This is a genomic window from Streptomyces hebeiensis, assembly GCF_052983195.1.
Window position 1 is genome coordinate 7,287,499 of the sequence record NZ_CM129812.1, and the last position, 113,691, is coordinate 7,401,189.

The following is a 113,691-nucleotide window of genomic DNA, read 5'->3' on the forward strand; positions in this document are numbered from 1 at the left end:
GCCCGGTGACCGGCCCCGTGACCGGCACGGCGACCGGCCCGGACGGCCTCGGCGCCCGCGCTCCCGGGGGCGAAGGGAAGGAAACGCGATGACCGGACTCTGGCACCAGGTGCTGCGCACCATGTCCCGGCCCGGCGCGTCCCCCGACGACGATCTGCTCGCCCGAGCCGCCGCGGCCATCGCGCTGCGCGAGCACCCTCACCCGCCCGCCGATGTGGAGCGGGTCCTGGAGATCGCCCGCGCCGAATTCGCCGCCGTCCTGAGCCCCGGCCAGGCCCGTGCCGCCCTCGACGGCGCGCGCAGGCCGTGAGTGTCTTTCCGGGGTGTCACTGGCCGTCGCCGCGCCAGATGTTGTCGAAGGCGGCTCGCTCGATGGCGCGGCGTTGCCGTACGGCCTCCAGTTCCCGGACCGCGTTGTTGACGGCGGCGAGCACGGTCGCGACCGCGTCGTCGGCCACGTCCGGCGGGGTCGCGGCGTGCGGGTCGTCGATCCCGGCGGCCGCCGCGAGGGCGGTGAGCACCGGGTCGCGCGCGGCCCAGCGGTCCGCGGCCCGCCGGTGGGCGGCGGAGTCGGCCGGCACCGTTCGACCGGTCCGCAGGGGCAGCCGGCGGCGTCGCCGGGTGAGCTGTCCTTCGGCCTCCAGGGCGGTCGGATAAGCCGTCGCCAGCCCACGGCCCCTGCGCCACAGCCAGTCGTCGACCGACTCGTACGGTGTCTCTCGGACGAGCGACGACGCGGCCTCGTCCAGCAGGTGATCCGCGAGAGCCGGCCGCTGACCCGGCACGAGGCGGTCCTCGTCCAGCCGGACGGCTTCGACACCGAGGAGATCGATCAGTTCGGCTCCCGCGAGTGCGAGCGACACGTCGCCCCACTCGAGGGGACGGCTGGTCTCCATGCCGTCGGCGTTGCCCGTGGCGGCGTCCAGGGCCACGAACATCAGGTCCCGCGGTGTCGTCATGGCTGGTGCCACCTCGATGGGAAACGGTCGGGCCGTGGGCAGGGGCCCCGCCGGACACCGTTCGGAACGCGCTCACGCACACCGTCGGTGTCAGTGTCAGGCTACGACCGCCCCGTCCGGTCCGCAGGCCGGGCGGGAAGCCTGTCGCTCCGGTCCGGTCGGCGCCGGACCGGGACGGATGGCATCGCCGTCGTGCACGGGCGGCCTGCCACTGCGGTTAGCCTGAGATCACGATGAACCGTTTGACGACACCCTGGGGCGAGTTCGGTCTCACCCGCTTCCCCGAGCATCCCCGCGACCCCCTCCGCGCCTGGGACACCGCCGACGAGTATCTGCTCCGGCACCTCGGTGGAGCCGACGGTACGGACCCTGGGGCGGAGCCCGGAACGGAACACGAGGCCGGCCGCGGGACGCCCGAGGGCGCCGCCGAGGCCGTTGACCTCTCCGGCGCGGTGGTGGTCCTGGGGGACCGGTGGGGCGCCCTGACCACACCGGTCGCCGCCCACCGCCTCGAACAGCTGGTCACCGGACCGCTCGTCCAGCTCACCGACTCCTACCTGACCCAGCGTGCCACCCGCGCCAATCTGCGGCGCGCCGGAGTAGGCCAGGACGCGGTGCGACTGCTGTCCGTACGGGACACCCCGCCGGAACGGATGGACGTCCTGCTGGTCCGGGTCCCCAAGAGTCTGGCCCTGCTGGAGGACCAGCTGCACCGGCTCGCCCCGGCCGTGCACGCCGGGACCGTGGTCGTCGGCACAGGACGGGTCACCGAGATCCACACGTCCACACTGCGACTGTTCGAACGGATCCTCGGCCCGACCAGAACCTCGCTCGCGGTCAGGAAGTCGCGGCTGATCTTCTGCGCCCCCGAGGCCGGCCGGGAGGCCGCGCCCAGCCCCTGGCCGCACCGGTACCCGCTGCCCGCCGACGCCGGCCCCGTGTCCGGGCGTACGGTCGTCAACCACGCGGGCATCTTCTGCGCCGAGCGGCTCGACATCGGCACGCGCTTCTTCCTGCGTCACCTGCCCCGCCGCCGGGGCTCCGAGCACGTGGTCGACCTGGGCTGCGGCAACGGTGTGATCGGCACCGCCGCCGCGCTGGACAACCCGGCGGCCAGGGTGACGTTCATCGACGAGTCGTTCTCGGCGGTGGCCTCGGCCGAGGCCACCTTCCGGTCCAACGTAGACCCGGGCGCGCCGGCGGAATTCCTGCTCGGCGACGGCCTGGCGGACGTGCCGGCGGCGACGGTCGACCTGGTGCTGAACAACCCGCCGTTCCACGCGCACCAGGCCACGACCGACGCCACGGCCTGGCGGATGTTCACGGGCTCGCGCGCCGCGCTCCGTCCCGGGGGCGAGCTGTGGGTCGTCGGCAACCGCCACCTCGGCTACCACGCCAAGCTGCGACGGCTGTTCGGCAACTGCGAGACGGTGGCCGGCGACCCCAAGTTCGTCGTCCTGCGGGCCGTCAAACGCTGACCCGGCCGGTGTCGCCGGACGGACAGTGCGGGCGGGCGGTGGGGGAACGGGCCGCGACGGCCACACCGCGACCCTCGGCCCGGGAACCCTCCGCCGCGTCATCCGATGGCGGCGAGCGCGACCTCCGTGGCCTTGACCAGTACGGTGACCGCCGAACCGGTGGAGAGCCCGAGGTCGTCGACCGCCTCCTTGGTGACGGCGGCCGTCAGTTCCCCGCCCGGTACGGCGACCTTCACCGCCGCCATGGCGACGTCCGCGGCGATGTGCGCGACCGTGCCGGGAAGGTGGTTGCGGATGCTCAGCCCCGTGACCGGTCCGGCCGCCAGCGAGACGTCCGTCGCCTTGACCAGCGCCCGGACGGTCCGGCCCGGAATGAGGTCCAGCTCCTGTACGGCCTCCCGGGTGATGGCCGACGTGATCGCCTGACCGCCGTCCAGGCGCACGGTGACCACGGCGACGGCCGCCCCGAGGCTCACGGCCGTGACGGTGCCGGGCAGTTGGTTGCGGATGCTCAGACTCAGGCTCATGGGGTACCTCGCCTCGCGAGAGATCACAGGGGAGCGGGATGCCGGATTTATCATTATTTCGACTTTCGCACAGGAGTCGTGATCTGTCCGGCACGTGCGTGAGGCGGTGTCGGCGCGGACCTGCGTTTCCCGCAGGGTGCCGTCATCGTCGGATGTCCCGTATCTGCCAGGAGGAAAAGCAGCCAGGTTTGTAAATGCGAGGGATTCCGGCCTATGTTGTCGCACATGCAGTCCTATTCCATCGGCCGGGCGGCCCGGTTGCTCGGTGTCAGCCCGGACACCGTGCGCCGCTGGGCGGACGCGGGCCGGATCGCGACCCGTCGCGACGACGCGGACCGCCGCGTCATCGACGGCCCCGCGCTGGCGGCGTTCTCCGTGGAGGTCGCGCAGGCCGGCACGGACGAGGAGGGGGCGTCGTACACCTCGGCGCGCAACGCCTTCCCCGGCATCGTCACCGCCGTCACCCTCGGGGACGTGGCCGCGCAGGTGGAGATCCAGGCGGGGCCGCACCGGCTGGTCTCCCTGCTGACCCGGGAGGCCGTGGAGGAACTGGGTCTGGAGGTCGGCATGGCGGCCACCGCCCGGGTGAAGTCGACGAACGTGCACATCGACCGGCCCTGACGGACCCGTCGCCCCCGCTCACCGCCCCGTCCGCCCGTACCACCGTTCCGCCGGCCCCGGCCGGCCGCGGGTCCGGGCAGCAGCCCGGACCGGGTCCCACCCGTCCTGCGCCCCTGGTGCTCCCCCGGCACTTCCTCGGCGGAGCCGTCGGAGCCCCTACCGTCGAGGAGTCCCTGCCGTGCCTCATACCCTGACCCGCCGCCGCGCCGCCGCCGTGCTCACGGCCGCCGCCCTGGTGCTGCCCCTCGCCGCCTGCGGCGGCAAGGACGACAGCGGTACGGACGCGGGAGGCGGCAGCGGCGCCGCGAAGAGCGGCGCGCCCGCCGCGAAGCTGACGGTGCTGGCCGCCGCGTCGCTCACCGACGTCTTCACGACGGCGGGAGCCGCGTACGAGAAGGAGCACCCGGGCACGAAGCTGACCTTCTCCTTCGCCGGCTCGCAGGAACTGGCCGCACAGGTCGAGCAGGGCGCGCCGGCGGACGCGATCGTGACCGCCGACACCCGGACCATGGACGGACTGCGGGCGGACACCGGCACGCCGACGGTCATCGCCAAGAACCGGTTGGTGATCGCCACGGCGAAGGGCAACCCCGACCGGGTCGGCTCGCTGAAGGACCTTGCGGACCCCGGGCTGAAAGTGGTCCTGGCCGCGCCCGAGGTACCGGTCGGCCGTTACAGCCGACAGGTGCTGGACGCCCAGAAGGTCACCGTACGGCCGGTCTCGGAGGAGCCCAACGTCCGCGCCGTGCTCAGCAAGGTCGAACTGGGCGAGGCCGACGCGGGCATCGTCTACCGGACGGACGTGGCCACCGCGACGGGCAAGGTCGACTCCGTCGCGATCCCCGATACGCAAAACGCCATCGCCTCGTACCCCGCCGCGACCCTGAAGACGTCCGGGAACAGCGACGCCGCCAAGGCGTTCGTCACCTGGCTCAGCGGGCCCGAGGCGCAGAAGATCCTCCAGGGCGCGGGCTTCCAGAAGCCGTGACCCGTCGCGCCGGCCACCGACCACCTGGACCAAGGCGAGGCGGCGCCCCGATGAGACGCCCCCACCGCCGTTCCGTCGGCGCGCCCGTCGCACTCGCGGTGCCCGCCCTGATAGCGATCGCGTTCCTGCTGCTGCCGCTGGCGGGCGTCCTGGCCCGCACATCGTGGCGCGAACTCGGCACGCACCTCACCAGCCCCGGCGTGGTCGAGGCGCTGAAGCTCTCGCTGCTCGTCTCCTTCTGGGCACTCGGGCTGTCACTGCTGCTGGGCGTGCCGCTGGCCTGGCTGCTGGCCCGGGTGCGGTTCCCCGGCGCGGCGCTGGTGCGCTCACTGGTCCTGCTGCCGATGGTGCTGCCGCCGACCGTCGGCGGTGTCGCGCTGCTGCTCGGCTTCGGCCGCCGCGGGCTGCTCGGACCCTGGCTGGAGGACACCTTCGGCATCACCCTGCCCTTCCACACCTCGGGCGCCGTGGTCGCGGCCACCTTCGTCGCGATGCCGTTCCTGGTCATCAGCCTCGAAGGCACGCTCGCCGGTCTGCGGCCCGCGTACGAGGAGACCGCGGCCTCGCTGGGGGCCTCGCCGGTACGGGTGTTCCGCACCGTGACCCTGCCGATGGTCGCCCCCGGTCTCGCGGCGGGCGCCGCGCTGACCTGGGCCCGGGCACTCGGCGAGTTCGGTGCCACGATCACCTTCGCCGGCAATCTCCCCGGCACCACCCAGACCCTGCCGCTCCAGGTCTATCTGCTGCTCCAGGACTCGCCCGAGGCCGCGACCTCCGTCTCGCTGCTGCTGCTCGCCATCGCCATGGCCGTACTGGTCGCTCTGCGCGGCCGCTGGGCCGGCGGGCCCGCCGGCCGTGGCGGCCGGGTCGGACGAGCCGGCCGGTCCGGGGGAGCCGACCGGGCCGGAGGCCCCGGGCCGGGGGCCCTCGCGACCGACCCCGCCGACGCACCGACCGCTCCCGTCGCCACGACCGCTCCCGACGCGCTGACGCCTTCGGCCGACGGGCGCCGGACGGACACCACCGTCCCGGCGCCCGGCGTCGCCGCGCCCGTGACCCCCGTACCCCGCGAGGAGTGGCGGCTCAGCGCCGAGGTCACCGGCTTCACCACGCTCACCCTCGAAGCGGAGCCCGGCACCACCATCGCCGTCGTAGGACCCAACGGCGCCGGGAAGACCACGCTGCTGCGCGCCCTCCTCGGGCTGACCCCCCGCGCGCACGCCGGGCTCAGGCTCGGCGGCCTGGACGTCACCGCCCGGCCGCCGCACCGCCGCGGGGTGGCCTGGGTACCGCAGGACGGCGCGCTCTTCCCGCACTTGAGCGCTCTCGCCAACACGGCGTACGGGCTGCGGGCCCATGGCGTCTCCCGTGCCGAGGCGCGGCGCGGCGCCCGCGAATGGCTCGACCGCCTCGGCGTCGGCCATCTCGCGCACCGCAAGCCCCATCAGGTCTCCGGCGGGCAGGCGCAGCGCATCGCGCTGGCCCGCGCGCTCGCCGCCCGTCCCCGGCTGCTGCTCCTCGACGAGCCGCTGGCCGCCCTCGACCAGACCACCCGGGCCCAGGTACGGCACACCCTGCGCCGCCATCTCGACGGCTTCGGGGGCGTCTGCCTGATCGTCACCCATGACCCGGTGGAGGCGGTCTCCCTGGCCGACCGGGTCCTCGTGCTCGACGCCGGCCGGGCGCTCCAGGACGCCTCGCCGGCCGAGGTGGCCCGCAATCCCCGCTCGCCCTGGGTGGCCCGGATGCTGGGGCGCAACGCCTGGCCGGGAACGTTCGGGTCCGACGGGCTGAAGCCGGCCGACGGCGGCCGGCTGCTCGTAGCCGAGCCGCTGCCCGACGGCGCGGAGGCGCTGGCCGTCATCGCGCCGGAGGCCGTCTCCGTGCACCGCGAACGCCCCGGGGGCAGCCCTCGCAACGTATGGCGGGGCACGGTCGCCGAGATCACCTCCCTCGGCAGCAGACTGCGGGTGCTGATCACCTCCGACGAGGCCCCCGACCTCGTTGCCGAGATCACCCCCCAGGCCGCCGCCGAACTCGCCCTGGCGGACGGCGCGCCGGTCTGGACGAGTGTGAAGGCCACCGAGGTCACCATCGTCCCGCTCTGAGCGGACGGAAGCGGGCTGCAGCGGACGGAAGCGGGCGGCAGCGGGCTGCAGCGGGCGGAAGCGGGCGGCAAGCCCCGGGGACGCGGGGCCGCGTCGCACCGCCCGATCGCCCGGCGGCACAGGGCTCCGGAACATCGCCCGGCCGACCGTCGAACGGGCCTGCCGGGGAATCGTCCGGCGCACCGTGGCCCGGGCCGCCCCTTGCGCCGACCGGCCGTCAGTTCGCCCCGGGGGAAGGCGATGTCGACCGGGAACGGCCCGGTCAGGACCCCGCTTCCGGGGGTGGGTGTGTCATGTCCCCTTCGGTATTCGGCACACTGTGACCGTGTCCTCACTTCCTCCTCAGGTACAGCACGGCTTGCCGGCGGGTCACATGATCGTCTGCGGCGACGACACACTCGCGCACCGGTTGGCGGGCGAGTTGCGTGACGTCTACGGCGAGCAGGTCGTGCTCGTCGTCCCGCCCGCCCGCGCCTCCCGCCGTCCCGCCGACCCGGCCGCCGGGCTCGGCCGGGCCTCCTCCTTCTTCGGCCGGATGTCCGCGGCCGTGACCCGTACGGCCGCGCCCGGCCCCGGAGCCGGCAGCGGGATCGGCAGGGACCCGGCGGGCGCGGGGGAGCGCCGGGGCTTACTGGAGGCACCGGACCTGGACGAGGAGGCGCTGGTGGACGCCGGGGTGGCGGAAGCGGCGGCCCTCGCCCTCGTGCATGACGACGACGAGGTCAACATCCGGGCCGCGCTGGCCGCCCGGCGGCTCAACCCGCAACTGCGCCTCGTCATCCGGATGTACAACCGCAAGCTCGGCCAGCACCTGGAGGAACTGCTCGACCAGGCGGCGGCCGTCGCGGCTCCCGGACTGGACGCCGCCAGGCTGGACGCCTCCACCACCGTCCTGTCCGACGCCGACACGGCGGCGCCCGCTCTCGCCGCCACGGCCGTCGCCGGCACCAGCAAGGTGATCAGGGCCGACGGCCTGATGCTGCGCGCGGTCGAACGCAACCCTCCCGGCCCCGGCGAGGTGGCCGACCCGGGGCTGTGCACCCTCGCCCTGCTCTCCGCCACCAGCAGCGACCCCGCGGGCACGGAGGGCTCCGACAACAGCGGACAGGAGGGCCCGCGGCTGCTGCCCGACGACGCCAGTGCCGCCGCCGCGACCGGGCGCGGGACGGTCGTCCTGGAGGCCGTGTCCCACGCGGGGCCCGATCTGCCGCCCGGCCGGTTCTCGGGCCGGGGCGCGTCGCTGGCCTCGCTGTTCTCCCGCAGGCTGCGGTGGTCCTTCGCGGGGATCGTCGCCGCCGTCCTGGCCCTGGCCCTGACCTCGTGGCTGGTCACCGACGCCGGCCCGGTGCGCGCGATCTACCTGACGCTGCTGGATCTCTTCGCCATCAACGAACCGGCGGTCGGCGAGCCCGCCGACCGGCAGATCCTGCAACTGCTCGCCGGAACCGCGGGGCTGCTGCTGCTTCCCGTGGGGCTGGCCGCCGTCCTGGAGGCCCTGGGTACGTTCCGTACGGCGGCGTCCCTGCGCCGCCCGCCGCGCGGGCTGTCCGGCCATGTGGTGCTGCTCGGGCTCGGCAAGATCGGCAGCCGGGTGCTGGTGCGCCTGCGCGAACTGGGCATCCCGGTGGTCTGCGTGGAGGAGGACCCCGAGGCCCGGGGCATCCCGCTCGCGCGCAGCCTGCGGGTACCGACCGTCGTGGGCGATGTGACGCAGGAAGGCGTGCTGGAGGCGGCCAAGATCCAGCGGGCGCACGCGCTGCTCGCGCTGACCAGCGCGGACATCATCAACCTCGAGGCCGCGCTGTACGCACGCTCGCTCGCGCCCGGCCTGCGGGTCGCCCTGCGGGTCTACGACGACGACTTCGCCACCGCCGTCTACCGCACCATGCGCACCGTGCACCCCGGCGCGCTCACCCGCAGCCGCAGCGTCTCCACCCTCGCGGCCCCGGCCTTCGCCATCGCCATGATGGGGCGTCAGATCCTTGGTGCCATTCCGGTGGAGCGCAAGGTGCTGCTGGTCGCCGCGATCGACGTGGCGGGGCACCCGTGGCTGGAGGGGCGCACGATAGGCGAGGTGTTCCGCCCCGGCGCCTGGCGGATCATCGCGCTGGACACCGCGGGCCCGGGGGACCGGGTGCCCGATCTCGCGGACATCCGGCTGGACCACGAGGAACGCCGGCCGGCCGGGCTGGTGTGGGATCTGCATCCCGGCTACGTGCTGCACGCACGGGACCGCGTGGTGCTCGCCGCGACCCGCCGGGGTCTCGCGGAACTCCTGGGACGCCGGTCGGCGTCGCGCGCCCGCAGGCCGCCGGGCGGAATCTGAGCGGCCCGGGCCCGGGCCGGGCGGACGGTGTGCGACGGGGATGCGAGCCCGTCCGGCGGGCACGAGAATGGCGTGCACCGGACGAACGAGGAGGCGGCATGAACACGGAGTCCGCTGCGCGGCCGGAAGGCGAGGGCATCACCCCGGACCGGCTGCTGCACACCGGCGCCTGCGACGAGATCACGGCGGAGGACCTCGCGCTGGCCTCGGGGCGCGATCTCACCCCGGAGAACATCGAGTGGGCCGAGCGCCGGCTGGCCCAGAGGGGCCGTGCGGCGATCGAGGAGCAGCTGCCCTGAGCCCGCCGCCGTCGGCCCGGGGCGGTAAAGGGGTCCTCGCACCACGAGCGTCCGATCGGGCCGCGCGACCCGGACGGGCATGGTGCGAGGCCCCCTGATGAGGCGGTTCGGTTCATCCCGCGTCGCGGGCCAGGAGGGCGGGCACGCTCAGGAAGACCGTCGACCGTCAGCCCGACGTGCTGCCCGGCGGTCCTTGCCTCGTCGACGAGTTCCCGCGCGTCGCGTACGACGGGTGCGAGCGCGGACTCCGTCGGGGCGGAGTCCGGGGTCGCGCGGGGCACCGAGAACGTCCCGCGGGTCGGCCAGGGCCTCGGTGGACGCGGCCCGCAGCAGGCCGAGGCGTTCGACGACCGGCGCCGGCAGCGTGTCGCTCCTGGTGGCCAGGACACCGGTGTGCAGGGTGATCAGGCTCAGACTCCGCGTTTCGCCGCGCGACTGCGCGACCTCGTCGCCGCGCACCCCCACCTGGCGGGCGCGTCCCCGAAGGTGGCCGTGCACCGGACGTACGTCGAGCACCTCAGCACCGACCGGCGCTACGACGTGATCGTCTCCGGCCTCCCGCCGACCAACTTCACCCCGTGCAGGTCGACCGCATCATGGCCCGGTACATGGAGCTGCTGCACCCCGGCGGCGTCCTCACCCACTTCGCCTACCTCGGCTCCCGCACGGCCCGCGCCCTGACCGCGTCACGAGCCGAAGCACGCCGGCCGGTGCGGTGGTCGCGGGTGACTTCCTCGCCCACCGCACCGGCAGGCTCCTGGGCCGTCGACTGCGCACCGGACGGCCGGGGCGGCGTATCCCTGACACCGCGTGGCGGTACGCCGAGTCGCTGATGGCGCGTCATGGCGGCCGGGCCGTCGTCCTGGCCCGGTTCCTGCCGCCGATGAACCGACTCCCATGAACCGCGTCTCGTGAACCGCGTCTCGTGAAGCGCGTCTCGTGAAGCGGCCATGTGATCGATCGGTTCCGTAAGCTCGTATCCCCCGCGCGCGTCACCGAACTCCCGTACGCTCCTCTCGAATTGACATGACCTAGACATGTGTAGCGGGAGGAACAACGGACATGGTCCAGCTTCTTCGCACCACGGTGGCGGCCGGTGCCGCCGCGCTCCTGGCCCTCACCGCCACGCCGGCCGGCGCGGCGGACACCGACGGGCTGTCGTACCCGTCCGGCACCGGGGTGGGCGTCCACAACGCGTACGAGAAGGCCACCTTCCCCTACTTCGCGGACGCGTTGGACTCCGGTGCGGGGATGCTCGAACTCGACGTCTGGACCAATGCGTTCGGCCCCTCCTGGCGGGTGTCGCACAGCAATCCGCTCGGCAACGACAACAACTGCGAGAACGCCGCCGACGCGGCCGAACTGCGCACCAAGTCGCGCAACCGTGACCTCGGCGGCTGCCTCGCCGACATCAGAGCCTGGCACGACGCCAACCCCGGGCACCGGCCGATCGTCCTCAAGATGGAGATGAAAGACGGATTCCTGGGCCAGAACGGCCGGGGCCCCGCCGCCCTCGACGCGCTCCTGGGCGCGAAGCTCGGCGACGCGCTGTACCGCCCGGCGGACCTGGCGGGTGACCACGCCGATCTCGACAAGGCCGCGCAGGCCGGCGCGTGGGCCACGCGCGCCGAACTGGCGGGCAAGTTCGTGGTCGAACTCATCCCCGGCACGGTGGAGGAGCAGAACCCGCTCGACACCCTGTGGACCGATGTCGAGTACGCGACCCACCTGCGCGACCTCAAGGCGGCCGGGCGGCTGCCGGAGGCCGCGGCCTTCCCCGCCGTCCACCGCGCCGCTGCCGGGGACCCGCGCACGCGGTACAAGGACGCCTCGATCAGGCCCTGGTTCGTCTTCTTCGACGGGGACGCCTCCGCCTATGCCGCGGCCGGCTTCGACACCGCGTGGTACGCGCAGCGCAACTACTTCCTCCTGATGACCGACGCGCACAACGTGGCGCCGGCCATCGACGGCAAGAACCCGACCGAGCAGCAGGCGCGCGACCGGCTGGCCCTGCTCGCCCAGCGCCACGCCAGCCTGATCTCGGCGGACTGGCACACGCTGCCGACGGTGCTCTCGTCGGTGGTTCCGCGCGCCACGGCACAGCAGTAGGAGTCGGGCCGACCGGGGCCGGACATCGTATTCACATGCCCTGCCCACTTGACGCAGGGCGTACCAGCACCCGCTGGTCGGACTGCTGGAACTGCACCAGGAGAACTTCGCACTACCGGACGAATCGGGCATGGAGCTGCTGGTGCTGTCCGCGGCACCCGGCAGCCCCGCCGAGGACGGCCTGCGCCTGCTCGCGGGCCTGGGCGCGGACCGCGGTGACGCGCATCCCACAGCGAACGCTCAGGTCCGCGAGTAACTCAACAACGCCCACCCACCACCGCCGGGACCGCCTCAACACTGACGGCTTTGCGGTCCCAGGCCTGGTGGTCGTGACCGCGGCCTTCGAAACGTCCTCCTGGGCAGGACCACCGTCGTCAACGAGGGCACGGGCCCGGTCCGACGACGGGTCGCGGGTCGGCATCCGCACGACGGTGCCGGTCCGTGCGGCCAGGGCGCGGGCGGCCCGGCTGCCCATGGCCCCGGTGCCCCGACCACGAGTGCGGTCATCGGCGTCACCGCGCCACCTCCAGCACGAGCTTGCCGCGGGTGCGGTTGGTCTCCCCCAGCCGGTGCGCCTCGGCGGCCTGTTCCAGGGCGAAGCTGCGTTCGACCTCGACCCGGACCGTGCCGGAGTCGACCAGGCGGGCGATGGACGCCAGAGCGGCGGCGTCCGGCTCGACCAGCAGCGGGCTGGTGCGCACACCCGCCTGTCCGGCCGCGGCGGCCAGGCCGTCCGAGACACCTCCCGGGATGGAGACGATCAGGCCGCCGGGCCGGGTCACCGGCACCGACCGCACGTCGGTGTCATCGGCGGCGCCGATCAGGTCGATGACGACATCGACCTCGCCGGTGGCCTCCTCGAACCGCTGCAGGGTGTAGTCGATCGTTTCGTCCGCGCCCAGTTCCTTGAGCCAGGCGTGCCGGGGCTCGCGGGCGGTCGCGATCACTTCGGCGCCAAGGTGCTTGGCGAACTGCACCGCCAAGTGCCCGACACCACCGGCCGCGGCGTGCACCAGCACCCGCTGCCCGCGGGTGACGCGCGCTGTGTCGACCAGGGCCTGCCAGGCGGTGAGCGCCGCGAGCGGCAGCGCCGCGGCCTCGACGTGCGAGAGCGAGACCGGCTTGCGGGCGAACTGGCGGGACGGTGCCGTGACGAACTCGGCGTACCCGCCGGCCGGGCGCGGGAACCACGGCATGGCATAGACCTCGTCGCCGGGCGCGAGCGTGGTGACACCGAAGCCGACCTCCTCGACGACGCCGGAAACGTCCCAGCCGAGGATCAGAGGCAGCGTCTGCAGCCCGGCCATACCGTGGCCCGCACGGGTCTTCCAGTCCACCGGGTTGATTCCGGCGGCGTGCACGCGCACCAGCACCTCGGTCGGCAGCGGCTCGGGGCGCGCGACCCGGCCGGCGGTCAGCACTTCCGGTCCACCGAACCCCTCGACGGTGACGGCGCGCATCGTCTGCTCGCTCATGTCTTCCTCGCTCATATCCGCTTCGCATGTTCTTCGGCCCCGGGACAGAGGCCCGGGCACGTGCTTCAGCCTCGCCGACGCCGGGGGGACGCCGTGAGTGGCTGCGCGGCCACCTGTCGTACCATTCCGGCCATGCCGCATCGTGTCGCCGTTCTCGCCCTCGACGGGGTCGTGCCGATGGACCTGGGCATCGCGGCCCGGGTGCTCAACGAGGCCCTCGATCCGGCCGGGACACGGCTCTATTCCGTGACGACCTGCTCGCTCGGCGGCCGGCCCGTCCGTACGAACGAGGGCATGCGGATCATCGTCGACGACGACGAGTCACTCCTGGACAGTGCGGACACCGTAGTGATCGCCACCCAGGAGCCCGACGAACACCTGCTCGCCACCGGCGAGCTGCCCGCCCGGCTGGTCGCGGCCTTCGCCCGGATCGGACCCGAAACCCGCATCGTCAGCCTGTGCACATCGGCATTCCTGCTCGCGGCGGCCGGCCTGCTGGACGGACAGCGGGCCACCACCCATTGGGCGCTGTGCGACCGGTTCACCCGCCTGTTCCCTGATGTCGAGGTGGATCCGAACGTGCTGTTCGTCGACAACGGACGCGTCCTGACAGCTGCCGGCGGGGCCGCCGGCATCGACCTGTTCGTCCATCTGGTCCGCCGGGACCACGGCACGACCGTGGCCACCTCCGCGGCGCGACGGTGCGTGGTGGCTCCATGGCGTGAAGGCGGACAGGCACAGTTCATCGAGCACCCGGTGCCGAAGGATGCCGGCCGTTCCACCTCGGCCACCCGCCAGTGGGCACTGGACCGGCTGGCCGAGCCGCTCACGCTGCGGGACATGGCCCGCCACGCCCACATGAGTGAGCGCACGTTCACCCGGCGCTTCCGCGCCGAGGTGGGCACCAGCCCCCTCCAATGGCTGCTGCAGAGCCGGCTGACCCGGGCACGCGGCATGCTGGAATCCGGCGACCTGACCGTCGCGCGGATCGCCACGGCCTGCGGCTTCGGGAACCCCGTCGCGCTGCGCAAGCACTTCAACACCCACCTCGGCCTGTCCCCACTGGCCTACCGCCGCGCCCACCGCGCCCCAGGGCCGGCCAGGACAGAACCTCTCCGGATGACGTGAGCCCGTGCGTTTCGGACAGCCCACGGACGGGGCCCGGTGCGCGAGGCGTCAGGTGCGGCCGCCCGGCGGCCGGCCGTGCGCGGCGAGAACCGTGTCCACCGTGTCCGCGTCCTCCGCCCGTTTGTCCTCCCGGTAGCGGACCACTCGTGCGAAGCGCAGCGTCACGCCCGCCGGATAGCGGGAGGAGGTCTGCAGGCCGTCGTACGCGATCTCGACCACCAGCTCGGGCCGGACGGTCACGGTGAAACCGTCGTCCGCCACCGCCAGTTCGCGCAGCCGCTCCGTCTGCCACTGGAGCATCGCGTCCGTCAGCCCCTTGAACGTCTTGCCGAGCATCGCGAACGAACCGTCCGCCCGCCGCGCGCCCAGGTGCAGATTGGACAGCGTGCCGGTGCGCCTGCCGTGGCCCCGTTCGGCGGCGAGCACCACCAGGTCCAGTGTGTGCACCGGTTTCACCTTCAGCCAGCCGGCTCCCCGTCGGCCCGCGCTGTACGGGGCGTCAAGTGCCTTGACCACCACGCCCTCGTGCCCCCGCTCCAGTGTCCCGCGCAGGAACTCCGCGGCCTCGGCCCCGCCCGGGGAACCAGGTGGCCCACCCGGCCCACTCGGTCCTGCCGGGCCGCGGATCTCCACCCGCCGTACCCGCACCGGCTCCGGCACCAGCCGCGCCAGCGCCTCGTGCCGCCGAGCGAGGGGCAGATCGAGCAGGTCCCGGCCGTCCAGCGCGAGGACGTCGAAGAAGACCGGGGACACCGGCACCGCCGCCGCGGCGGACGCCACGTCGGTGCGGGACCCGACCCGCCCCGCGACCTCCTGGAACGGCCGTGGCCTGCCCTCCTCGTCCAGCGCGATGACCTCGCCGTCCAGCACGAACCCGTCACCGCCGAGCCGCCGGGCGAGCGCCGTCACCTCGGGCAGCCGGTCCGTGATGTCGTCCAGGGTGCGGGTGAAGACGCGTACCGTCGTACCGGAGCGGTGCACCTGCACCCGGATGCCGTCCAGCTTCTCCTCCACGGCACAGTCGCCGAGCCGCTCGACCGCCTCCTCCACGCTCCCCGCGCTCTGCGCGAGCATCGGCAGGACGGGGCTTCCCACCGTCAGCCGGAACTCCTCCAGCGCCTCCGGCCCGTCGGCCAGCAGCCGCCGCGCCACCCGCTGCAACGAGCCCGCCAGCATCACGGCCCGCCTCACCCGGGCCGCCCCGGCACCCGATGTCCGGGCGAGCGCCTCCACGGCGATCGCGTCCAGTGCCCCCTGGCGGACCTCTCCCGTCAGCAGTCCCACCAGGAACCGCTGTTCCTCCCCGGTCGCCGCCGCCAGCAACTCCCGCACCAGCCGCCGCCGCTCGGCCTGCGCCCCGGCGCCCGCGACGGCCGCGAGCGCGCTGAACGCGCGGTCCACCCCGCCCACGGTCAGGGTGGCGTTGTCCGCCGGCGCGGGCGGGTCCTTCAGCGAACTCCAGCCCACCCCGATCCGGCCCTGGGGAAGCCGGCCCGCCAGGTACGGGATGACGACGGGCACGTCCTCGGGGCCGGCCGTGCGGAACAACTCGGCCAGCAGCGAGATCTTCCGGGACCGTGCCGACGTCTCGGCGACCTCCCGGGAGACACGGGCGAGCGGGGCCAACAGCATGCAGCCATGGTGCACCGGACGACGCGGCCGTGCCCGTCCGGCCGCCGGGACCCGGGGCTCGGGAGCCGAGGACGCTGCGGTACGGCCGGACACGGGTGTCGCGGACGGGCATACGCTGGCGGCACGACCGTACGAGTCCGGCGGGCGCCGGAGCGGGAGGCACGGACGGTATGAGCACCGCGGGCATGGACGGCATGGGCACGGCGGAGACGGACGGTACGAGCGCGGCAGGCGTGGACGGCATGGGCACGGCAGCCGGGGACGCGGTGCGGCCCCGGCCCGATCCGGGGCTCTTCGGGCCGGACTCCGTCACCTGGCAGCTGCACAGCGATCCGATGATGTGGATCGCGGGGATCCGGGCCCTCTACCTCCAGGCGCTGCACCCCCGCGCCGTCCGGGGCGTCCTCCAGAACAGCGACGTCCGGCAGGACACCTGGGGCCGGCTGCGCCGGACCGCCGGATTCGTGGGCACCACCAGCTACGGCACCACGGAGGCCGCCGAGCGGGCCGGCGCGCGCGTGCGCCGCATCCACCGCAGTCTCACCGCGACCGACCCCGCCACCGGCGAGCACTACGGCGTCGACGAACCCGCGCTGCTGCTGTGGGTGCACTGCGCCGAGATCGACTCCTACCTGCACGTCGTACGCCGCTCCGGCGTACCCCTCACCGACGCGCAGGCCGACGCCTACGTCGCCGAACACCGCGAGTCCGCCCGCCTGGTCGGCCTCGACCCGGCGGCGGCCCCCGCCTCCACCGGCGAACTCGCCGCCTACTTCGATCGGGTCCGTCCCGAGCTCGCCTGCGGCCCGGAGGCACGCGACATCGACGCCTTCCTGAGCCGGCCGCCGGTCCATCGCGCGCTCGTCCCGGCGCGGGAGGCGCTCTGGCGGCGGGTGGCGTCGCTCGCGTACCAGGCGCTGCCGCCCTACGCCCACGAGCTGTACGGCAGGCCCGCGCCCGGCCCGGAGACCGTCACCCGACGGCTGCTGACCGCCGGGAACCTGCTGCGCTGCGTCCCGGACCAGGTGCGCTGGCAGCTGCCGCCCAAGCACATCCTGCGGGCGACGGCCAGACTCGGCCCCGGCACGCGGCCGGACCCGTACACACTCCACCGCACGGCGGCCATACTGGACGGTCCGGGGAGGGCGGCGAGATGACGGGGGCGACGGCGCGCGATGGCGGACACCAGGCTGATCCAGGGCCGCTACCAGCTGCTGGACCTGATCGGGCGTGGCGGCATGGGGGAGGTCTGGCGCGCGCGTGACGAGTCGCTCGGCCGGCAGGTCGCCGTCAAGTGCCTCAAGCCCCTGGGGCCCCGCCAGGACCATTCGTTCACCCGGATCATGCGCGAGCGCTTCCGGCGCGAGGGGCGGGTCGCGGCGGCCCTCCAGCACCGGGGCGTCACGGTCGTCCACGACTTCGGCGAGGACGACGGTGTCCTGTACCTCGTCATGGAGCTGCTCGAGGGCCGCAACCTCAGCCAGCTCCTGGAGGACAACGGGCGGCGGCCGCTCCCGGTGCGCGACGTGGTCGACATCGCGGAACAGATCACGGACGCCCTCGCGTACACGCACGAACAGGGCATCGTCCACCGGGACCTCAAGCCGGCCAACATCATGCGGCTCACCGACGGCACGGTGAAGATCTGCGATTTCGGGATCGCCCGCCTCGGCCATGACATCGGTTTCACCTCGCGGCTCACCGGTACGGGCGTCGCCATGGGGACCCCGCACTACATGTCGCCCGAACAGATCGGCGGCGGCCAGGTCGACCACCGCAGCGATCTGTACTCGCTGGGGTGCGTGCTCTACGAGATCGCCACCGGCGCCCCGCCGTTCGACCTGGAGGACGCCTGGTCCGTCCTCGTCGGCCACCGTGACACGATCCCCGAGCCGCCGAGCCGGCGCCGCCCCGAACTCCCCGGCTTCTTCGACCCGCTGATCCTCGGTCTGCTGGCCAAGACGCCCGACGAACGGCCCGTGGACGCGGGTGACCTCCGGCGCCGGATCGGCGCGGCGTGCGCGGGTACGGCGGCGCGCGGCCACTCCGCGGAGTCGCTGCCCCCGCCGGGCCCTCCCCACGCGGGGCCCGCCGCGTTCCCGCCGCCCGCGTCCTCGTCCTTGCCTCCGCCCTCGTCCCCGCCCGCGTCCTCGGGGGGTGCCGCCGAGGCGCCGCTGCCGGCCTGGACGCGCGGGATGACGACGGGGCACAAGGCGGTGGGCCCCCCGGGGCCGTGGCCCGCCCCGCCGGACGGCGGCGCCGGTCTGACGGGGGCGTGGACCCGTCCGTCCGGATCCGCGGCCTCGCACGCTCCGGTGTCCACCGCCGCCTTCCCGCCGGCACCGGCCGCGCCGTCGCCCGATCTGCTCGCCGTGCTCGCCGGCCGGCACAACGCCGGGCTGAGCCTGGGCCGGCTGGGCCGCTGGGAGGAGGCCGGCGAGGTGCACCGGGCGGTCGCCGCCGAACGCGCGCACGCCCTCGGGCCCGACCATCCCGACACGCTCGGCAGCCGGTACGAGGTCGGCATCAGCCTCGCGAGGACCGGCCGGACCGCGCGGGCACTGCGCGAGTTCACCCAGGTCGCCCAGGGCCGGGAACGCGTTCTCGGCCCCGATCACCCCGACACGCTCGCCGCCCGTCAGGAGCTGGGGTACGTCCTCGGGGAACTCGGCCGGCACTTCGAGGCCCACCAGATCTTCGCCGCGGTCCTGGCCGCGCGCGAGCGCACGACGGGCCCGGACCACCCCGACACCCTGCGCTGCCGCCACAACCTGGCCTACAACCTGGGCCTGCTGGGTCGCCCGGAGGAGGCGTACGCCACGGCGCGACAGGTCGCCGAAGGCCGCGCCCGGGTGCTCGGCGAAGCGCACCCGGACACGCTCGCCACCCGGTACGAGGTGGCGCACGCGCTGGGCCGGCTGGGCCGCTGGGCCGAGGCGCTCGGCGGCTACCGCGACGTCGCCGAGGCCCGTGCCCGGGTACTGGGCCCGCACCACCCGGACACCCTCGCCGCCCGCTACGAGGCCGGCATCTGCCTGGGCCGGCTGGGCCGGGGCGCGGAGGCGCTGGAGCTGTACCGCGTCCTCGTCGACGACCGCACCCGCGCGCAGGGAGCGCTGCACCCGGAGACCCTGCGGGCCCGCCACGGCCTCGGGGTCAACCTCGGCCGGCTGATGCGCTGGGAGGAGGCGGTGGCCGAGGCGCGCGAGGTGTGCGCGGCCCGGGAGGGCGTCCTCGGGCCCGACCATCCCGACACGATCGTCAGCCGCCGTGAGATCGCCGTCGGTCTCGGCTGGCTCGGGCGCTGGTCCGACTCCCTGCCGGTGTACCGGCGGGTCGCCGAGGACAGGGAGCGTGTCCTGGGCCCCGCCCACCCGGACACCCTGGCGGCCCGCAACGACGAGGCGCACTGCCTGGAACGGCTGGGCAGACGGGCGGAGGCGGCGGAGCTGTACCGCAGGGCGGCGGCCCTGAGCGGCCGGCCCGTGCCGCCGCCCGACTGACGCCCGCCCCCGATGCCGGCCTGCCGGGCACCGTCCGCTCCCGGCCCGCGCCCGGTGGCACGCGACGGGCGCGACGTTCTCCCGTCGCGCCCTGGCTCCGCGATCATCCGCGTGTTACCAAGAGCCATGCCCGCACATCTCTCGTACGACGTCGTCATCGTGGGCGGCGGCCACAACGGTCTGGTCGCCGCCGCCTATCTCGCCCGCGCCGGGCGCTCGGTACTCGTGCTGGAACGGCTCGGGAACACCGGTGGGGCGGCCGTCTCCGCCCGGCCGTTCGAAGGGGTCGACGCGCGGATCTCCCGCTACTCCTACCTCGTCTCCCTGCTGCCCCGGAAGATCGTGCGGGAGCTCGGGCTGCGCTTCGCCGTCCGCAAGCGGACCGTGTCCTCGTACACACCGCTGGGCGACGGCGGCCTGCTGGTGGGCGAGGGCCGTACGCGCGCGTCGCTCGCCGTGCTGACCGGCGGGGAGCGGGAGTACGCGGCCTGGCGGGACTTCTACGGGATGACGCGCCGGGTGGCCGAGCGGATCTTCCCCATCCTCACCGAGCCGCTGCTCACCCGGGACGAACTGCGCGCCCACCTGGACGACGCGACGGCCTGGCGGACGCTCTTCGAGGAGCCCATCGGCGTCGCGGTCGAGGAGCGCTTCCGCCATGACCTCGTGCGGGGCGTCGTGCTGACCGACGCGCTGATCGGCACCTTCGCCGACGCCCATGACCCCTCGCTCGTACAGAACCGGTGCTTCCTCTACCACGTCATCGGCGGCGGCACCGGGGACTGGGACGTACCTGTCGGCGGGATGGGCGCGCTCACCGACGCCCTGGCGGACACCGCGCGTTCGGCCGGCGCGGAGATCGTCACCGGTCACGAGGCGACCCGTGTCGACACGGACGGGGCCACCGCCGAGGTCGCCTTCCGTACCCCCGGCGGACCCGCGGCCGACCCGACGAACGGCACGGTCACGGCACGTCATGTCCTGGTGAACGCTTCACCCCAGGCGCTCGCCGACCTCCTCGGCGAGGAACGGCCCCCCGCCGCCGAGGGGGCCCAGCTCAAGGTCAACATGTTGCTCCGCAGGCTGCCCCGGCTGCGCGACGCCTCCGTGGACCCGCGGGAGGCCTTCGCGGGCACCTTCCATGTCGCGGAAGGGTACGAACAGTTGGCCACCGCCTATCAGGAGGCCGCCGCGGGGCGGCTGCCCACCGCCCCGCCGTCGGAGATCTACTGCCACTCCCTGACCGACCCGTCGATCCTCGGGCCCGACCTCGCGGGCAGCGGCCACCACACGCTCACGCTGTTCGGACTGCACACCCCGGCCCGGCTGTTCGCCGAGGACAACGACGCCGTACGCGCCCGGCTGCTCGCCGCCACCCTGGACCAACTGGACCAGCGGCTCGCGGAACCGATCGCCGACTGTCTCGCCCTGGACGCGCACGGACGGCCCTGCGTCGAGGCCAGGACGCCGCTCGACCTCGAACGCGACCTGCGGCTGCCCGGCGGCCACATCTTCCACCGGGACCTGGCCTTCCCCTACGCCATGGAGGAGACGGGGCGCTGGGGCGTGGAGACGGCGCACGCCAACGTGCTGCTGTGCGGCGCGGGCGCCGTGCGGGGCGGCGGGGTCAGCGGGGTGCCGGGCCACAACGCGGCGATGGCGGTCCTGGGCCGATGAGCGGCCGGCGGTTCTCACCCGAACGGGTCAGTCGGCGGACAGCGCCCACCCCACCGCCTCGATCCGTGCCGCGTCCCCGGGCCGGTCCTCGTCGAAGACGGTCCGGCCGCCGTCCTGAACGCGCAGCCCCGTCACGTACGCCCCGCGCCCGACGTAGAGCCGGTCCGTGACGTACCGCCAGCGCAGCCGCGCCTCCTCGCCGCGCAGGCCGGCGAGCGAGGCACTGAGCCGGTGGGTGCGCCGGCCGGACCACCCCGTCACCGAGCCCGTCGGGTGCGTCCGCGGCTCCTGCCCCGGCCGCACCGTCGTGAAAGGCAGCGGCCGCCAGTTCCGCCCGCCGTCCGCCGACACCTCCAGGAACAGCCTGTCGGCGTCCGGTTCGGTGTCCCACCACAGCGAGCAGCGCAGCCCTCCGTGCGCGGACCGGGTCCGAACCGGTGGCAGGGTCAGGGTCGCGGTCGTGCCGTTCGCCATGCCGGAGAACCAGGCGGCCCGCCCCGGCGCCGGGCGGACCGGCACGGCGCGGGCCAGCCGGTTCGCCGTCGCCACGCGCGGCGCGCTCCCGGAGCGCCAGGTGCGCACCGGGTGCACGGAGTTGCCCAGGACGACGAGGAACGAGTCGGTCGTCGGATCGAGGACCAGGCTGGTGCCGGTGAACCCCGTGTGGCCCGCCGTGCGCGGCGTGGCCATCGCGCCCATGTACCAGTGCTGGTGGAGCTCGAAGCCCAGGCCGTGCGCGTGTCCGGGGAAACCGGCGTTGAAGTCGGTGAACATCAGCTCCACCGCCTCCTCCCCGAGGATCCGTGCCCTTCCGTACGCGCCGCCGTTGAGCAGCGTACGGGCGAGCACCGCCAGGTCCCAGGCGCGGCTGAAGACACCCGCGTGCCCCGCCACCCCGCCGAGGGCGTACGCGTTCTCGTCGTGCACCTCGCCGTGCACCATGCCCCGGTCGAGCCCGGACCACGGCGGCCGGGCGTCCTCGGTGGCGGCGATTCCCGGCCGCCAGGAGGCGGGCGGGTTGTAGCGCGTACGGCGCATCCCGAGCGGTCCGGTGATCTCGTCGTGGAGCAGCCTGTCGAGTCTCCGGCCGGTGACGTGCTCCAGGACCAGCTGGAGGGCGATCAGATTGAGGTCCGAGTAGAGGTAGGCCGTCCCGGGCGGGCTCGTGGGGGCCTCGTTCCACAGCAGCCGCAGCCGCCCCTCGTGGGTCGGCTCCGCGTACAGCGGGAGCCAGGCGCGCAGGCCGGACGTGTGGGTCAGCAGCTGCCGTACGGTGATGTCCTGTTTGCCCGCCGCGCCGAACTCGGGAAGGTACGTGGCGGCCTTCCCCTCCAGCTCCAGCGTGCCGCGCTCGACCGCCTGGACGGTGAGGACGGACGTGAACAGCTTGGAGACCGACGCCAGGTCGAACACCGTGTCCTCGGTCATCGGGACGCGCCGCTCCGGTGGCAGCTCCACCGCCGTGTCGGTCTTCTCGTCGTACGCGGCGTAGCGCACGGCCATGCCGATCGGGCGGTGCAGGGCCACCGTCCCGCCCCGCCCCGCGAGCAGGACGGCGCCCGCGTACCACGGACGGGCGGGGGAGGGGCCGAGGAAGGCGGTGGCGTCGTCGACCAGCAGGTCCAGCTGACGCCGGATCAGCCCGGCTCGCTCGGCGGAACCGCGCCGAAGCGTGGTCCTCCCACCGCCCGCGGCGTCCACCGCCATCAGCAGACCTCCCCCGAATGATGAAAGCGTCTTCCGATATTCGAGCGACACAGGGAACTCTCTTGCCGTACGGAAGCGCTGTCAACCGTCGCGGTACCGTACGTTCCGGTGGCGCTCGGCCGCTGAGCCCCCGCGCGGTGCGGTGCCGCGCGCCGCGTCACCCGTCGCGGCGCCCCCTCGTGGCGTCCTCCTCCCGCGCAGCCCTGCGCGCGCGCCCGGGCCGCCTCTGGCAGCGTGGGCGTATGACGACGAGTGGCGCCATCAGGTCCCTGACGTCCCGGTGGACCGTGCTCGTACCGCTGCTGGCGGTGGTCGCGCTCGTCCTCGGCTGGGGACGGAGCCTGCCCGGCTGGGCGGTCGGTGTGGTCGCGCTCTGTCTCGCGGGGGCGGTGCTCGCCGCCGTGCACCACGCCGAGGTCGTCGCGCACCGGGTCGGGGAGCCGTTCGGATCGCTGGTGCTGGCGGTCGCGGTCACCGTCATCGAGGTCGCGCTGATCGTCACCCTGATGGTGGACGGCGGCGGCAAGACGGCCACGCTCGCCCGGGACACCGTCTTCGCCGCGGTCATGATCACCTGCAACGGCATCGTCGGACTGTGTCTGCTGGTGGGAGCGGTCCGCAGCAGGGTCGCCGTGTTCAACGCCGAGGGATCGGGAGCCGCGCTCGCCACGGTGGCGACACTGGCCACCCTGACGCTGGTGCTGCCGACGTTCACCACCAGCGAGCCGGGCCCTCGCTTCTCCGCGGCGCAACTGGGCTTCGCCGCGGTCGCCTCGCTCGTGCTGTACGGGCTCTTCGTCGCGGTCCAGACCGTACGGCATCGCGACTACTTCCTGCCCGTCACCCAGCGCGGCGCGGTGCGCGAGGAGGAGTCGCACGCCCCGCTGCCCGGCCGGCGCGCCACCGTTCTGAGCCTGGTGATGCTCCTGGTGGCGCTGGTCGCCGTCGTCGGGGACGCCAAGACGGTGTCCCCCGCCATCGAATCGGGCGTGGTGTCCGCCGGGCTGCCGCAGGCCTTCGTCGGGGTCGTCATCGCCCTGCTGGTGCTGCTGCCGGAGACGCTGGCCGCCGTGCGCGCGGCCCGCCGGGAACGGGTCCAGATCAGCCTCAACCTGGCGCTCGGCTCGGCCATGGCGAGCATCGGGCTCACCATCCCCGCGATCGCGCTCGCCATGGTCTGGCTGTCGGGACCGCTGGTGCTCGGCCTGGACGCCACGCACATGGTGCTGCTCGCCCTGACGGTCGTGGTGGGCGCGCTGACGGTCGCCCCGGGCCGGGCCACGCTGCTCCAGGGCGGCGTCCACCTGGGAATCTTCACGGCGTTCGTGTTCCTGGCGATCAGCCCGTGAACGGGCCCGGCCTCTGAAGGGGGGCCGGTGGGCGGGACCGGCCTCCGGACGGGGCCGGGGGAGGCGGACCGCGCGGGGACGGGGGCGGGGCGTGCTGCCGGGCCGGACCGACGTCCCGCCCTCGGTCCGGCCCGGCGCCGCACGGGCGTTCCGCTCCCGGCCCGTTGCCGTACGGAGCGCTCAGCGCGGTGCGTAGACGACGCCGAGCTTGTCGATCTCGTCGGTCGCGCGGCCGGTGAAGCCCACGATCCGCCACCCCGCCGGGGCCGTGTAGGTGACCGCGTCCGAGGTGGGCGTGCCGGACGACAGGGTGCGGCCCGCGTCGGTGGTGAACGCGGCGGAGAAGATCCGCGTCCGGCCGTCCTTCTGGCCGCGGGTCAGCCGGACGGATGTCAGATGCTCGTCCGCGGCCAGGGTGAGCGACGTGGCCGTGCCTCCCGTACCGCCGTGCCCGAGAACCGTGCCCCCGTCGAGCGTGAGCCGGACGGCGTCGAGCCGGGACCCGCCGCGCAGGGTGAGGGTCCGGGGGCCGGCGCCGAGGGCAGGACGTCACCGTCGTTGAACGCGGTGCCGTGCGGACCGCCGAAGGTGTCGGAGGCCCGCCGGTTCTCCGGCAGCGACCAGGAGAACCCGACGGCGTGCGGGTAGTGGTCGGACAGGTGCTTCCCGCCGGTGTCCAGGAAGCCTCGCCACTCGTTGGCGTAGCGGGTGGCCACGAGGTTCACCAGCGGGCCGCCGCGGTAGAGGACCTTGTCGACGACCTCGCAGGAGTCGGTCGGCGCCGCCGCGTCGCAGACCAGCGCGTCACTCCCGGCGGCCGGGGCCGAACCGCCCCGTACCAGCCGCACCCACGCGTCGGTCGGACCGTTCTCGGTCAGAAGCGTGCGGATGTTGTCGCCGGTGCGGGTGTAGCGGGTGTTCGTGTCGCCCATGACGACGACCGCGTTGCCGGTGCTGTACGCCTGGATGAAGTCGGAGAGCTGTTCGATGTTGGCGCGGCGGGCGGCGAGCGCGGCGTCCGTGGTGTCTGCGTTGGTGTGGACGTTGTACAGGTCCACGAAGACACCCTCGGTCCGCGCGGCGAGTGGCGCGGCGGACGCGGTGGCCGGTCCCGTGCCGACGGTGGCGAGAGAGGTGAGCGCGAGCACGCCGGCCGTCACGGCGGCGAGGACTCCGCGGAACGGGACGCGGGTCGGCGGGTGTGTCGGGCCGCGCATGGTGGGGGGTCACTCCTGGGGGATGGGTGCGGCGGGACCGACGGCCGCGGGGCGGGGGCCGGGGCATCGGACGAGGCCCGTGACGCCCTGCCCGTGCCGCGGTTCCGTCGCGAGGACACGCACGGCATGAGGCGCCCGTGCCGGGAGAGGTTCATCTGCGCTGCCGCACGCCAGTGCCCCTCCCGGCAACGTTTGCCCCGTCGCGGCGCCCGGTGCGGGGAGGGGCGCCGGGCCCCGGGGTTCGCGGTGGCGATCACCGCAGCCTGTTACGGACCGGGCACGATCGATAGGGTGGCCCGGGACGACGCAGCGGGAGGAGCAGGACGTGGCAGAGCGCACCACCACGCACAAGCCGCTTTCGGGGTGGGACAAGCCCGAACTCGATCTGAGCAACGCCGACTGGCGGTCGGGCAGCCGTGGCAGGGGGGACGTCCAGATCGCCTTCGTCGAGGGATTCATCGCGATGCGCAACAGCGGCAGGCCGGAGAGCCCCTCACTGATCTTCACCCCGGCGGAGTGGCGGGCCTTCGTGATCAACGCGCGCGACGGGGAGTTCGACCTCACCTGACCGAGCGCGCCCGCGTAGCCAGTCGGAACGTACGAGATGCCGGTGCGGTGTGGTGCGGTGCGGGCCTGGTCGTGGGCGGGCCCGGGCTCCGGCCGGTCGCGACGGCCCCGGCCGGCCCCGGCGTGCCGCCTCGTGCGCCGGGGCCGCTTCCGAAGCCGCTCGCCGGGGCGTTCCGGAACCGGGCTACAGCCACTGGATCTAACGTTTGATCGTGACGTTAGCATTAGCTCATGGCTGCCCGTGATCTCGTCCTCGACCTCGCCCTCACCATCCGTCACGACGGTCGGGGCGGAGTGACCGACGATCTCACCACGCCGGGGGAGCTCGCCCGGTGGGTCCTGGCCCACGCCGACCAGCTCGCCCCGGATCTCGACGCCGCGGTGTTCGCCGCGGGCGATGCCGAACTCGCGGACGTGCGGGAGCTGCGCGCCGCGATCCGGGCGCTGTTCGCCCGAGCCGTACGGCCCGAGCCGCCGAGCCCCGCCGACGCCCGGCGGCTGATGCCGTCCGTCGAGGCGCTGCGACGGGTCAACGCGGCGGCCGCCGCCGTGCCCACCGTGCCGCGGCTCGACTGGCCGGAGGGGGCCGCTCCCGCCGCGGACAGCGGCCCGGCCCGGTCCGTCGGGGAGCGCGCGGCCCTGTCCGCCGCGCTGGCCCGCGCCGCCATCGCCTTCCTCGCCGGGCCCGACCGGGACAAGCTGCGCGCCTGCCACGCACCGCGCTGCGTGCGGTACTTCCTCAAGGAACACCCGCGGCAGGAGTGGTGCCGTCCTGCCTGCGGCAACCGTGCCCGCGTCGCCCGCCACCACGAGCGCCACCGCGTGCCGGACCGGGCGCAGGCGTGACCCGGGCCGCGGCGGAGCGGGCGTACCGGACCGCGTGCGGGGGGACCGGGTGCGGCCGACCGGGCGCGGGCGTGCCGAACCGGGCGTACCGGCCGCGCCGGACTGGGGGTGAGCGGTCCGTGCGGCATGCCGTCCGCCATGTCGCGACCTGGTGCCGCGTCGGCCCAGGCCTGCCCGGTGGCGGGGTGTCCTGGTGCGGTCGGCCGCAAGGCGCCGAATCGGCCTCGTAGTGGGCCTGCCCGGTCGGGTCGGCAACGCCGCGGATGGCCGTGCCAGGGCGGCGAGCGGGGCGAACCCCGGCTGACGCGGCACCGGCCTTCACCCGGCTCCGGACAGGTGACGAGAACCCGTACCATGGTGGGATGTCCTTCCTCCGCCGCCGCAGCGCCGCCACACCCGCGGGTCCGGACTTCGACGTCCTGGCCATGGACCCGGGGGACTGGCCCGGAAACCTGGGCGCCGGTCTGCTGCCCGCCCCCGACGGCAGCTGCCAGGGCGTCTTCCTCCGCTACGACCTCTTCGGCGGGCGCGGCCCCGCGATGATCATCGGCAACCTGCCCGAGGGCTCCCCGGCCCGCGAGCCGGCGGACGGACAGGTCCCGTTCGAGGTCGCCCAGCTGCTGCTGGCGCTGGAGAACGACGAGCCCGTCGAGGTGGTGGACACCGAGGACATCCCTGTCATGCAGGGGGACAACCTGCTGATCGTGCGCCGCGTCAAGCTCTCCGAAAGCCGCATTTCCTGCGTGCAGTTCGACCGCAGTGACCATGTGCTCGTCACGATCGCCAGCTGGGACCGGCCGATCACCGACGACCTCTACGCCCTGCTGAAGCCACTCCCGGCGGAACTGTTCCAGCAGGGCTGAGGCTCCGGCGCGGCTTCCGGGCCCGCCCTCCACCGATCCGCCTCCGCACCGCTGCCGCGGGGGCGGATCTGTCATGTCTCGTGCATGTCTCTTGCCGATTCAGTCATCCGACTTTTACCGTGACTGGTCATGACCTCTGGGATCCGCCGCAGAACCACCATCGCTTCTGCTCTCGGGGCAGCCGGTGCCCTGGTCGGCGGTGTGCCGGTGCCGCCCTCGGCCGCAGCCGCCGACCCATCCGATGAATCAGCGCGTGAGTTCTCCCTCGAGTTGCCGCTTGAGCCGACGCCCGGACCCATGCTCTGGTACCGGGCGCCCGCCTCCGACTGGGAGCGCGAGTCGCTGCCCGTCGGCAACGGCGCGCTCGGCGCGAGCGTCCTCGGCACGCTGCGGGACGAGCGGCTCGTTGTCACGGAGAAGACCCTGTGGACCGGTGGTCCGGGGGCGGCCGACGGCTATGACCACGGCGACTGGACCGAGCCCCGCCCCGGCGCCCTCGATGCCGTCCGGGAACGCCTCGACGCGGCGGGCCGTATCTCTCCGGAAGAGGCAGCCGCCCGGCTGGGCCAGGCCAAGCGCGGCTACGGCGCCCATCAGGTTCTCGGTGAGCTGGAGATCGCCGTGCCCGGGGCGCCGACGGTTCCCGACGCCTCCTACCGCCGTGCGCTCGACCTCGGCTCCGCCGTCGCGTCCGTCACGTACACCCACCAGGACACCACGTACACCAGGGAGTTCTTCGCCTCCTTCCCCGCCCGGGTGATCGTCGGACGGTTCCGGGCCGACCGGCCGGGACAGGTGGGCTTCACCCTCCGGTACACCTCGCCGCGCGAGGACTTCACCGCCGCCGCACGCGGCGACCGCCTCACGGTGCGGGGTGCGCTGCGGGACAACGGGCTGCGCTTCGAGGCGGGGATACGGGTGCGCGCCGCAGGCGGCCGGGTCAGCGCGGGAGCCGACGGGACGCTCACCGTCACCGGGGCGGACAGCGCCTGGTTCGTCCTCGCCGCGGGCACCGACTACGCGGACACCTTCCCACGCTACCGGGGCGACGACCCCCACCGGCTGGTCACCCGTACGGCGGACACCGCCGTCGCCCGCCCGTACGAAGACCTGCGCGCCGAGCACGTCCGTGACCACCGCGCGCTCTTCGGCCGGGTCACGCTCGACCTCGGGGGCCGCCTGCCCGCACTGCCCACCGACGAACTCCTGGCGCGCTACGGCGACACCGGGGCGGAGGCCGGGACCGGCACCGCGGCGGGAGCTGCGACTGGCACCGGGGCGGGCACCGGATCCGCCGCCGACCGGGCGCTCGAAGCGCTGTACTTCCAGTACGGCCGCTACCTCCTCATCGCCTCCTCGCGCGCCGGCTCCCTGCCCGCGAACCTCCAGGGCGTGTGGAACAACAGCGTCAGCCCGCCCTGGTCCGCGGACTACCACGTCAACATCAACCTCCAGATGAACTACTGGCCGGCCGAGGTCACCAACCTGGCGGAGACCACCGTCCCCTACGACCGTTTCGTCGCCGCCCTGCGGGCCCCCGGCCGTCGTAGCGCACGGGCGCTGTTCGGCTCGCCGGGCTGGGTCGTGCACAACGAGACCAACCCCTACGGTTTCACCGGGGTGCACGACTACCCGACCGCCTTCTGGTTCCCGGAGGCCGCCGCCTGGCTCACCCAGCAGCTCTACGAGCACTACCGATTCAGCGGTTCCCTCGGCTACCTGCGCTCCACCGCCTATCCGGTGATGAAGGAGGCGGCCGAATTCTGGCTCGACGCCCTGCGTCCGGACCCGCGCGACGGAACGCTCGTCGCCACCCCCAGCTACTCACCGGAGCACGGCGACGTCACGGCGGGCGCCGCCATGTCCCAGCAGATCATCCACGACCTGCTCACCAACACGCTGGAGGCCGCCAGGACGCTGGGGGACACCGCAGCCTTCCGCGACCGTCTGGAGCGGACACTCGCGGCGCTCGACCCCGGACTGCGGATCGGCTCCTGGGGACAGCTCCAGGAGTGGAAGGCCGACCTGGACAGCCCGACCGACGACCACCGCCACGTCTCCCACCTGTTCGCACTCCACCCCGGCCGCCAGATCGAGGCCGGCGGCCCCTGGGCCGAGGCGGCCAGGGTGTCCCTGACCGCGCGCGGTGACGGCGGGACAGGCTGGAGCAAGGCATGGAAGATCAATTTCTGGGCGCGGCTGAGGGACGGCGACCACGCGCACACCATGCTCGCCGAGCAGCTGCGGGGCTCCACCCTGGCCAACCTGTGGGACACGCATCCGCCGTTCCAGATCGACGGCAACTTCGGCGCCACGGCGGGCATCGCGGAGATGCTCGTCCAGAGCCACCACGGCCCGATCGAGGTCCTGCCCGCCCTGCCGGCCACCTGGCCCGAGGGCCGGGTGACGGGGCTGCGGGCGCGCGGCGGGGCGACCCTCGACATCGACTGGTCCGGGGGCACGGCCCGCCGGATCGTCCTGCGCGCGCACCGGGCGGCGGTGGTCACGCTGCGCAGTACGTTGCTGCCCGGCGGTGAGCACACCTTCCGTACCGTCGCGGGACGCCGTTACGTGTTCACCGGGGACTGAGTGGACGCGCCGTGCCCGCCGCCGGGGGTCCGGGAGCGGTGGGAGCGGCCGAGTTCCGGGCCGAGCCCGAAGTAGTGGCGGAAGTTGTAGATGAGGGGGCTCCAGGCGGCGGGGTCGATGTGGTCGGTGCCCGGGACGACGACGCGCGGATCGGCGTGGACCTTGTGCACGAGGGTCTCGACGATGACGAACTCCCCGGAGACGTCCGGCCGCACCCGCTCGGCGCGGGCCTCCAGCTGGATCGGGCATTCGGCGACGCGGGGCGGCCGGACCAGGTGGGACGGTTCGGCCGCCAGTCCCGCCGCGGCGAACTTGTCCGGCTCGAAGCGGCAGCCCTCGGCCTTGGTCGCGGGCACGGGATTCCGGCCGGTCAGCGGCGCCAGCCTCTCCACCGCCGCCCACTGGGCGGGGGCCGGCAGGCTGATGACCAGGTCGGGCCGGCTGCCGAGGTTGTACGCGGTCTGCCCCTCGCGGCCCAGACCGATCACGACCGTCTGTCCGAGCGCCCACGCGGAGGACATCGGGGCGAGGTTGAACGAGCCGTCCTCGTTCTCCGTCGACAGGAGCACCACGGGCGTCCCGAAGTACAGGATGCTCGGCTCGATCGGCAGATGGGTGGCGGCGGACTTCGCGGACGAGGCGCTGGGAGGTGCTGTGTGCATGAGCGGCAGCCTAGGATCCGGTCGTTTCGGCGGGGGCCGAAGTGTCACGAGTGACGAGGGACCCGGTGGACCCGTGGACCCCGTGGCCCACACGGGCGCCCGGCCCACACGGGGCCGACGCGCTTTCGCCCCGGGGCCCTGCCTGTCGAGTTCCGTCCCCTCGTGTCCTGGCGGCCCTGCCGCGCCGAAGCGGCGTCCCGCTGCGGAACCGGGCGGTATCGAGCAAAATGGGCATGTGCCCGCCAGGCCCGCACCGGTCCTCCTCCGTCCGCCGCCGGCCTCCACCGAGCGAAGGGACAGCATGGACAGCAACGTTCTGACGCCCGAGGTCCTGCGCGAGCTGCGTGCCCCGCGCCCGTACCCGGCGGTTTCCCTGACCATGCCCACGCACCGGCGCGACCCGCGGGGCGAACGCGACGCGGTCCAATTGCGCAACCTCCTCGCCGAGGCCGAGCACCGGCTCGAGTCCGACCCGAAGGTGGACCGGCGCACCCGGGCCGCCGTCCAGATCCAGCTCGGCCGTGCGGTCGCGGGCGTCGAGGCACGCCTCCTGCTCGACGGACTGCTGATCCACGCGGATGCCGACGAGCACCGCGTCTGGTACCTCCCGCGCGAGGTCCCCACCCGGGTCGTGTTCTCCGATTCCTACCTCACCCGCAACCTGGTCGCGGCCTTCGCCCAGTCCCGGCCGTACTGGGCCCTGGGGGTCGCCGCCGACCGGGCCACGCTGTGGAGCGGCATGGGCGAGTCGCTCCAGGAGCACCGGGGCGACGGCTTCCCCATGACCGCGCCGACGGAGACCTGGGACGTCGAGCGGGAGGAGCGCGTCGGCGACACACCGAGCACCTTCACCGACGAGGAGACCCGCCGGTTCCTGCGGTCCGTGGACGACGCGGTGCGCGCGGTACTCGCGCGCAGGCCCCGGCCGTTGCACCTGGTCGGCCTCCCGCCCGCGCTCGCGTTGCTGGCGGAGGCGGGCAACGCCGTCTCGCAGGCGGCGGCCGGGCGACTGGCCAAGGGCGGCCTCGTGGACGGTCCCGCCCCGGTCCTGCGCAGGGAGCTGCGACCGGTGGTCGAGGACCACGCCCGGCGGCAGCGGCGCGAGGTGCTGGACCGGCTCGGCGACGCCAAGAGCCGGCGCACCTTCGCCGCCGGGCTCGACGAGGTGTGGGAGTCGGTGCGGGAGAAACGGGCCGACCTGGTCGCGCTCGAAGAGCACTACCGTCGGACGGTACGGGTCTGCGACGGCCACCTGGTGCCGGTGAACGACGAGACCGCGACGCGGCCGGACGTACGGGACGACATCGTCGACGAACTGGTCGAGACCGCGCTGGACGGCAGCGCGGAGGTGGTGTTCCTGCCGGACAGCACGCTCGCCGAGCACGAGCACGTCGCCGCGGTCCTGCGCTACTGACGACCGCCCGCTGACCGACCCGGCCGACGCGTCACGACCCGCGGGTGCCCCGGACCTTGGCCGTCGGGCCGGCCCGCGGGCCCCGCCGGGAGTCGTCGGGTCCCCCGTGCCCGGCGACACCCGGCCCCCGCGAGGGCCGCCGTTCTCTCAGCGGCCCGCCGACCGCACCTCCACGTCGGCGGCCTTCACATAGGCGATCCGGTGCCCGAACTGGATCTCGTAGTAGAGCTCCTCGCCCCGCACCACCCGGTGCCGCGCGATGTCGAAGGTCGGCGCGTACAGGTACTCGCCCGGCCCCCGGTCACCGACCACGTACCGCTGCCCGGCGAGCAGCTTGTAGGGGAGGGGCGAGACCGTCTGCACCGGTACGTCCGGCGGGTACGCGGCCGCCTCCGGGTACGCGCGCCCGTACACCGGCACCTCCGCGAGCCCCGCCTTCGGCGTCAGCACCCGCGCCCGCGAGGCCACCGCCGTGGGAGCCGAGCGCGGATCGTGGAACCACGCCTTCTGCCCCAGGTACCAGATCGCCGTCCAGTCGTCTCGACGGCCGGCGACCGCGTAGCTCTGACCGGTCGAGGCACGCGCCCCCAGGTCGTTGACGTCGGCCGTGGAATCCCCGCCGCCGGGCCGCAGGCCGATGTCCTTCACCAGCGGCGCGCTCTCGTCCGGCGCGGTGTGCAGCCGTACCGCTCCCGAGCCGTGCGGAGCACACGCCTGGCCCGCCTTCTCGCAGCCCGTGTACGGAGGCTTGTGCGCCGGGTAGTCGGGCCGGATCGTCACCACCGCCGGGGCCGCCTTCCGGGGCCCCGCGTGCCCGGGTGCCTCGAACGGCTTGCCGAGCAGCTCGAAGTAGTGCGCCCAGTCCCAGTACGGGCCCGGGTCGGTGTGCATCCCGGGGATCGACGCGGCGGTCGTGCCCGGCACATTGTCGTGGCCGATGATGTGGCGCCGGTCGAGCGGGATGCCGTACCGCTGCGCCAGGTACCTCACCAGCCGGGCGGAGGTGCGGTACATCGCCTCCGTGTACCAGGCGTCGGGCGCGGCGAGGAACCCCTCGTGTTCGAGCCCGATGGACTTGGAGTTGACGTACCAGTTCCCGGCGTGCCAGGCCACGTCCTGGCCGGCCACGTGCTGGGCGATGTGCCCGTCGGAGGAGCGCAGCGTGTAGTGCCACGACACATACGTCGGGTCCTTGATCAGCTTGAGGGTGGTGTCCCAGGAGCCCTCGGTGTCGTGGATGACGATGTAGCGGACGGACTGGGACGCCGGCCGGTCCGCCTTGTCGTGGTTGCCGTAGTCGCCGTCCCCGAATTCCTCGTACGGTGCCGGGACCCACTCGCAGGCGACGGTACGCGGGCACTCCGTCGAACCCGGACCCGAACCCGCGGTCCGGCGCAGGCCGAGCCGTGCGACCTCCGCGCGGTCCGGCGCGACGCCCGGCTCCGCGCGCAGCGCCACGCGCTGTCCGCTGTCCGTCGTCCGCCGCTCGCCCTTCCTGATCACCGCGTAGACATCGTCGGCGTAGGCCGTGGCGGTGGCGGCGTCGTCGGCTCCGGAGAACCGGGCGACCGCCGCGTACCAGTCGGCGGGATCCGGGCTCGGCGGCCGCTTCAGTTCACGCTGTGCCGAGGCCAGCAGCGCGGCGCCGCCCTCGATGTTCGCGGCGGGGTTCTCGCGCAACGCGCGGGCGGGCAGCCCGGTGAGTGCGGCCGCGCGGTCCAGGGTGCGCAGTCGTGCGGGAAATGTGTTCCCGGTGGGCGGAGCGGCGGCCCGGACGGCGCGTTTCCCGGCCTCTTCCCCGGTCTTCGGCGGCCGGGAGGTGTCACCGCGGGCGTCCTCCGTGCCGTCCGCGTGGTGCGGCGCCTCGGCGAGCGCGGTGCGCGCGTCGGTCAGATGCATCGGCCCGTAGCCGCCGCTGACGCTGGGGGCGCCAGGGTGGGCGTCCCAGCGGGACTGGAGATACGAGACACCGAGCAGCACGCTCGAAGGCACCCGATGGCGCTCGGCGGCGGCGGTGAACTCCTGTTGCAGTGTGCCGCTGTCCGGCCGCTCGGCGGTGGCCGAGGGCCCGGCCGAGACGAGAGGCAGCAGCAGGGCGACGGACGCCATGACACCGCCCGCGCCCAGCACACGTCTGCGGGAAGTTCTCGGGCGAGGAGAGGGGGAACCGTGCAATGCGGCCTCCGGTGACGAGTGCTGCGCGACGGACCTGCCGGGTCGGCTGGAGTACAGACGTACCGGGTCCCGGACGATCCGTCAATGAGGCGCCACAGGAAGGACTTCGCACGTCAACGCATCTGTGGGAGAGGTGAGGGGCGGCCGCTTAAGGGCGTTTCCGCCACGGCGGCGCGCGGGCCTGCGGGGCGTCGGAGGAGTGAACCAATGACCGGATACCGGTCACTCCGCCGTCGCCGTCGCCGTCGCCGTCGCCGTCGCCGTCATCCGTCGGCCTCCGGGTAGCGGGCCCGCGTCCCAGCCGTCAGCGGGTGCCGACCGCCGCCCGCACCGCTCGACGCGCCATCGCGCAGTCGTCGTGCAGCCGTCGCAGCAGCAGCCGCTGCTCCTCGCCCGCCGGCGGACCTGTCCGGGCCTGCACGGACGCCGGAGCCGCACCGGGAGCCGCCGTCTCCCGCAGCGCGCGCTGCACCGCCGTCTCGTACATCCGGATCTCCCGGGTCAACACCAGCATCAGATTGACCAGGAACGCGTCCCGGGCGGCCGGTCCCGGGTCCTGCGCGAGCCGGCTGATCCGCTTCCGCTCCGCGGGCGCGTCCCCCAACACCGCCCACAGCGTGGCCAGGTCGTAACCCGGCAGGTACCAGCCGGCGTGCTCCCAGTCGACGAGCACCGGGCCCGCCGGCGAGAGCAGGATGTTGGACAGCAGAGCGTCCCCGTGACAGAACTGGCTCATGCCCTGCTTGCCGATCGCGAGGCCGTGCAGCAGTTTCTGAAGGTCGCCCAGGTCCCGGTCCGTGAACAGGCCCAGCTCGTGGTAACGGGCGATCCTGGGCGCGTAGTCGAGGGGCGCGCCGAACATACCGGCCGGCGGGCGCCACGAATTGAGCCGGTGGACCGCGCCCACCGCCGTCCGGATGTCGGCGCGGGGCGGGGCCTCGGCCGGATGGCGGGCCAGGGCAGCGGCCCGCCCCGGCATCCGTTCGATCACGAGGACGCAGTTCTCCGGGTCCGCCGCGATCAGCCGGGGCGCCCGAACCGGCGGGCGGTGCCGGACGAAGGCGCGGTACGACGCTATTTCGTGCCGGAACCGCTCCGTCCACACCGGCGAGTGGTCCAGCAGACACTTGGCGACCGCGGTGGTGCGCCCCGCCGTCCCCACCAGCAGGACCGAGCGGCCGCTCCGGCGCAGCACCTGCGCCGGTTTGAACTCCGGACAGATCCGGTGCACCGAGGCGATCGCCATCCGCAACTGCGCGCCCTGGGGCCCCGACACGTCGATTCTCCCGCTGGGGGGTTGGGTGACAGCGCCCGCCCAACGCCGGTTCCGGCCTGCGTGGTGGGGGTCGAGATACGGACCGCTGCTCGGGGCGGCGGTGCGCGGCGACCGGGGCGGGGCGGACACGGAGGCCGATGCTGTGTACATGAGGCGAAACAGATCCCTTCGCGCGCCGACGAGTTGACGGCGTCACCCGGCCCGGCGGCCCCAGCACCCTGGGGAGTACGGTCCGGCTGCCGGGCCGGGGTGACGCGTTCCTACTCCACACCCGCGCGCGGGTGGCACACCATCTGGCGGACCCTGGCGAAACCCTGGCGAATAGTCGCCCGCCCCCTGACCGGGGGCTACTGTCGAGGCAGCCGAGAACCTGGGGGCTTGACGTGAGCGGAGAACCCAACACCCGTCTGTCGGATCTGTTCGGCCTGGCCGGCTGGTCCAAGGGCGAACTCGCGCGGCTGGTGAACCGGCAGGCGGCGGCCATGGGCCACCCTCAGCTGGCCACCGACACCTCGCGGGTGCGGCGTTGGATCGACATGGGGGAGACCCCGCGCGATCCGGTGCCGCGTGTGCTGGTGGCCCTGTTCACCGAGCGGCTCGGCCGTGTCGTGACCATCGAGGACCTCGGGTTCGTACGGAGCGGGCGCGCGGGGAGACGACGGGACGCCGGGAAGACCGACAACCCCGACGCCCTCCCGTGGGCTCCCGACCGCACGGCGGCGGTCCTCACCGAATTCACGGGAATGGACCTCATGCTCAACCGACGCGGCTTGGTGGGCGCGGGTGCAGCGCTCACCGCGGGATCAGCACTCACCACTGCCATGCACGACTGGCTGCACTCCGACCCCGTACTGTCCTCCGACGCCCCCCGGCTCGACGACCCCCTGCACGCCGAACTCGCCGGGTCCGACCGGTACGAGGCCGCCCCCATCGGCTCGCAGGAGATCGAGGCCCTCGAGCACTCCGTCGAGGTGTTCCGCGCCTGGGACGCCGCGCGGGGCGGCGGACTCCAGCGCAAGGCCGTGGTGGGCCAGCTCAACGAGGTGGGCGGCATGCTCGCCTACCGCCACCCCGACCATCTCCAGCGGCGCCTGTGGGGCGTCGCCGCCAACCTCGCCGTCCTGGCCGGCTGGATGTCCCACGACATCGGCCTGGAACCGACCGCCCAGAAGTACTTCATCATCGCCACGCACGCGGCACGCGAGGGCGGGGACCGACCGCGCGCGGGCGAGGCGCTGTCCAGAGCGGCCCGCCAGATGATCCACCTCGGCCGGCCCGACGAGGCGCTCGACCTGATGAAGCTGGCCGAGTCGGGCTCCGGCGACCAGACCCTGCCGCGTACCCGGGCCATGCTCCGCACGATCGAGGCATGGGCCGAGGCCTCCAGGGGACGCGGCCAGGCGATGCGCCGGGCCCTCGGGGAGGCGGAGGAACTGTTCGCCTCGGACAAGGGGGACGTGCCGCCGCCCTGCTGGATGCAGATGTTCGACGAGGCCGATCTGTACGGAATGGAGGCGCTGGCGTTCCGCACCCTCGCCGACCACGAACCCTCGGCGGCGGCGACGGCGCAGTGGCACGCCAGGAAGGCGCTGGAGCTGCGGGTCGGCGGCCGCCAGCGGTCCAAGATCTTCGACTACATCTCGATGGCGGCCGCCTGCTTCATCGCGGACGACCCCGAACAGGCCGACCGGTACGCGAGACTGGCGCTGGTGTCGATGGGGGAGACCTCCTCGCACCGCACTTGGCACCGGCTGCGCGAGATGTACCGGCTGACCGGCCGGTACGCGGCCCATGAAAAGATCCGGGACCTGCGCGAGGAGATCGAACAGGCCCTGCCGAGCGCCCCGGTGAGGAAGCCGGGGCTCACCGACGCCTGAGCGCGCGGGCGTCCGGAGCGGCGGTGCCGTTCCATCTCGGTCCTCGCGGGCGGTCGCGCTCGTGCTCGCCGCGCCGGGGCGTGACGACGGCATGCGGCAACGGTCGTCGACGGGTCCTGCCGGCTGTCCGGCCGTGACCGGCGGGCGCGGGGTCAGCCGCGGAGCCTGGCGACCATCACACTGGCGCCGTCCAGGCGTTCGGCTCCGGCGAACGCCCCGGCGACCACCGCCGCACCCTCCTGTGCCGTGGAGACCTCGGCCAGGTGGGACGCCAGCGCCAGCAGCCGGTCCCGGCCCGCCGCGTCACCCTCGCACGTGAGTCCGTCGGTGTGCAGCACGAGCAGGTCACCGGGGAGCAGCCGGATCTCGGCCTGCTCGTAGACGGCCCCCGAGGTCGCCCCCAGCAGCACGCCGTCCGCCGGGGTCAGCGCACACCCCGTCCCGTCGCGGAACAGCAGCGGGGCGGGGTGGCCCGCCTGCGCCCAGGAGAACGTGGCTGTCGGGGGGTGGAAGCGGGAACAGAGGACACCGCCCAGCACGGGCCGCTCCGCCCTGTCGATCAGCTGGCCGAGATGGCCGAGCAGGGCCCCCGGCTCGATGCCCGCCACCGCCATGCCCCGCAGCGCGCCCAGCAGCATCGCCATGGACGAGGCCGTGGCCACCCCCTGTCCGGTCAGTTCGCCGACGGTGAGCAGGGTGTCGCCGCCGGGCAGTTCGAGCGCGTCGTACCAGTCGCTTCCGACCGCCGTGGGGCAGGCCGCGGGCAGCTGGCGCGCGGCCAGGTCCAGCACGGCCGGGCCGCCGCGCGGAAGCTGCGCCGAACCCCGCCAGGAGGGCAGGACGGCCTCCTGTACCTCGGTCGCGATCCGGTGCTCGGTCCGGGCCAGCTGTTCCTCCTGCCGCAGCCGGTCGCGGGTCTCGCGCACCAGCCGCTCGCCCTGCCGCAGTTCGCTGATGTCCCGGAGCACCGCCCACATCGAGGCGGTGCAGCCCCCGGGGTCGAGGACCGGCTCGCCCCGCATGTGCACCGTACGGATCAGGCCGTCCGGCCTGACGACGCGGAACTCGCCGTCGATGGGTTTGCCGTCGATCAGACAGTCGGTGACGATCTGGGTGAGCAGCGGCTGGTCGTCGGGGTGGACCAGGGACGGGAGTTCGTCCAGGGTCAACGGCCCGCTCCCGGGCGGCCGTCCGAAGATCGCGTACAGCTCGTCCGACCAGCTCACCTCGTCCGTGAGCAGGTTCCACTCGGCGCTGCCGACCCGCCCGGGCGGCGCGGCACCGGGGGCCGCGGGACGCGGCCGGCCATGGGCGGGGGGAGCCGCCTGTGGTCCCCGCGCGTCGGCGACGGGTCCGGAGCCGACGCCGGTGCCGTCCGGGCGTCCGGCCTTCAGCTGGTCCAACTGTGCGCCCAGGTCGTCCAGTTGGTGCACCGCCAGATCGCAGAGCGCGCGCTGCCAGCGCCACAGCGCGTCGTCCTCGTCGGCCGCGGTGTCCCGGCGCACGGCGTCCACGTCACCCCGCAGGCGGCGGGTCTGCGTGATCAGCGCTTCGACCGTGTCCCGCTCGTGGGGACGCGGGGCGGGACGGTCCGCGAACAGGGGGGACGGCATCTCGAACTCCGATAGGGGCGCGGCACTGTCGTTGTCCGGGTGATGGACCGTTCCGACTGTTGCACAAGCACACGCGGGCCGTAAGGAGTTTGGCAACACTCGATCCGGTGGTGCTTGTGTCATATGCCACAGGCCGTGCGCCGTCAACCGCACCGGAATGACGAGTTCTGCCCCCTCGGGGTTCCGGTCGGAGGTTGGTGCGGCGTCACCAGATGGACTCGACCCACTCGGGGTGGTCGACGAACGGATTGCGGTTGTGCTGGTACTTCTCGAATATGATCTCGTTGCGGCGACGCTCGAAGGAGTCCGGCGGGTCCTCGTCGTTCCACCGCTTGAGTACGGACAGCTTGCCCATCGCCGGGCCGGAGCCGTTGTTGACCCGTTCGTTGGGCTCCAGGTCGGCGAAGGAGTCGCCGCCCTCGTACCGTACGGCCATGTAGAGGATCATCCGCGCGACATCGCCCTTCACCGCGTCCCGCGGCTCGAAGGAGTCGGAGTCCGTGAAGCTGCCGGGGGCGCCGGAGACCGGGCTGCCGCCGTTGTCGAAGTCCTTGTTGCCCCGGGCGGAGTTGACGCCGACGTCCTCGGGGCGCAGATGGTGCAGGTCGGTGCCCGGGCCGGTCGCCGTGCCGAAGTCGCCGTGGGACTTGGCCCAGACGTGCTCGCGGTTCCAGTCGCCCGTGTTGCCGCCGTTCGCGGACTTGGACCGGGACTGGCCCGAGTAGAGCAGGATGACGTTCGAGGCGTTGCCGGGGTCCTCGTCGGTGTCCTTGAGGGCGTTCCACACCTGCGAGTAGGAGAGTTTGGTCTGGTCCTTGACGATCGTGTGCAGAGCGGCCTTGAGCGCGCCGCCGGACTTGCCGAGCGCGCCCTCGTAGTACGTGTCGTCGTACGCGGCGTCGTCCGGCGCGGCCGCCACCGCCTCCGCGGTGCGCGTGTCGGAGGAGGGCGCCGCGGCCACGGTCGTGGCGAGCGTGGCGGCGGTGGCGCAGAGGGCGAGCAGCGCGCGGTGGGCGGGACGTCGGCGAACGGGCATGGCGGAAGCGGGTCCTCTCCGTGGGGACCGCCAGGGCGCGCGGTCGGGGGTGACGAGGCGGTCGGGGAGTGAGGAAACGGTTCAGCGGGAGCCTTCCACACGCGGCACGGCGCCGTGTGAACGAGATGTGTTGATCATGTGCAGGTCAATCGCGAATCGGCTCGCCGAAGTGGCGCCCGTTTGCTCACGTTTCGAGTCCGTCCGGGGTGTCTTGAGGGGCGCGGTCGGCCATCTTTGGTCCATACCAGCTCCTTGACGGTCGCCCCCGCCCTGTCTTAAATCGAGGCACCCGAACGACCGTCAAGCTGTGTGTCATGCGCATGCCCCCCCACTGAAGTGATGTGATGACCCGTGCGAACGTCCCTGGTGTCCCTCGGCCGAAGAATGGCCCTGTGCGCCCTCGCCCTGGTGTGCTGTTCCGGCGCGGTGGCCGCGCCGGCCGTGGCGGCGCCCGGCCCCGAGGCGCGGAGCGCCGCGGCGCCGGCCGCCGCCGCGATCACGTTCTCCGACGACTTCGACGGCCCGGCCGGGGCCGCCGTCGACGGGGGCAAGTGGCAGATCGAGACCGGCGACAACGTCAACAACCACGAGCGGCAGTACTACACGGCGGGCAACAGCAACGCCGCTCTCGACGGCCGGGGCAACCTGGTCATCACCGCGCGCAAGGAGAACCCCGGCAACTACCAGTGCTGGTACGGCCGGTGCGAGTACACCTCCGCGCGGCTCAACACCTCCGGCAAGTTCACCTCGACCTACGGTCATGTCGAGGCCCGGATGAAGGTTCCGCGCGGTCAGGGCATGTGGCCCGCGTTCTGGATGCTCGGCAGCGACATCGGCCAGGTCGGCTGGCCGAACAGCGGCGAGATCGACATCATGGAGAACGTCGGCTTCGAACCCGGCACCGTTCACGGGACCATCCACGGCCCCGGCTACTCCGGCTCGGGCGGCATCGGCGCCGGCTACACGCTGCCCGGCGGCCAGGCGTTCGCCGACGCCTTCCACACCTTCGCGATCGACTGGTCGCCCGAGGCCATCACCTGGTCCGTCGACGGCAATGTCTACCAGCGGCGCACCCCGGCCGATCTCGGCGGCCGCGGCTGGGTGTTCAACAAGCCCTTCTTCCTCATCCTGAACCTCGCCGTCGGCGGCTACTGGCCCGGCGACCCCGACGGCAGCACCAGCTTCCCGAACCAACTCGTCGTCGACTACGTGCGCGTCAGCACGCTCGACGGCGGCACCGGCGGCAGGACCGGCACCATCACCGGAATCGGCGGCAAGTGCGTGGACGTCGCGGGCGCCGGCACCGCCAACGGCACGCCCATCCAGCTCCACGACTGCAACGGCAACGCCGCCCAGCGGTGGACCGCGGCGTCCGACGGAACGCTCCGGGCGCTCGGGAAGTGCCTGGACGTGCGGGACGGAGGCACCGGCGACGGCGCGCAGCTCCACCTGTGGGACTGTGTCGGAGCGGCCAGCCAGAGATGGGCGCTGCCAGCGGCCCGCGACATCGTGAACATCAAGGCCGACAAGTGCGTGGACGCGACCGGGAACAGCTCCGCGGACGGCACCCGGCTGCAGATCTGGACCTGCGCCGGTACGCCGAACCAGAAGTGGACGTTCAACGGCTGACGACGCCGTCGGCACGGGGCCGCGGGCCTTTCCGCGCCCCGGGTGTCCTCCGTGTCCCCTCCCGCCCCGCCCTCGCCGCTTCCGCCTCCCGGTGGGCGAGGGCGCGCGGCGGGAGGCGTGCCGGGCAGGGGCCTCTCTCGAAGACGGACCTAACGCCGGGCTTCGCGCTCCGGCTCCGCCTCCAGGAAGCGCCGGCGGCGCGGGCCCCGGTAGAGCAACGCCTCCCAGCCCAGCGGCGCCAGCGCCGCCGCGCACTCGCCGAGGGCCCGCTCCTCGTCGGCCGCGGCGCCGCCGCCCGGCGGGCCGAGCCACTCCACCCGTACGCTCGCGGGCCGTTCACCGGCGCTCACGCGGTACCCCGTGGCGGTCCGCCGCCCCTCGGCGTCCACCGCCGAGGGCACCAGGCCCGCCGCCTCCAGCACGAGCGCGACGGCCCGCACCGGCCGCTGCCGCTCCCACGGCGCCGGAACGGACGCCGGGTCACCGGCGCCGGTGTGGGTCAGCCGGCGGATCTGCACCAGGCCCTCGAACGCGACACGCACCTCCGCCGCCCGTTCCCCGGGCGTCCGGCCGGGCACCGGACCGTCCCCGGTGGCCGCCTCGAAGCCGCCCCGGTGCCCGGTTCCCCCGCCGTCCGCCATGCCGTCTCCCCGCCCGCCTTCCGCCGCCGGCCGCCCCGGCGCCGCGCGCCCTGTCGCCCGGCCGCGCGCCCCCAAGTCTGCCGCAGGGGTCGGACAGGGCGGGGCCGCGCGAGCCGGCCGGTCAGGCCGGGAGCACCCAGATCGGGTTGGAGTAGAACCACAGGTCCTGCCACGGGTCGGCGTCGCCCCTGACGTCGCCCGCGGGACCCGCCGGGTCCACCGCCGCGCCCCGCAGGCCGACCGCCGTGCGCTTGCCGTCCGTGCCGCGCAGCCGTACGTACTGGGGCTCCGCTATCCGGCCCAGCCGGTACGTCAGCCGCACGGTGCCCGTGGACTTGCCGACCTCGAAGGACGTGGCGACCTTGGCCGTCGGCGCGGTGAAGGTGTCCCGGTCCGCGACCGGGCCGGTCACCTGGCCCCGGATCACGTCGACCCGGGCCAGCGTGGGGACGAACTGCGCCCAGTTGGGGCCGTTCGCCAGCGCGATCTCGATGCTCAGCTCGACGTCCGTACCTCGCTTGACGTGCAGGGCGCCACCCAGGGTCGCCCAGCGTCCGCCGCCCTTGAGGCGGGCGTCCAGGCCGCTGATCAGACCGCCGTGGTCGACCCAGATCCGGCCCGCGCGCATGCCGTCCATGACGGCCGCGTACGAGAACCGCGCGGCGCCCACGTGCGTACGGCTGTAGTGGCCCGGCCAGTAGTCGTTCTGCGTGAGGTCGAGGCCGCTGCCGTAGACGGGGTCGGCATGCTTGCCGTGGCCCGCGAAGTCGTCGTCCTGCCCGCGCACGGACGGCTCGGCGTAGACCTGGTGCGAGTCGGAGTTGGCGGTGATCCACCAGGGCTTGCCCTCGGCCAGGAGGCTGTCCCACAGGCCGCCGACGGTCGCGGTCATCCAGTCGAAGCCGCCCCAGGTCCGGTAGCTCTCGGCGGGGTAACCGGGGAAGGAGTTGGCGCCGGGGCCGTTCCCGTACAGACCGCGCACCCCGCCCGGGCCCTTCGGACTCGGCAGGCCGGCCGCCTGGTGGCCCGGCGCGCCCTCCATGCCGACGGCGATCGGGTGGGCGGCCGAGGTGGCGTCGCGCCAGTCGCGGATCTCGTGGGGCGAGTCGATGCCCTGCCGGGCCGGGTGGTTGGCGAGCATCAGGGCGTCGTCGACCTTGCGGCGGCGGACCTGCTCCGCGAGGAAGCGCAGGCCCGAGACGGCCAGTGCCTCGTTGACGGAAGGGGACGGGCTCGGGTGCAGGCTGCCGTCGTAGTCGGTCTCGAACCGCTTCAGCACCTCCACCTCGTCGCGGCCGGGGTGTACGAACACGGTGGCGTGCTCGGCGCCCGGGATGTTCCACTCCAGGCCCTGGAAGACGAGCTGGTCCCGGTGGGCCGCGCGGGCGTCCTTGATGTCGGGGTTGACCTTGTCGACACCGATTCTGGCGTGGGTGGCGCTGCCGTGGTCGGTGATGACCATCCAGTCGAGACCGTGCCGGGCGCCCTGCCGCACCTGGTCGATGACGCGGTACTTGCCGTCACTGCTGTACTGCGTGTGGATGTGGTGGTCGCCGGCCAGCCAGAGGAAACCGTTGCCGCTGCCGCCGTGTCCGCCGCCCCGGGTCCGGGCGTCGGAGCCCTGGGGGCCGTTCGTGGCGTTCGGCAGCGCGGCGGCCGGGGTCGTGCCGCCGAGGACGCCCGCGCCGGCGAGACCGGCGCCGAGCAGACCGGCCCGGCGCAGCATCGAGCGGCGGGACAGCTGAGAGGGTGACAGTTCGCTGTCCGGCACGTCGACGTCGAGCGCCGGGGGCAGCGGCCCTTCAGCGGACGGCGTGCCGTGCGAGTGGTCGTGCTGGTGGTCGTGCGGGTGGTGATGGCCGTGGCCCATGCCTGCTCCTCGCCGATGCCTGTGGTGACAGCGGGACACATGCTGGGGCGAGCGGGTGACGGTGCGGTGACGGGCCGCCGTACGGCTCGTGTGCGCTGCGGTACCGACGCACGCCGAGTGGCCCGTACGCCGGGGGCCGGTCGCGGTGTCGGCGTGCGGTGTCGGTGTCACCGGACGCACGGTGTCGCCCCGGCGCGCCGTGCCGGCGGGCCCCGCGGTGCGAGCGCGCGGGCACGGCGCCGCCCACCCGGCCGGGCCTCGGGCGAACGGCTTTTCGGCACCGGCACGGCGTGGCGCCCCCGGCTGTGGGTGCCCCTCCCGTAAACGTCTGGGGGACGGAACGGATCGCACACGGAGCGGAAAGGTCGGGGTCCCGACGTGAACTACGAACGCAGCATGCGCCTCGCCGAGGTGGCCGCACGCACCGACCTCCCGCTGCGCACCATCCGGCAGTACGAGGAGACCGGGCTCGTCGCCCCCTCCGCACGCTCCCAGGGCGGATTCCGCCTCTACACCGAGTCGGACGTGGCCCGGCTCCTGCTGATCCGGCGCATGCTGCCGCTCGGGTTCACCCCGGAGGCGATGCGCGAACTGCTCGCCGCGACCGAACGGCTCGAGGGCCGTCGGCCGGTGCCCGCGGCCGAACGCGCCGAGGCGCTGGCCCGCGTCGGCGCGTTCGAACAGGCGATGGCGGACCGGATCGCGGACCTGCGGGACCAGCTGCGGCGTACCGAGGAGTTCACCGCCACACTGCGCGAGCTGGTCGCGCGGGGCCGCGGCTGACGACCCCGTTCGCGGGTACGCGGACGACCGGACCCGTCCGCGTGTGAAGCGTCGGGCGCCCCTTCGCGTCGGGCCGCCCCTTCGTGCCGGGGGAGCCGCCCGTCGGGGCCGCCGTCCTCAGGAGGGGAACTCGTCCGCCGGTACCTCGGTCGTCGTGGCGTTGCCACCGACGGTCTTGGCCAGCGAGAAGGTCAGGACGGTGTACTGCGTGCCGCCGGTGACCGAGACGGTCCTGAACCCCGCCTCGTCGTCGAACTTCTGGAAGCTGCACTCCCGCGTGAAGGACTTCTTCGCCGCGTTCCAGTCCTCGCCCGAGGTGAAGTACACCGTGTACGAGCCGTCCTCGACCCGGCGCACCGTGGCACTCGTGCCCTTGCGGACGTACACGGTGAAGGCGGGCTTCTTCCCGCGCGTCAGCGACACCACGGCGTCCGACGAGGTGCCGTTGTCGATGGTGAGCCTGCCCAGGCCGCTCCGCCGGCTGTCCTTGACCATGGTCCCGTTGCCGAGCCTGCGGTGCTTCGGCTTCTCGGTGCGGGGGAGTGTGAGGTGGACGGGGTAGCCCAGTGTCTCGAGCCGGGCGCCGACGTCCCGCACGCTCGTCAGGCTCCCGGCCCCGCCCAGCTCGACGCGCGGTGAGGTGGCGCAGCGGCCGCGGTCGGCCCGCGCGTCGTCCAGGCTCCGGCTCAGGTCGCGCAGGGACGAGGCGAGGCCGGTGTTCTCGACCACCGCGTCATCGGGGGTCCGGGCCGTCTCCAGCGCGGTGGCGGCGTCCGTGGCCGCGGCGGAGGCCCGGCCGAGCGCCTCGTTCAGCGCGCCGCCCTCACGCGCCCGGTCCACCGCGCGCAGGGAGCTGTCGAGCGGGCTCAGCGCCGTGTCGAGCGCCTGCCGGTAGGCGGCGGGGTCGACAGTCGGCGTCGGGCTCGGCGAGGGCGAGGACGAGGCGGACGACGCGTCGCCCGTCCCGTCGCCCTCGGTACCCGCCGCGTCGCACGCCGCGAGGGACAGTACGAGCACCGCGGCGGCCCCCAGCGCGGTGACCTTCCCGGACGTACGCGCACACGCTCTTCTCACCCTGCTGCCCCCGATCCCCCGCCGACGCCAGGCTTTGCGTCGAATGCCCAGGGTTCTCCCTTGTGAAGAGACTGTCAAGGCTCCCCCGTCCAGTCGCTCACCCGTTCGGCTCGCGCTCTGCTGGCGGTGCCGGAGGCGCGGTCGTACGGTGAGAGGGCGACTGACTCGACAGGACCGGTGCGGTCGGACGGGCGGCGGCGACATGGCGAAGGACGAAGTGCCCATGACCGGGTTGATCTGCAGTCACCTGGCGGATGTCGAGCAGGTGACTCCGGACAGCCAGGACAGCTGCCCGGAGTGTGTGGCGCTGGGGGACACCTGGGTGCACCTGCGCGAGTGCCAGACCTGCGGGCACATCGGCTGCTGCGACTCGTCCAAGAACAAGCACGCGACGGCCCACTACGGGGCGACGGGGCACCCGCTCATCCGTTCCTACGAGCCCGGCGAGGGCTGGTGGTGGTGCTACGAGGACGAGGTCGTCTTCGAGGTCGAAGGGGTGCCCCCCGAGCGGCCCCGGTGACCGGGGCCGCCCGGCGGACGGCCGGGATCAGTAACCGGCGGCGGCGAGTGCCGCGTCGGCCCCTTCACGGCTGGAGTGCCACTGAGTGGTGACCGGGTCCCACACGCGCATGCCGTCGGGCTGCCCCAGCGCCGCCCCGGTGAACCGCGTGCCCCGGTGCGACGGGTCGGCCGCGACGGCGAGGTCGGCGACGTCGCGGGTCTCGTCGGCCTCCGGATGCACCGTACGGACCGCCGCGTAGGCGGTCGCCCCGGCGGCGAGCCGGTACGGCGCGCTCGACACCGGCGGTACGGGGCGCGCCGCCCCGTCCAGGTCTCCGAAAGTGATGGTGGGAACGCGGTCCACGGCGCAGGGGCGGACACCCGTGTTGGTGACGCGGATACGGAGCAGGTCCTCCCGGCCGGACAGCGACGCGGCCATCGACACAGAGCTCTCCCGGCAGGTGGGGACGGCCGACGGCGCGGCGCCGGCGCCCGTGGCGGCGAGGGCGCCCGGGGCGCCGGCCGTGGCCAGCAGTACGGCCAGGGCGGCCGCCGACGAGGCGGTGAGGGCGGGACGGATACGCGTGCGCATGGACGATTCCCCGTTTCGGTCGGTCGGTGAAGCGGTGGGTGAAGCGGTCGGCGACGTGGTCGGCGGCGCGCGTACGTGTCGCGTACGGCCGGCCGAGGCAGGCCCGTGCCACTCGCAGGGAAAGACACACGGAAGGACCTGGTGGTTGTACGGGCCGCCTCCTTCGTCGCATCCGCCGCCGCCTCCTCGGCGGCGCCACCTGGCCGAGGAGGCGGCGGCGCCTCACCCCGCCGCGCCGTCCGCGGGCCCTCCGGCCCCGTTCCTCCTGCCCGTGCCGCCCACTTCGCCCCCGCCCGTCACGCCTCTGGGCGCGGCGTGCGCCGGTGTCACGTCACGGCCGCCGGGATGACGGTGCCGCCAGATCCAGAACACCCCGGTCGACACCGACGCCCAGCCCGCGAGCACGATGAAGGGGAACGCGTGCTGCGCGTCGCCGAAGTACACGGCCGTGTGCTGGGCGTTGACCGACGCGCCCGGCGGCAGCCAGCGGCCGATGTGGCCCAGCAGGGACGGCAGCAGCGGCCAGGAGACGGCCCCGCCCGAGGACGGATTGCCCAGCAGCACCATCAGCCCCCAGGTCGGCAGCATCGCCCACCGTCCGATCAGGGCGTTGAACATCGTGAACACCATGCCGGTGGTGAACATGGTGAACGCCAGGATCAGCCATGACTCCACGAACGGCAGCCGGAGGGCGTCGAGCCCCCAGTCCACCACGGCGGCGATGGCGAAGGCCCCGAACAGCGCGTACGCGACCGTGCAGGCGATGCGTTCGCCCGGATTGAGCTCCTTCGCGTGCACGCTCAGCTGAATGGCGCCGACAAAGCCGATGATCACGGCCGCGAGCGAGATGTAGAAGAGGGCGAGCCCGCGGGGATCTCCCTTCTGCAACGGCTTGATGTCCCGGATCGTGACGGGCACCCTCGTGGCCTTCGCCACCGAGGCGGCCGTCTGGCCGATCAACTGCGCCACGGACGCGCCGGCCGCGCCGACCAGGCCGACGTCCACCCGCCCCGAGCGGAACGTCAGGACCGCGAACTCCTCCTGCTGTTCCACCGCGCGCCGCGCCGCCGCGCCACTCGGGTAGCGGTGCAGTTCGAGCGAGGCGTTGAGCCCCTTCTCCATGCCCGCCACGAAGGCCCGGGCCTGGGGGGTGGCGGTGGAGCCGACCGCCGCGGCCGGGATGCGCCGGGGGGTGGGGTTGGCCATGTTGTACGTGTACGAACCGGCGAACAACCCGGCCGCCGCCGCGAGGATGAACATCAGGACGACGGCCGGCAGGAAGGGGGAGGCGGTGAACGCGGCCCATCTGTCGGCCGGGGCCGGACGGTGGGCGTGCGCGCCGGAGGAAGGGGGCCGTTCCTGATCCGCGTCCATAAAAGCACCGTAAACCACGTATATCGGGTGTGCGGCGCGGGGGTCACTCAGCGACTGACCGGGTGTCAGCGCAGCAACAGCTGCAGACCGCCGAGAACGGTCGCCCCGATCACCAGCCGCTCGAAGAGGCGTTGGTCGATCCGGTCCACGCACGCCTTGCCGAGGAGGGCGCCGGGGATCACGAAGAGCACCAGCGCGGCGTCCAGCAGCAGGGACCGGGCGTCGATCAGGCCCAGCCCCACACTGAAAGGCACCTTGGAGGTGTTGACGATCAGGAAGAACCAGGCCGAGGTGCCCAGGAAACCGAGCTTGCGGAAGCCGGCCGAGAGCAGGTAGAGCGACATCACCGGCCCGCCGGCGTTGGCGACCATGGTGGTGAACCCGCCGAGCACACCGTACGAACGGGCCTTCAGCCGGCCGGCGCGCGTGGCCGGTCCGCCGGGGTCGGTCGCCTCCGCCGTGTCATCCGGGTCGGTGGCGGCGGCCTTCGCCTCGTTCCGCGCGGCGCGCCGCCGCCACACCGTCACCCCGGCCATCAGCAACAGGATCGCGCCGATCGAGGTGCGCACCGCGTCGTCGCCGGCCACGTACAGAAAGCCCGTACCGAGCAGCACGCCGCCGGCGACCGCGGGGAACAGCCGCCACAGCGTCGGCCAGTGGGCATGACGCCGGTAGGCGATCACGGCGAGCACATCGCCCACGATCAGGACGGGCAGCAGGACGCCCGTCGACTCCCGGGCCGGCAGCACGGCCGCGAACACCGCGAGGCTGACCGTGTTCGCCCCGCTCACCGCGGTCTTCGAGAAGCCGACCAGCGTCGCTGCCGCGGCGAGCGCGGCGAATCCCCACCATGTGATGTCCATGCGACAACCGATGGTATGCCCAACCAATCGGGGGGCTCCGGGCGGGTACTCCTCGCCGGGAGACGCCGGACGCCGCTCCCGGCGCCGGAGGCGCGGGCGGAACCCGCGGTATCGTGGCGGCCCCCGAGCCCGGCAGTGCCCGCGGGGCCGTGGGAGCCCCGGCCAGAACGCGGGCCTCCGGAAAGTCGGAGGACAGACGCCCGCCAGGGTTCGTAACCTCCCTCCCGGTGGCGCGGCGAACCGTGCGACCTGGTGCACGAGGCGAAGGAGCGAACCATGCGGACCGCCGGCCCGACGATCGTCGACGCGCTGTCCCGATACCGCGCGCGAGACCCCGCCGAGGCCGCGGACCTCGACCGGGCCCTGCGGCTCGCGCGGCGCGTCGGGGACCCCTGGCTGCGGTCGCACCCGTTGCACGTGACGGCCTCCGCGCTGATCGTGCACCCGGAGAGCGGACGGGTCCTGATGCGCCGGCACGCGCGCATGGGGACCTGGCTCCATGTCGGGGGCCACGGCGACCCGGGGGAGACGGACCCGCTCGGTGTCGTGCGGCGGGAGGCGCACGAGGAGACCGGGCTCGACGACCTGGTGCCCTACCCGGACGCCTCCCTCGTGCAGGTGGTGATCGTGCCGGTCCCCGCCGGTGGCGGGGAGCCCGCGCACGAACACGCCGACCTGCGCTTCGTCCTGGCGACGGGCACGCCGGACGCCGCGCGCCCGGAGAAGCCCGACGCCCCGTTGCGCTGGATGACCTTCCCCGAGGCGCGGGAGGCGACCGCCGAGGACAACGTCCGCGAGGCGTTGTGGCGCGTGGAGCGGCTGCTCGCGGCGGCACCGGCCGACTGACGCGGTCGGCGGTGGGAGCGTCGGCGACGGCCGGCGCGTACGGAGCGCAGGGCCCCCAGCGGCGCACCGACGCCGACTGTGCGGGCCCGTCGGTCGGTCCCCCGTACGCGACGACAGGGTCCGCACCGCTTCCGGTCTCACCCCGGTGGAGGCCCCGGCGCCAGCAGGAACAGGCCCGCCGCGCACGCGACCAGCACGGCCGCCAGCCCGATCACCCCCGTCGTCGTCACCTGGAGCAGCAACGCGCCCACGGCCGCTCCGGCGCACATGGCCAGCAGCGAGGCCACCTTGCGCCGGGGCAGGCTTCCGGTGCCGGCCCCGAGGACACTCTGCGCGGTGAGCGCCGTGAGGGTCTGGGTGAGCACGGTCGTCGTCAGGTCCCTGGGCGCCAGCAGCCGTACGGTCGCGTTCTGCAGGCCGAAGCAGAAGCCGAGCAGGCCGATGACCGTCAGCGCGGGCCGCCCGCCGACCCGGAGCACACCCGTGCCGACCAGCACGGCGGTCAGGGCCAGCAGGGCGGCCTGACCGGCGAACGCCCCGCCGAGCCAGCGCCGGGGCCGATGGCCGAGGAACCTGCTGAGCTGCCCGCCGAGGAACGCGCCCAGGACGAAGGCCGCCATGGCCACCAGGGGCGCCACCACCGGCAGGCCGTACTCCGGAACGACGGAGAGGCCGAGGAAGACGACATTGCCCGTCATGTTGGCGACGAACACGTGCCCGAGCCGCAGGAAGCTCACCGCGTCCACCAGGCCGGTCGAGAACGTCATGACGAGGAGCGCCCCCACGGCCCAGCGCCGCGCCACGGGAAGGTCCTCGGACACGGGCCCCACCGTCCTTTCTCGGGGTTCGCCGGCCGCCGGCCGGCTCCGGGCGCGCGTTCCCCACCAGGGCCGCGCTCACACTCCGGGGCGCGCCCAGGAGCCCTGACGTCGCCTCACCCGGCCCGTCCCCATCTCACCACGTGGAGCGAGGCGGTTCCGGCCGCACCGCGCGGCGGTGCGGTCCGACCGTGGCACGGCCCCGCCCCAGGCATGCTCCCGTCCCTGAGGCACCCCCGGTCATGAGGTATGAAGAACAACATCCGAACGGACCGGCCCGGTCACTTCAGGAAACTCAGCGAAGGAGAACTCCGTGCCCCAGACGCCCGGACGTCCCGAAGTCCCCGTCGGCCAGATACCGGAGGCGGCCGCTCCGGTCGCGCGCAACTGGGCCGGCAACATCACCTTCAACGCGGCGCGCGTGCACGCCCCCACGTCCGTGGCGGAGCTCCAGGACATCGTCGCCGGGAGCGACGCGGTGCGCGTCCTCGGCAGCGGGCACTCGTTCAACACCATCGCCGACACCCACGGCGATCTGGTCTCCGTGGCCGGGCTGCCCGCAGTCGTGGAGGTGGACGAGGCGGCCCGCACGGTCACCGTGGGCGCGGGCCTGCGCTTCGCGGAGTTCACCGGTGCCGTCCACCGGGCCGGGCTCGCCCTGCACAACCTCGGATCGCTCCCGCACATCTCGGTCGCCGGCGCCTGCGCCACCGGGACCCACGGCTCGGGCACCGGCAACGGCACCCTGGCCTCGGCGGTGCGTGCCCTCGAACTGGTCACGGCGGACGGCGAACTGCGCCGGCTGGAGCGCGGCGACGAGGACTTCGCGGGCTCGGTGACGGCCTTCGGCGCCGTCGGTGTCGTCACGCGTCTGACACTCGACCTCGTGCCGGCCTACGAGATCCGGCAGTGGGTGTACGAGGGGCTGCCGTACGGGCGGCTGCGCGAGCGGTTCGACGAGCTGATGGCCGCCGCCTACAGCGTGAGCCTGTTCACCGACTTCCACAGCGACCGGATCGAGCAGGTCTGGCTGAAGCGGCGGGCCGACGACGGCGGCCTCCACCCCGTACCGGAGACCTGGCACGGCGCCGTGCTCGCGGACGGTCCCCGGCACCCGGTGCCCGGCATGGACGCCGGGACCTGCACCCAGCAGGCCGGCGTCACGGGGCCGTGGTACGAGCGGCTGCCGCACTTCCGCGCCGAGTACACCCCCAGCAACGGCGACGAACTGCAGAGCGAGTACTTCGTCGCCCGCGAGGACGGCCCCGCCGCCCTCGACGCGCTGACCCGGATCGGTGACCGGATCGCGCCGGTCCTCCAGGTCGGCGAGATCCGGACGATCGCGGCCGACGGACTGTGGCTGAGCCCCGCGTACGGGCGCGACACCGTCGCCTTCCACTTCACCTGGATCCCGGACACCGCCGCCGTGACACCGGTGCTGGCGGTCATCGAGGAGGCGCTGGCGCCGTTCCGGGTCCGGCCGCACTGGGGGAAGCTGTTCGCCATGGGAGCCGACCGGCTCGGGGAACTCTACGAGCGCTACGCGGACTTCGAGGCGCTCACGGCCCGACGGGACCCCCGGGGGGTGTTCCGGAACGCGTGGCTGGACCGGTATTTCCCCGGCGGACGCGGCGGCAGCGGCGGCGGCAGTGCCGTCGGCGGCGGGCCCGAGCGCCGACTCCGCTGAACTTGGCCGGATCTGCCGGGTCCCATCCTCCTGTCCCACCCTCGCGGAGGGTGGGAATGAGGCAGTCTGCCCCTGTGAGCACGAACTCGGAAGAGGCAGCGGACGACGTATTCGACGAGGCGGCGGCCCGGCGCCTGCTGGAGCTGGGCGAACGGGAGGAGGCGCTGCGCCGCGAGTTCCCTGTGAACGGCCCCGTGTGGGAGCGCACGGCGATCTCGCACTACACGGCGTACGCCGCGATGGTCCACGAGGACGAGGGCTGGCGGCAGCTCTTCCCGGCACTCCCGGCCGAGGAGGAGGCCCGGCTGGACCTCCGGGACGTACTGCGGGTACGGGCGGCGGACGGCGGTGAGCTGGGGCCGCGGTTCGCCCGGGCGGCCGAGGCGGTCGTGGACGGCGAGGACCAGGTGATCATCGGTGACGACGTCTACCGCCTGGTGCGGGTGGAGCAGACCGTCATCATGACCGACCACGGCCCGCAGACGCCGCTCCCCGGCGACCGGGAGTTCCCCGAGATGCTGGACGAACGCCCCGGGCCGAGGGGACCGGGCCGGCCGCTGGAGGACTGACGGCGCGGATCCCGTCGGCGATGCCGAGCACGGTCGCCGGGCTGGGCCGACCGGTCCCCGCGGACCCGCGGGGACACCGGGACCGGCCGGACACGAGCCGGCCGGACGCGACCCAGGCGGAGGACCGGTGACCGGCGGCGGTGGAGGGCCGGCGGTCACCGCTGTTCGGCGTCCTCCTCGGCCCCGGTGGCGTCCGGCCGCGCGGGCCCCGCCGCCGGCCGCGCGGTGCCGCCACGGCGCGGCAGCCGCCCCCGGGTCGCGGCCAGGACGGCCCCCGACAGGAGCACGGCCGCGCCCACCGCCTGCGTCGGCGTGAAGGATTCGCCGAGGAACAGGGTGGCGCACACGGTGTTGACGACCGGCACCGCGAACATCATCAAGGACGCCGACGCCGGGCCGACGGCGCCCACTCCGCGGTAGTACAGGAGGTTGGCGACGGCGGCGGCCCCGAGCGCGAGATAGGCCACGTTCAGCCAGAGCCCGGTCGGCAGGTCCGCCCACCGGATGCCGGGGATGTCGGGCAGGGCCGTCACACCCAGCAGCACCGCGCCGGCGCAGGTGGCGAGAGTGGTGGCCCGCAGCGGGTCCACACCGGCCAGGACGCGTGGTCCGGCGAGCGTGTACGCGGCCCAGCACACCGCGCTGAGGAGGAACAACGCGTCCCCGGCGAGCCGCGTCATGCCGCCGCCCGCGCCGCCGCCCGCTCCCAGAAAGAAGATCACGGCACCTGCCAGTCCCAGCGCCAGGCCCGTCAGCCGCGCGGCGGACGCCCGCTCCCGCCCCGTCAGCAACAGGAACAGGCTGGTGAGCACCGGACTCATCACCGGGATGAGCAGACCCGCGTCCAAGGACGGCGCGAGGGAAAGCCCCCAGAAGAACGCGGTGTTGTAGGCGAACACTCCCAGAACGCCGGCCAGGGCCGCCCGCGTGGCCGCCCGTCGCGGCACCTTCGTCCGCCGGCCGCCCATCAGGAGGACCACCATCAGCAGGGCGAGCGCCGCGCCGCCGAAGCGCAGCAGCGCGGCCACCGTGTAGGGGACGTGCTCCACCACCGACTTGGAACTGGCGAAGGCACTGCCCCACAGCACCATGGTCACCGTCAGCAGCAGATACGGGTTGTTCGAACTTCTCGTTCCGGACATGCCCCGACTCTGACCGCCGGATGCCGTCCGGGTCTTGAACGCTGGTGCGCGCGCCACAATGCCCTCATGGCGACGGAGAGGAACCGGGTGCGGTACTGGCGGGACGGGGACCGTCCCGTGGAGGCCATGCGTGCGCGCTTCGTGGATCACGTGTACTCGCCGCACAGCCATGACACGTACTCCTTCGGGATCACGGACGCCGGCGCGCAGCGCTTCCACTGCCGGGGCGCGGCCCACACCAGTGGCGCGGGGATGGTGATGGCCTTCAACCCCGAGGACGTCCACGACGGCCGGGCCGCCGCGGAACTGGGCTATCACTACCGCATCGTGCACATCGGCCCGTCCGTCGTACGGGACGTGACCGCCGACGCCACCGACGGCCGCTCCGGCGCCCTGCCGCTGTTCCCGGAGCCGGTGCTGGCCGACCCCCTGCTCTCCGGCCTGCTGGCCCGCCTGCACGGGGCCCTGACCGGCGCCGCCGACCCGCTGGTCCGGGACGAGCGGCTGACCGCGGCGGTCCTCGCGATGACCCGCCGCGGCGCTCGTTCCCCGTCGCCCGCGACATCCGCCCGCGAGCCGGGCGACGGCGCGCGACGCCTGGCGGCCCGCCGGGCCCGGGCTCTCCTGGAGGACACCTACCGGGAAACGGTGACCGCCGAGCGGCTGGCCGAGGCCGCCGGATGCAGCCGGTTCGCCCTCTACCGCGCCTTCCGCGCCGAATACGGCCTGGCCCCCAGCGAGTACCAGCGCCAACTGCGCCTGCGCCACGCCCGCGAACTGCTGCGTACGGGCGTGGGAGCCGCCGACGCGGCGGCCGCCGCCGGCTTCGCCGACCAGGCCCACTTCAGCCGCTGGTTCCAGCGCGTCTACGGCGTCACCCCCGGCGTCTTCCGCCGCGCCTGACCGACTCCCGTGCCGGTCGCACACGCGCCGGTCGCACACGCGCCGTCGTACCGCACGCCGGCGTACGTCCGGGGCCCTATCGCGGGGCCCGGATCGGGATCCGGGCCGCGGAGAACTCCACGGGCAGCGAGACCGGGACCCTGGTCCAGGGCGACAGCCGCCACGCCACCTGCTCGGGCGGGATGCACAGCCGCATGTCGGGCAGCAGGTGCAGGGCGGTGTTGACGGCGGTACGGGTGATCAGCCGGGCGGGCACCTGCGCGGGACAGACGTGCGGACCCGCCGAGAACGCCAGATGGGCGCGGTTGCCCGGTTCGCCGTGGCTGTCGTCGGCGCGGATCGCCGGATCGTCGTTGGCGGCCGCGATACCGAGGACCAGGCAGTCTCCGCGCCGGATGAGCCGTCCGCCGAGCTCCGTGTCGCGCAGCGCGTACCGGGCCGGCATGTTGTTCATCGGCGGGTCCCGCCACAACGCCTCGTCCAGCGCGTCGTCCGCCCCGAGCCGGCCGCCGTGCAGCCGGGCGGCGAAGCGCGGGTCGGTGAGCATCAGCCGCAGCGCGTGCGAGATCCAGGCGTTGACCCCCTCCGTGCCCGAGGAGATCATCACCACCATCGTCTGGAGCCGCTCCGCCTCGTTGACGAGATTGGGGTGGTTGACGAACGCCGTCGCCAGATCGTCGGTCGGCCGGGCCCGCCGCTCGCGCATGATGTCGATCAGCAACTCCTCGACATGGTGGCTGCCGGCCTGCGAGTCACCGGCGCTGCCGAACAGCGCCGTGACCGCGCGGCGCAGCTCCTTGCCCTCCGCGTCGTTCAGGCCGAACAACGTGGCGATGGACAGCAGCGGCACAATCGAGGCGTACTCGCTCACCAGGTCGGCCCGGCCGTGCTGGGAGAACTCCGCGATCAGCTCCGTGCACAGCGATTCGACCCGCAGCCGCGTCCTGCGCTGGTCGATCCGGGCGACACCGTCGTCCAGGGGCTGACGCAGCCGCCGGTGCTCGGGACCGTCGGCGCCGACGACGTTGGCCCGCCACGCCATCATCGGGAGCAGACCCGACTGCGGGGAGACGATCCCCTCGCCGAGGTCGCGCCAGTTGCGGGCGTCACGCGAGTAGAGCTGTTCCTGGCGGGTGATCGTCAGCAGTTCCCGGTACCCCATGACGAGCCAGGCGGTGACGCCCGGCTCCAGCTCCACCTTGGCCACGTTGCCCCACTGCTCGCGCAGCTGCCGGTAGATCGTGCGCGGGTCGACCGCGCCGGTCGCCACGGACAGCGGGAGCAGCCCGTCAGGGGAGTGTGCGGGGCACCCCGGGGGCGGTGTGCGCGGCAGGTCGGCCGAGGGAGCGTTCCCGCCGTTCATGAGGCGGTCTCCCTCGCCCGGACGGCACCGAGGGTGCTGGAGACGAACTCGACGAGACTGATCAGCGCGTTCACGGAAGGGGCGCGTTCGCGCGCGTCACACATCACCACCGGTGTGTCCGGCAGCAGGTCCAGGGCGCAGCGCAGTTCGTCGGCCCCGTAGCTCTCGCTGTCCGGGAACTGGTTGACGGCGACCGTGAACGGCAGTCCCCGCAGTTCCAGCTGTTCCAGGACGTCGAAGCTGTCCTCCAGTCGGCGGGTGTCGACGATGACGAGCACCCCGAGGGCACCTTCGGCGAGCCCGTCCCACAGATCCCAGAACCGCCGCTGCCCCGGTGTGCCGAACAGATACAGCACCAGGCGGGAGTTGAGGGTGATCCGGCCGAAGTCCATGGCGACGGTGGTGGTGGTCTTGGTGTGCATCCCGGCCAGATCGTCCACACCGACACTCGCCTCGGTCATCACCTCCTCGGTGCGCAGCGGTTCGATCTCGCTGACGGAGCCGACCAGCGTCGTCTTCCCCACGCCGAACGCGCCCACGACGAGGATTTTGACCGCTTGCTGCACCGTGTCGGGCAAATAGCGGTCAGCGGAGCCGACGGAGACCATCCAGTACCTCCTGAAGCAGTTGCGATTCGGGCAGAACGGCCTGGGGGATGCTGGAACGGGCGTTCAAATGCCCGCTGTCGACCAGGTCGGAAGCCAGCACCTTCACCAGACTCACCGGCAGTTCGAGATGGGCGGCGGCCTCCACCAGGGACAGCAGCCGCTCGCACATCCGCACCAGGGCGCGTTCCTCCCGAGTCGCGGAGACCGGCAGCTCGCGCGGCGGATCGGCCGCGATGAGGAGGGCCTCGATGCCTACGGTGTTACGGGTCGGCCGCGAACGCCCCTTGGTGATCACATAGGGGCGTAACGCACTCGCCGCGTACTCACCGTCCGGCCCACTCACCGAGCCGATTCCCGTCGGGGCGGACTGCTCAGATTGCCGGCGCCGAACCGCATGACCTGCGCCTGCATCTGCCGGGCGACCAGCTTCGGGTCCACCACCGGGCCCGTCACCACCCCGAGATGCGCGCCGTTCGCGCTGCGCATGAACAGGAAGCCACCGTTGAACTCCACCATCTGCTGGTGAACGGCGCCGCCGTCCTCGCCGAACTCCCGTCCGAGGCTGCGGGCGAGGGACTGCAACCCCGAACAGTTGGCGGACAGCCGGTCGGCGGAGTCCCGGTCCATCCCGTCCGAGCTCGCCAGCAGCAGCCCGTCGGCGCTGAAGACGATGACCTCCCGCACTCCGGGCACCGCGGCCACCTCGGCGATCATCCAGCCGCGCTGCTCCGGATTTTCCACGTAACTCATGCTCAGCTCTGTCCTTCCGGGGAATCGGCGGTGGGAGAGGAAGGGCCGTCCTGGCCCTCGTGGGGAAGGGAGCCGGTCCCTGGAGCGGACCGGCCACCCTCGAAGAACTGTTCCATCCAGTCACCGGCCTCCTCCGGTGTGCCCGGCGGTGTGACGGCGGTGGGGGCCACCGCGACCGCGGGAGCGTATTCGTCTCGCCGCGAGCGGCGTCGGGGCAGCTTCCGGCCGGCGTTCCCCTCCGGGTCGGCGGCCGGCCCGGGCCGCTGCCGGGGCGGGACGAGCGGTGGGGGGGACACCGGACCGTCGGGGAAACCGGGCGGGGGCGCGGCGGCCGTGACCCGTCTCGGCAGCACCGTGGGACCGGCCGGCGGGAAGGGCTCGTCGGGCGCCGGGGCCGGCTGCGGCACCCTGACCGTCCGGTGGGCGAGCGGTCCGGGCACCGCCGTGCCGGCGGGGGCGAGGGTCTCCAGCACGTCCGCCGGCACCAGCACCACCGCGCGGATACCGCCGTACGGCGACGGGCCCAGGTCGACGTCGAATCCGTGCCGGACGGCGAAGCGGCCCACGACCGCGAACCCGGTCTGCGGGATCTCGCCGACCTCGCCGACGCCGAGCAGCCGGCGGCCCGAGACGATCTCGCGCGCCTCGGCCAGTCGGTACTCGTCCATCCCGAGCCCGCCGTCGTCCACCTCGATGACCGCCCCGCGCTGCACGGTACGGACCGTCACCGGCACGCTGGTCTTGGGCGGCGAGTACTCGGTGGCGTTCGCGAGCAGCTCCGCCAGCAGATGGATCAGCGGCTCCACCACCGACGGTGTGACACCGACGTCGGGGTCACCGGTGACCTCGACCCGGTTGAACGCCACGATCCGGCCGGACGCGGCCCGCACCACGTCCACCATGGCCAGGGGCTTCTGCCACTGCTGCCCCGGCCACTCGCCGCACAGCACCTTGAGGCTCTGCGCGTGGCGGGCCTGCTGGGTGGCCGCGTGGTCCACCCGCATCGTGGTCTCCAGCAGGTCCGGGTCGCCGGGATGACGGTCCGCCAGCCCGGTCACCGCGGCCTGGATGCGGTGGGCCGAGGTCTGCACCCGGCTCGCCAGCTCCACCAGGGCCAGCCGGCGGGACTCGTCGCGGTGGGCGACCGCGTCGGAGATCTCGGCGAGCAGCCGGTCGAACCACTCCGCCACCGCGTCGCCGAGCCGCTCCCCGCCGTGCAGGGACGGCGGGACCTCCGCGCGGTCGAGCGCCGCCGGGAGCCGTTCCTTGACGAGGTGCTGGACCTCCTCCCGGACCACGTCGGCCTGCTGCTCGGCGCACCGCGCGACATGGGCCCGCCAGTCGGCCTCGCGCCGGGCCGCCTCCGCCTCCCGCTCCCGGATCTCGGCCCGGCACCGTGCCACATCGGACTCCGCGTGCCGGTGCCGCGTCCGCAGCGCGGACAGGACCGCGAACACCACCGGGGTCAGGGCGCCGTAGGCCAGAGCGGGGCCGGTGGAGAGCGGGGCGAGGAGGAGCGCCGATCCGGCGAGTGCGGCGGGGGCGCCGAGCAGCGCTGCCGGCCAGAGCCACCGTGACCTGGGGAACGGCGGAGTGGCCGCGGGAGAACGTGCCATGGAAAACCTTCGGTTCGGCTGACGATCGTGGTCCGTCGGATATCGCCCGGAGAGCGTCACGGGGAACTCGCGGAGGAACTCACGGGGTAACTCACGGAGGACTCGCGGGGCCACGGACGACGAAAGAGCGATATGGCTGCTGCCGGGTGTGAGTGTGCCGGGCGGTGGGCTCTGTCGGTCTCATCAGGGCCATGCGACTTGATCATTCGATCAGCTATCTCTTCACCAGAAGTTGTTGGGGGATCGTATCCCCGGGACGACCGCGCGGACATCACATCCCGGGAGTTGTGATACGGGAATTGACGCCCGGCCGGTGCATTCGGCAGAGGTCTCAGGGGGATGGAGATCGAGTCGCCTTTTTGTTCCCAGGGTGATGGTGGGCGGAATGGTTGACATGAGAATAAAGAGAAGGCAAAAGCCCCTGAGGAACGTCCATTTCTGTGCGGGGGCACGTCCGGCGAGTGCGAGGGCGCGTTTATGGAATATGCCGGATGGCCTCGTGTGCGGAGAAACGCGCCCCGCCGGGAAAGGCTCCGTATCGGCAGTGGGGTACACGAATCACCGACGGCGGGAAACGGAAAGGAAAAACGCGCCGGTGCGGACGTCTGTCGCCCCTCGTACGGCTCCGGCCGCCGGTTCCCGGCCGCGTCGGCGCCGGCCGGGCCCGCCGTCCGGGCCCGGCCGGCGCGCGGCCCCGACGCGGGCCGGCCGTCAGCCCGTCGTGACGACCGTGAACAGGCCGCCGTCGGGGTCGCGCAGTGTGGCCTCCTCGGGGAAGCGCGAGGCGGCCGGCGGATCGACGACCCGGCCGCCGGCGGCGGTCGCCGCGTCGGCCGCGGCCGAGACGTCCGGCACCCGGAAGAACACCCGCCAGCGGGGCCTGATCCGGGGGTCGGGGGCGCTCTCGATCGCGCCGCCCCGCAGCGCCGCGACCGTGTGCGCGCCGTCGCGCACCAGCACCTCCTCGTTCTCGTAGTGGACCTCGCAGCTCTCCCGGTCCTCCGCGCCCCACAGCAGGACCTGTCCGTAGAAGATCGCGGCGGCGAAGGCGTCGCGCGTGCGCAACTCCAGCCACGCCGGCCCGCTTCCCCGCCCCACCGACCAGTCGCGGGCCGTGGGGCCCTCCCAGAATCCGAACACCGCCCCGTCCGGGTCGGCCGCCAGGGTGGCCCGGCCCGGGGGCATCGCCAGTGGGCCGACGGCGACCGTCGCCCCCCGCTCACGGATGCGTGCCGCCGTCAGGTCCGCGTCCGCCACGGCGAAGTACGGCGTCCAGGCGACCGCGGTCTGGAGGCTGGAGGCGAGCGCGCCGATGCCAGCCACCGGCGCCCCGCCGGAGAGCGCCACGGTGAACTCCTCGCCGAGCCGGGTGGGACGGAAGGTCCAGCCGAGGACCGCGCCGTAGAAGTCCTGGGCGGCTTCCAGACCGCGGGCCATCAGGCTCACCCAGCACGGAGCCCCGAGTACGGGGTGACGTGACGCCGCCATGACTGTGCCGCGCTCCCTTCGCCGTGGTGGGATTGCCCGGTCGGCCCCTGTCCGGGGTGGCCCGGGCCCGGATGCCATGCTTCCCCCAGCCGTGCCGCCCCGCACCTCGGAGCCGCCGCCTCGGAGCCGCCGGGAGCGCGGAGGGGCCGGACCCCTCAGCCCATGGCGCGGTCGAGGTTGATCGCCGAGCTGATCAGGGCGAGATGCGTGAACGCCTGCGGAAAGTTGCCCAGGTGTTCGCCGGTCATGCCGATCTGCTCCGCGTACAGGCCCACGTGGTTGGCGTACGTGAACATCTTCTCCAGCGCCAGCCTGGCCTGCTCCACGTCGCCTGTTCTGGCGAACGCCTCCACCAGCCAGAACGAGCAGATGGAGAACGTGCCCTCGGTACCCAGCAGGCCGTCCGGCGACTCCTTCGGGTCGTAGCGGAAGACCAGGCTGTCCGCCACGAGCCGGCCGGTGATGGCCTCGACGGTGGACAGGAAGCGGGGGTCGGCCGGCGAGACGAACTTGACCATGGGCATCAGCAGCAGCGAGGCGTCCAGGATGTCCGGTGGCGGACTGTCCGCGTCGGCGGACAGCCGCTGGACGAACGCGCGCGCCCGGGGATCCCAGCCGCGCGCCATGATCTGGTGGTAGATCCGGTCCCGGACGGTGGTCCAGCGGCCCAGGTCCCCGGGCAGGCCGCGCTGCCGTGCCATCCGGATCATGCGCTCGACGGCCACCCAGCACATCAGCCGTGAATAGGTGTGGTGCTGCTGCCCCGCCCGGGTCTCCCAGATGCTCTCGTCCGGGGTGTCCCAGTGCTCCATGAGCCAGTCCAGGATCGCGCACAGGTCCATCCAGCTCGCGTGCGAGATCCCCGGGCCGTACTTGTTGAACAGGTAGACCGAGTCGATCAGTTCCCCGTAGATGTCCAGCTGGCGCTGGAGACCGGCGTCGTTGCCGGTCCGTACCGGATACGAGCCCCGGTAGCCCTCCAGATGCTCCAGCGTCTCCTCCGGCAGCCGCTCGGCTCCGTCGATCGAGTACATCACCCGCAGCGGTCCCGCGTGGCCGTCCCCCGCCGTGCGCAGCCGCTCGGTCAGCCAGTCCATGAACGCCTGGGCCTCCTGGGTGAACCCCAGGCGGAGCAGCGCGTACAGCGAGAAGGCGGCGTCCCTGATCCACACGTAGCGGTAGTCCCAGTTCCGCGCGCCGCCCACCAGCTCGGGAAGTCCGAGGGTCGGCGCGGCGACGATCGCACCGGACGGCTCGTGGGTCAGCAGCTTGAGGGTGAGCGCCGAGCGGTGCACCATCTCCCGCCAGCGGCCGGTGTACGTCGACTGGCGCAGCCAGCGGCGCCAGAAGGCCACGGTGGCCTCGAACAGCTCCTCGGCGACCACCGCGTCGACCACGCCCGTGGCACAGCTGATCGGATCGTCGGCGGCTTCGAGCACGAACAGCGCCGACGCGCGCTCGGGGAGGTCGAACTCCGCCCGGACGTCGCCGGCGTCCGTCTCCAGCGGGACGGAGGCCCGCAGCGAGAGCGTGAGCGCGGCAGCGGTGAACCGCACGCCGTCCGGTGTCCGCTCCACCCGGTGACTCGCGCGGCCGTAGTCCATCCGGGGCGCGACCCGCACCGCGAGGCGCATCCGGCCGCGGACGTTGACCACGCGCCGCACCAGCCGCTGCCGGTGGTCCGGGTCCCGCTCCCGCCGGATCGGCATGAAGTCCTGGACCTCCACGATGCCGTCGGCGGTGAGCATGCGGGTGATGAGGATGTTGGTGTCGGGGAAGTAGAACTGGTTGTGCGTCGCGACCTGGCACACCGGCTCGATCGACCAGCAGCCGCCGCGCTCCGCGTCCAGCAGCGAGCCGAAGACACTGGGGGAGTCGAAACGGGGCGCGCAGAACCAGTCGACGCGGCCGTCCGTGCCCACCAGCGCGGCGGTGCGCAGATCCCCGATCAGGCCGTGCTCGGCGATCGGCAGGTACGTGTCGTCCGGCTCGCCCCGGGGCCCGGGACCGGCCGCTCGGTCGTCGTCCCTCATCCTGTCGAGTCTCCCGCACCGGCCCTCTCGTCGCACGTCGGACCGGGATGTCGCGCCGGTGGCGCCGGCGGTGCCGACGCGGGTGCCCGTTCCGGTGCCGGTGAGGCCGGGCCGGACCCCGGCTCAGGCGGACGTCTGGCCGCCCGTGTGCGGGACACCGGCCGTGCCGTTGATCTTCTCGATCGCCTGCCTGGCGTGTTCGCCGGGTGTGCGCGCGGCCGGCGACGAGATCCCGGCCGGTGCGGCCGCCTGGGGCGGGGCGGCCGTCACGGCGGGCGGGGCGGTGGCGGCGGTGGCCGCCCCGGAGCCCGTCGAGGACGCGGAGGTGACGGGCCAGTCCTGGGCGGGCTTCGCCCGGTGCGTGGTCCGGGAACGCAGCCGGTGGCTCGCGGCCTCGTCGAGACTGACGGGACGTTTCATCTGCGCGGCCAGCCGGCTGGCCTCCTGCCCCAGCGCGGCCACGTCCTCCCACTCCAGGCGGACCACCAGACGGAGTTCGGCCTCGCCTCCGGGAAGGGCCTGGACAGGCGGGCCGGCATGGCCGGTCATGGAGTCGTTCATGGGCTGGATCCTCTGGGTCTCGGGGCGAGCGCGCGACCCCGGCGGGAAGGCCGCGCGTCCGGCCGGTACGGCGGATGCTGTCCAGAGTCATACGGAGATCGCCGCCGCCGTGTTCACCAGCGCTCTCGCCGATTCCGCGAGCGCTTACCGGCGGGGCGGGGCGGGCCGAGCCGGAAGGGACCGGGGACGAGCCGGGGACGAGCCGGGCCGGGCCGCTTTCCGTGGCCGCGGGGACGGAAAGCGCCCCGGTACCGTCGGGGTACCGGGGCGGGAGGGCGGGCACGCGGCGCCGGACCGCGTCGGGCGGCTCAGCCGTCGGAGTAGCTGAAGTCCCCGACCGTCCAGGCGCTCACGTCCTTGATGGCGATGCGGTACATGCCGCCGGTCTCGGGAATGCCCACGCTCCCCTGGAGGATGCGTGCGACGTGGAAGTGCAGATGGGTGGGCGGCTCGTCGTGGTCCCGGGGAGCCGGACCGCCGCCGGGGGACGTGAAGATGGCGGAGAAGGACCTCAGCCGTTCGGAGTCCGCCAGCACCTCCGCCACGCGTTCGCGCCACACCGACTCGGGAGCCAGCCGTCCCGTGATGACGCCGCCCGGGACGACCACGGTGAGGGACATCTGATTACTTTGCTCGGACTCCACCGCGATGGCGATGTCAACAAGCAGATGATCAGGCTTCGACATGGGCGCCGACTCTACTACGTCGGCCCGGTGCCTGTGTGCGGGGCGGTCCCGATGTGGATGGCCGTGGCCACCAGACCGCGCGACGCGATCCAACGGCCCGGGAACTGAGTCACCTGTAGCTCGCCGATCACCGGCCCGGGCACCAGCAGCCGGGCCAGAAAGGTCCGGTCCGACGGATCGATCTCGATCTCCGCCTCCGTGAAGTCCAGTTCGCGCCGGGTGAGCGGATACCACACCTTGAAAACGCTCTCCTTCGCGCTGAAGAGCAGACGGTCCCAGCTCACCCGCGGATCGCGCGCGGCCAGCGCTTCCAGACGGGCGCGCTCGCCCGGCAGCGTGACGACGTCCCGTACCCCCTCCGGCAGGGGCGCGTCCGGTTCCGCGTCGATGCCCACCGCGGCGGTGCGCGGGGATCTGGCCACCACCGCCGCGCGGTAGCCCTCGCAGTGCGTCATGCTGCCCACCACGCCCGCGGGCCAGGACGGCGCGCCCCGCCGGTCGGGCAGCAGCGGTACGGGGGCCTCGCCCAGCCGGCGCAGGGCGCGCCGGGCCAGGAACCGTACGGTGGTGAACTCGCGCCGCCGTTTGGGCACCGCCCGGGCGATCAGCGCCCGCTCCTGCGGGAACAGTTCGTCGGACGGATCGCCCTCGGGGTCGTCGTACGCGGCCTCGGCGGCGACCCAGTCCGGCAGTATGCCGCCGATCACCGTGGATCCAGCTCCTCGGGCAGGGGCAGGATCCGCCGTAGTGGTTCCCGGGGCGGACGCGGTCGCCACTCGCGCGGATAGCCGATCGAGACCTCCTCGAAGCGCACCCCGTCGTAACGGGTGACCCGGGGGATGTGCAGATGTCCGTAGACCACCGACACGGCCCGGAAGCGCACGTGCCAGTCGGCGGTCAGTTCCGTACCGCACCACTGCGCGAACTCGGGGTGGCGCAGGATCCGGGTCGGCTCACGCACCAAGGGGTAGTGGTTGAACAGTACCGTCGGCAACGACGGGTCGAGAGCCCGGAGCCGGCGCTCGGTCGCCGCGACCCGGGACCGGCACCAGGCGTCCCGGCCCGGATGGGGGTCCGGGTGCAGGAAGTACTCGTCGGTGCAGACCACTCCCGCCTCGGCCGCCACCCGCAGCGAGTCGGCGGTGGTGGTCGTACCGGGTGCCCGGAAGGTGTAGTCGTACAGCAGGAACAGCGGTGCCACCACCGCCGGTCCGCCGGCGCCCTCCCACACGGGATACGGATCCTCCGGTGTGACGATCCCCAGCTCCCGGCAGAGTTCGACCAGGCGCAGGTAGCGCTCCTCGCCGCGCAGTGTGCACGGGTCCTTCGGATGGGTCCACAGCTCGTGGTTGCCGGGCGTCCAGAGCACGCGGGAGAAACGACCGGCGAGCAGACGCAGTGCCCACTCGATGTCGGCGTACTTCTCCGCCACATCACCCGCGACGATCAGCCAGTCCTGGTCGGAGTGCGGCCGCATCCCCTCGACCAGCGCGCGGTTCTCGTCGTAGGCGATGTGCAGATCGCTGACAGCCAGGAGTCTTCCGTCGGGCACGGTGATCCTCAACGTCGGGGGCGGTCGGGAGCGGACGCCGGTCCGGTGCGGGACGGGGGCCGTACACCCCCGGGCACCGACGGGCCCGTGCGTCCGTGGACACGAACAGGTCCGTGCGTGGCGTGGACAGGGGAGCCGGGGTGTGCGGAGGGTACGAACGCGCCGTGTGCCGCTGTGAGTTCGCCGCACCTGTTTCGCCGCACCTGAGGTGTGCGGGGGTCCGCCCGGGCTCCATGACCACCGATCATATCCGCGTGGCGCGCGATGACCAGGTGGCGGCGGCGCCGGGCCCCACGGGTGCGGTCAGACGCGTCCGGGCCGACGGTGACGCGGTCACCGTCGGCCCGGATGGGGGGTGGGCGGACACGGGGCGCGGCGGCCGCGCTCGGGTCGCCGGTGCCGGCGCTGCTCAGCTCCGGGGCGCCTGGTAGAGCCCACGCCCGGCCCGGTGCGCCCGCGAGGAGCCGACGAGCCGGTCGAGTGTGCTGCGCACGGCGTTGATGCTGCCGGGCGTCTGGTCGCGGTCCAGGGCCTCGGCCACATCGCGGGCACGGACCGGGCTGCCGCCCGCCGCGGCCAGCACGGCGAGCACCTGTTCGGTCAGGCCTGCCTGCGTGTCGCCGTCCCCGCTGTCCGCCGCCTTGGAACTCACGGCCTTGCTGTCGGCCGTCTTGGCGGTGACGGCCTTGGCGGAAGCGGTCTTGGTGGCGGTCTTGGCCGCGGCCGTCTTGGTGGGGGTCTTCACGGCGGCCGCCGGGGCGGTCGTGGTCCGCTTGGCCGCACCGCGTGGGGCGGGGGCGCGCTTGGCCTCGGGCCGCTTGGTCTCTGACTTGCGCTCCGGGGCCGGGGCGGAAGGCTTCTTCGTGGCACGGGACTTCGCGGGCCCCGCGGCCGGTGCCTTCTTCGCCGGGCGGCGCTTGCTGTCCTTGGCGGCCTCCTCCGCCGTGCCCCTGCGGCCGGACCGGGCGGCCGTGGTGTCACCGGCGGCGCCCGGGGTGGCCCTACGGCCCTTGCCGCGTACGGGAGTTGACGGAGACGCCTCGGCGGACGGCCGCTGCGCGGGAAGCTCCGTGGCCGTGGCGGCGGGTGCCTCGGCGGCCTGTTCCGCCCCGGCCGTCACACCGACGGTGCCGTCGGTGGGAGTCCTCCCGGTCGGCGTGCCGGCGTCCGTACCGGCTCCGCCCGCCGGCCGAGCGGTGTCGGTGGGGGCGTCCGCCGCGTCCGCCGACTCGGGCTGACCGGAGAGCGCGCTCAACGCGCCCAGCGCGGTGCGCACCGAGTCCAGTCGCGAGGTGACGCTGGCCAGTTCCTGTTCCAGCGACTGCTGATGTTGTTCCAGGCGGGGGAGTTCGTCCCGCAGGATCTCGGTGGTGGATTCGATGCTGCCCGGTGTTCCGGACACGGATGTCATGGTGTCGCCCTCTCGTCGGTGCCACCGGTGTTGGCGTCGGTGGCCGGTGCACAACAGCCTAAAGTCTGTTGCGTTGTGACCGGTAACGAATGAACGTACTCCCTTCCCGCACCGAAGCACACCACTTACACCGGAACCGGGGCCGACGAGAAGCACGAGGTGTATGAAGGTGAGGTGACGTGATGTCAGCTGAGGGGCAGTGGCAACCGCCGCGGAGTGCCGCGTCGGTGCTCGGTGCTCGGTGCTCGGCGCTCGGCGCTTCGAGGTTCGAGGTTCGAGGTCCGGGGGTTCGAGGTCGTGGTCCGTGGGGACGGGGAAACACACCGCGCGGTGGCCAAACGCTTGGAAGGCGTACAGGTGTGCGGATGGCGCGTCCGTCGCGGTGTGACCACGCGCACACCCTCCGCCCGCCCCGTGACATGGCATGGGGTGCCGGACGCCCGGGCACCCGGATCTGTTGTCATCCGCCCGTAACGCCGTGGCAGCTCGGACGTACAACCGGACTGTTACCGTCGTAGGACGCGGTCGCCGCTGCCCGCCGGTCTGATGTCGCTCTCCGTGACCGGTCGTACAAGGAGGCTCGTGCACGCTCCCTCATCCCTCCGCCGTTCCGTACCCGCCTGGCTCGCCCACCCACTGCGCTGGCGCTCGGCACCCATCCCGCGGACCGCCGTGCTGCGCGGTGCCCTGAGCGCGGGCCCACTGCTCGCCCTGGGGCTGCTCAGCGGACAGCAGAGCGCCGGGGTCCTCGCCGCGCTCGGCGCGATGCTCGCCGGAGTCAACGACCGCCCCGGCACCCGTCGCACCGGCGCGGTGCACATCGGTCTGCCCGCCGTCGCCGGCTGCCTCGGGCTGCTGTGCGGCGGTCTCCTCGGCGAGGCCGGCGGCCGCTGGATCGCCGTGCCCGCGCTCTTCGCGCTGGGCTGGCTCTCCGGCGCGCTCAGCGTGGCCGGACCGGTGTGGTCGGCCGCCGCCATGCAACTGCTGGTGGCCGCGGCCATCGGCGCGGGGATGCCCATCCCCGGCGCCGCCTGGCTGAAGGCCCTCTGCTTCCTGGCCGGCGCCTGCTGGCTGCTGCTGCTCAGGATCGTGCTGCGCGCCCCGCGTCGGAGCGGCGGTCGGCACGGTGGGGAGCGCGAGGCCGTCGCCGCCGTCCTGGACGCGCTCGCCGACGCGCTCCACGCCGTAGGCGGCCCGGACGCCGAGCCCGCCCGGCGCCGGCTGACCGCCGCCCAGCACCGCGCCGACGAGGCGCTGCGCCTGATGCGGCTGCTGCCGTGGCCCGGGCGGCGGCACGGCACCGGACACACTCGGACCGACGCGCTCACCCGGCGTTATGGTGCGGCCACCGCGTTGTGCGAGGCGGGCGTCGCGCTGTTCTGGGAGGGCAGGCCGCTGCCCCGCCGGGTGGCCGAGGGCCCGCGCAGGCTCGCCGCCGCCGTCCGTACCGGTGGCACCCCCGGCGCGCTCGCCGGTCCGGCCTCCGACTCGGTCCAGCGGGACGCCTTCGACCGGGCCCTGCTGGCCGCCGCGGTGACATTCGACCGTACGGCGCCGTCCCGCCCCGGGACCGGGCGCACGGAGCGCCCCGGCCGGGCCGCGGGCGGAGCGGGACCGTACGAAGGACGGCCGGGGACGCCGGTGCGCACCGGCGCGGTCGTCCCCGGAGCACGCCCGGCGCGGCCGCCGGTCCGGCCGTGGCCCGGCAGGATCGCCTCTCCCGCCCAGCGGGAGAACGGACTGCGCGTCGCCCTCTGTGTCGCCGCGTCGGCCGCCGTCGCGCTCAGCCTGCACCAGGCGCACTGGTACTGGCTCCCGGCCACGGCGGCGTTCCTCGTGAAGCCCGACCTGGGCCCGCTGTTCTCCCGGGTGGTGAACCGCGTCGCGGGCACCGCCACGGGCGTGCTCGCGTTCACCCTGGCCGCGTCGCTGCTCGGCGGCACCTGGTGGCTGATCGCCCTGGTCGTCGCGGGCGGAGCGCTGATCCCGGTGGCCACCCGGCACTTCGGGTTCCAGACCGCGGTGGTGACCCTGCTCGTGCTGTCGTTCGTGTACGCGCTCGGTGACACCACGGCCACCGTCTCCAGGCTCCTGGACACGGCGCTGGCCTGCGCCATCGTGCTGCTGGTGGGCCACCTGCCGCAGCTGACGGACCCGCGTGTGCGGGTCGGGCACCGGTTCGCCGTCGCGCTGCGCGGCACCGAGCGCTACCTGCGCCATGTGCTCCAGGCCCCCGGCGCGCCGCGCGGTACGGACGACACCGCCGTCGAGCTGCGCCACGCGGCCTACCGCGCGCTCGCCGAGGCCCGCGCGGTGGCGGAGACGGCCGCGGCCGAGCTGCCGGGCCCGCGCCGCGCCCACCGGCACGACTGGCTCGCCGTGATGGCCCGGGCGGAGCGCATCGTGGACGCCGCCACCGTCTGTGCCGTACGGGTCGAGCACGGCGTGCCGATGCCCACGGCCGACGAGGTGCGCCGGGTGACCACGGCGCTGACGGAGATGGCCGACATCCTGGAGAGCGGCCGTGTGACGGCGCTCCCCGAACTGCCGGAGGCGCCACGTCACTGCCGGTCGCTGCGGGACGTGATGACCCAACTGGACGGCATCCGGAGCCTGACGACGGCCGCCTGAGCCCCGAGGCGGGGGCGGCCGACAGGTGCGCACCCGACAGCCGCCGTCCGGCTGCCTTCCCCACCGCCTCCACCGCCTCCACCGCGTCGGCGAGCGGCCTCGGCGGTCGACGCCGCCGAGGCTCAACGCCGGCCAGGTGCGGCGGGACACCGACGTGGCAGGTGATGACGTTGCCGGCGGTACGGGCGTACTGCCGGGAGCGGGCCGGGTGGTCAGCCCACTGCGGGGCGTGTGCGGCGTGCGGCGTGTGCGGGCCCCTCCGTCGCGATGTACCGGAGCAGGGCCGCGCACACGAAGGCCGCGGCCGCGTCGACCAATGAGAGCGCGAGGGAGTCGCTCCGTACGCCGGCGGCGAGCGCGACGGCCGCGGACAGTGCCAGGGCGACGTCCGGTGCGGCCGCGGTGGGCGGCAGCCGGGCCGCGAGGCCGTAGCAGACGCAGGCCAGCAGTGTTGACCCCAGCACATCACTGGGCCGGTGGTGGCCGAGGGCCTGGACGGCTGCGGCGATGCAGGCGAGCCACAGCACGCCGGCCGTGGTGACGTAGGGGCGGACGGGGGGGGAGGGGGGACACGACGAGGATGACGCCGACTCACCGCGGAGCGCCCCGCCGTCACCCGGCACGACGACGCGTACGACACGGCCGGTACGTCCGACCCCCGACTTCCGGGTCAGGCCCGCGCGGACCTGACCCGGGGCACGAGCGCACCACGGCCTACGGCTGCCGGCACGGCCCGCTCTCCGGTCTCCAGGCCGATCCGGACGACGTCCCGGCGCGGTCCGGCAAGCCCGTGCTGGTGGCGGATACCGCCCGCGGCCCGCTGGTTCGGGCACCGCTGACCAGAGCGTTCGGCCGGCGCCGGCCGGCGCCTCGTGTCGTCCTGACGGGCCCGCGTCGGCGCACCGGCCATGTCCCCCGGAAGGCCGGGCCGGCTTTCCGGGGGACGTCTCGCGTCAGTGGCCGGTCAGTTGACGAAGACCGGGCTGCCGGACTGGGCGGTGTCCTTCACCGGGCCGTACTTCGCGGAGAAGTAGCTGGTGGACGGGCAGGTGATGGGGCCGGACGCCTTGCTGAAGAGCTGGTTGGCGAAGGTGATGGAGTTGTCCGTGTTGGACGTCGTGCCGTTGATGCCCGTCGAGCTGTACGTGCAGGTCGTCACGCCGAGGATCGTGTTGAGCTTGACGGTGGTCCGCACCGAGCCCCCGGCGCCCACGACGAGCGCGCCGCTGGAGGAGACGGTCGTGTTGGCCGGCAGGTTGTCGACCGTGATGCTCTGCACCCCGGTCGTGCCCACGATGTTGGAGGTGCAGCCACCGAAGGTGTGGGCCGTCAGTGACTCGGTGGCGGTGCCCGGGGCCGTGGGATTGGCCGTGACCGTGGCCGTGAACGACGAGGTGGTGCAGGTGATACCGGTCGAGCCGCCGGAGGTGGTGCGGATCGCGACGGTCGAACCGGGGCTCAGTGACGAGGTGAGCGTGTCCCCGACGGCGACGGCGGAACCGCCGGCGCCGCCGTGGGTGAGGACATTGCCCGCGGCGGGGCCCGCCCCGGTCGCGAACGCCGGTCCGGCGGCGAGTAACGCGGTGATCGCGGTGGAGCATCCGGCGGCGAGAACAGTGCGTCGTACACCCATGGCGAAGTCCCTTTCGCGTGTCAAGGTGGAGGCGCCCGTGTGACGGCGCCGGGTACGGCCGGGCCGGCCGGTGAGGGCCGGCCGGACGTGAAGGAGGCTGTCCGGCGCCGGCTGGGCGCGGGTGGCGCGGGAGCGGACCTACGGAGGAGACCGGAGCGAAGCCGGGGCGGCTCGGGGCAGCGGGGCATGCGTGGGGACGCGGAACAGGCCCGGCGCCACGGACCCGGTCCGCGCCGCCGACCAGCGCGGCACGGGGGAAACCCAAGAGGGTTGTAGACCTGTCCGGCATACCCGGTCAAGGCTTCGCGGCCAAAGTGACCGAGGGAAGTTACCGGCGGTACCCGGACGTCAGCGGTGTCGCGGCCCGAGCACGTCGGGCGGCGTCGCCGGTCGGCGTGGTGTCATGACCCACCCGCACACCTGATCAACACCCAATTTTCACAAGGTAGTTGACCCGGCTACTACGCGGGAGTAACTTACCGTCGACTCCCAAGGCCGCGCCGGCACCCCCGGGGGAACCCGTCGGCGCCGGGAGTCGTCCGCGCCAGGACCTCGCCGCGCAAGCTCACTGTGCACCACACCGTCTTCAGGAGCAGCCCATGGCCTTGTCCGACGTCACCGGCGGCGAACCGCCCCAGAGACCACAGTTGCGGGGCAGGGTGCGGCTGCGCCGTTCCGCTCTCATGGCCGTCCCGGCGTTCGCGGCGGCCGCCACCCTGGTCGTCCTCACCGCACAGGGCGCCATCGCCGCTCAGTTCGCCATCTCGGGCATGCCGTTCACGGTCACCGCGGAACGCCTGGTGGGCCGGGGGTTCGAACAGTTCGGCGGCATGGACCAGATGGCGGAGGACAGCCCCAACGCCGGTGACACCGGCGGCCAGGTCCTCGTCGTGGTCTCCGCGATCAAGGAAGCGGAGCTGACCAAGCTGTGCCAGAGCGTCGAGCTCGGTGGCACCTATCTGCACATCACCGCGGGCGGCAAGGGCACCCCCGTCACCGCCACCGACCTGACCACCGACTCCACCGTGCTCACCGGCAAGACCGCGGACTTCGACAACATCGAGATCGGCGGCGACGCCAGCACCTTCACCAAAGCCGGCGTCAAGGGCCCCCTCGGCGTCTTCGGACAGCAGGCCGACAAGGTCACCATCACCAAGCTGCGGCAGACCAACTGGGCGACCACCGCCGTCAAGTTCCGGCTGCCCGACCTCAACCTCAGGTTCAGTTCGAAGGGCTGCTGAGCGTGGCCCCCGCGCACCAGGAACCCCCGGCCGGGACCACCGTCCCGGCCGGGGACCGCCGCCCGCCGAGCGGCTTCTCCGTTTGGCGCGGCCGCCGCCCCTTCTGGGGCGGTCTGCTGCTCCTGCTCGGCGGCGGGGAGATCCTGCTCACCGAGCAGGCGTCCATCTCGGTCGTGCTCCAGGCGGGCGCGGGCGGCATCGCCGCCTATCTGCTGCCGGTGGTGATGGCCGTGTGCGGGATCCTGCTGCTGGCGAACCCGGGACAGCGGCTCTTCTACTCGGTCGTCGGCGTGCTCGTCTCCCTGGGCACCTGGGTGACCTCGAACCTGGGCGGCTTCTTCGTCGGACTGCTTCTCGGCCTCATCGGCAGCTGTCTGGCGTTCGGCTGGCTGCCCGACCAGGAACCGCGCCGTCGGCGGCGCCGCGGGCCGCGTGCGAGCGCCCCAGGCGATTGAACGGACGCTCCACCAGGTAGTGGGAGGCGAGCGCGGCGGCGATGCTGGCCACGACCGTGGCCGTCCCCTGCCACGGCTCCGCCACCACGTCGGCGGAGAGCCGGCTCAGCGGGTAGTGCCACAGGTAGAGGCCGTAGCTGAGGTTCTGTCCGATCCAGACCAGCGGCGTCAGGGACAGCGCCCGGGTCAGCCACGCACGGGGCCGCAGCTCCAGCGACGCCACCAGTACGGCGGACAGGATGGCGGCCACCAGGAAGCCGGCCGTGTACCAGGACGCGGTCCACGCGCTGGCACCGGTCAGCGGCACCTGCCAGACGATCAGGGCCAGCACCCCGAGTGCGGGCCAGGCCAGCCGCCCCGACCACCGCGCCAGCGCGGCCAGCAGCCGGTCCTCCCGGTGCAGCCGGGCGACCACCAGGGCCAGCAGGGCGCCGATCAGCAGTTGGTCGGCGCGGGTGTCGGTGCCGTTGTAGATGCGGTGGGCCGCGGTCTCGGACCAGAGTGTGAGCCGCCACAGCACGGGGAGCAGACACAGCGCGGCGGTGGCGATCAGCACGGCCCGCGCCCCCACCCGGCGCAGGAGGAGCAGCAGAAGGGGCGGCCAGAGCAGGTAGAACTGCTCCTCCACACCGAGTGACCAGGTGTGCGAGAGCAGGGAGGTGTCGCTGGAGTAGACGCCCGGCTGGGCGGCCCTGACGATATTGACCAGGAAGGTGGCGGACAGCACGACGGCCGTCCACGCCTGGTCGAGGGACGGCAGGTCGGTGGTGAGAGCGAGGAGCGCGCACACCGCGCACACCGTCAGCAGCGCGGGCACCAGTCGCAGCCAGCGCCGCAGGTAGAACCGGCCCATCGCCACGTCGCCGGTCCGGGCGAACTCGACCAGCAGCAGCCGTGTGATCACGAAGCCGCTGATGGTGAAGAAGATGTCCACCCCCAGGGCGCCGCCCGGCAGTACGCCCGGCGCCAAGTGGTAGACCATGACCAGCGCCACGGCCAGGGCGCGCAGCCCGTCCACGCCGCGGACCCGGCCGCCGGCCGCCGCGGAGGGGAACCCGCGGCCGCCCCGTGCGGGCCGGCCCCGTACCGGCATGAGTTCGAGCGCGGGAGCGGGCCGGTCGCCGTCGCGACCGGCCCGCCGGTCCAGCTGTACGGTGCCGTCCGCACCGGATCTGTCCGTCCGGCCCTCCTCCTCGCCGAGGTCGGCCGCCCCGGTGGTGGCGTCCGCGCCACCACCCGTCACTTCCGTGGTCCGTGTGCTCTCCATGGACAGCGCGTGCCCACACAGCGCGGGCGCACGCCGTTCCTCATCGAATACTCAGGAAGAAACGTCAGGGGCCCGGGGCCGTCCGGGCGTCCGGACGTCGGGGCTACGGGGTGACGGGCGGCCAGGTCACTTCAGCGGCGCGGCGAACAGCGGAACGACCTTGTCCAGGGCGTACACCACCGACAGCACCGAGTCCGTCGCGAAGGCCGAGCTGAGCGTCTCGTCGTCGAACACCACGTCACGGCCGTCCTTGACGGAGGGGACCGCCTGGTACAGCGGATCGTCGGTGATCTTCGACGCCTCGACCCCGATCGGGGTCATGACGGTCAGATCGGCGTCGAGCAGGTCGAGGTTCTCCCGGGAGAGGGTGACGGAGAAGGACGCGTCGGCCCTGGCCTCCACCTTCGGGTTGTTCGTGAAGCCCAGGCGCTCGACGAAGTCGACCCGGCCGGTGCCGTGCACGTACGCGCCGAACGCGCTGCCGGTCCGGGAACCGAGCGTGATCGTCTTCCCCTTGAACTCCGGGTGCGCGGCAGCCGACCGGGCGAACTTCTCCTTCGTCTCGGCGATCAGCGCCTTGCCCTTGTCGGCGAGTCCCAGCGCCGTCGAGACCATCTCGGTCTGCTTCTCCCAGGAGATCTTGTACTGCTCGCCCCCGCGGGGGACGCCGATGGTGGGCGCGATCTTGCTGAGGGTCTCGTAACGCGTCCGGTCGCCGCTGGACTTGGTGTCCAGGATGAGATCGGGCCGCAGGGCGGCGATCTTCTCGAACTCCGGCTCCAGCGTGCCGATCATCCGCGGGCTCTTGTCATACCTGCCCTTGGCCCAGGGGCCCACCCCGTCCCCGCCGAACGCCAGCCAGTCGCTGGCGCCCACGGGCTGCACGCCGAGCGCCAGGGCGGCCTCCGCGTCCCCCCAGCCCAGGGCCACGACGCGGGTCGGCTTCTCCTCGACCGTGACCTCGCCGAACTTGGTCGCGACGGTGGCCGGGAAGGCTCCCGCCGAGGCGCCGGAGGAGTCCTCCGCCCCCTTCGGCGAGGCGCCGCCGCCGGACGACGGTCCGCAGGCCGTCAGGGGCAGGAGCAGGGCGCAGAGCGCGACCCACAGTGCGGCCGGGGCCCGCCGGGGACGGCGGGCCGGGGGAGTGGAGGCTGTTCTTCGCATTCGCATGAAGTGAGGTTAGCCTATCCTTATTTTCTATGAAATGGCGGTGGTCTTCCCGCTCTTCCCCGCGCTCGCCGGCCCCCGGTCCCGTCCCCGCTCCGCCTCCGGCGCGGCGGAGACGTGGTGCCGCCCCATCGGCACGATCAACGGTGTCCCCGACGCCGGATCCTCGGTGACCGAGCAGCGCATCCCGAACACGTCGGTGACCAGCTCGGCCGTCACGATCTCCGACGGCGCCCCCTCCGCCACGATCGCGCCGCCCTTCATGGCGATCAGATGACCGGCGTACCGGCACGCCAGGTTGAGATCGTGCAGCACCGCCACCACCGTGGTGCCGTACTCCCGGTTGAGGTCCGTCAACAGGTCCAGCACATCGAGCTGATGGCTGATGTCGAGGAACGTGGTCGGCTCGTCCAGCAGCAGGATGTCCGTACGCTGCGACAGCGCCATGGCGATCCACACCCGCTGCCGCTGCCCGCCCGACAGCGCCTCCACCGGCCGCGCCGCCAGCTCCAGCACATCGGTGGCCAGCAACGCCTCCGCCACGGCCGCGTCGTCCTCGGCCGTCCACCGCCGGAACCACCCCTGGTGCGGATAGCGGCCCCGCCCCACCAGATCGCTCACCGTGATCCCGTCGGGCGCCACCGGACTCTGCGGCAGGATGCCGAGCACCGTGGCGACCTCCTTCGTCGGCATCTCCTGCACGCTCCGGCCGTCGAGCAGTACGCTCCCGGAGGTCGGGGACAGAAGTCGCGCCATCGAGCGCAGGAGCGTCGACTTCCCACAGGCGTTCGGCCCGACGATCATGGTGATCCCGCCCGGCGGGATGTCGACGCTCAACCCCCCGACGACCTCGCGGCCGTCATAGCCGAGCCGGACGTCCCGCGCCCGCAGAGTGTGCTCCGCACTCATGTGCAGGTCCCGCCTTTCACGCCGTGAGTGGTCCGTGGTGTCCGCGCCCCGCCGTTCATCCGCCCCTGCCCACCCGGTTGGCGCGGGCCAGCAGCCACAGCAGGTACGGGGCGCCGACCACGCTCGTCACCACCCCCACCGGGTACTGGGTGGACCCCAGCAGATGCTGCGCGGCGAAGTCCGCCACCAGCACGATCAGCGCCCCCGTCAACGCGGCGGGCAGCAGCGCGGCGCCCTGACGGGGCGACAGCCGCCGGGCGATCGGCGGCGCGACGAACGCGATGAAGGCCACCGGCCCGGCCGCGGCCGTCGCCACCCCGACGAGCAGCACCGCACAGCCCAGCAGCGCCCGCCGGCCGGACTCGACCCGCGCGCCGAGCCCCGCCGCGGTGTCGTCGCCGAGTTCCAGCGTCGGCAGCGTCCGCGCGGCGAGGAAGGTCAGCGGCACAAGCACCGCGAGCGCCACCATCAGTGGCCACGCCTGCTCCCAGGACCGGCCGTTGAGACTGCCCGTCAGCCAGGCCAGCGCGTCCTGCGCCACCGACAGGTCCGAGCTGGTCAGCAGGTGCGACACGACGGCGGACAGCGCCGCGCCGACACCGATGCCGACCAGCACCAGCCGCTGGCCGGCGACACCCCTGCGCCAGGCGAGCCCGTAGATCGCCGCCGCGGCCAGTACCGCCCCGGACAGCGCGCTCGCGGAGAGCCCGTAGCCGCTGACGCCGAACCCCGCACTGGCCAGCACCGCCGCCGCGCTCGCGCCCGAGCTGACACCGATGACGTCGGGGCTGGCCAGCGGATTGCGCAGCAGGGTCTGGAACACGCTGCCCGCCAGGCCGAAGGCCGCTCCCACGAGCAGCCCGATCAGCGCGCGCGGCAGCCGCAGTTCGACGATGACGAACCGGGAACCGGCATCGCCGCCACCCAGCAGGACGGCGAGCACGTCCCGGGCCGGGACCACCAGGTCGCCGTACGCGACCGACACGCACAGAGCCGCCGCCACGGCCACCGCGAGCCCGACGCGGACCGCGATCCCCCTGGCCCGGCCCGCCCTCCGCACCCGGGCGACCTCTCGTACGGCGCCCGCCAGCCGCTCCTGACGGGCCCCGGCCGCCGCCGCGGGCCCGGTCCCTCCGCCCGCGGCCCGTCCCCGCGCCACCGACACGTCGGATCCCCTCACCACTCCACCGGTCACAGCTCCACCAGCCGGCGGCGACGTACCAGGACGATGAACGGAACCGCGCCGAGCACCGCCGTCACGATGCCGACCTGCACCCCGCCGGGCTGGTCGAGCAGCCGGCCCACGACGTCGGACACCAGGACCAGCACCGGGGCCAGCAGCGCGCTGTACGGAAGGACCCAGCGGTAGTCGGGGCCGGTGAACAGCCGGGCGGCATGCGGCACGACGAGGCCCACGAAGCCGATCGGGCCGGCCACCGCGGTGGCCGCCCCGCACAGCAGCACCACGGCCGCGGCCGCCGCCAGCCGGGCCCGGCCCACGCGCTGCCCCAGGGCCCGCGCCAGGTCGTCCCCCAGGGAGAGCGCGTTCAGCCGCGGCCCCAGGGCCAGCGCGAAGACCACTCCCACCGCGACGAACGGCAGCGCCTGCCACAGCACCTCCGGGTCCGGGACGGAGAGCGAGCCGACCCGCCAGAAACGGAAGCGGTCGAAGAGCACACGGTCCCTGAGCAGCAGCGCCGTGGTCAGCGAGCCGAGGACGGCACTCGCCGCCGCGCCCGACAGAGCGAGCTTCACGGGAGTGGCGCCCTCCCGCCCCAGCGAGCCGATTCCGTAGACCAGGACGGCCGCGAGCAGCGCGCCGAGAAACCCGCACCAGAGGTACTGAGTCGGCGCGGTCAGTCCGAGCACACCGATCCCGAACACCACCGCCACCGACGCCCCCGCGTTGACCCCGAGAATGCCCGGGTCTGCCAGGGGGTTACGGGCGACGCCCTGCATGACCGCCCCGGCGAGCCCCAGTGCGACACCCACCAGCAGCCCCGTGACCGTGCGCGGCACGCGCTCCTCCCGCACGATCAGCCGGCCCTTGTCCGACACATCGGGGTCGAGGAGACCGGCGACGACGTCCCGCACGGAGACGTCACCGGGACCGACCGCCAGACTCGTCCACACCGCGGCGACGAGCAGGACCACCGTCACCACCACACCCAGGGCGAGCGTGGGCCGGCCCCGGACGGAGCGGACGTTGCCCGCGGCGGGCTCCGGGCGGGACACCGCCCCGGACGCCGGCTCGCACGCGGATCCTCGCGCCGCTCCGCCCGCCACGGGCCCGGCCGTCACGCGTCACCGCCTTCCACGTGGTGCGCCCCACCCTGCATCCGAACCGCCCTCAGCCGTGCGTCACCGTGCGCGGGCGGACAGGCGCCGGCGGCGCACGGAGCGTCGTGATCTCGTGAAGTAAGGTGAGCCTAACATTACGTGCGGCTTCCCTGAACTGCCCTCGCACCGGGAGGACCACGGCCCAACCCCCGACGCCCCACCTGCCGTCACGGAACCCGGGCCATTACCATCTGCGGGTCGTACACACCGAGTCGCGCCCCGGGCAGCTTGCGCCCGATCCGTACCTCCGCACCCTCCCCGACCCGACCCGAAGCAGGAGAGCACGTGAAACCACCGCCCTACCTCGCCGAGGACAGCCGCTACACGGCCATGCGTTACCAGCGCTGCGGCCGCAGCGGCGTCCAACTGCCGCTCGTCTCCCTCGGCCTCTGGCACAACTTCGGCGACACCAGCCCCCTGGAGACACAGCGCGCCGTCCTGCGCCGCGCCTTCGACCTCGGTGTCACCCACTTCGACCTCGCGAACAACTACGGCCCGCCGTACGGCAGCGCCGAGGCGAACTTCGGCACGATCTACACCCAGGACTTCCGCCCCTACCGCGACGAACTGTTCCTCACGACCAAGGCCGGATACGACATGTGGCCCGGCCCCTACGGCGAGTTCGGGTCGCGCAAGCACGTGCTCGCCAGCCTGGACCAGTCGCTGGCCCGGATGCGTGTCGAGTACACCGACGTCTTCTACTCGCACCGGTACGACCCCGACACGCCGCTGGAAGAGACGATGGGCGCGCTGGACTCCGCCGTACGACAGGGCAAGGCCCTGTACGCCGGGCTGTCCAACTACCCGCCGGAGAAGATGCGGGAGGCGGCCGGCATCCTGCGGCGGCTCGGCACCCCGCTGCTGATCAATCAGCACGCCTACAGCCTGCTGGACCGGGCCATCGAGGACAACGGCCTGATAGCCGCCTCCGCGGAGGAGGGCGCCGGAGTGATCGCCTATTCCCCGCTCGCCCAGGGCCAGCTGACCGGCAGGTACCTGAACGGTGTGCCCGCCGACTCCCGGATGGCCGTCGGGCACTTCCTCACCCGCGACCAACTCACCGACGCCAAGCTCACACTGCTGCGCGCACTGGAGAAGATCGCGCGGGAGCGGGGCCAGAGCCTGGCCGAGCTGGCACTGACCTGGGTGCTGCGGGACCGGCGGGTCACCTCCGTACTGATCGGCGCGAGCGGAGTCGGGCAGCTCGAGCAGAACCTCCGGGTCCTGGAGGCCGCACCGCTGGAAGAAGGGGAACTGTCCGCCGTCGAGAGCGCGCTGGAGGAGCACGCGGCGGCCACCTCCTGAGCGCGGCACGGCCGACGGGCCGCCGGACCACGCGCCGGGGAGAACGGCGGTGCACGGCGGTGGTGCCCGCGTGCCGGGGAGCGCCGGTGCCGGGTCGTACGATGAGCCGTACGGTCCGGCACCGGTTCCGGCGCGGCCCGCGCCGCCGTCCCGAGGCGTCATCGCCGTCCGGGACGTCACCGCGCCGGACGGTCACCGCGGCTGTGTCGTTGCGGTCCGGCGGGGCGGCCGGCCGGTGTGATGTCATCTGACGGCACCGGCGCGGGGCCCCGGGCCGCCGGGAAGCGACATGTGGGAGGTGGCCGTGTCGGACGAGGACGGTGCGCGCGCGGGAGTCGCCGCGCGGCTGCGCCTGATGGAACAAGCCCCCGAGCTGATCGGCACCACCCTGGACCGGGTGACCACCGCACAGGAACTCGCCCAGTTCCTGTGCCCCGGACTGTGCGACGCCGTCACGGTCGACCTGCTGCCCGACGACGCTCCGGCACACCGGCCACCGCCCGTGACCCTCCTGGAGCGCGTCGCGCAGGCCGGCAAGCCGGACCTGGTGGACGCGTGCGGCCCCGCCGGGGACCGGGCCGGGCAGCACGCCGACACCGCGTGGGCACGGGCCCCGGCCGAAGGCCGCGCGGCCACCGTGCCCACGGCCGCGGACGGGGCCCCGCCGACGGCACTCCGCGTCCCGCTCCTCGCGCACGGCCGGGTCCACGGCGCGCTGCTCGCCGTCCGCGAGAGCGAGCGCTTCACCGACGACGAGACGGCGGCCATGGCCTTCGCGGCCCGTCTGACGGCCGTCCACCTCGGGCACGCCGGCCGGCACTCGGCGGTGCGCGACACCGCGCTGAACCTGCAACGGGCCCTCCTGGCCGAGCCCGGGCGACCGCACCCCAACCTGGAACTCGCCACCCGCTACCTGCCCGCGGGCGGCGGCGCCCTGGTCGGCGGCGACTGGTGCGAGAGTGTCCGGCTGCACTACGGCCGCACGCTCCTCGTCGTCGGAGACGTGATGGGGCACGGCCTGGACGCGGCGGTCGACATGAGCGCCTACCGCTCCGCCCTGCGGTACATCGCCTCCACCGACCTGCCGCCCCACCGGGTGCTGCGCCAGGTCGACGCCGCCGTCGCCGAGAGCGACACCCGCCGCCCGGCGACCTGCCTGCTGGTACGGATGGACCCCGTGCGCGGCAAGGCGTCGGTGGCCGCCGCCGGGCATCTGCCGCCGGTGGTGTTCTCCGGCGACGGCACCGCGCGTGTGCTTCCGGTGTCCGTCGGCCCGCCCCTGGGGACGGGGCTCGGCGGCTACGAGCTGACCACGCACACGATCACACCGGCGGAGACGCTGCTGATGTTCACCGACGGCCTGGTGGAACGCCGGGACGAGGACATCGACGTGTCCCTGCGCCGGCTCGCGGCCCACCGGCTGCCGCCCGGGGCGCCGGTCGAGGACGTGCTCGACCGGATCCTCGGCCTGGTGGACCACCACCGCGCGGAGGACGACGTGGCGCTCCTCGTCGCCCGTATCCGGCCCCGCCCCGGCAGGGCCGGGCACCCGGCGGGCCTGGCATGATCGGACGTATGGGTGAACGCGTTATCGCCGCGTGTGACGGGGCGTCGAAGGGAAATCCCGGGCCGGCCGGCTGGGCCTGGGTCATCGCCGACCGTGCCGAGGAGCCGGTGCGGTGGGAGGCCGGAGCGCTGGGGAGGGCGACGAACAACGTCGCCGAACTCACCGCCCTGGAGCGTCTGCTGGCGGCCACCGACCCGGCGGTGCCGTTGGAGGTCCGAATGGATTCGCAGTACGCGATGAAGGCGGTGACGACCTGGCTGCCGGGCTGGAAGCGGAAGGGCTGGAAGACCGCCGCGGGCAAACCGGTGGCCAACCAGGAACTGGTCATGAGGATCGACGAACTGCTGGGCGGCCGCTCGGTGGAGTTCCGCTACGTGCCCGCGCACCAGGTGGGCGGGGACCGGCTGAACGACTTCGCCGACCGGGCGGCGAGCCGGGCGGCGCTCACCCAGGAGGACGCGGGCAGCGCGCTCGGTTCCCCGCCGCCCCCGCCCGCGCCGGACCCGGCGCGGGCGAGGTCCGGGCCGGGTTCAGGTGCCGGTGGCGGGTCACGGGCAGGGGGCGGAGCGGCGCGGAAGCGGGCCTCGGGCAGGACCCTGAAGGCGAAGTTCCCGGGCCGGTGCCGGTGCGGGGGCGCCTACGGGGCCGGTGAGCAGATCGCCAAGAACACGGACGGCTGGGGGCACCCGGCGTGCGCGACCGCCACCGGGGGCGCGTAGCGCTTCCCGGGGCACCCCGCACCCGCCCGCCGCCTGCCCGTACCGTGTCCGTGCCCGTGATCCGGGGAGGGAGCTGTGCCGACGACGCGTACGAACGGACGGCAGGTGGGGGTGGTCGCCTCGTTCGACTTCGAACGGGAGGAGGAACTGCGCCGGTGGCTCCCCGACCCGGTGCGGTGTTCCGTGGCGTACCTGTGCAACGGCCCTGTAAGGCCCTGCCCACCTACGAGGCCGTCGCCCCGCTGGAGCGCGAACTCGGCAAGCCGGTCATCAGCGCCAACCAGGCGACCATGTGGGCGTTGCTGCGCTCGGTGGGCGGCCGGGCCCGTGGCGGAGGAGCGCTGCTGCGGCTCTGAGGCCGGTGTGCACCGCGCTCCCGCGCTGCCGCCCGCCCCGTACCCTGACAGCGCGGAGGGACTGATCGACGGCGGCCCCGGGTCCTTCGGACGGGGCGAGTGGGAGGGGCGGGCCATGGGTGACCTGGGGGAGCGTCACGCGGTGGCGGGGGCGGACGACGTGGTGTCGGTGGTGATGGCGGCGGCCCGGCTGGTGATGGGGATGTCGGCCCGGGCGCTGGCCGAGGTCGACGAGTCGTTGTCGCTCCCCCAACTACGGACTCTGGTGGCCCTGGAGGGGTGCGGGCCGGTCAAGCTCGTGGAACTGGCCGAGGTGTTGGGGGTGAACCCGTCGACCGCGCTGCGCGCGGTGGCGCGGCTGGAGAATACGGGGCTGGTGGACCGCCGTACCAACCCGGACAGCAGGCGCGAAGTGGTTCTGTCACTGACGCCCCGGGGAGAGGACCTGGCGAAGAAGGTGCTGGCACACCGGAGACGCGAGGTGGAGAAGCTGGTGGAAGGAGTGCCGGCGGAGGTACGGGCCGGTCTGGTCGAGGGCCTGTGCGCCCTGCTGGCGGCGGCGGGCGACCGGTCCATCGCGGTGCCCGGGACCGCGGAGGAGTTCCGGAGGACGGTGCTCTGACCGGCGGTCGGCCCCCGGGCGCGGGGCCCCGGCACCGAACCTGACGCGTCAGGGGCGGCGGGCCTGGAGACGAGAGGCGGCGAGGCGGCCGTGCACCGCGAGCCAGGCAGCCAGCGCGGTCCACGCCAGGAGGTGGGTGGCCGTGGCGGGCGGATGGCTTCCCGGTACGGCGGTCAGGTGCGTGGTGGCGGTGGTGTACATGCCCAGCGGGAAGACGATGCACCACAGGGCGGGGTCGTGGACCAGGGGAACGCGGTGGTGCACATGGCGCCAGATCCCGGCCGCCACCAGGAAGGGGATCAGACCGGTGGCCCAGACCCAGAGGCTGAGGACCGTGTCGGTGAGAGGACCGGGGAGCCGGCCGGGCAGCAGAGTGCCGTGCGCGAGGAGCTGGGCACCGGCGAGGGTGCTGATGGCGGCGGCGCCCATGGCGACCCAGTAGGACGGGCCCAGGCCGGTGGGTCCGGGCGGGTGGCGCAGCAGCCGGCGGACGATCACCGCGAGGGTGGCGGCGTACAGCAGCACACCCAGCGCCCACAGACCGAGTGCCACGGCCACGGCGGTGTGGCCGGTACGCGGACCGGTGACGGCGATGACGAGGGACTGCAGGCCGACCGTGGCCAGGAACCAGGAACCGTCCGCCCGCGCGAGCGCCACCCGGGGCGCGCTCCACAGCAGCTCCAGGACCGCGCCGCCGAGCGCCACCCACACCACGGCGGCCACGGCCGGCAGGCAGACCGTGACGGGGGCCGGCCCGCCGAGGCGGGCGGCGAGGACGCCGCTCGCCGCGACGAAGGTGAAGTGGCCGAACGCGCGCGCCGGGTCGCGCAGTTCGGCCCGGATCCGGTCCGGGTGGCACACCACCTTCACGGTCGAGGCCGCGAGCAGCGCGAGGTACGTGATGCCCGCGACGCCCAGAAGCAGCGCCCCGACGAGGTGCGCGCCGGTCCCGTCCAGCGCCCGGGAGACGATGCCGGTGGCCATGACGGGCGCGAAAGCGGCGGGCGGCAGGTTCCGGCACTTCTCGCGCGCGGTCCGCCACATCACCGGCGTGTGCCGGTGTCCCGTACGGGCTCGCTCCGCACGGCGTAGGGGCCGGAACGCTCGGAGCCCGGGGTGTGCCGCGCGCCACGGGAGCGGTAGACGACGTAGGGGCGGGCAAGGTAGCCCAGCGGCGCGGTGAAGGCGTGCACGAGGCGGCTGAACGGCCACAGAGCGAACAGCGCCATGCCGAGCACGGCGTGGACCTGGTAGACGAGCGGAGCGTGCGCCATGGCCGGCACATCGGGGTCCAGGGTGAACAGGGAGCGGAACCACACCGAGACGCCCAGGCGGTAGTCGTACGGGTGGGCCTCGAGCGTGGTGGCGGTGGCCGTGAGTCCGGCGAGCAGCACGGCGGCCAGAACCGGGTGGACGAGGCGGTCGCTGCGGCTGGTCGCGCCCCGGACGGCGGGCACGCGCAGGCGCCGGTACAGCAGGATCGCGAGTCCGGCGAGGGTGGCCAGCCCCGCGGCGCCACCGACGATCACCGCGTTCGCGTGGTAGAGCCATTCGCGGATGTGTAACCGCTCGGTGAGGGATTCGGGGACGAGCAGACCGACGACGTGCCCGGCGACGACGAAGAGGAGCCCGTAGTGGAAGAGGGGACCGCCGACGCTCAGGAGGCGGTGCTCGTGCAATTGGCTGGAGCGGGTGGTGAAGCCGAACCGGTCGTAGCGGTAGCGCCACGCGGAACCGCTGACCATCAGCGCGAGGACCAGGTAGGGCAGGACGCCCCACAGCGTGGTGTGCAGGTGGTTCACCGGGGGATCTCCTTCACGGGGGCGGCGTTCGTGGCTCGTCGGGGGAAGGGCGGCAGGCCCACGGTTTCGGTGGGCGGGCCGGTACGGGCCAGCCGCAGGGCGGCGGCCCGGTCGGCGGGCGACGCCCCCGGCAGGGTGCGGCAGACGGCTTCGAGGACGTCGGCGTACGGACTGCGGTGGTCGCGCAGCGCCAGACGGAGCAGCTCGAGCGCGGCCCGGTGCTCCCGCAGGGCACGCCGTCCGGGCCGCGGGCAGCGGGCGGCGAACTCCAGCGCCAGCGGCAGGAAGTCGGGCAGCTCGTCGCTGGGCGGCCGCCAGCCGTGCGCGCGGTAGAGGTCCTGCCAGCGCAGCAGGGACCGGCCGCGGCGGCGGGTCTCGCCGTCGGTGTAGTACGTCAGGTGCAGGGTGCGACGGCGGCTGCGGTCGAAGGTGGTGACGTAGCGGGCCGACATCTCGAGCACGGGGACGCCGACGACGGCCGTGTGGAAGCGCAGCAGCGCCTCGGCCCCCGGCGCGGAGGAGCCGGCGAGGGCCTCGGCGACGAGCGCGAGCCGGTCCGGCCAGTGCCGGTCGGGGTGGAGCAGCGACAGCGACGCCGCCTGGTGGATCAGCGCGGTGGTCATGCCCGCCGCTCCCCGCGTCGCGGGAACAGCCCTTCGGGCCGTCCGCGGCCGTTCCAGTTGAGGAGGTTGACCCGGCCGCGCAGCGACGTCCCGGCGGGCTCCGGCTCGGCCCCGGCGCCTACGAGCGGCGGGGCGTGGAAGGTCTCCGCGTCGTACATGCCGGGCCCGCCTTCCTGGTCCAGGCTGCATCCGGCGGCCAGGTCGCCGGGGGTGGCAGCGGTGTAGCTGGTCGGGATCACATAGCGCTCGTCGTACTTGGCCAGGGCGAGCAGCCGGTACATGGACTCCACGTCGGCGGCGTCCATGCCGACGGCACGGGCGATGGCCGGGTCCTGCTGCTCGCCGAGGTTGACGCGGCGCATATGGGTACGCATCGCCGCCAGGCGGCACAGCGCGGCCTCCACCGGAGCGGGATCGCCCGCGGTGAACAGCTCGGCCAGGTAACCGACGGGGATGCGCAGGGAGTCGATGGCCGCGAACAGTTTGGCCGGGTCCTCGCCGTCGTGGCCGGTGGCGGCCAGCGACTCCACCACCGGGGACAGCGGCGGGACGTACCACACCATCGGCATGGTGCGGTACTCCGGATGCAGCGGCAGCGCCACCCTGTAGCGCGAGATCAGGGCGTGCGCGGGGGAGCGGCGCGCGGCGTTGATCCAGTCGTGCGGGATGCCGGCCTCCTCCGCCGCCCGCACGACCTCCGGGTCCGCCGGATCGAGGAAGCAGCCGAGCTGGGCCTCGTACAGATCGCGTTCGTCGGGGGTCGCGGCGGCTTCGCCGACCCGGTCGGCGTCGTAGAGGATGACGCCGAGGTAGCGCAGCCGGCCCACGCAGGTCTCGGAGCAGACGGTGGGCTGCCCGGCCTCGATGCGCGGATAGCACAGCGTGCACTTCTCGGCCTTGCCGGTGGAGTGGTTGAAGTACACCTTCTTGTACGGGCAGCCGCTGACGCACATCCGCCAGCCCCGGCACCGGTCCTGGTCCACGAGCACGATGCCGTCCTCGACCCGCTTGTACAGGGCTCCGGAGGGGCACACCGCCACACAGGACGGATTCAGGCAGTGCTCGCAGATCCGGGGCAGGTAGAACATGAACGCCTGCTCGTACTCCAGGCGCACCTGCTCGTTCATCTTCTTCAGCACCGGATCGCCCGCGATGTGCTCGGGCCCGCCCCCGAGGTCGTCGTCCCAGTTGGGCCCCCAGGTCACCGCCGTGGGGCGGCCGTCGACGAGGGACCGGGGCGCCGCCGTGGGCACGTCGTCGCCCAGCGGTGCGCTGATGAGGTTGTCGTAGTCGTAAGTCCACGGCTGGTAGTAGTCGTCCAGCGAGGGCAGCTCGGGGTTGGCGAACAGGCGGGCCAGCCGCCGGGCCCGGCCGCCGCTGCGCGGCACCAGCCGGCCGTGTTTGAGGCGCCAGCCGCCCTGCCACTTCTCCTGGTCCTGGTAGCCGCGGGGATAGCCCTGACCGGGGCGGGTCTCGACGTTGTTGAACCACACGTACTCGGTTCCCGACCGATTGGTCCACGTCTGTTTGCAGGTGACCGAACAGGTGTGGCAGCCGATGCACTTGTCGAGGTTCATCACCATCGCGACCTGTGCCATCACACGCATCTCAGTACTCCACGTTCTGTGTACGACGCCGGATCACGGTGACGGCGTCACGCTGATTGCCGGTGGGGCCGTAGTAGTTGGGCGCGAAGGACAGCTGGGCGTGGCCCCCGATCAGGTGGGTCGGCTTGACCAGCAGTCTGGTCAGCGCGTTGTGGACGCCGCCCCGTCGTCCCGTGGCCTCGGACTTGGGGACGTTCACCAGGCGTTCCTGCACGTGGTACATGAACACCGTGCCGGGCGGCATGCGGTGCGAGACGACCGCGCGGGCCACGACCACGCCGTTGGCGTTCTGCGCCTCGATCCAGTCGTTGTCCACCGCCCCGACGGCCTCGGCGTCGGTGACGCTCATCCAGATCACCGGGCCGCCGCGGGCCAGGGTCTGCATCAGCAGGTTCTCCTGGTACTCGGAGTGGATGGACCACTTCGAGTGCGGTGTCACGTACCGCACCGTGACCGTCCGGCCCGCTCCGTCGCCGGGCCGCGGCTGTTCGCCGAGGGCCGCCAGGTCCAGCGGGGGCCGGTAGACGGGCAGTTGCTCACCGAACTCGGCGATCCACTCGTGATCGAGGTAGAAATGCTGACGGCCGGTGAGCGTGTGCCACGGCTTGAGGTGTTCGGTGTTGATCGTGAACGGCGCGTACCGGCGGTCCGGGGCCTCCTTGCCCGACCACTCGAAGCTCGCCCCGACCTGCACCGGACGGGCCTGGGTGTCGGAGAACTCCACACGCCGCTCGGCGACCGAGGCGGCCAGCTCCGTCAGGTCGGACCCGGTGCCGCAGCGCTCGGCGAGCCGCCCGAACCCCTCGGCCGCCACCCGGCCGTTGGTGGTGCCCGACAGGGCCAGGATCGCCTCGCAGAACTTGACGTCCGTGTCCAGCAGGGGCCGGCTCCGGGCCGGGCCGTCCGCCGCGGTGCCGCAGCGGGCGGCGAGCCACCGGCTCTCCGCGGCGGTGCGCACGGTGACGCCCTTGACCTGCATGCCCAGCTCGTCGGGCAGCGGCCCGAGGGCGGCCAGCTTCTCGGCGATCGCGGTGTAGTCCCGTTCGACCACCGTCAGCTGCGGTTCGGTGTCACGGTGCGGCGGGGCCTCGGCGGGGGTGTCGTGCTGGAGCGCGGTCGCGACGAGGTCGTATGCCGTGTCCAGACGCCCCTTCGCCAGCCGGCTCACCTCGGCGGCGAGGCCGTGGAAGATCTCGAAGTCGGTGCGGGCCTGCCACGGCGGGCTGATCGCCGGGGAGAAGGCGTGCACATAGGGGTGCATGTCCGTGCTCGACAGGTCGTGCTTCTCGTACCAGGTCGCCGCCGGCAGCACCAGATCGGCGAACAGGGTGGTGGAGGTCATGCGGAAGTCGAGCGCGAGGAGGAGGTCGAGCTTGCCGCGCGGCGCCTCCTCGCGCCAGGCCACCTCGCGCGGCCGGGCGTCGGGCGGCGCCTCCTCAGCGCTCGCGTTGTCGGACGCGCCCAGCAGATGCCGCAGGAAGAACTCGTTGCCCTTGGCCGAGGAACCGATCAGGTTGGCCCGCCACACGGTGAGCACCCTGGGCCAGTTGGCCGGATCGTCCGGGTCCTCGCAGGCGTACGACACCCGGCCCGCCGCACGCTCGGCGGCCAGCCAGCGCGCCGGGTCGGTACCCGCCCGGCGCGCCCGGGCCCCCAGCTCCAGGGGATTGACGCCGAACGTCGGGTACGACGGCATCCAGCCCTGCCGGACCGAACGGGCCACCAGATCGGCGGTGTGCAGCCCGGCCAGCGCCCCGGGCGCGGTCGGCGAGGTCAGGGCGTCCGCCGTGAACTTCTCGTAGCGCCACTGGTCCGTGTGCAGGTACCAGTACGGCGTCCCGGCCATCTGCCGGGACGGGCGCACCCAGTCCGCGGCCGTGGCCAGCTGCTGCCACCCCGCGTACGGGCGCACCTTCTCCTGTCCCACGTAATGGGCCCAGCCGCCGCCGTTGACGCCCTGGCAGCCGGTCAGGAGCAGCAGTGACAGGAAGGAGCGGTAGATGGTGTCGGAGTGGAACCAGTGGTTCGTGCCCGCCCCCATCACGATCATGCAGCGGCCCCGGGTCTGCTCCGCGGTGCGCGCGAACTCCCGCGCCGCCCGCACGGCCGCCCGCGCGGACACGGAGGTGATCGCCTCCTGCCAGGCCGGCGTGCAGGGGCTCGACGCGTCCTCGTACGAGGCGGGCCACTGCCCGCCCAGGCCCGCGCGCCCCACTCCGTACTGGGCGAGCATCAGGTCGAACACCGTGGTCACCGGGCGCCCGCCGATCCGCAGCACGGGCACCTCGCGCCGGAGCGTCGCCCCCTCCTCGTCGAAGCGGGGCAGCACCACCGGCGCGGTCGCCGCGCCCGGCCGCTCGTACAGGCTCAAGCACGGATCGACATCTCCGAGCGCCAGATTCCAGCGTCCCTCGCCCGCCTTGCTCCACCGGTCGCCCAGCGTGCCGTTCGGTACCACGGTCCGCCCGCTCGCCGCGTCCATGAGCACCGGCATCCAGCGGCGTGTGCCCGCCTCCGCGTCCCGCGCCAGGCCCGCCTCCTGCGCGGTGAGGAACGCGCCCGGTGTGTACGAACCGTCCTGCCGCTCCTCCAGAGTGATCAGGAACGGCAGGTCGGTGAAGCTCTTGACGTAGTCGGTGAAGTACGGCACCCGCCGCTCGACGAAGAACTCGCGCAGGATCACGTGCCCCATCGCCATGGCCAGGGCCCCGTCGGTGCCCGGATGGGGATGCAGCCACTCGTCGGCGAACTTCGTCGCGTCCGCGTAGTCCGGGGAGACCACCACCACCTTCTGACCGCGGTACCGGGCCTCGGCCATCCAGTGCGCGTCCGGCGTCCGGGTCACCGGCACGTTGGAACCCCACAGCATCAGATACGCCGCGTCCCACCAGTCACCCGACTCCGGTACGTCGGTCTGGTCGCCGAAGACCTGCGGCGAGGCGATCGGCAGGTCCGCGTACCAGTCGTAGAAGGACAGCATCGGCGCGCCGATCAGCGACATGAAACGCGCGCCGACCGCGTGGGAGGCCATCGACATGGCCGGGATCGGCGAGAATCCCGCGATCCGGTCCGGCCCGTACGCCCGCAGTGTGTGCACGTGCGCGGCGGCCGCGATCTGAAGGGCCTCGTCCCAGCCGATCCGCACCAGGCCGCCCTTGCCGCGCGCCGACTGGTAGCGGCGCCGCTTGTCCGGATCACCGGTGATCTCGGCCCAGGCCGCGACCGGGTCACCGCCGAGGCGCCGCTTGGCGTCGCGGAACATCTCCACCAGCACACCGCGTGCGTAGGGGTACCGCACCCGCGTGGGGGAGTAGGTGTACCAGGAGAAGGACGCCCCGCGCGGGCAGCCCCGCGGCTCGTAGTCGGGCCGGTCCGGACCGGTCGAGGGGTAGTCGGTCGCCTGCGTCTCCCAGGTGATCAGACCATCCTTGACGTACACCTGCCAGGAGCACGATCCCGTGCAGTTCACCCCGTGCGTGGAGCGCACCACCTTGTCGTGCGACCAACGATCCCGGTACGGCTGGTCGTTGACTTTCTGATCATGGCGAAAGACCGCCCGTCCTTCGGGTGTCGTCGGTGACCGCTGCAACAACCGCCCGGCGGCGAGCAGTCGTTCGGCCGCGTCCCCCGCGACTCGCTCCGCCTTGTCCTTGCCACGCCACATGCCAGAAGCTCCCCTCGGAGGTCGCGCGACCGGACCGGTCGTCTCCGGCGCGCACCTCAACGGACGAGGGTCAGATTGCTCCTGTCAGCACGGTCACGGATAACGCTTTTTCGCCATTTGGATGTGTCTAGACGTTATTTTTCTTGCGCTTTGCAATGATTCGCGCGCCGGTCCGTGGGGCGTGTGTGGCCCGGGAGGTGGCGGCGGGGCTGCCTCCACTCGGCGCGGGTGCGAAGTGCGGTCGCGCGAGCGGGACGGCGCCAAGGGCGCGTGCCGGCGCCCGGACGCGGTCTCGCCCGGACGGTCGCTTCGTCAGTGGATGATGCGTTCGATCAGCCCTTGCCAGCTGTCGCCGAGGAGGCGGTCCGCGTCCGGCACCGGGGGCGGGTCGGCTTCCGGCATGGACAGGGAGAACAGCAGCGGTGCTTCCAGGGCGGCGGTGAGCTGGATCGCGAGGCCGTTCAGGCTGGGCATCCGCACGTGGGCCCGGTCGAGCAGCATGCGGATGTGGAGCTGGGAGAGCGACGCGTCGCCGCTGGGGGAGGGCTGATTGCGGTCCTGGGCAGCCCGTGCGATGGCGTGGTGGTCCAGGATGAACGCGATGCGGGCGCGGCCGTAGGCGACGAGGCGTTCCTCCGGGGTGGCGCCGGGCCCGAGCGGCGGCGGTCCGGACAGTACCTGCTCCTGGAACCGCCGCTCGTCCGCGTCCAGTAACGCCCGGAAGATGCCGGCCCGGGTGCCGAAGCGACGGAAGACGGTGCCCTTGCCCAGGCCGGCGCGCTCGGCCAGGCCGTCCATCGTCACCTTCTCCACTCCGTGCTCCGCGATCATCTCGCGGGCGGTGTTCAGAAGGTGCTCGCGGTTGCGCACCGCGTCGGCGCGCTCGCCGCGCGGCTTCCCGAAAGGCACTGCAGACCGGTTCACGTGACCAATCCTACCGCCAGGGAAGCTAAGCGGGGTAAAGTCCGTTTATAGTGAGCGTGGCGGTGCCCGGGCACCCGGGCCGCCGTCGTTCCCACACCATGTCCGCCATCGCGGACCACCCACTCTTCGAGGAATCGTGACCATGAACCTTTTCCGCCTGGACGCCAGCATCCTGCCCGGCACCTCCGGCAGCGCCGAGATCGCAGACATCGCCGAGGCCGAGTGGACCGCCGCCCACCCCGGCGCCACCGTGACCCGTCGTCACCTCGGCACCGACCCCCTGCCCGCCGACGCCTGGGCGCTCGCCACCACCGCGGCCTTCACCCCCGAGGCGGACCGCGGCCCGGCCCAGCGCGAGGCGGTCGCCCTGGGGGCGGCGCTGGCGGAAGAGCTCCAGAACGCCGACGCCGCGATCCTGGCCGTACCGCTGTACAACTTCGGTGTCTCCCAGCACTTCAAGACCTGGGTGGACCTCGTGATCGCGGGCGCCGGCCCCACCACCCCGCTGCTGAAGAGCACGCCCACCGTGCTGGTCACCACCCTCGGCGGCGGCTACGGCCCCGGCACTCCCCGTGAGGGCTGGGACCACTCCACCCCGTACCTGGAGCGCATCCTCGCCGACGTCTGGCAGGCCGAACTCACCGTCGTCAAGCGCGAGCTCACCCTCGCCGCCACCAACCCCGCCATGGAGGGGCTGAGAGGCCTCGCCGAGCAGCAGCACTCCCAGGCGCTCGCCGCCGCCCGCGACGCCGGCCGGGCGCTCGCGGGGAGCTGACGGGACCCGTCCGGGGGAGGGGACGGCGGGACGGTGGCGGCAGGGCCCCGTCGTCCCCTCCGTCGGATGCTGTGCGCTCGCGCGGTCCGGCCGTCGTGGCGGCGGTACGGGACAAGGTGCCGGGCCTACGGCGGTGAACTCCTTTGTTTCCGCCGCGTACGCGTTCTATTTCTTTATGCGCAGCAGTCTCGCGGGATACTTGAGAACCAGAGGACGCGCCGCTTTTGGCCGCCGGAGAACATAGGGGCGGCATTTAATCGATCGCCGCCGAGATTCCGTCGACCGTGCCGGTGCGCAAGGGCCGCCTGGGCGTTATTGTCACCCGGCGTATGCTCATGCATACTGCTGAAGGCGTCCTGGGAGTCAATTGCGGGAAAGGGTGGTTCACGGCGTGTCGGCACGGCAGTTACCGCTTTTGTCCATCGGCCGACATGTTCTCCGCTCGGCGCGTACCTGTTCCTTTCGGTGCGGCGATGCCTGCGCCCAGGATGCTCCGAACACCTCGGGGAACACCCCCTTCGGAACCGTCCTGCGCGAGGCGATCTCGCGCCGGGCCGTCCTCGGCGGCGGGGCACTCGCGCTGCTCTCCCCGTCGGCCGACCTCACCGCGCGGACCGTACCCGCGGCGCCCCGTCTGTCCGGGGCGGAGCCCGGTGGCCATCCGGACTTCGGGCCCGTACCGCCCGACAGCCGGGATCGCGTCACCGTGCCCGCGGGATTCGAGTACGAGGTGCTCATCGGCTGGGGAGACCCGGTCCTTCCGGACGCCCCGCCCTTCGACTTCGACCGGCAGACGGAATCCGCGCAGTCCCGCCAGTTCGGCGTGAACAACGACTACTGCGCCCTCGTCCCGCTGCCGGGCGGCGACCGCTGGCTGATGGTCAGCAACCACGAGTACGCCACCGAGCCGCTGATGTACCCCGACTGGGACCCCGCGGCGCCGTCCGAGGAGCATGTGCGCACCGCCTGGGCCGCGTACGGAATGTCCGTGGTGCTGGTGGAGCGCTCCTCGCGCGACGGGCGCCTGCGGGCGCGCGCCGACGGGCGGTGGAACCGGCGCATCACGCTGACCACCCCCTTCGAGCTGCGCGGGCCGGCCGCCGGGTCACCGCGCCTGCGCACCTCCGCGGACCCCGAGGGACGGCACGTCCTGGGGACGATGGCCAACTGCTCCGGCGGCACGACCCCCTGGGGCACGGTGCTGTCGGGCGAGGAGAACGTGCACATGCCGTTCGCGTACGCGGAGCGTGTGACGGACCCGGCGACCAGGGAGGGCCTGCGGCGGTTCGGTTTCGCCGAGGGTGCTTCGACGCGCGCCTGGGAGACGTACGACACCCGCTTCGACCTGGGGCGGGAGCCGAACGAAGCGCACCGCTTCGGCTGGATCGTGGAGATCGATCCCCTCCGGCCCGACTCGGTACCGGTCAAGCACACGGCGCTCGGCCGCTTCAAGCACGAGGGCGCCAACATCTCGGTCGCCCCGGACGGCCGGGTCGTGGCGTACATGGGTGACGACGAGCGCTTCGAGTACCTGTACAAGTTCGTCTCGGACGAGCGCATGCGCGAGGGCGACGACCGGCGCTCCCGCGAGCACAACAAGCGACTGCTGGACTCCGGCACGCTCTACGCGGCGAGATTCACCGGTGACAGCCCCGCGCGCGAGATCGACGGCCGGGGGAGGCCGCCGCGGGACGGCGAGTTCGACGGTACGGGCACCTGGATCCCGCTGGCGCACAACGACCGCAGCTTCGTTCCCGGCATGACCGGCGACGACGTCTACATCTTCACCAGGCGGGCGGCGGACCTGGCCGGGGCGACCCCGATGGACCGGCCGGAGGACGTCCAGCCGCACCCTCGTACGGGCCGGGTCTACGCGGCGCTGACCAACAACGACTACCGGGGCGCCGCGGGCGTCCCGGGGCCCGACGAGGCCAACCCCCGCACGCGCAACCGCGACGGGCACATTCTGGAACTGCGCGAGCGCGGTGACGACCCGGCATCCGAGCGTTTCGTGTGGCGGCTGATGCTCGTCTGCGGTGACCCGCGGTCCCCGGGGACGTACTACGCGGGCTTCGACAAGAGCCGGGTCAGCGCCATCTCGTGCCCCGACAACCTGGCGTTCGACGAGTACGACAACCTGTGGATCGCGACGGACGCCGGCCGTCGGGGCGGGCTCAACGACGGGCTCTACGTGGTCCCGCTGAGCGGCCCGGAACGTGGCCGCGTCCGGCGCTTCCTGACCGTGCCGACCGGCGCGGAGTGCTGCGGCCCGGTCATCGGCCCCGACTTCGTGCTGGTCTCCGTGCAGCACCCCGGAGAACTGCCCGAAGCCGACGCCCGGGACCCCGCCTCGCACTGGCCGGACGGTGGCGACAGCCAGCCGCGCGCCGCGGTCATCGCCGTACGAAGAAGCGACGGCGGTCCTCTTGTCCGAAGACGGCCGTGACACAGGTCCGTCTCCCGAGGGCGGCCGTATTTCCGCCCTTGCCGCATTCGTATCCACATCCGTATCCACATCCGTATCCGCCTCCTCTCCGTCGCCGTGAAAGCTCCAAAAGGGCAGGGATGTGGTCCTGCGCTTTCGTAACCGCACGTTCCTGATCGGTGTTCCGCGACGGAAGTCCAACAGAAAGTAGATATCCGCACGCTATTGGTTCGAGTAAGTGGGTGACCGTGCAGTCGTCTGTGAACTTTTCCCCGGCAGCAGATTTCTACGACCAGACACGCGGAGGTGAGGCGCGGGGCCGCAGGATCGCCCCCGCCATCAGCCGGCGCACCGCGAAGGACGAGCTCCTCCTCGACGCGGGAACGGGAACCGGTGTGGTGGCCCTCGCCCTCACCGAACTGGGGCACACGGTGATGGGGATCGACCTGTCCCACTCCATGCTGACGAAGGCGGTCGGTCGCGTCGGCCAGGTCGTGGCGGCCGCCTCCCTCACCGCCCTGCCCTTCGCCCCGGCCACCTTCAGCCAGGTGTACAGCGTCTGGGTCACCCATGTCGTCGGGGACCTGCGCAGAGGACTCGCCGAGGTCCATCGCGTCCTCGAGCCCGGCGGGCGGTACGTGGTGATCCCCGGCATGATCCTCTTCGACGACCACCCCGTCAGCAGGATCATGGAGGAGATCCAGTCCCGTACCGCCGAAGCGGACGACCGGGCCGAACACGTCGTGCCCCTCGCCGAGTCGGTGGGTTTCAAGGCCGTAGAGGTCGGTGAACTGGAAGCCGCGACGCACGAACACAGCCCCGAGCAGATCGCCTCCGGCCTGGAACAGCGCATGCTGTACCACCTGTGGGCCGTGGACGACGCCGTGTTCGACGAGAAGGTCGCGCCGCTCGTACGGGAGTTGCGTGCCCTGCCCGATCCGGCGGCCCCGGTCGTCCGGCGCACCCGGCGGCAGATCCTCGTCCTCGAAAAGCAGGCGTGACCGTGACCGGGACGAGCCCCCTCGACATCGCCGCCGAGGTCGCCGGCACCCCACTGATCGCCATGCTCACCGAGCCCGGCTCGCCGGCCGTGCCCGAGGTGACCGAGGAACTCGGCAAGGCCGGCATCCGCGCCGTGGAGATCACCCTCACCTCGCCCGACGCCCTCCGCTCCGTGGCACGCGGTGTGGCCACCGGTGCCGCCCTGGTCGGTGCCGGGACCGTCCGTGACCGCGAGACCGCCGCGCGGGCGGTGGACGCGGGTGCGCACTACCTCCTCACCCCCGGGGTGCTGCCCGAGGTGCTGGACGAGGCGCGCACGCTCGGCGTTCCCGTGGTGTGCGGCGCCTTCACCACCACCGAGGTGATGGAGGCGTGGCGGCTCGGCGCCGCACTGGTGAAACTGTTCCCCGCGCGGCTGGGCGGCCCGGCCTACCTGGCCTCGCTGACGATGGCTTTTCCCGACATCCCCATCGTCCCGACCGGAGGCATCACCGCCGACGACGTGTCGGACTACTTCACGGCGGGTGCCCATGCCGCCGCGCTGGGACGGCCGCTCGTCGGTGACGCCCTGCGCGGCGGGAGCCTTGCGGACGTGCGGCACCGGGCAGCCGGCCTGCTCGACCGGGTGCGCGCCGCACAGGCCGGATAACCGCCCCTCCGCCCCTCCGCCCGTTGCGCCGCGGCGCCCGGCGCAGCGTGCGCGCGGCGTCGGCCACAAGCCCCGCTGCGCGGCGGGCGCTCCTCGACGGGCAACCTTGCCGGTCGCGGCACTAGCCGAAAGGGACTCCCTTGGGCCTGGACCACTCCTTCGAACTCGATCGCAGGGCCGAGCAGATCGACGCCCTCGCCGCCAAGCGCAAGAACGTCATCGCCTCGGACCAGATGGTCGAGGGCCACTACCCGATCTTCGCCGACCGTGCCCAGGGAGCCCACTTCTGGGACGTCGACGGCAACAAGTACCTGGACTTCTTCCTCTCCTACGGAACGGTCATCCTCGGCCACGCCGACCCGGACGTGGACGAGGCCGTCGTCAGGGAGATCCGGCGCGGCTTCGCCACCGGCCTGATGAAGCCGATCCAGACGGAGCTGATCAGCGAGCTGCTGGAGATCATCCCCGGTGCCGAGATGGGCATGCTCCTCAAGACCGGGTCGGACGCGACCGGCGCCGCCGTACGGCTCTGCCGTGCCTTCACGGGACGCGACCGCGTGGTGCGCTGGGGCTACAACGGCTGGCACGACTGGTGCGCCCAGTGGGACCACGGCATTCCGGCCGTCAGCCGCGCACTGGTGGACACCTTCACCTACAACGACCTCGGTTCACTGCGCGCGCTCCTCGAACGCCACCGGGGGCGGATCGCGTGCGTGGTGATGATGCCGTTCATGATCGAGCGCCCGGCTCCCGGCTTCCTGGAGGGCGTGCGCGAACTGACGCGGGAGCACGGCACCCTGCTCGTCTTCGACGAGATCCGGTCCGGTTTCCGCCTCGCGATCGGCGGCGCGCAGGAGCACTACGGTGTCACCGCCGACCTGGTGACCCTCAGCAAGGCGTTCGCGAACGGCTACGCGATCTCCGCGCTGACCGGGCGTGCCGATGTGCTGCGCACCCTCGACACGGTGCACATCTCGTCCACGTACTACGCCAACGCCGACGCCATGGCGGCCGCCCTGGCCACCGTGCGCAAACTCCGTTCGGGAAAGCACCTCGAGCGGGTCCGGCAGCTCGGCGAACGCCTCCAGAGCGGACTGCGGGAGCTCGTCGCCACCTACCGGGCGCCCATGGAGGTCGTCGGCCACCCACCGATGCCGTTCCTCGACTTCGGCTTCGGCGGCGAGGAGCGCGACCAGCGGGCGAAGCGCTCGTTCTACGCGGCCACCATCCGTGAGGGTGTCTTCCTGCACCCGAACCACCACTGGTTCGTGTCCGCCGCCACCACCGAGCAGGACATCGACTCGGCGGTGCGCGCCGCACGGAGCGGCTTCGAGGCGCTGGCCAGGGACGGTTGGCTCGCCGGGGAGAGGGCGGAAGCGGTATGACAGATTCCCGGACGACACGCCCCCTGCCGGCTCAGGCCCCACCGACGCGCCCCCCGGCCGCGCACCCCGTCACCGGTCCGCCCGCCCCCGCCGGCCACGGCTGGGGCATGCTCCGGCCGCGTACCGCCACCGAGCGGCACTGGGCCGAGGAGCAAGAGGTGATCGGCCCCGGACTCCAGGCCGTGATGCTGCTCTCCCGGCTGTGCGTCGCCGACGCGGACGGGGCGGTGCTCACCGACATCGACGGGAACCGGATCATCGACTTCCAGGGGGCCGGTGGCGTCAACTCGCTGGGCCACGCGGAACCGCGCTTCACGGCCGCTCTCGCCGAGGAACTCACCCGGGCCACGGCCGGTGCCTTCGCCACGCCCGCCCGCCTGGAGATGGTGCGGGTGCTGCGGGACTTCCTGCCCGACGGCCTGGACACGATCCAGCTCTACAGCGGCGGCACCGAGGCGGTCGAGGCGGCCCTGCGGCTGGCCAAGTCCGTCACGGGCAAACACGAGTTCCTCTCCTTCTGGGGCGGCTTCCACGGCAAGACGACGGGGAGCCTGGCCCTCACCGCCGGCGCCCGGTCCGGGCTCGGGCCGCTCCCGCCCGGTTACTTCTCCGCCCCGTACGCCAACTGCTACCACTGCCCGTTCAAACTCGCCCCGCCCGGCTGCGGGTTCGCCTGTGTCGAGCACGCCCGCGATGTGATCAAGGAGAACTCCACCGGGGCGTTCGCCGCGATCGTGGTCGAGCCGGTGCAGGGCAGGTCCGGCAACGTGGTGCCGCCGCCCGGCTACCTCACCGCCCTCGGCGAGGTGGCGGAGGAGTTCGACGCCCTGCTGATCGCGGACGAGATGATGACCGGCTTCGGGCGTACGGGTGCCGCGTTCGCCCACCAGCACGAGGACGCCCACCCCGATGTGCTCACCGTCGGCAAGGGCATGGGCGGCGGTTATCCCGTCACCGGCGTGGTCGCGGCCGGGTCCACCATGGCGGCGGCGCCCTTCTCCGACCCCAGCGCGAGCTCGTCCAGCTTCGGCGCCTTTCCCATGGCCTGCCGGGCGGTGGCCACCACGACGGCGATCCTCACGAGTGACGGACTCGTCGGGAACGCGGCCGAACGCGGCCGGGAGATGCTGTCACAACTCCTCGACCTGACCGAACTCGCCCCGCTGGTGGGCGAGGTGCGCGGCGCGGGGCTCGCCCTCGGCATCGAGCTGGTCGCGGACAAGGAGACCCGCGAACCCGCTCCGAAGAGCGTGGTGCGACGCGTCTACCTCGACCTCATGGAGGCCGGTGTGCTGGTGATGCTGGGCGGCAGTACGTTACGGCTCTACCCGCCGCTCTCCATCGGCCGGGAACAGGCCCAGGCGGCCGTCGGCATCATCCGCGAGACGCTGATCCGCGCGCGGGGTGAAGGATGACCGTCACGCTCGACACGGACCGTCTCACCGAGACGGCGGCACTGGCCGCCTCGGCCGCCGCGGAGGAACTCCTGAGACGTCGCGCCGCGCCGCACCAGGTACGCACCAAAGAGGGCGACGCACCGGTCAGCGACGCGGATCTGGCGGCCGAGCGCCTCGCCCTGGCCGTACTGCGGGAGCGGACCCCGCGGTTCGGGATCGTGTCCGAGGAGGAGAGCCCGGAGGGCGGTGACGACGGCCGGCCCACCTGGATCGTCGACCCTCTGGACGGCACCACCAACTATCTGCGCGGACTGAGCGACTACGCGGTGGCCCTCGCGCTGGCCGTCGACGGCCGGACGGTGCTGTCCCTGATCCGCCTGCCCGAGTCCGGAGCGGTCTACCGGGCCGTCGCCGGTCAGGGCGCGTACCGCGACGACGTACGCCTGCGCGTGTCGGTCCCACGGACCGGACGGCCGTTGGCGGGCACCGGCTTCGGTACGGAGGGCGTGGTACGCGGACAGCAGCGCTGCGTGGCGGACCGCCTGCTCGACGCGGGATTCGAGATCCGGGAACCGGGCAGCGCCTCCACCGGGCTGTGCCGGGTCGCCTCGGGCGCGTACGACGGATACCTGGAGTTCGGCATCGGGGTGTGGGACACCGCGCCCGGTGCCCTGCTGGTCACCGAGGCGGGGGGCACGGTCACCGGCTGGGGAGGCGAGACGTTCGTGGCGGCGCGCGGACACCTCGTCGCCGCGGCCCCCGCCTTCCACCGGGCCCTTGTCGAGGCCGGGGGCCCGCGCCCGCCGGCGGCCGAGCCGGGAGGGCGGGCATGAGGGTGGCGATCGTGGGGTTCGGCACGGCCGGCACCGCGCGGCTGAGCGGCTACCGGTCCGTCGAGGACGCCGAGGTGGTGGCCGTCGTGGAACCGTCCGAGGAGCGCCGCGGGGCCGCGGCCCGGCTCCTCACGGGCGGGCGTGTCTCCGCCACGCTCGACGAGCTGTTCGCGTCGGGCGGCCCGGACGCCGTGGACGTCGTGGACGTCTGCTCCCCGCCGGTGTTCCACGTGCCGCTCACCCGTGCCGCGCTGGCGGCGGGGCGCCATGTCATCTGTGAGAAGCCGGTGGCGGTCCGCGCCGAGGAGGCGCGCGGCCTCGCGCGCGAGGCGGCCGCACGGGGCCGGCTGCTGTTCCCGTCGCACAACTACGGGACCTCACCGGTGATGCGGACCCTGCGGGAGGCCGTGGCCGACCGCCGGATCGGCCTGCTGGAGTCGGCGACGTTCCGCGTGCTGCGCGACCGTCACGCACGCGGCGTACCGGGATACGCGCCCGACTGGCGCCGCTCCCGCGCGCTGGCGGGCGGCGGCATCCTGCTCGACCACGGCACGCACTGCGTCTACATGGCGCTGCGGCTGTTCGGCCGGGCGCCGGAGAAGCTGTCCTGCACGGTCGTACGGCCCGGCGGCGATCCCGACGCGGTGGACGTGGCGGCCCGGCTGCGGCTCGAGTTCGGCGACGCCCGCTGCGACATCGAGTTGAGCTGGACCAGTGGCGAGCGGTCCAACCACTACGGGGTGGCCGGATCCGCGGGCCAGGTGCGGATCGACGACGGGCGGGTCACCGTCCGGTCCGCGGACGGCGTCCGGCGGTACGCGCTGGTCTCGCCCAGCAAGGACCAGACGCACCTGGAGTGGTTCCCCCCGATGTACGCGGACTTCCGCCGGGTCCTGGCCGATCCCGCGCTGTGGCACGAACCCGCGCGGGAGATCGTCGACACCGCGCGCGTCGTGGAGACGGCGTATCTCTCGGCCGCCGAGGAGGGCCGGGTGATGCCCCTGTGAGCAACGCGCGGGCGGCCGGCCCCGATGGACGGACGGCCTCCCGCGTCACCGGGCGGATGGCCGGCCGTTCACCGGGGCCGGACCGCCGGTCAGCCGGCGGTGTCCGGCGCGAGGCCGAGCGCGCGGCGGAGCAGCGGCCCCTCGCCGGCCAGGTTGTCGAAGGCGCTGGAACGTTCGTGGGAGGCGAAGTAGTGGCAGATCACGCGGTCCTCGATCGCGGGCAGCCAGGTGAGCCGGCCGGACCGGTACGGCTCGCCGAGGTCCAGCGTCCGGTCCTCGCCGAGCCGCCCGCCGAGCAGGGAGTACGCCATCTGCGTCACATAGCGCGGCGCGAAGCTGATCTCCCGGGGCAGCGACGCCAGGATCCGCTCCAGGAACGCCGGGTCGAAGAACGCGGCGGTGTCGGCGGCCGTGAACCCGCAGCACATGTACGGCACGTACGGCGTGCCCGGCAGGTGTTCGGCGATCCAGTGCACGCCCTGCGGCTCCCAGCCGAACTCCGGCGAGTACAGGAAGGCCGGCCGGCGCGCGGGCGGCGCGGCGGCCCACTCGATCAGCTTCGCCGGACGCGACAGGAAGACCACGTCACTGTCCATGCCGACCACCATCGAGGCCTCGCTGAGCAGGAAGTAGTCCACGAGTTGCAGGACACGGACGTTGTTCCGGCGTACGGCCCGGAGCACCGGGTGCTCCGTCAGCAGCGCCTCCACCCGGCGGTCCGCGTCGGCCCGGCCGATGATCCGCGCCTCGGGGACGTGCCGGCGCAGCCGCGCCGTGTCGCGCCCGGTCAGCGTTCCGTCGTCGTGCACGACAGGCGTCACCTCGGGCCAGTGACGGGCCAGGGACTTGGCGGCGAAGAGGTAGAGGGGCACGTGGTCGGCGGAGACCAGGCTGTGCACCTCCACCCCGTGACGGCCGGTGAACCGGGGGGCCCTGGTGGCCAGCAGCCGCCGGGTGAGGGCGAACGCCCCGTCCCGGGCGCCGGGAAGGGACTGACCGGCGGGGGACACGGCTTCCGGGGATACGTCTTCGGTCCTGTTCATGCGGGTCTCCTCGACTCCGAGCACGGAAGGGATAAATGTGTCGACATTGGATGATTATGGTCAAAGCCCCCGTGATGGAGAAGAGTTGGCGTTCAGCTTCTTCGACGCTCACCAGGCCGAGGTGGTGCGCGAGGCGACGGCGCTGCTCATTCCCGGCCCCGCCGACGCCCCGGGCGAGAGCGACCCGGGCGCGCGCGAGGCGGACGCCGTGCGCTACGCCGACCGGCTGCTGGGCGCGTTCACGGTCGAACCGCCGCTCATCTACGCGTCCGGGCGCGACGACAACACGTTCCTGCCGCTGACCCCCGCCCAGCGGGTGGGCTGGCGCCGGCGTGTCGAGGCACTCCAGGAGGCCTACCGCACCGGGATCGCCGTGCTGGACCGCCTGGCGGGCGGCGACTTCGCCGCGGCCCCGGTGCCGGCGCGGCACCTGGCGCTGCGGTCCCCGGAGGCCGAGGAGTTCCGCGGACTGCTGTTCGACCATGCCGTCGAGGCGACGTACGGCGATCCGGTCTACCGAAGCCTCGCGGCCCTGGGACGTCCGGCCCCCGGCGGGCAGCACCACCTGGGGATGCCACGGCCGCCGGCCCGCCCCGGGTCCGGCACCGCGCCCCGCTCACCCGGTACGGCCGGACACGCGGACGCGGCCGCGGGACCCGCGGCGCCGCGCCCGTACACCGGTGACGGCGACGACCCCGTCGTCGTCCTGGCCCGGCACTTCACCGAGGCCGCCCGAGCCCTCGCCGCCGGAGGATCCGATGGCTGAGCGAGCCGTGGTGATCGGCAGCGGTCCGGGCGGGGCGGTGGCCGCCATGGTCCTCGCCGAGAACGGCTGGGACGTCATCGTGCTGGAGCGCGGCCCGAACCACTTCGCCGACCTGCGCGATCCCGCGCCCGGCCACACCTTCTCCGCCGACGAGATCAAGGGCCCGGTGCGCGGCTTCGAGTACCCCGACGCGCTGGCCGAACCGCGCGTGTACCACGACCGGGCCTTCCCCGGGCCGCCGTACACCGGTTTCGTCAACGCGCTGCCGGCCGCCGTCGGAGGCGGTTCGGTGCACTGGGACGCCAAGACGCCCCGGCTGTGGGACCTGGACTTCGCCAAGCGCACCCTCCTCGGTCCCCTCCCGGAGTGTGATGTCGTCGACTGGCCGTTCGACTACGCCGAACTCGCCCCCTTCTACACCGAGACCGAGGCGCTGCTCGGCGTACAGGGCGCCCTGGCGGCCCTGCCCGCCGCCCCGACGCTGCGCCACGCGCCGCGGGACCTCGACTTCCCGATGCCCCCCGGGCCGGACCAGGCGTCCTCGGTACGGGTGGCCGACGCGGCACGGCGGCTGGGCCTCGCGCCCTATCCCATGCCGATGGCCGCCAACTCCCGTCCCTACGGGGGCAGACCGGCCTGCACCGACTGCGGGACGTGCTGCGGCTACGGCTGTCCGAACCAGTCGCGCGGCAGCGCGCTGCCCGCGTTGCGCCGGGCCGTGCTCGCCGGCGCGGAGGTCCTGCCGCTGTCCATCGCCACCGGGGTCCGGTACACGGGGCGCAGGGCCGGCGGTGTGCGGTACGTGGACGCGGCGGGCAGGAGCCGTGAACTGGGCGCCGACCGGGTGGTGCTGGCGGGGTCGGCGGTGGAGAGCTGCCGGCTCGCCCTGCTGTCGGAACTGCCCGATCCCTCGGGCCTCCTCGGCCGCCACCTGATGTTCCACTGGTACTCCGTCGCGTACGGGCTGTTCCTGACCGAGCGGGTACGCGGCGACCGGGGCCGCAACATCACCCATGCCCTGGACGACTTCGCCGATCCGGAGCACCCCGGGGCCCGCGAGGCGGCGCGCGAGGCGGGGCTCACCTACTTCCGGGGCGGTGTGGTGGAGCTGGGGTCCGGTCCGCCGGGACGGGTGGGGGAGGGCCGGATCTACCGCCGTCTGCTGCGCGGGCTCGCGGAGGTGCCGTACGGCACCGCGTTCAAGCGGCTGATGCGCGAAAGCCCGCTGCGCGACCGGCTGCTGGGCGTCCAGATGCACGGCGAGGACGTCTCCCAGCGGGACAACCGCGTCGGTCTCGATCCCCGTACGCGTGACTGGCTGGGTGTGCCGGTGCCCCGCATATCCTGGGCGCCGCACCGCCACGAGACGACGGCCCAGCGCTTCTACCTGCCGCGACTGGCCGCCCTGCTGCGCGCGGCCGGGGCCGACGAGGTCGCGGCCGTGCCCGAGACGCGCTCCCGCGCGTTCCCCCGTGAACCGTCCACCGTGCCGGGCAACTTCCACACCCTCGGCGGCATGCGGATGAGCACGGACCCGCGCGCCGGCGTCACCGACGGCGTCGGCCGCGTGCACTCCCTGGACAACGTCTTCGTCGCCGACGGCAGCCTCTTCCCCACCTCCGGGGCGCACAACCCGACCCTGACGATCATGGCCACCGTGCTGCGGAACACCAGGAGGACGACGTGAGCGCCGACCGCACCGCCGGCACGTCCACGGAGCCCGCCGGCCGGCCCAGGGCCCCCCGACCTCACGTCTTCGATCCGGCCACCGCGCTGGGCTGGCAGAACATCGGCCTCGACGGTCTCGGCTGCTTCCTGCGCTCGGTCGAGGCGGTGCTCCAGCACCGCGGTTACGGCGCGAGGGAAGTGGCACAGGGGCTGGCCGGGCCGCTGGACCTGGTGCGCCGGGGCGAGTGGTACGGGCCGATGAGCGAGTTCCCCGCGTGCACCGCGCGCTGGTACCTGACCGGCATCGGGACGGGCTCGCGGCACTGGCCGCGGATCGCCGCGCTGGTCGAGGGCGGTACCCCCGTGGTGCTGATGCCCGACGGGCACCACTGGCCCGGCGACGAGCACGAGGGGAAGGAGCACTTCCACCACCACATGGTCCTCGCGCACCGGTTGGACGAGGAGGGACTGCACCTGCTCGACACCGACGCCCCGGCGACCGCGGGGTACCGGCGGGTGCTCCCGGTCACCGACGCGCTCAAGGAGTCCTGTACCCGGTACGCGGTGCTGGAGCGCGTCGAGCCGCCGGTCGAGCGCCGGCCGGAGGAACTGGCCGCCCGGCTGGTGCCCGCCTCCCTGCTGCCCCTGGCACAGGACATCGCCGAACTGCGGGCCTTCCACGGGCGGGTGTGGTCCGGGGCCCGGCTGCCGCTGCTGCTGGCCAAGGGCCTGGACGTACTCGTGCTCGGCGACATCCAGCCGCAGCTCTTCCTCCTCGGGCACGCACTGGCCGGGGCACGGGACGAGCGGACGGCCGAGGTCTCCCGTGCCTGTCTGGCCGCCGCCGCCCGCGCCCAGAAGCTCGGTCTGCTGCTGCTCGGACTGCACCGGTTCCGGGCGGAGGGCGTCTACGCGGTGGCGCACGAGGAGGTGGCGCTGCTGGCCGCGAGCCTGGACACGCTGCTGGCCGCGATGTGCCGGCACGCCGCCGCGGTACGCCCGCGTGCCACCGGCGACGGAAGCCGTCTCGTACGACGGCTGCGCGGCGAGACCCACTGGTGCTTCGGCGAGGAGAAACCGCCCGCCGAACTGAGTTTCGGATAGGCGGGCAACCGGACAAAAAAGGTCGTAAATGCCTGGCGAAAGAGAAAGGAGGTGCTGGTTGTCGATATCTGTCGATCCCTTTTCGGGGTTTTTTGTAAAGATTGACATCTGTTGGGTGATTCATTAGCGTATGGCTCGGGTTTTGCGTCCCGGTGTCGTGAAACAAAGGGGATTCTTGATGTCTCTGACCAGTGGGAACGGATTCAGCGTGCCGTCGAGGGAAGAAATTCTCGATGACATCCGCAGGGTTTTGGTGGAGCAGTGCGAAACCCCGCGGGAACGCGCCGAAGCCCTCACCGAGAAGGAGTCGATGTCCTCCCTGGAGCTCGACTCGATCACCCTCGCCTACGTCTTCACCTATTTCGAGCAGAAGTATGATCTGACCTTCGAGAACGACGACATCGACCCGATGCGCTACACCACCGTGGGGGAACTGCTCGACACCCTGGCCGACCGGCTGGCCGCGTCCGAAGCATGCGAAGTATCTGACGTGTCCGGCACGTCCGACGCTTCGGACGTCCGGTGACGGGAAGGGGCGGGACACCCCCCGGCTCCGACGCCGACGCCACGGCGCCCGACGACCGGCTGCTGATGGACACGTACATGTCCCAGTACCGGCTGCCCGCGCTCGCCGCCGCCGACCGGCTCGGCATCTTCACCGCCCTGGCCGACGAGCCCGCGCCCGCCGAGGACCTGGCGCGGTCCCGCGGCTTCGACGCCCATGGCACCACCACGCTCCTCTCCCTCCTGACCGCCCTCGGCTTCCTCACCGTGCACGGCCGGGAACACCACCTCACCCCCGCGGCCCGCGCCTTCCTGCTGCCGGGCACCGCGCGCTACTGGGGCCCGATGCTCGGCCTGGGCTGGGACGAGAGATGCACGGCCGTCCGGCACGTCGTCACGAAGGGCACGCCACACGGCTACCGGGGGAAGGACATCTGGCGGACCCATGGACGGTCGCCGCGCCAGGGCGAGCTCTTCGCCCGCGCCATGCACGCGCACTCCGCGGCTCCCGCCGCCGCGCTCGCCGACCGGCTCGACCTGTCCGGCTGCGCGTCCCTGCTCGATGTCGCGGGCGGGATCGGGACCTTCTCCATGGCGCTGGCCCGGCGCAACCCGGGGCTCGGGGCCACGGTCATGGACCTCCCCGTGGTGGCGGCGACCGCGTCCCGCGTCCTGGCCGACGCCGGGCTGGCCGACCGGGTCGTCCTGTGCCCCGGTGACATGTTCGCGGACACCTGGCCGACCGGCCAGGACCGGGTGCTCTTCGCCGACGTGCTCAGCGACTGGGACGACGAACGGTCCCTGGCTCTGCTGGCCAGGGCGCGCGGTGCGCTGGCCCCGGGCGGCCGGCTGCTGATCCACCAGGTGATGCCCGACGACTCCCGCCACCTGTCGCCGACCGCCGCCGGCTACTCCATGGCCCTCGCGGTGATGACCGGCGGCCGGCTGCGGGCCCTGCCCGAACTCGCCGCGCTCCTCCACGAAGCGGGATTCCCGCGGTACGAGACCACTCCGACGTACGGCCACTACGCGCTCGTCACCGCGCGGCCCGACCAGTGACCCTTCCGGCGGCCGGCCGCCGCGCGGCGGGCGCTCCTCGACGGGCGCTCCTCGACGGGAACACCCTGCCGGTCGCGGCACCGGCTCCCACCGGACCCCACTCCGCACGCGAACTGGAGCAGACATGGACACCCCGCCCCGCGTCACCGCCGTCATCACCAGCCGGGAGCGCTTCTCCTACGCCGAGGAGTCCCTGAAGAGCTTCTACGAGCACACCCGCGTCCCCTGCCACGTCGTGTACGTGGACGTCAACTCCCCGCGCGACCGCTGGGAGCGCCTGCGGCGCCTGAGCGACGAACGCGGCTTCACGGCCGTGCGCGTCAACAAGTACGTGTCGCCGAACTGCGCCCGCAACATCGGACTGCGCTACGCCGTGGGCGAGTACGTCGTCTTCCTCGACAACGACGTGGAGTACACGCCCCACTGGCTCGAACCCCTCCTCTCCTGCGCCGACGAGGAGAAGGCCGCCCTGGTCGGCCCCCTCTACCTGCACGGACCGCTGCAGGAGCAGACCGTGCACATGGCCGGCGGCGACATGGAGTTCTCGGGCACCTGGGGCACGAGGAGCTTCGTCCAGACCCAGCGGCACTTCATGAAACACCTCTCCGAGGTGCCCGCCGAGGAGCTGCGGCGGCAGCGGTGCGACATCATCGAGTTCCACTGCGCACTGGTACGCCGCTCGGTGTTCGACCGGGTCGGCGGCATGGACGAGGGTTTGCTGACCACCCGTGAGCACCTGGACTTCAGCCAACGGGTGCTCGACGCGGGCGGCACGGTGTGGTTCGAGCCGGCGTCCGTGATCACCTACCGGATGCCGCCGCCCTTCGCGCTCACCGACCTGCCGTACTTCATGCTGCGCTGGAGCGACGCCTGGACCGCCGAGACCCTGAAGCACTTCGCCAACAAGTACGGCATCGAACCCGGTTACGTGGAGCGGGTCGCCAAGAACCGCAAGGGGCGCCAGTGGCTGTTGTTCGAACAGATCAAGCGGTACCTCCCGGACACCCTCGGCGAGCGGGGCACCACGGCGGTCAAGCGCGCCTTCCAGAAGGTGGAACCGATCGGCAACCGCGTCCTCGTGGAACTCCTGGCACTCCGCGAGCCCCCGCTGGAATGGCGGTGCCACCACGGGTCCGGCAACCCGGTCCGTGAGCCGTCCGCGGCCGGACCCGTCTCAGCCGCCTCATGAGCCCGCCCCGTCTCATGGGCCCGGCCCCGCGCGGCACCGGGTACGGACGGGTGTTTGTCCTCACCGGTGTCCCCGGCAGCGGCAAGTCCACGGTCGGCGCGCTGCTGGCGCGGCGCTTCGACCCCGCGGTGCTGATCGAGGGCGACGTGCTGCGCCGCATGGTGGTCGCCGGCCGGGCCGAGATGACCACGGACCCGTCGCAGGAGGCGGTGCGCCAATACGGTCTGCGCCTGCGCCACCTGGCGTACCTCACCCGCTCGTACGCCGCCGAGGGATTCACCGTGGTCGCCGAGGACAACCTCCTCGGCGCCCACCTGGAGGAGTTCATCGGTCTCCTGGGGGACGTGCGCCCCTGTCATGTGATCGCGCTGGCACCCGACAGCGCGACCGTCCTGCGGCGTGACGCGGCCCGGTCCGGCCGGGCGTACGACGAGACCGGTCGGTACGCCCGCGAACTGGACCAGGTCCTCCGCCGGGACACCGCGCGGCTGGGCCTGTGGCTCGACACCTCGGAGCAGAAGGCCGAGGAGACCGTCGAGGAGATCCTGGCGCGGCTCGACGAGAGCGAGACCCCGTGACGGAGCTTTTCCGGGCGACCGGTGACGTCGGCGCGGCCGCCGCGGGGACGCACCGCCCGGCCCGGCTCGCCCGCGCCGGGCCACCGCCGGACGGCGGCTCCGCCGAGGTGCGCCAGGCCGTGGTCGGTCCCGCACTCGCCCGCCACTGCGCGGCCCTGCTGAGCCCCGCCGAGCGGGCCAGGGCGGCCCGGACACGGCCCCCGGCGCGGGACAGTTTCACCGTGGCCCGCGGTCTGCTGCGCTCGGTCCTCGGCGGACGGCTCGGGCTGCACCCGGCCCGGGTGCCGCTGGCCGCCCGGTGCCCGGCCTGCGGCGGTCGGGACCACGGCCCGGTGCGCCTGATGGCGGACGGGACCGACTGGCGGCTCTCCGTGTCCCACGCCGGTCTCCTGGTCGCCGTCGCCGTCGACTACGCCGGCCACCCCGTGGGCGTGGACGTGGAGACCGCCGCCAGGACCGCCGATCCGCGCGTACTGGAGCCCCGGCTGTTCGGACCGGCCCAGCGCCCCCGACTGGCCCGGCTCTCACCGGGGGAGCGCCGCACCGCGCTCCTGACGGCGTGGACCGGCGCCGAGTCGTACGCCAAGGCGTCCGGCACCCCGCTGGGGGCCGCCCTCACCCGTATCGGCGCGACGGTCGACGACGACGGCCGGGTGGCCGTCGCACGCCCCGACGCCCTGGGGGGCTGGTGGGTGCGGGCCGTACCGGCCGGCGCCCCCGGTCACGTGGCGTCCGTCACCACGCGCGACGGCACCAGGCTACGAACCGACTGAGCGAGACACACGAGGGGAGCGCGATGCGGCACACACACGAAGGAGACGACGGGAGCGGGACCACCGGACGGCTGGAGGCCCTGGTGCGCGAGAAGCTGGCCGAGCGGATCGGGGACGACCTCGCCCGGTCCATCGGGCGCGGCGAGGAGTTCCACGACCTCGGCATCGACTCCCTCGACATCGTCACGGTACTCGCCGCACTCGAACGCGAGTGCGCCGTCGACCGCATTGTCGACGCCGAACTGTGGGACGTCGCCCACTCGGTCGACGCGCTGGTGCGCCATCTGTCCGAGCGCGGCGGCGCCTTCCCGGAGCGGGCGTGAAGACGGCGCGGCGCGGCCGGGACACCGCGCGCTCCGTCGCCGTCACCGGACTCGGCGTGCTCTCCCCGGGCGGGAGGGGCACCGACGCGCTGTGGCGGGTCTGCGAGCGGGGCGGCGCCGCCTTCCGCACCGTCGAGCACTTCGACGTCTCCCGTACCGGCGCGCGCGTCGCCGGATTCGTCCCCGACACCGGCGACGCCGACACGCCCGCCCCCGGGCAGCCCGGCAGACTGCCGTACCTGCTGCACCGGGCGACGAGCGACGCGCTGGCCGACGCCGAGGCGCGCACCGGCCGCCGACACGTCCCCACCGCCCTGGTGGTGGGCACCACCGACAGCGGCGGCTGCCCCTCCGCGGCGGCCTGGCGCGCCTGGCGCGACGGCCGGGCCCCGGCCGCCGTCGCCGGCTGGACCCCGTACGCCGCACCCGGCTGGGACGGGCCCGTCATCCAGGTCGGCAACGCCAGCGCCGCCGGTGCCACCGCACTCGGCGTGGGTGCCGACCTGGTGCGCGACGGCGTCGCGGAACGCGTGCTGGTGTGCGGGGTCGACACCGTCACCGAGACCGCGTTCCAGGGACTCGCCTCGTTGCGTACGCTCAGTCCGCGTGGCTGCCGCCCCTTCAGCGCCCGCCGCTCCGGCATCCGGGTGTCCGAATGCGCCGCCGCCGTCGTGCTGGAACGCGCCGCCCCCGACGCCCATGCCCATCTGCGCGGCTGGGGCAGCAGCAACGAGGCCCGCCAGGCGGCCAGGCCCGACGTCGAAGGGCTGGCCAAGGCCGTCCGCCGCGCCCTGCGCGACGCCCGCACCGCACCGGACGAGCTCGGCTACGTCAACGCGCACGCCGCCGGGACCCGCCACGGCGACGTGGCCGAGCTCCATGCCCTGGCGGAGGTGCTGGGCGACCACCTGCCCCGCGTCCCCGTCGTCAGCAGCAAGGCGGCGCTCGGCCACTGCCAGGGCGCCGCGGGAACGGTGGAGGCGATCGTGACCGTACTGACCCTGGCACGCGGCCGGGTGCTCCCCACGCTCGGCCTGGCGGACCGCGACCCGCGCTGGCACCACCTGAACCTGGGCGACCAGAGCCCCGGCAGCCCGCCGCAGACCGGCATGACCATCTCCTGCGGCCTGGGCGGCTCCAATGTGGCGGTGGTGTTCGGCCGTGCGGCGTGACATCGCCCGGATCGCCGGCACCGCCGTGCGGTCGACGCCCCGGCGGATCCCCCCGACACCCGCGGACACCACCGAGCTGCCCCGCATGCCCCTGGCGGTGCGCGACGTGCTGGGCCCCGAACTCCTCGCCACCGCCCGGGAGGCACTTGACGCCGCGGGCGTCACCCCGGAGGAGGCCCGCGAACTGGGCTGCGTCACCGCGTCCCACCGCGCCACCGACGCCACCTCCGCGTACATCGCCGAGGTGCTGGCGGGGCCGGGCCCCCGGTGGCTGGCACCGGAGTGCTTCCTGCACTACTCGCCGCACTCGCTGACCGGGCGGCTGTGCATCGAACTGGGCCTCGACGGCACCGCGGTGACCCTGACCGGACCCGCCGGCGGCGTCGACGCGCTGGGCTACGCCGCCGGGATGATCACCTCGGGGCGGTGCGCACGGGTCCTGGTCGCCACCGCGCACTGGCCGGCTCCCACCGGGCCGGGAGACGCCACCCCCACGCCGCTGAACACCGCCGCCGTCGTGCTCGGCCCCGACGGCGAGGGGGGCGGTGTCACCGACTGGCGCCCGGGCGGTGGCCATCCGGCCGTACGGGCCGGGCGGGACACCCCGGCGGACGACGGCGACACCAGCGCGCCCTTCGCCGTGCTCGCCGACTGGTACGCGCGGCGGTCGCCGGACGGCATCGAACTGCGCGGTGGCGGTTCCCGCCTCGCCCTCGTACCGGGAGGCACCGCATGAGCGCGGCGGACATGAGCGTGGCGGACCTGCTGACGACGCTCGCGCGGCGCGCCGCGCACACCCCCCGACGCACCGCGCTGGAGCACCGGAGCACCACCGTCACCTGGGAGGAGCTGTACGCGCGGGTCACCCGGGCGCGCGCCCGCCACCGGACGGCCGGCGACCGGACACCGGGCCGGCGCGTCGGGCTGCTCGGGAGCAACCACCCGGACACCGTCGTCGCGCTCCTCGCGGTGGCCGCGAACGGTACCGAGGCGGTGCTCCACGACGCCCGTGCCACCGCCCACGAACGCGCCCGGACAGCGGCCCTCGCCACCGTCACCACCTGGCACGCCCCCTCCCCGGACGACGAACCGCCGACGGGCCGGCCGGCCGCCGACCCCGGTCCGGAGCGGCCCGCGCGGTACTTCGGACTGGTCACCTCCGGCACCGGAGGCGAGCCCAAGGTCGTGCGCAAGCACTGGGGCGTCACCCTCGCCAACGCGGCGGCCTTCGCCGATGTCGCCGGTTACGGCCCTGACGACCGCGTCCTGTGCACCACCCCGCTGCACCACGCCTACGCGTTCGGTGTCGCCCTGCTGCCCGCCCTCCTCACCGGCGCGACCCTGGTCCTCGCCCCGCACCCCGCCGGCCCCGCGACGCTTGCCGCCGCGCTGCGGGACTCGGGCGCCACCGTCGTACAGAGCGTGCCGTTCCTCTACCGCGCCCTGCTGGACGCCGGCCGGCTGAGGCCGGCCCCCGCGCTGCGGGTGTGCGTCAGCGCCGGCGAGCCGCTCTCCGCCGCGCTCGCCCGGGACTGGCGCGCGCGGGTCGGCGTACCGCTGCGCGACCAGTACGGTGCCACCGAGTTCGGCCAGATCGCGTTCACCTTCGACGACCCCGACGACCCCGGCTCCCCGGACGAGCAGGCTCCCGCGATGCGCCTGATGCCCGGCATCGAGGCACGGCTGCGTACCGAGGACGGCCGCCTGCTGGAACATGACCCGCACGCCTCCGGTGAGCTGTACCTCCGCCAGGACGGCACCGAGGTCACCTACTGGGGCCTGCCCGAACTCGGCCGCGCCGCCCACACCGACGGCTGGTTCCGCAC

At 73.4% G+C, this 113,691-nt stretch carries 100 protein-coding genes and 2 pseudogenes (2 of these 102 cut by a window edge); 57 read left to right on the plus strand and 45 right to left on the minus strand.

What is annotated here, in order from left to right; translation table 11 throughout:
• Both ACU6P3_RS31285 and ACU6P3_RS31290 read left to right on the plus strand, forming a co-directional pair.
• Window positions 1-92, plus strand: partial view of a TetR/AcrR family transcriptional regulator gene (locus ACU6P3_RS31285; RefSeq protein ID WP_447195158.1) — the 3' end only. Its footprint begins 742 nt before the window's first position; the window shows 92 of its 834 coding nt (coding positions 743-834); its start codon lies off the left edge, out of view; the stop codon is at window positions 90-92.
• Window positions 89-310, plus strand: coding sequence for a hypothetical protein (locus ACU6P3_RS31290; RefSeq protein ID WP_030740258.1), 222 nt, complete (start codon window positions 89-91; stop codon window positions 308-310). Before ACU6P3_RS31285 ends, ACU6P3_RS31290 begins: the two co-directional genes overlap by 4 nt.
• 16 nt (window positions 311-326) lie before the next feature.
• Here the strand turns inward: ACU6P3_RS31290 and ACU6P3_RS31295 are convergent, their stop codons facing one another.
• Window positions 327-959, minus strand: coding sequence for a GPP34 family phosphoprotein (locus ACU6P3_RS31295; RefSeq protein ID WP_447195159.1), 633 nt, complete (start codon window positions 957-959; stop codon window positions 327-329).
• Window positions 960-1,192: 233 nt separating this feature from the next.
• Between ACU6P3_RS31295 and ACU6P3_RS31300 the strand changes: the two genes are divergently transcribed.
• Entirely contained in the window at window positions 1,193-2,437 is a 1,245-nt protein-coding gene (locus ACU6P3_RS31300) for a methyltransferase (RefSeq protein ID WP_447195160.1), read from the plus strand.
• A 98-nt stretch (window positions 2,438-2,535) separates the two neighbouring features.
• Here the strand turns inward: ACU6P3_RS31300 and ACU6P3_RS31305 are convergent, their stop codons facing one another.
• Window positions 2,536-2,958, minus strand: coding sequence for a TOBE domain-containing protein (locus ACU6P3_RS31305; protein WP_447198142.1), 423 nt, complete (start codon window positions 2,956-2,958; stop codon window positions 2,536-2,538).
• A 222-nt stretch (window positions 2,959-3,180) separates the two neighbouring features.
• Here ACU6P3_RS31305 and ACU6P3_RS31310 point away from each other — a divergent pair, with 222 nt between their 5' ends.
• The 8 genes and pseudogenes from ACU6P3_RS31310 to ACU6P3_RS31345 form a co-directional block, all read left to right on the plus strand.
• The gene (locus tag ACU6P3_RS31310; RefSeq protein WP_447198143.1) at window positions 3,181-3,585 is read left to right on the plus strand and encodes a TOBE domain-containing protein; all 405 of its coding nucleotides are present in this window, start codon (window positions 3,181-3,183) and stop codon (window positions 3,583-3,585) included.
• Between the two features lie 178 nt (window positions 3,586-3,763).
• Complete coding sequence (gene modA / locus ACU6P3_RS31315) at window positions 3,764-4,573, plus strand: molybdate ABC transporter substrate-binding protein (RefSeq protein ID WP_447195161.1); 810 nt, start codon at window positions 3,764-3,766, stop codon at window positions 4,571-4,573.
• Window positions 4,574-4,623: 50 nt separating this feature from the next.
• Window positions 4,624-6,681, plus strand: a complete 2,058-nt coding sequence (locus ACU6P3_RS31320; RefSeq protein ID WP_447195162.1) for an ABC transporter permease — start codon at window positions 4,624-4,626, stop codon at window positions 6,679-6,681.
• 373 nt (window positions 6,682-7,054) lie between these two features.
• A complete protein-coding gene (locus ACU6P3_RS31325; RefSeq protein WP_352086905.1) occupies window positions 7,055-9,007 on the plus strand; it encodes a potassium channel family protein in 1,953 nt (650 codons plus the stop codon).
• 98 nt (window positions 9,008-9,105) lie between these two features.
• Window positions 9,106-9,306 (plus strand): hypothetical protein, encoded by a 201-nt coding sequence (locus tag ACU6P3_RS31330; RefSeq protein WP_030740229.1) that lies wholly within the window; start codon window positions 9,106-9,108, stop codon window positions 9,304-9,306.
• Window positions 9,307-9,884: 578 nt separating this feature from the next.
• Window positions 9,885-10,139, plus strand: coding sequence for a hypothetical protein (locus tag ACU6P3_RS31335; RefSeq protein ID WP_447195163.1), 255 nt, complete (start codon window positions 9,885-9,887; stop codon window positions 10,137-10,139).
• A 229-nt stretch (window positions 10,140-10,368) separates the two neighbouring features.
• On the plus strand, window positions 10,369-11,415 hold the full coding sequence (locus ACU6P3_RS31340; protein ID WP_447195164.1) for a phosphatidylinositol-specific phospholipase C domain-containing protein: 1,047 nt from the start codon (window positions 10,369-10,371) through the stop codon (window positions 11,413-11,415).
• 52 nt (window positions 11,416-11,467) lie between these two features.
• Window positions 11,468-11,671, plus strand: a pseudogene (locus tag ACU6P3_RS31345) (MmyB family transcriptional regulator); the annotation flags it as partial.
• A gap of 256 nt (window positions 11,672-11,927) precedes the next feature.
• Here ACU6P3_RS31345 and ACU6P3_RS31350 read toward each other — a convergent pair.
• Window positions 11,928-12,890 (minus strand): NADP-dependent oxidoreductase, encoded by a 963-nt coding sequence (locus ACU6P3_RS31350; RefSeq protein ID WP_447195165.1) that lies wholly within the window; start codon window positions 12,888-12,890, stop codon window positions 11,928-11,930.
• 132 nt (window positions 12,891-13,022) lie between these two features.
• Here ACU6P3_RS31350 and ACU6P3_RS31355 point away from each other — a divergent pair, with 132 nt between their 5' ends.
• Window positions 13,023-14,018 carry a GlxA family transcriptional regulator gene (locus ACU6P3_RS31355; protein ID WP_447195166.1) on the plus strand — a complete coding sequence of 332 codons (996 nt, stop codon included), beginning with the start codon at window positions 13,023-13,025 and terminating at the stop codon, window positions 14,016-14,018.
• Window positions 14,019-14,066: 48 nt separating this feature from the next.
• Here ACU6P3_RS31355 and ACU6P3_RS31360 read toward each other — a convergent pair whose 3' ends face one another.
• On the minus strand, window positions 14,067-15,650 hold the full coding sequence (locus tag ACU6P3_RS31360) for an ATP-dependent DNA ligase (protein ID WP_447195167.1): 1,584 nt from the start codon (window positions 15,648-15,650) through the stop codon (window positions 14,067-14,069).
• A gap of 242 nt (window positions 15,651-15,892) precedes the next feature.
• Between ACU6P3_RS31360 and ACU6P3_RS31365 the strand changes: the two genes are divergently transcribed.
• From ACU6P3_RS31365 to ACU6P3_RS31375, 3 genes are all read left to right on the plus strand, one after another.
• Window positions 15,893-16,807 (plus strand): oxygenase MpaB family protein, encoded by a 915-nt coding sequence (locus tag ACU6P3_RS31365; RefSeq protein ID WP_447198144.1) that lies wholly within the window; start codon window positions 15,893-15,895, stop codon window positions 16,805-16,807.
• A gap of 18 nt (window positions 16,808-16,825) precedes the next feature.
• The gene (locus tag ACU6P3_RS31370; RefSeq protein WP_447195168.1) at window positions 16,826-19,153 is read left to right on the plus strand and encodes a serine/threonine-protein kinase; all 2,328 of its coding nucleotides are present in this window, start codon (window positions 16,826-16,828) and stop codon (window positions 19,151-19,153) included.
• A gap of 126 nt (window positions 19,154-19,279) precedes the next feature.
• Window positions 19,280-20,830, plus strand: coding sequence for a phytoene desaturase family protein (locus tag ACU6P3_RS31375; protein WP_447195169.1), 1,551 nt, complete (start codon window positions 19,280-19,282; stop codon window positions 20,828-20,830).
• Window positions 20,831-20,857: 27 nt separating this feature from the next.
• On the opposite strand, the gene ACU6P3_RS31380 is transcribed toward ACU6P3_RS31375, so the two are convergent.
• The gene (locus ACU6P3_RS31380) at window positions 20,858-22,537 is read right to left on the minus strand and encodes a serine hydrolase domain-containing protein (protein WP_447195170.1); all 1,680 of its coding nucleotides are present in this window, start codon (window positions 22,535-22,537) and stop codon (window positions 20,858-20,860) included.
• Between the two features lie 242 nt (window positions 22,538-22,779).
• On the opposite strand from ACU6P3_RS31380, the gene ACU6P3_RS31385 reads away from it, so the two are divergent.
• The gene (locus ACU6P3_RS31385) at window positions 22,780-23,886 is read left to right on the plus strand and encodes a calcium:cation antiporter (RefSeq protein WP_447195171.1); all 1,107 of its coding nucleotides are present in this window, start codon (window positions 22,780-22,782) and stop codon (window positions 23,884-23,886) included.
• Window positions 23,887-24,066: 180 nt separating this feature from the next.
• Here the strand turns inward: ACU6P3_RS31385 and ACU6P3_RS31390 are convergent.
• Window positions 24,067-24,956 (minus strand): annotated as a pseudogene (locus tag ACU6P3_RS31390) (jacalin-like lectin); the annotation flags it as partial.
• Between the two features lie 472 nt (window positions 24,957-25,428).
• On the opposite strand from ACU6P3_RS31390, the gene ACU6P3_RS31395 reads away from it, so the two are divergent.
• The 4 genes from ACU6P3_RS31395 (at window position 25,429) to ACU6P3_RS31410 (ending at window position 29,968) form a co-directional block, all read left to right on the plus strand.
• Window positions 25,429-25,671, plus strand: coding sequence for a DUF397 domain-containing protein (locus tag ACU6P3_RS31395; protein WP_030740187.1), 243 nt, complete (start codon window positions 25,429-25,431; stop codon window positions 25,669-25,671).
• Between the two features lie 230 nt (window positions 25,672-25,901).
• Complete coding sequence (locus tag ACU6P3_RS31400) at window positions 25,902-26,516, plus strand: CGNR zinc finger domain-containing protein (RefSeq protein ID WP_447195172.1); 615 nt, start codon at window positions 25,902-25,904, stop codon at window positions 26,514-26,516.
• Window positions 26,517-26,878: 362 nt separating this feature from the next.
• The gene (locus ACU6P3_RS31405) at window positions 26,879-27,379 is read left to right on the plus strand and encodes a hypothetical protein (RefSeq protein ID WP_030740181.1); all 501 of its coding nucleotides are present in this window, start codon (window positions 26,879-26,881) and stop codon (window positions 27,377-27,379) included.
• A gap of 297 nt (window positions 27,380-27,676) precedes the next feature.
• A complete protein-coding gene (locus ACU6P3_RS31410) occupies window positions 27,677-29,968 on the plus strand; it encodes a glycoside hydrolase family 95 protein (protein WP_447198145.1) in 2,292 nt (763 codons plus the stop codon).
• On the opposite strand, the gene ACU6P3_RS31415 is transcribed toward ACU6P3_RS31410, so the two are convergent.
• Window positions 29,947-30,630: a flavin reductase family protein gene (locus tag ACU6P3_RS31415; protein ID WP_447195173.1), complete on the minus strand. Its 684-nt coding sequence runs from the start codon at window positions 30,628-30,630 to the stop codon at window positions 29,947-29,949. The genes ACU6P3_RS31410 and ACU6P3_RS31415 overlap by 22 nt on opposite strands.
• 301 nt (window positions 30,631-30,931) lie before the next feature.
• On the opposite strand from ACU6P3_RS31415, the gene ACU6P3_RS31420 reads away from it, so the two are divergent.
• The gene (locus ACU6P3_RS31420) at window positions 30,932-32,044 is read left to right on the plus strand and encodes a baeRF3 domain-containing protein (RefSeq protein WP_447195174.1); all 1,113 of its coding nucleotides are present in this window, start codon (window positions 30,932-30,934) and stop codon (window positions 32,042-32,044) included.
• Window positions 32,045-32,191: 147 nt separating this feature from the next.
• On the opposite strand, the gene ACU6P3_RS31425 is transcribed toward ACU6P3_RS31420, so the two are convergent.
• Complete coding sequence (locus ACU6P3_RS31425; protein ID WP_447195175.1) at window positions 32,192-34,153, minus strand: N-acetylmuramoyl-L-alanine amidase; 1,962 nt, start codon at window positions 34,151-34,153, stop codon at window positions 32,192-32,194.
• A gap of 370 nt (window positions 34,154-34,523) precedes the next feature.
• Window positions 34,524-35,645, minus strand: coding sequence for an aminoglycoside phosphotransferase family protein (locus tag ACU6P3_RS31430; protein ID WP_447195176.1), 1,122 nt, complete (start codon window positions 35,643-35,645; stop codon window positions 34,524-34,526).
• 233 nt (window positions 35,646-35,878) lie between these two features.
• On the opposite strand from ACU6P3_RS31430, the gene ACU6P3_RS31435 reads away from it, so the two are divergent.
• The gene (locus tag ACU6P3_RS31435; protein WP_447195177.1) at window positions 35,879-37,372 is read left to right on the plus strand and encodes a DNA-binding protein NsdB; all 1,494 of its coding nucleotides are present in this window, start codon (window positions 35,879-35,881) and stop codon (window positions 37,370-37,372) included.
• A 152-nt stretch (window positions 37,373-37,524) separates the two neighbouring features.
• On the opposite strand, the gene ACU6P3_RS31440 is transcribed toward ACU6P3_RS31435, so the two are convergent.
• On the minus strand, window positions 37,525-38,985 hold the full coding sequence (locus ACU6P3_RS31440) for a PP2C family protein-serine/threonine phosphatase (RefSeq protein ID WP_447195178.1): 1,461 nt from the start codon (window positions 38,983-38,985) through the stop codon (window positions 37,525-37,527).
• Window positions 38,986-39,190: 205 nt separating this feature from the next.
• Window positions 39,191-40,021, minus strand: coding sequence for an endonuclease I family protein (locus tag ACU6P3_RS31445; protein ID WP_447195179.1), 831 nt, complete (start codon window positions 40,019-40,021; stop codon window positions 39,191-39,193).
• A 384-nt stretch (window positions 40,022-40,405) separates the two neighbouring features.
• On the opposite strand from ACU6P3_RS31445, the gene ACU6P3_RS31450 reads away from it, so the two are divergent.
• Entirely contained in the window at window positions 40,406-41,650 is a 1,245-nt protein-coding gene (locus ACU6P3_RS31450) for a family 16 glycosylhydrolase (RefSeq protein WP_447198146.1), read from the plus strand.
• Window positions 41,651-41,799: 149 nt separating this feature from the next.
• Here the strand turns inward: ACU6P3_RS31450 and ACU6P3_RS31455 are convergent, their stop codons facing one another.
• Window positions 41,800-42,291: a hypothetical protein gene (locus ACU6P3_RS31455; RefSeq protein ID WP_447195180.1), complete on the minus strand. Its 492-nt coding sequence runs from the start codon at window positions 42,289-42,291 to the stop codon at window positions 41,800-41,802.
• A gap of 121 nt (window positions 42,292-42,412) precedes the next feature.
• Window positions 42,413-44,161 carry a PHP domain-containing protein gene (locus ACU6P3_RS31460; RefSeq protein ID WP_447195181.1) on the minus strand — a complete coding sequence of 583 codons (1,749 nt, stop codon included), beginning with the start codon at window positions 44,159-44,161 and terminating at the stop codon, window positions 42,413-42,415.
• A 396-nt stretch (window positions 44,162-44,557) separates the two neighbouring features.
• On the opposite strand from ACU6P3_RS31460, the gene ACU6P3_RS31465 reads away from it, so the two are divergent.
• The gene (locus ACU6P3_RS31465; protein WP_030740152.1) at window positions 44,558-44,944 is read left to right on the plus strand and encodes a MerR family transcriptional regulator; all 387 of its coding nucleotides are present in this window, start codon (window positions 44,558-44,560) and stop codon (window positions 44,942-44,944) included.
• A gap of 117 nt (window positions 44,945-45,061) precedes the next feature.
• Here ACU6P3_RS31465 and ACU6P3_RS31470 read toward each other — a convergent pair whose 3' ends face one another.
• Window positions 45,062-46,018 (minus strand): hypothetical protein, encoded by a 957-nt coding sequence (locus tag ACU6P3_RS31470; RefSeq protein ID WP_447195182.1) that lies wholly within the window; start codon window positions 46,016-46,018, stop codon window positions 45,062-45,064.
• A gap of 223 nt (window positions 46,019-46,241) precedes the next feature.
• On the opposite strand from ACU6P3_RS31470, the gene ACU6P3_RS31475 reads away from it, so the two are divergent.
• A complete protein-coding gene (locus ACU6P3_RS31475; RefSeq protein ID WP_447195183.1) occupies window positions 46,242-46,538 on the plus strand; it encodes a UBP-type zinc finger domain-containing protein in 297 nt (98 codons plus the stop codon).
• Window positions 46,539-46,565: 27 nt separating this feature from the next.
• Here the strand turns inward: ACU6P3_RS31475 and ACU6P3_RS31480 are convergent, their stop codons facing one another.
• The 3 genes from ACU6P3_RS31480 to ACU6P3_RS31490 all read right to left on the minus strand — a co-directional run bounded on the left by ACU6P3_RS31480 (window position 46,566) and on the right by ACU6P3_RS31490 (window position 49,348).
• Window positions 46,566-47,111, minus strand: a complete 546-nt coding sequence (locus ACU6P3_RS31480) for a DUF4232 domain-containing protein (protein WP_447195184.1) — start codon at window positions 47,109-47,111, stop codon at window positions 46,566-46,568.
• A 222-nt stretch (window positions 47,112-47,333) separates the two neighbouring features.
• Window positions 47,334-48,485: an ABC-2 transporter permease gene (locus ACU6P3_RS31485; protein ID WP_447195185.1), complete on the minus strand. Its 1,152-nt coding sequence runs from the start codon at window positions 48,483-48,485 to the stop codon at window positions 47,334-47,336.
• Between the two features lie 65 nt (window positions 48,486-48,550).
• Complete coding sequence (locus ACU6P3_RS31490; RefSeq protein WP_447195186.1) at window positions 48,551-49,348, minus strand: sulfite exporter TauE/SafE family protein; 798 nt, start codon at window positions 49,346-49,348, stop codon at window positions 48,551-48,553.
• Window positions 49,349-49,624: 276 nt separating this feature from the next.
• Here ACU6P3_RS31490 and ACU6P3_RS31495 point away from each other — a divergent pair, with 276 nt between their 5' ends.
• Entirely contained in the window at window positions 49,625-50,194 is a 570-nt protein-coding gene (locus tag ACU6P3_RS31495; RefSeq protein WP_447195187.1) for an NUDIX hydrolase, read from the plus strand.
• Window positions 50,195-50,331: 137 nt separating this feature from the next.
• On the opposite strand, the gene ACU6P3_RS31500 is transcribed toward ACU6P3_RS31495, so the two are convergent.
• The gene (locus ACU6P3_RS31500) at window positions 50,332-51,015 is read right to left on the minus strand and encodes a YoaK family protein (RefSeq protein ID WP_447195188.1); all 684 of its coding nucleotides are present in this window, start codon (window positions 51,013-51,015) and stop codon (window positions 50,332-50,334) included.
• A gap of 352 nt (window positions 51,016-51,367) precedes the next feature.
• Between ACU6P3_RS31500 and ACU6P3_RS31505 the strand changes: the two genes are divergently transcribed.
• Both ACU6P3_RS31505 and ACU6P3_RS31510 read left to right on the plus strand, forming a co-directional pair.
• Window positions 51,368-52,699 (plus strand): FAD-binding protein, encoded by a 1,332-nt coding sequence (locus tag ACU6P3_RS31505; protein ID WP_447198147.1) that lies wholly within the window; start codon window positions 51,368-51,370, stop codon window positions 52,697-52,699.
• Between the two features lie 74 nt (window positions 52,700-52,773).
• The gene (locus ACU6P3_RS31510) at window positions 52,774-53,268 is read left to right on the plus strand and encodes a DUF5954 family protein (protein WP_447195189.1); all 495 of its coding nucleotides are present in this window, start codon (window positions 52,774-52,776) and stop codon (window positions 53,266-53,268) included.
• Window positions 53,269-53,423: 155 nt separating this feature from the next.
• Here the strand turns inward: ACU6P3_RS31510 and ACU6P3_RS31515 are convergent, their stop codons facing one another.
• Window positions 53,424-54,410 carry a DMT family transporter gene (locus ACU6P3_RS31515; protein WP_447195190.1) on the minus strand — a complete coding sequence of 329 codons (987 nt, stop codon included), beginning with the start codon at window positions 54,408-54,410 and terminating at the stop codon, window positions 53,424-53,426.
• 66 nt (window positions 54,411-54,476) lie between these two features.
• Here ACU6P3_RS31515 and ACU6P3_RS31520 point away from each other — a divergent pair, with 66 nt between their 5' ends.
• The gene (locus ACU6P3_RS31520) at window positions 54,477-55,313 is read left to right on the plus strand and encodes an AraC family transcriptional regulator (protein ID WP_447195191.1); all 837 of its coding nucleotides are present in this window, start codon (window positions 54,477-54,479) and stop codon (window positions 55,311-55,313) included.
• A 76-nt stretch (window positions 55,314-55,389) separates the two neighbouring features.
• Here ACU6P3_RS31520 and ACU6P3_RS31525 read toward each other — a convergent pair whose 3' ends face one another.
• From ACU6P3_RS31525 to ACU6P3_RS31580, 12 genes are all read right to left on the minus strand, one after another.
• Window positions 55,390-56,646 carry a cytochrome P450 family protein gene (locus ACU6P3_RS31525; RefSeq protein ID WP_030740120.1) on the minus strand — a complete coding sequence of 419 codons (1,257 nt, stop codon included), beginning with the start codon at window positions 56,644-56,646 and terminating at the stop codon, window positions 55,390-55,392.
• 26 nt (window positions 56,647-56,672) lie between these two features.
• A complete protein-coding gene (locus ACU6P3_RS31530) occupies window positions 56,673-57,284 on the minus strand; it encodes a GTP-binding protein (protein ID WP_447195192.1) in 612 nt (203 codons plus the stop codon).
• A complete protein-coding gene (locus ACU6P3_RS31535; protein WP_030740116.1) occupies window positions 57,262-57,627 on the minus strand; it encodes a DUF742 domain-containing protein in 366 nt (121 codons plus the stop codon). The genes ACU6P3_RS31530 and ACU6P3_RS31535 overlap by 23 nt, the downstream gene beginning before the upstream one ends.
• Window positions 57,624-58,034, minus strand: a complete 411-nt coding sequence (locus ACU6P3_RS31540) for a roadblock/LC7 domain-containing protein (RefSeq protein ID WP_030740114.1) — start codon at window positions 58,032-58,034, stop codon at window positions 57,624-57,626. The genes ACU6P3_RS31535 and ACU6P3_RS31540 overlap by 4 nt, the downstream gene beginning before the upstream one ends.
• Before the next feature lie 2 nt (window positions 58,035-58,036).
• Window positions 58,037-59,650: an ATP-binding protein gene (locus ACU6P3_RS31545; protein WP_447195193.1), complete on the minus strand. Its 1,614-nt coding sequence runs from the start codon at window positions 59,648-59,650 to the stop codon at window positions 58,037-58,039.
• Between the two features lie 711 nt (window positions 59,651-60,361).
• Window positions 60,362-61,138 (minus strand): VOC family protein, encoded by a 777-nt coding sequence (locus tag ACU6P3_RS31550; protein WP_447195194.1) that lies wholly within the window; start codon window positions 61,136-61,138, stop codon window positions 60,362-60,364.
• Between the two features lie 155 nt (window positions 61,139-61,293).
• On the minus strand, window positions 61,294-63,171 hold the full coding sequence (locus tag ACU6P3_RS31555) for a glycoside hydrolase family 15 protein (RefSeq protein ID WP_447195195.1): 1,878 nt from the start codon (window positions 63,169-63,171) through the stop codon (window positions 61,294-61,296).
• A gap of 123 nt (window positions 63,172-63,294) precedes the next feature.
• Window positions 63,295-63,732 (minus strand): hypothetical protein, encoded by a 438-nt coding sequence (locus tag ACU6P3_RS31560; protein WP_447195196.1) that lies wholly within the window; start codon window positions 63,730-63,732, stop codon window positions 63,295-63,297.
• Window positions 63,733-64,040: 308 nt separating this feature from the next.
• Window positions 64,041-64,418 carry a GvpU-like protein gene (locus ACU6P3_RS31565; protein ID WP_030740098.1) on the minus strand — a complete coding sequence of 126 codons (378 nt, stop codon included), beginning with the start codon at window positions 64,416-64,418 and terminating at the stop codon, window positions 64,041-64,043.
• 14 nt (window positions 64,419-64,432) lie between these two features.
• On the minus strand, window positions 64,433-65,125 hold the full coding sequence (locus tag ACU6P3_RS31570; RefSeq protein ID WP_447195197.1) for a 4'-phosphopantetheinyl transferase family protein: 693 nt from the start codon (window positions 65,123-65,125) through the stop codon (window positions 64,433-64,435).
• Window positions 65,122-65,970, minus strand: coding sequence for a metallophosphoesterase family protein (locus ACU6P3_RS31575; protein WP_447195198.1), 849 nt, complete (start codon window positions 65,968-65,970; stop codon window positions 65,122-65,124). Before ACU6P3_RS31575 ends, ACU6P3_RS31570 begins: the two co-directional genes overlap by 4 nt.
• A 409-nt stretch (window positions 65,971-66,379) precedes the next feature.
• Window positions 66,380-67,372: a hypothetical protein gene (locus ACU6P3_RS31580; RefSeq protein WP_447195199.1), complete on the minus strand. Its 993-nt coding sequence runs from the start codon at window positions 67,370-67,372 to the stop codon at window positions 66,380-66,382.
• Window positions 67,373-67,963: 591 nt separating this feature from the next.
• Here ACU6P3_RS31580 and ACU6P3_RS31585 point away from each other — a divergent pair.
• Entirely contained in the window at window positions 67,964-70,012 is a 2,049-nt protein-coding gene (locus ACU6P3_RS31585; protein WP_447195200.1) for an FUSC family protein, read from the plus strand.
• 212 nt (window positions 70,013-70,224) lie between these two features.
• On the opposite strand, the gene ACU6P3_RS31590 is transcribed toward ACU6P3_RS31585, so the two are convergent.
• Together ACU6P3_RS31590 and ACU6P3_RS31595 are read right to left on the minus strand one after the other, a co-directional pair.
• Complete coding sequence (locus ACU6P3_RS31590; protein WP_447195201.1) at window positions 70,225-70,539, minus strand: hypothetical protein; 315 nt, start codon at window positions 70,537-70,539, stop codon at window positions 70,225-70,227.
• 437 nt (window positions 70,540-70,976) lie between these two features.
• Window positions 70,977-71,645 carry a Tat pathway signal sequence domain protein gene (locus tag ACU6P3_RS31595; RefSeq protein ID WP_447195202.1) on the minus strand — a complete coding sequence of 223 codons (669 nt, stop codon included), beginning with the start codon at window positions 71,643-71,645 and terminating at the stop codon, window positions 70,977-70,979.
• 599 nt (window positions 71,646-72,244) lie between these two features.
• On the opposite strand from ACU6P3_RS31595, the gene ACU6P3_RS31600 reads away from it, so the two are divergent.
• Together ACU6P3_RS31600 and ACU6P3_RS31605 are read left to right on the plus strand one after the other, a co-directional pair.
• Window positions 72,245-72,886 (plus strand): DUF6230 family protein, encoded by a 642-nt coding sequence (locus tag ACU6P3_RS31600; protein ID WP_447195203.1) that lies wholly within the window; start codon window positions 72,245-72,247, stop codon window positions 72,884-72,886.
• A 2-nt stretch (window positions 72,887-72,888) separates the two neighbouring features.
• Window positions 72,889-73,341 carry a DUF6114 domain-containing protein gene (locus tag ACU6P3_RS31605; RefSeq protein WP_447195204.1) on the plus strand — a complete coding sequence of 151 codons (453 nt, stop codon included), beginning with the start codon at window positions 72,889-72,891 and terminating at the stop codon, window positions 73,339-73,341.
• On the opposite strand, the gene ACU6P3_RS31610 is transcribed toward ACU6P3_RS31605, so the two are convergent.
• From ACU6P3_RS31610 to ACU6P3_RS31630, 5 genes are all read right to left on the minus strand, one after another.
• Complete coding sequence (locus ACU6P3_RS31610) at window positions 73,247-74,608, minus strand: acyltransferase family protein (RefSeq protein ID WP_447195205.1); 1,362 nt, start codon at window positions 74,606-74,608, stop codon at window positions 73,247-73,249. The two genes, ACU6P3_RS31605 and ACU6P3_RS31610, sit on opposite strands and share 95 nt — an antisense overlap.
• A 126-nt stretch (window positions 74,609-74,734) precedes the next feature.
• Window positions 74,735-75,778: an iron-siderophore ABC transporter substrate-binding protein gene (locus ACU6P3_RS31615; RefSeq protein WP_447195206.1), complete on the minus strand. Its 1,044-nt coding sequence runs from the start codon at window positions 75,776-75,778 to the stop codon at window positions 74,735-74,737.
• A 27-nt stretch (window positions 75,779-75,805) separates the two neighbouring features.
• Window positions 75,806-76,684, minus strand: coding sequence for an ABC transporter ATP-binding protein (locus ACU6P3_RS31620; protein ID WP_447195207.1), 879 nt, complete (start codon window positions 76,682-76,684; stop codon window positions 75,806-75,808).
• A 55-nt stretch (window positions 76,685-76,739) separates the two neighbouring features.
• Entirely contained in the window at window positions 76,740-77,774 is a 1,035-nt protein-coding gene (locus ACU6P3_RS31625; RefSeq protein WP_447198148.1) for a FecCD family ABC transporter permease, read from the minus strand.
• Between the two features lie 101 nt (window positions 77,775-77,875).
• Window positions 77,876-78,985 (minus strand): FecCD family ABC transporter permease, encoded by a 1,110-nt coding sequence (locus ACU6P3_RS31630; protein ID WP_447195208.1) that lies wholly within the window; start codon window positions 78,983-78,985, stop codon window positions 77,876-77,878.
• A 369-nt stretch (window positions 78,986-79,354) separates the two neighbouring features.
• Here ACU6P3_RS31630 and ACU6P3_RS31635 point away from each other — a divergent pair, with 369 nt between their 5' ends.
• The 5 genes from ACU6P3_RS31635 (at window position 79,355) to ACU6P3_RS31655 (ending at window position 83,593) form a co-directional block, all read left to right on the plus strand.
• Complete coding sequence (locus ACU6P3_RS31635) at window positions 79,355-80,329, plus strand: aldo/keto reductase (protein ID WP_447198149.1); 975 nt, start codon at window positions 79,355-79,357, stop codon at window positions 80,327-80,329.
• A gap of 304 nt (window positions 80,330-80,633) precedes the next feature.
• On the plus strand, window positions 80,634-81,896 hold the full coding sequence (locus tag ACU6P3_RS31640) for a PP2C family protein-serine/threonine phosphatase (protein WP_447195209.1): 1,263 nt from the start codon (window positions 80,634-80,636) through the stop codon (window positions 81,894-81,896).
• On the plus strand, window positions 81,893-82,615 hold the full coding sequence (locus tag ACU6P3_RS31645) for a ribonuclease H family protein (protein WP_447195210.1): 723 nt from the start codon (window positions 81,893-81,895) through the stop codon (window positions 82,613-82,615). The genes ACU6P3_RS31640 and ACU6P3_RS31645 overlap by 4 nt, the downstream gene beginning before the upstream one ends.
• A gap of 194 nt (window positions 82,616-82,809) precedes the next feature.
• Window positions 82,810-82,971: an aspartate racemase/maleate isomerase family protein gene (locus tag ACU6P3_RS31650; protein WP_447195211.1), complete on the plus strand. Its 162-nt coding sequence runs from the start codon at window positions 82,810-82,812 to the stop codon at window positions 82,969-82,971.
• A 7-nt stretch (window positions 82,972-82,978) separates the two neighbouring features.
• Window positions 82,979-83,593 (plus strand): MarR family winged helix-turn-helix transcriptional regulator, encoded by a 615-nt coding sequence (locus ACU6P3_RS31655; protein WP_447195212.1) that lies wholly within the window; start codon window positions 82,979-82,981, stop codon window positions 83,591-83,593.
• Window positions 83,594-83,641: 48 nt separating this feature from the next.
• Here ACU6P3_RS31655 and ACU6P3_RS31660 read toward each other — a convergent pair whose 3' ends face one another.
• The 6 genes from ACU6P3_RS31660 to ACU6P3_RS31685 form a co-directional block, all read right to left on the minus strand.
• Window positions 83,642-84,637, minus strand: coding sequence for a tellurite resistance/C4-dicarboxylate transporter family protein (locus ACU6P3_RS31660; protein ID WP_447195213.1), 996 nt, complete (start codon window positions 84,635-84,637; stop codon window positions 83,642-83,644).
• Window positions 84,637-85,395, minus strand: a complete 759-nt coding sequence (gene narI / locus ACU6P3_RS31665) for a respiratory nitrate reductase subunit gamma (RefSeq protein ID WP_447195214.1) — start codon at window positions 85,393-85,395, stop codon at window positions 84,637-84,639. The genes ACU6P3_RS31660 and narI overlap by 1 nt, the downstream gene beginning before the upstream one ends.
• Complete coding sequence (gene narJ, locus ACU6P3_RS31670) at window positions 85,392-86,018, minus strand: nitrate reductase molybdenum cofactor assembly chaperone (RefSeq protein WP_447195215.1); 627 nt, start codon at window positions 86,016-86,018, stop codon at window positions 85,392-85,394. Before narJ ends, narI begins: the two co-directional genes overlap by 4 nt.
• Window positions 86,015-87,625, minus strand: coding sequence for a nitrate reductase subunit beta (narH, locus tag ACU6P3_RS31675; RefSeq protein ID WP_447195216.1), 1,611 nt, complete (start codon window positions 87,623-87,625; stop codon window positions 86,015-86,017). Before narH ends, narJ begins: the two co-directional genes overlap by 4 nt.
• Window position 87,626: 1 nt before the next feature.
• Window positions 87,627-91,289, minus strand: coding sequence for a nitrate reductase subunit alpha (locus tag ACU6P3_RS31680; protein WP_447195217.1), 3,663 nt, complete (start codon window positions 91,287-91,289; stop codon window positions 87,627-87,629).
• 312 nt (window positions 91,290-91,601) lie between these two features.
• A complete protein-coding gene (locus ACU6P3_RS31685) occupies window positions 91,602-92,213 on the minus strand; it encodes a TetR/AcrR family transcriptional regulator (protein ID WP_447195218.1) in 612 nt (203 codons plus the stop codon).
• 142 nt (window positions 92,214-92,355) lie between these two features.
• On the opposite strand from ACU6P3_RS31685, the gene ACU6P3_RS31690 reads away from it, so the two are divergent.
• From ACU6P3_RS31690 to ACU6P3_RS31725, 8 genes are all read left to right on the plus strand, one after another.
• Window positions 92,356-92,988, plus strand: coding sequence for an FMN-dependent NADH-azoreductase (locus ACU6P3_RS31690; protein WP_447195219.1), 633 nt, complete (start codon window positions 92,356-92,358; stop codon window positions 92,986-92,988).
• A gap of 415 nt (window positions 92,989-93,403) precedes the next feature.
• Window positions 93,404-95,434 carry a PhoX family protein gene (locus tag ACU6P3_RS31695; protein WP_447195220.1) on the plus strand — a complete coding sequence of 677 codons (2,031 nt, stop codon included), beginning with the start codon at window positions 93,404-93,406 and terminating at the stop codon, window positions 95,432-95,434.
• 227 nt (window positions 95,435-95,661) lie between these two features.
• Entirely contained in the window at window positions 95,662-96,414 is a 753-nt protein-coding gene (locus ACU6P3_RS31700) for a class I SAM-dependent methyltransferase (RefSeq protein ID WP_447195221.1), read from the plus strand.
• A gap of 2 nt (window positions 96,415-96,416) precedes the next feature.
• The gene (locus tag ACU6P3_RS31705) at window positions 96,417-97,064 is read left to right on the plus strand and encodes a bifunctional 4-hydroxy-2-oxoglutarate aldolase/2-dehydro-3-deoxy-phosphogluconate aldolase (protein ID WP_447195222.1); all 648 of its coding nucleotides are present in this window, start codon (window positions 96,417-96,419) and stop codon (window positions 97,062-97,064) included.
• A 140-nt stretch (window positions 97,065-97,204) separates the two neighbouring features.
• Window positions 97,205-98,449, plus strand: a complete 1,245-nt coding sequence (locus ACU6P3_RS31710) for an aspartate aminotransferase family protein (protein WP_447195223.1) — start codon at window positions 97,205-97,207, stop codon at window positions 98,447-98,449.
• On the plus strand, window positions 98,446-99,864 hold the full coding sequence (locus ACU6P3_RS31715; protein WP_447195224.1) for an aspartate aminotransferase family protein: 1,419 nt from the start codon (window positions 98,446-98,448) through the stop codon (window positions 99,862-99,864). Before ACU6P3_RS31710 ends, ACU6P3_RS31715 begins: the two co-directional genes overlap by 4 nt.
• Complete coding sequence (locus ACU6P3_RS31720) at window positions 99,861-100,679, plus strand: inositol monophosphatase family protein (protein ID WP_447195225.1); 819 nt, start codon at window positions 99,861-99,863, stop codon at window positions 100,677-100,679. Before ACU6P3_RS31715 ends, ACU6P3_RS31720 begins: the two co-directional genes overlap by 4 nt.
• Window positions 100,676-101,686: a Gfo/Idh/MocA family protein gene (locus ACU6P3_RS31725; RefSeq protein WP_447195226.1), complete on the plus strand. Its 1,011-nt coding sequence runs from the start codon at window positions 100,676-100,678 to the stop codon at window positions 101,684-101,686. Before ACU6P3_RS31720 ends, ACU6P3_RS31725 begins: the two co-directional genes overlap by 4 nt.
• Before the next feature lie 89 nt (window positions 101,687-101,775).
• On the opposite strand, the gene ACU6P3_RS31730 is transcribed toward ACU6P3_RS31725, so the two are convergent.
• Window positions 101,776-102,729 carry a hypothetical protein gene (locus tag ACU6P3_RS31730; RefSeq protein ID WP_447195227.1) on the minus strand — a complete coding sequence of 318 codons (954 nt, stop codon included), beginning with the start codon at window positions 102,727-102,729 and terminating at the stop codon, window positions 101,776-101,778.
• Window positions 102,730-102,814: 85 nt separating this feature from the next.
• Here ACU6P3_RS31730 and ACU6P3_RS31735 point away from each other — a divergent pair, with 85 nt between their 5' ends.
• The 12 genes from ACU6P3_RS31735 to ACU6P3_RS31790 all read left to right on the plus strand — a co-directional run.
• On the plus strand, window positions 102,815-103,495 hold the full coding sequence (locus ACU6P3_RS31735; protein WP_447195228.1) for a gluconate 2-dehydrogenase subunit 3 family protein: 681 nt from the start codon (window positions 102,815-102,817) through the stop codon (window positions 103,493-103,495).
• Window positions 103,488-105,182, plus strand: coding sequence for a GMC oxidoreductase (locus ACU6P3_RS31740; protein ID WP_447195229.1), 1,695 nt, complete (start codon window positions 103,488-103,490; stop codon window positions 105,180-105,182). Before ACU6P3_RS31735 ends, ACU6P3_RS31740 begins: the two co-directional genes overlap by 8 nt.
• Window positions 105,179-106,267 (plus strand): hypothetical protein, encoded by a 1,089-nt coding sequence (locus ACU6P3_RS31745; RefSeq protein ID WP_447195230.1) that lies wholly within the window; start codon window positions 105,179-105,181, stop codon window positions 106,265-106,267. Before ACU6P3_RS31740 ends, ACU6P3_RS31745 begins: the two co-directional genes overlap by 4 nt.
• A gap of 178 nt (window positions 106,268-106,445) precedes the next feature.
• Entirely contained in the window at window positions 106,446-106,793 is a 348-nt protein-coding gene (locus tag ACU6P3_RS31750) for an acyl carrier protein (protein WP_447195231.1), read from the plus strand.
• Complete coding sequence (locus ACU6P3_RS31755) at window positions 106,790-107,830, plus strand: methyltransferase (protein WP_447195232.1); 1,041 nt, start codon at window positions 106,790-106,792, stop codon at window positions 107,828-107,830. Before ACU6P3_RS31750 ends, ACU6P3_RS31755 begins: the two co-directional genes overlap by 4 nt.
• A gap of 124 nt (window positions 107,831-107,954) precedes the next feature.
• Window positions 107,955-109,019 carry a glycosyltransferase family 2 protein gene (locus tag ACU6P3_RS31760; protein ID WP_447195233.1) on the plus strand — a complete coding sequence of 355 codons (1,065 nt, stop codon included), beginning with the start codon at window positions 107,955-107,957 and terminating at the stop codon, window positions 109,017-109,019.
• Window positions 109,016-109,597, plus strand: coding sequence for an AAA family ATPase (locus tag ACU6P3_RS31765; protein WP_447195234.1), 582 nt, complete (start codon window positions 109,016-109,018; stop codon window positions 109,595-109,597). Before ACU6P3_RS31760 ends, ACU6P3_RS31765 begins: the two co-directional genes overlap by 4 nt.
• Complete coding sequence (locus tag ACU6P3_RS31770; RefSeq protein ID WP_447195235.1) at window positions 109,594-110,370, plus strand: 4'-phosphopantetheinyl transferase family protein; 777 nt, start codon at window positions 109,594-109,596, stop codon at window positions 110,368-110,370. The genes ACU6P3_RS31765 and ACU6P3_RS31770 overlap by 4 nt, the downstream gene beginning before the upstream one ends.
• A gap of 23 nt (window positions 110,371-110,393) precedes the next feature.
• Window positions 110,394-110,693 carry an acyl carrier protein gene (locus ACU6P3_RS31775; RefSeq protein WP_447195236.1) on the plus strand — a complete coding sequence of 100 codons (300 nt, stop codon included), beginning with the start codon at window positions 110,394-110,396 and terminating at the stop codon, window positions 110,691-110,693.
• Window positions 110,690-111,865, plus strand: coding sequence for a beta-ketoacyl synthase N-terminal-like domain-containing protein (locus tag ACU6P3_RS31780; RefSeq protein ID WP_447195237.1), 1,176 nt, complete (start codon window positions 110,690-110,692; stop codon window positions 111,863-111,865). The genes ACU6P3_RS31775 and ACU6P3_RS31780 overlap by 4 nt, the downstream gene beginning before the upstream one ends.
• A complete protein-coding gene (locus ACU6P3_RS31785) occupies window positions 111,855-112,601 on the plus strand; it encodes a beta-ketoacyl synthase N-terminal-like domain-containing protein (RefSeq protein ID WP_447195238.1) in 747 nt (248 codons plus the stop codon). The genes ACU6P3_RS31780 and ACU6P3_RS31785 overlap by 11 nt, the downstream gene beginning before the upstream one ends.
• Window positions 112,598-113,691, plus strand: the 5' portion of a protein-coding gene (locus ACU6P3_RS31790) for a class I adenylate-forming enzyme family protein (protein WP_447195239.1). It continues 364 nt past the right edge of the window; 1,094 of the gene's 1,458 nt are visible here — the first part of the coding sequence; the start codon lies at window positions 112,598-112,600; its stop codon lies beyond the right edge, outside the window. Before ACU6P3_RS31785 ends, ACU6P3_RS31790 begins: the two co-directional genes overlap by 4 nt.

Excerpts from the sequence above, each read along its gene's own strand:
- ACU6P3_RS31290 (WP_030740258.1), top strand. The coding sequence starts at position 89 with ATGACCGGACTCTGGCACCAGGTGCTGCGCACCATGTCCCGGCCCGGC.
- ACU6P3_RS31295 (WP_447195159.1), bottom strand. The coding sequence starts at position 959 with ATGACGACACCGCGGGACCTGATGTTCGTGGCCCTGGACGCCGCCACG.
- ACU6P3_RS31300 (WP_447195160.1), top strand. The coding sequence starts at position 1,193 with ATGAACCGTTTGACGACACCCTGGGGCGAGTTCGGTCTCACCCGCTTC.
- ACU6P3_RS31320 (WP_447195162.1), top strand. The coding sequence starts at position 4,624 with ATGAGACGCCCCCACCGCCGTTCCGTCGGCGCGCCCGTCGCACTCGCG.
- ACU6P3_RS31325 (WP_352086905.1), top strand. The coding sequence starts at position 7,055 with ATGATCGTCTGCGGCGACGACACACTCGCGCACCGGTTGGCGGGCGAG.
- ACU6P3_RS31330 (WP_030740229.1), top strand. The coding sequence starts at position 9,106 with ATGAACACGGAGTCCGCTGCGCGGCCGGAAGGCGAGGGCATCACCCCG.
- ACU6P3_RS31340 (WP_447195164.1), top strand. The coding sequence starts at position 10,369 with ATGGTCCAGCTTCTTCGCACCACGGTGGCGGCCGGTGCCGCCGCGCTC.
- ACU6P3_RS31350 (WP_447195165.1), bottom strand. The coding sequence starts at position 12,890 with ATGAGCGAGCAGACGATGCGCGCCGTCACCGTCGAGGGGTTCGGTGGA.
- ACU6P3_RS31355 (WP_447195166.1), top strand. The coding sequence starts at position 13,023 with ATGCCGCATCGTGTCGCCGTTCTCGCCCTCGACGGGGTCGTGCCGATG.
- ACU6P3_RS31360 (WP_447195167.1), bottom strand. The coding sequence starts at position 15,650 with ATGCTGTTGGCCCCGCTCGCCCGTGTCTCCCGGGAGGTCGCCGAGACG.
- ACU6P3_RS31365 (WP_447198144.1), top strand. The coding sequence starts at position 15,893 with ATGGGCACGGCAGCCGGGGACGCGGTGCGGCCCCGGCCCGATCCGGGG.
- ACU6P3_RS31370 (WP_447195168.1), top strand. The coding sequence starts at position 16,826 with ATGGCGGACACCAGGCTGATCCAGGGCCGCTACCAGCTGCTGGACCTG.
- ACU6P3_RS31375 (WP_447195169.1), top strand. The coding sequence starts at position 19,280 with ATGCCCGCACATCTCTCGTACGACGTCGTCATCGTGGGCGGCGGCCAC.
- ACU6P3_RS31380 (WP_447195170.1), bottom strand. The coding sequence starts at position 22,537 with ATGGCGGTGGACGCCGCGGGCGGTGGGAGGACCACGCTTCGGCGCGGT.
- ACU6P3_RS31385 (WP_447195171.1), top strand. The coding sequence starts at position 22,780 with ATGACGACGAGTGGCGCCATCAGGTCCCTGACGTCCCGGTGGACCGTG.
- ACU6P3_RS31400 (WP_447195172.1), top strand. The coding sequence starts at position 25,902 with ATGGCTGCCCGTGATCTCGTCCTCGACCTCGCCCTCACCATCCGTCAC.
- ACU6P3_RS31405 (WP_030740181.1), top strand. The coding sequence starts at position 26,879 with ATGTCCTTCCTCCGCCGCCGCAGCGCCGCCACACCCGCGGGTCCGGAC.
- ACU6P3_RS31410 (WP_447198145.1), top strand. The coding sequence starts at position 27,677 with ATGCTCTGGTACCGGGCGCCCGCCTCCGACTGGGAGCGCGAGTCGCTG.
- ACU6P3_RS31415 (WP_447195173.1), bottom strand. The coding sequence starts at position 30,630 with ATGCACACAGCACCTCCCAGCGCCTCGTCCGCGAAGTCCGCCGCCACC.
- ACU6P3_RS31420 (WP_447195174.1), top strand. The coding sequence starts at position 30,932 with ATGGACAGCAACGTTCTGACGCCCGAGGTCCTGCGCGAGCTGCGTGCC.
- ACU6P3_RS31425 (WP_447195175.1), bottom strand. The coding sequence starts at position 34,153 with ATGGCGTCCGTCGCCCTGCTGCTGCCTCTCGTCTCGGCCGGGCCCTCG.
- ACU6P3_RS31430 (WP_447195176.1), bottom strand. The coding sequence starts at position 35,645 with ATGTACACAGCATCGGCCTCCGTGTCCGCCCCGCCCCGGTCGCCGCGC.
- ACU6P3_RS31440 (WP_447195178.1), bottom strand. The coding sequence starts at position 38,985 with ATGCCGTCCCCCCTGTTCGCGGACCGTCCCGCCCCGCGTCCCCACGAG.
- ACU6P3_RS31445 (WP_447195179.1), bottom strand. The coding sequence starts at position 40,021 with ATGCCCGTTCGCCGACGTCCCGCCCACCGCGCGCTGCTCGCCCTCTGC.
- ACU6P3_RS31450 (WP_447198146.1), top strand. The coding sequence starts at position 40,406 with ATGGCCCTGTGCGCCCTCGCCCTGGTGTGCTGTTCCGGCGCGGTGGCC.
- ACU6P3_RS31455 (WP_447195180.1), bottom strand. The coding sequence starts at position 42,291 with ATGGCGGACGGCGGGGGAACCGGGCACCGGGGCGGCTTCGAGGCGGCC.
- ACU6P3_RS31460 (WP_447195181.1), bottom strand. The coding sequence starts at position 44,161 with ATGGGCCACGGCCATCACCACCCGCACGACCACCAGCACGACCACTCG.
- ACU6P3_RS31465 (WP_030740152.1), top strand. The coding sequence starts at position 44,558 with ATGCGCCTCGCCGAGGTGGCCGCACGCACCGACCTCCCGCTGCGCACC.
- ACU6P3_RS31475 (WP_447195183.1), top strand. The coding sequence starts at position 46,242 with ATGACCGGGTTGATCTGCAGTCACCTGGCGGATGTCGAGCAGGTGACT.
- ACU6P3_RS31480 (WP_447195184.1), bottom strand. The coding sequence starts at position 47,111 with ATGCGCACGCGTATCCGTCCCGCCCTCACCGCCTCGTCGGCGGCCGCC.
- ACU6P3_RS31485 (WP_447195185.1), bottom strand. The coding sequence starts at position 48,485 with ATGGACGCGGATCAGGAACGGCCCCCTTCCTCCGGCGCGCACGCCCAC.
- ACU6P3_RS31490 (WP_447195186.1), bottom strand. The coding sequence starts at position 49,348 with ATGGACATCACATGGTGGGGATTCGCCGCGCTCGCCGCGGCAGCGACG.
- ACU6P3_RS31495 (WP_447195187.1), top strand. The coding sequence starts at position 49,625 with ATGCGGACCGCCGGCCCGACGATCGTCGACGCGCTGTCCCGATACCGC.
- ACU6P3_RS31515 (WP_447195190.1), bottom strand. The coding sequence starts at position 54,410 with ATGTCCGGAACGAGAAGTTCGAACAACCCGTATCTGCTGCTGACGGTG.
- ACU6P3_RS31520 (WP_447195191.1), top strand. The coding sequence starts at position 54,477 with ATGGCGACGGAGAGGAACCGGGTGCGGTACTGGCGGGACGGGGACCGT.
- ACU6P3_RS31530 (WP_447195192.1), bottom strand. The coding sequence starts at position 57,284 with ATGGTCTCCGTCGGCTCCGCTGACCGCTATTTGCCCGACACGGTGCAG.
- ACU6P3_RS31540 (WP_030740114.1), bottom strand. The coding sequence starts at position 58,034 with ATGAGTTACGTGGAAAATCCGGAGCAGCGCGGCTGGATGATCGCCGAG.
- ACU6P3_RS31545 (WP_447195193.1), bottom strand. The coding sequence starts at position 59,650 with ATGGCACGTTCTCCCGCGGCCACTCCGCCGTTCCCCAGGTCACGGTGG.
- ACU6P3_RS31550 (WP_447195194.1), bottom strand. The coding sequence starts at position 61,138 with ATGGCGGCGTCACGTCACCCCGTACTCGGGGCTCCGTGCTGGGTGAGC.
- ACU6P3_RS31555 (WP_447195195.1), bottom strand. The coding sequence starts at position 63,171 with ATGAGGGACGACGACCGAGCGGCCGGTCCCGGGCCCCGGGGCGAGCCG.
- ACU6P3_RS31560 (WP_447195196.1), bottom strand. The coding sequence starts at position 63,732 with ATGAACGACTCCATGACCGGCCATGCCGGCCCGCCTGTCCAGGCCCTT.
- ACU6P3_RS31565 (WP_030740098.1), bottom strand. The coding sequence starts at position 64,418 with ATGTCGAAGCCTGATCATCTGCTTGTTGACATCGCCATCGCGGTGGAG.
- ACU6P3_RS31595 (WP_447195202.1), bottom strand. The coding sequence starts at position 71,645 with ATGGGTGTACGACGCACTGTTCTCGCCGCCGGATGCTCCACCGCGATC.
- ACU6P3_RS31600 (WP_447195203.1), top strand. The coding sequence starts at position 72,245 with ATGGCCTTGTCCGACGTCACCGGCGGCGAACCGCCCCAGAGACCACAG.
- ACU6P3_RS31610 (WP_447195205.1), bottom strand. The coding sequence starts at position 74,608 with ATGGAGAGCACACGGACCACGGAAGTGACGGGTGGTGGCGCGGACGCC.
- ACU6P3_RS31615 (WP_447195206.1), bottom strand. The coding sequence starts at position 75,778 with ATGCGAATGCGAAGAACAGCCTCCACTCCCCCGGCCCGCCGTCCCCGG.
- ACU6P3_RS31620 (WP_447195207.1), bottom strand. The coding sequence starts at position 76,684 with ATGAGTGCGGAGCACACTCTGCGGGCGCGGGACGTCCGGCTCGGCTAT.
- ACU6P3_RS31635 (WP_447198149.1), top strand. The coding sequence starts at position 79,355 with ATGCGTTACCAGCGCTGCGGCCGCAGCGGCGTCCAACTGCCGCTCGTC.
- ACU6P3_RS31645 (WP_447195210.1), top strand. The coding sequence starts at position 81,893 with ATGATCGGACGTATGGGTGAACGCGTTATCGCCGCGTGTGACGGGGCG.
- ACU6P3_RS31660 (WP_447195213.1), bottom strand. The coding sequence starts at position 84,637 with ATGTGGCGGACCGCGCGCGAGAAGTGCCGGAACCTGCCGCCCGCCGCT.
- narJ (WP_447195215.1), bottom strand. The coding sequence starts at position 86,018 with ATGACCACCGCGCTGATCCACCAGGCGGCGTCGCTGTCGCTGCTCCAC.
- narH (WP_447195216.1), bottom strand. The coding sequence starts at position 87,625 with ATGCGTGTGATGGCACAGGTCGCGATGGTGATGAACCTCGACAAGTGC.
- ACU6P3_RS31680 (WP_447195217.1), bottom strand. The coding sequence starts at position 91,289 with ATGTGGCGTGGCAAGGACAAGGCGGAGCGAGTCGCGGGGGACGCGGCC.
- ACU6P3_RS31690 (WP_447195219.1), top strand. The coding sequence starts at position 92,356 with ATGAACCTTTTCCGCCTGGACGCCAGCATCCTGCCCGGCACCTCCGGC.
- ACU6P3_RS31715 (WP_447195224.1), top strand. The coding sequence starts at position 98,446 with ATGACAGATTCCCGGACGACACGCCCCCTGCCGGCTCAGGCCCCACCG.
- ACU6P3_RS31720 (WP_447195225.1), top strand. The coding sequence starts at position 99,861 with ATGACCGTCACGCTCGACACGGACCGTCTCACCGAGACGGCGGCACTG.
- ACU6P3_RS31725 (WP_447195226.1), top strand. The coding sequence starts at position 100,676 with ATGAGGGTGGCGATCGTGGGGTTCGGCACGGCCGGCACCGCGCGGCTG.
- ACU6P3_RS31730 (WP_447195227.1), bottom strand. The coding sequence starts at position 102,729 with ATGAACAGGACCGAAGACGTATCCCCGGAAGCCGTGTCCCCCGCCGGT.
- ACU6P3_RS31740 (WP_447195229.1), top strand. The coding sequence starts at position 103,488 with ATGGCTGAGCGAGCCGTGGTGATCGGCAGCGGTCCGGGCGGGGCGGTG.
- ACU6P3_RS31750 (WP_447195231.1), top strand. The coding sequence starts at position 106,446 with ATGTCTCTGACCAGTGGGAACGGATTCAGCGTGCCGTCGAGGGAAGAA.
- ACU6P3_RS31760 (WP_447195233.1), top strand. The coding sequence starts at position 107,955 with ATGGACACCCCGCCCCGCGTCACCGCCGTCATCACCAGCCGGGAGCGC.
- ACU6P3_RS31765 (WP_447195234.1), top strand. The coding sequence starts at position 109,016 with ATGAGCCCGCCCCGTCTCATGGGCCCGGCCCCGCGCGGCACCGGGTAC.
- ACU6P3_RS31775 (WP_447195236.1), top strand. The coding sequence starts at position 110,394 with ATGCGGCACACACACGAAGGAGACGACGGGAGCGGGACCACCGGACGG.